This is a genomic window from Paenibacillus sp. CCS19 (genome assembly GCF_033239625.1).
In the GTDB taxonomy this organism is placed as follows: Bacteria; Bacillota; Bacilli; order Paenibacillales; family Paenibacillaceae; genus Paenibacillus_T.
This window is the reverse complement of sequence record NZ_BTCK01000014.1, coordinates 1-115,343: the sequence shown is the minus strand read 5'-3', so window position 1 is coordinate 115,343 and position 115,343 is coordinate 1. Positions and strand designations below refer to the sequence as shown.

Genomic DNA, 115,343 nt, shown 5'->3' with positions numbered 1-115,343 from the left:
GGATTAAGACGGTTAAGTTCCATGTTACGAATATTTTCTCCAAATTGAATGTAGACGATCGTACGCAGGCTGCTATCTATGCGCATAAGCATGGTTTAGCGGAATAAGCGGTAACGGTCCGTTCTAGTTGTACGCGAAGCGGCGCCGGCAGACGAATATCGTCTTGCCGGCTTTTTTCAATCTCTGATACAATAGTAATAAATGGATATTTAATCGAGTGAAGCAGCGAGTGCTGCTAGCCTTGCCGGTGAATGAGCAGACTGAGTGAGTGAATCATCGTACTGTATGAACGAAGCCGAGTATGCGGGGAATAGCTGTAACCGATGCTGCCCAGCATTCGCGACAGCAGCTGTGGCTCGATAAGCATGCTCGCCGTAGTGCGTTCTATCTGCTTAATGACCTTCTGAACAGCGGCCGCTGGACCATGGATATCGAATAAGTTGGACGAGGCACTCTCGAACGAGCTGGTCAAGACCTGTTTCCAGGATTGACGCAGGCTGGGATATTCGTCGAACAAGCGAAGCGTGGCATCGAATTCGCGATGGAAGGCAGCGGTAAGAGAAGCTTCGACTTGAGGGTTGTGTTTACGCCTGTGCTGCAGCGGGGCGAGTCCCTGTGCGATCGTTCCGTTCAATTCGGACAGCTGACTAATAAGCGCAGTGATCGCTTGAGCAGCTTCTGAAGCAGCTCTGCGTTCGTCCTGCTTGTCCGCTCCCGCATGCAGCAAGGCGTCGTGTTCTTCTTGAAGCTTATAGTCCACGTACGGTCTGCTGCGCGTAACGCGGGCAACAGCGGTTGGAATCGGTTTACGTTGAAGTGGGTCCATTCTCATCTGCATCACCTCCTAATGCTTACGATAACGGATTCACCGTGCGGAAGTTGGCGATTGGTGTCGGCGGGCGCGGAGCGTTAGCTGCGCGCGCCGCTCGTGCAGAATGGAGAGACCGTGACCTGACATCATCCATGCAGGCTGCTGTATTAAAGTGCGTGTTCAAAAGTACGAAAGGGGACTTTTTGAACTTCCTCTTAAAGTAGCAGGAATAGAAAGGCGATCGTTGCCAGATCAATTGCGAATGCCGTACCCCATGGATTGTAATAGCCGTAATCATTGCCATAGCCATACGCTTGGGTCTGAACCTTCGGCTGTTCCTCTTGCGTTTGAGCCGTCTGCTTCTTATTCTTCTTGTTCTGCTTCTTCGGCTGTTCCGCGTTGTCTGGCGTGGAAGTGTAATGATTCAGAACGGCATGCTGACCTGCATTCGGCGAACCCATTGGGCCATTCAATGTCACGCGGCCGCTGCGGCAGTGAGACAGCACGCCAACATGCCGTCTGCCGTCGTGCGTCACGATACATACCGGCAGTCCGCAGAAGCGGGATATATGATCCTCATGTAATGGGAAAATCGGTTCCATACTCGTTATGCACCTCCTAGTTCTACGCCCATCTTATGCAGGTAAGGGCATATATGCATGGTCAATTACCCAGATTGACTAAGCTCTGGCCCGCCCAATTCCTTAAGGGGTTGATCCATTGATGAGCAAGCAGGCAGCTGTGCGGCGAACACGAAAAGGGCTAATGCCCGTTATTATTGCTGCAGCCGTATTAATTGGCGGAGCTGCTGTTGCAACGCAGCAGCAGGGGAAGGGAACGGCTCGAGGTTCCGCTGCACCAGATCTCCAGTATGTATGGTCACTTGCGGATACGATCCCCACAGCGGATTCAGCGGGAGAGGATCGGCATTGGCTGCTTCGATACGACGTGAGTGGAATGCGGAGCGGACAAGCACTTCGAGCTGCGGGCATTCTTGGCCTGCATAAATCGGAAGCCGAAGCCGCGGCCAGCGGAGAAGCCGGGGGAGACATCTATGCAGGAACCATCGATACGTCCGAAGCAGGCTCTGCTGCGATGGAAGCAACGGATGCACACGATGGTATAGCTGTTGAGGTGTCGATGCTGATCCATACCGATGACAGCAGCACCGATTCGGTCATTATCGTTAAGCCGACTACAACCGTAGAAGCGGACAGTCTAGTGTATGCGGCCGATAAGATCGAGCAGGCTGTGCATGAGGCAGGCGGGAAGTATGCGTACAGCTTCCGCGTTAGCGGAACGGCAGCACCGGGCGTTACTGTAGAAGAGGTGAAGTCGCTCAAACAGCTGTTTACCGACGTGATTGCGAAATCAGACGCCGAATTGGTCGAGAACTATGAGGATGCCGAAGGCTTGACGATCAGCGAGTCGAGGTATTCGCCGCATATCGAGCGGTTTATGAAGACAAGCGGCAAGAAGTCCAACCTGCAGTTAACCGCGCATCAAGACAGCGAATCGACAGCAATAGACTGGGTCATTGGAGTACCTGTAATAACCGGCGATTATGCAGAGGCCGACTAATTCAGACAGGTTTACTTTCCGACTTTAATTAGATTGATTACCTTTACTTAGGTGGACAATCAGTTTTTTTTATGGGTTGTTGAATGGCGCAATAAGGATGAATATGCTACACTACAATACATGATAGACGTATAGAATAGAGAAAATTGCTAAGGGAAGAATGAGGAACATGACGACTACTGTAAAATTGGAGCAACAAGCCGCCGAAGGTGCGGTCTTCTATCTGTTCGGCGCAACAGGCGACCTTGCAAAGCGCAAGCTGTTCCCTGCGCTGTTCAGCTTATATAAAGAAGGCAAGCTTGCAGAGAACTTTGCTGTTGTCGGTCTTGCCCGTCGTCCTCGTACGGACGATCAATTCCGCTCGGATGTTTATGAGTCCATCGTTGAGTTCTGCCGCTATAAAGCGGACGATGCAGCGCTCTGGAATCAATTCGCTGAGCACTTCACCTACATGTCACTCGATATTAACAATGTGGACGGATTCCGCGAGCTGAACAAGCGTTCGCTTGAGCTGGACCAGAAATTCAATATTCCAGGCAACCGCCTGTTCTACCTGGCGCTTGCACCAGAACTGTTCGGACCTGTATCTTTCAATCTGCGCGATGGCGGATTGCTGGAGTCGGACGGTTGGAAGCGTCTCGTCATCGAGAAGCCATTCGGTTACGATCTTGAAACGGCTCGCAAGCTGAACGGACAACTGAGCCAAGTGTTCAAGGAAGAAGAAATTTACCGCATCGACCACTACCTCGGCAAAGAGATGGTTCAGAACATCGAAGCGATTCGCTTCGCGAACGCGTTCTTCGAGCCGCTCTGGAACAACAAGCATATTGCGAACATCCAGATCTCGCTTGCTGAGACGGTTGGCGTAGAAGACCGCGGCGGTTACTATGACAAGTCCGGCGCACTTCGCGACATGATGCAGAACCATATGCTCCAGATGCTGACGATTATCGCAATGGAGCCGCCAAGTCGTCTGCAGCCTGAAGATATTCGGGATGAGAAGGTTAAAGTGCTTCGTTCCCTTCGTACTTTCAAGAACGGCGAAGAGGTTCGTGCGAACGTCATTCGCGGTCAATACTCCGAAGGTTCGCTCGGCTCGAAAGCGTTGACGGGCTACCGTCAAGAGGACTCCGTTAATCCGGAATCGGTAACGGAAACGTATTTCGGCGCACGCGTTCACGTGGATAACTTCCGCTGGGCAGGCGTACCGTTCTATATCCGTACAGGCAAGCGCCTGCCGGTGAAGACGACGGAAGTCGTCATCGAATTCAAGAACGTGCCGGAGAACGTCCTGTTCCGTGCGGGCGAACAAGTGAATCCGAACCTGCTCGTTATTCGCGTTAACCCGATGGAAGGCATCTACATTAAATTCAATGCGAAGCGTCCAGGCAATGACAATAACCTTCAGCCGGTTGCGATGGAATTCTGCCAATCGTGCCAGATCGGCATCAATACGCCAGAAGCTTATGAACGCCTCATCTTCGATGCGGCTCGCGGCGAATCGACGCGCTTCACGCGTTGGGACGAAGTATCGCAAGCATGGGCGTTCGTTGATGATATCGCGAAGGCTTGGAAAGAGACGGATTCGGATCTTGCCTTCTATCCAGCAGGCTCTTGGGGACCAGAAGCAATGGATCAAATTCTTGCGCAAGACGGCTTCCACTGGTGGCCGGTGAATGGTCAAGATGAGGATAACGTCATCTGGATCTCGGGCAGCCGTAAGTAAGTTATTATCATCCAATTAGAGTGGTCGTAATACGGCCGGTCGACGAAGCAAGTTTATCGTCGGCCGGCCTTCGGACTGTTTCAGAACAACATCATGTGCTGTCTGCATAAGCGGCTGGCGGCTGAGAGGGCGACGAGACTTGTTCAAAATTTATGATATATCGATGACCGTTCATGAAGGCATGCAGGTGTGGAATAATGAGGGCAGCAAGCAGCCGATTATGACGAATGTGTCCAACTTCGATGATGGCGAAGCATATGAGTCTCAGCTTACGATGAACCTTCATACAGGGACGCATGTCGATGCGCCGCTGCATATGTTGAAGGACGGCGCGACGATCGAATCGATCGGACTGGAAGAACTCGTCGGCCAGGCGCGCGTGTTGGATTTGACGCATGTGACGGACTCCGTCTCGAGAGCGGATCTGGAGCGCTTCGCCATCCAGAAGGGCGAATGGATTCTGCTCAAGACGCGCAACTCCATGAATGAGAGCATGACATTCGATAGTCAGTTCGTTTATGTGAATGAAGATGCAGCACGATATTTGATCGAATGCGGCATTCGCGGCATCGGTGTCGATGGGCTAGGCATTGAGCGCTCTCAGCAGGAATACCCGACGCATCGGCAAATATTCCGCAGCAACATCGTAATCGTAGAAGGTCTGCGATTGAAGCATGTTCATCCCGGCAATTATTTTCTCGTGGTCGCTCCGCTGAAGTTGACGGGCGTAGAAGCGGCACCGGCAAGGGCTATTCTGATCGGCGGGATATAGATAGAAGGCTGGCATCTTGTATCATGGTCTCAATCGTCTCTTGATGCACCGCCTCGTGCATAGCCTATAGAAGAATCGAAAGGAAGTCATTATGAGCGTATCGTTAAAGGATGAAATCAAGCAAGAAGTCGAGAAGCGGCGCACATTCGCCATTATTGCGCACCCGGACGCCGGTAAAACGACGTTGACCGAAAAGCTGCTCCTGTTCGGTGGAGCTATTCGTGAAGCGGGTTCGGTAAAAGCGCGCAAAGCAAGCCGCCATGCGACATCGGACTGGATGGAGATCGAGAAGCAGCGCGGTATCTCCGTTACGTCCTCGGTTATGCAATTTGATTACAACGGGCATCGGGTTAATATATTGGACACGCCTGGTCACCAAGACTTCAGTGAAGACACGTATCGGACATTGACCGCTGCGGACTGCGCCGTGATGCTTATCGACGTTGCGAAGGGCGTCGAGCCGCAGACGATCAAGCTGTTCCAAGTGTGCAGCCAGCGCGGCATTCCGATCTTCACGTTCATCAACAAGCTGGACCGCGAAGGCAAAAACCCATTCGATCTGATGGAAGAGCTGGAGCGCGTGCTTGGCATTCGTTCGGTTCCGATGAACTGGCCGATCGGCATGGGGCGTGACCTATGCGGCGTTTATGATCGGATGAAGAACCAAGTCGAGCTGTTTAACGGCAAAGATCATTCGACGATCGAGGTCCGTAAGGTTGATGATTACAACGATTCCATCATCCGTGAGATGGCTGGCGATTTCTTAACCGATCAATTGATCTCCGATCTTGAACTGCTCGATGTTGCAGGCGATCAGTTTGATCTTGAGAAAGTTAGCCGCGGCGAACTGACGCCTGTCTTCTTCGGCAGCGCGGTCAACAACTTCGGCGTTCAGACATTCTTGGAGAATTTCTTGCAGCTTGCACCGAAGCCAACGCCGCGTAAGAGCGAAGATGGGATCATCGAGCCAACGAGCGAGAAGTTCACGGGTTATGTGTTCAAAATTCAAGCGAACATGAATCCTGCTCACCGCGACCGGATCGCATTCCTGCGTATCTGCTCCGGCCGTTTCGACCGCGGGATGTCCGTTAAGCATGTTCGTGCAGGCAAGGACATTAAGCTGTCCCAGCCGCAGCAATTCCTTGCGCAGGACCGCGACATTGTCGAGTCGGCGTATCCGGGCGATATTATCGGTCTGTTTGACCCAGGTATCTTCCGCATCGGCGATTCGTTGTCGCAAGGCGGCAACGTGGTATTCAATGAGCTTCCAACGTTCTCGCCGGAGATCTTTGCTAAGGTAACGATTAAGAACGCACTGAAGCAAAAGCAATACCAGAAGGGCATCGATCAGCTGACGGAGGAAGGTACGATCCAAGTATTCCGCACGACAAGCTTCGACGATACGATTCTCGGCGTTGTCGGTCAGCTGCAGTTCGAAGTGTTCGAATATCGGATGCGTGCCGAATATGGCGTTGAAGTTCAGCTTCAGCGGATGACGTATCAATTCGCACGCTGGATTATCGATGACAACATCGACCCTTCGAAATTCCGCATCAACTCGGCGCTTGTGAAAGACAAGAAGGACAATTATGTCGTTCTGTTCGAGAATGAGTATGCGATGCGTACGGCAATGGAGAAGAACCCGACGGCGAAGTTCTTGGAGATGGCTCCTTAAGCGAACTGGGCCAATTGTATGCACTTATAAAGTCTGTCATCCAAATGGGATGACAGACTTTTTTTGTTGAAAGTATGCTATAGCAGGTTGACATGAAGACGTTCTCATGACAAAATGTACGCGTGTACATTTTCTGTACGAAGGAGTTCACAAAGTAAATATGTAAAGGGAGATTCGTTGTGAGACAACAAGTGGCGAAGCTGGCCGGTGTGTCGGAGGCGACGGTGTCCCGTGTTCTTAACGGCGTAGGACCGGTCAAGGAAGCGACGAAGCAGCGTGTGCTCGCGGCTGCGGCAGAGCTCGGGTATGTACCGAATGCGCTTGCGCAGCAGTTCGCGCGGAAGAAGAGCGGCAACCTCGGCGTCGTGCTGCCTCATATGGCGAAGGTATCGTTGTTCTCGACTTATTATTTCTCGGAGATGCTCAGCGGGATCGGCTCGGAGGTACAAGCTGCCGGCAATGATCTGCTGCTGCTGTTCCGGGAAGCGGATCAGCCGCGCAATTATGCGGCGCTGTTCCAGTCGCAGAAGATTGATGCGCTTATCGTCTTGGGGGCGACAGATATGCCGCAGGATCGCAGTGCATTAGAGGAATTGGCGAAGGACGGTTATCCTTTCTGCGTATTGAATCAACGGTATAGCCAACGTGGCGGGGATTCGTCCTTCTTAACCGTTGATGCGGACCATTGGTCTGGAAGTCAGGATGCAGTCCGGCATCTGATCGACATCGGCTGCAGCCGAATTGCTTTCATTAACGGTCCCGAGCAATACTCGAACAGCATTGACCGCCGTGAAGGCTATCTGAGCGTGCTGGCGGCGTCTGGTCTTCCGATTGAGCAGCAGCTGATGCTCACAGGCAACTACAGCCGCAAGAGCGGCTATGAGCTGGCGGACCAGCTCGCAGAGCTGATCGCATCGGGGCGGGCGGATTCGATATTCGCAGCGAATGACCGGATGGCGATCGGAGCGATGCAGGGGCTGCGCGAGCATGGGCTGGAAGCTGGCCGGGACTACGCTTTATGCGGCTACGACGACGCGGATGCGGCTCGGATGGCGAGTCCGCAGCTGACGAGCGTGGCGGTTCCTTTTCAAGAGATGGGAAGGAAGGCTGCTTCTCTATTGTTGGGTAGTGGTATCGAAGGTGCAGATGCATCGCGTTCCGCCGTGCTGCCTGTTGAGCTCATCATAAGGGAGTCCACAGGCGTGCAGCAGCATAGGAGCAAACAACGGTGATAGAAGTGAAGCGCTCAACTAGGATGTGAACAGCGTATTGGGCTGCGGCCACAATTATTCGAATAGGGGCGATAGCAATGGCATTGGATCAAGTGCGGGTAGGTATGGTTGGCTATAAATTTATGGGTAAAGCACACAGTAATGCTTATCGAGCGGCGCCGATGTTCTTCCCTAACATTACGAAACCGGTTATGAAGGCCATCTGCGGACGTGATCCGCAAGGCGTCGAGCAGGCAAGAAGCCAATTCGGCTGGGAGTCGGTTGAGACGGATTGGCGCGAGCTCGTGAAGCGTGACGATATCGATATCGTGGACATTAACGCACCTAGCGATGCACATAAAGAAATCGCGCTTGCAGCAGCCGCAGCAGGGAAGCATCTCTTCTGCGAGAAGCCGCTTGCGCTGACGCTGGCAGATTCGCGCGAGATGCTGGAAGCAGCGGAGAAGGCGGGCGTGAAGCATATGGTCGGCTTCAACTACCGTTTCGCGCCGGCTGTTCAGCTCGCGAAGAAGCTTATCGAAGAAGGCCGTCTGGGCCAGATCTATCACTTCCGCGCATGGTTCTTGCAGGATTGGATCATTGATCCGTCATTCCCGCTCGTATGGCGCTTGCAGAAGGAGATTGCAGGCTCCGGCTCGCATGGCGACCTTGGCGCTCACTTGATTGACATGGCGCGCTTCTTGGTGGGCGAGTTCAGCGAAGTGATCGGCATGAGCGAGACGTTCGTCAAGCAGCGTCCGATGCCGTCCGCGATGACGGGACTTAGCGCGAAGGGCGATGCGGATGCTCCGCTCGGCGACGTTACGGTCGACGATGCGACGCTGTTCATGACGCGCTTCGAGAACGGTGCGCTGGGCAGCTTCGAGGCGACGCGCTTCGCAGCGGGTCATCGCTGCACGAACTCGTTCGAGATCAACGGCAGCAAGGGCAGCGTGAAGTTCGACTTCGAGCGTCTGAACGAGCTGCAGGTTTATTTTACAGACGATGCGCCTGATGTACAGGGCTTCCGTCGCGTGCTTGCAACGGATGCAGCGCACGCTTATATGGACGCTTGGTGGCCGGCAGGACATACGATCGGCTATGAGCATACGTTCACGCATGAGGTTGTGGAGCTGATGCAGGCACTGTCGGAAGACCGTCAGCCGGTGCCGAACTTCGTAGACGGCGTCAAATGCCAAGAGGTGCTGGAAGCGGTCGAGCGTTCGATCGAGCAGCGCCGTTGGGTATCAATCGAAGAGATGTAAAGCAGAGTGACTTTGAACTCCGTTCAAAGATCCTGATGTGAGGAGATAGACAACCAATGAGAAAAGCACTGATCGTATGGGGCGGCTGGGATGGACATCAGCCGAAGGAAGTTGGAGAGATTTTCGCTGATATTCTGCGCAAGGAATCGTTCGAGGTTATCGTCTCGGATACGCTGGACAGCTACGCAGACGAGGAGCTTATGAAATCGCTCGACCTGATCGTTCCGGTATGGACGATGGGCAAGATTGAACAAAACCAACTGAAGCCGCTGCTTGAAGCGGTTGAGAATGGCTGCGGCATTGCCGGCTGCCATGGCGGCATGGGCGACTCGTTCCGCAACGAGGTGGAGTATCAATACATGGTCGGCGGTCAATGGGTGGCGCATCCCGGCAACGACGGCGTGAACTATACGGTGGAGATGTCGATTCCAGGCGATCCGCTGACGGAAGGCATCGGCGACTTCGACGTATGCTCCGAGAAGTACTATATGCATGTAGACCCAGCGGTCAAAGTACACGCAACGACGAGCTTCGGCGAAGTGAAGATGCCGGTCGTGTGGACGAAGAAGTGGGGACAAGGCAACGTGTATTACAACTCGCTTGGTCACCAAGCGAACATCGTAGAGATGCCGCAGACGATGGAACTGATGCGCCGCGGCTTCCTGTGGGCAGCACGTCCAGAACAAGGCTAAAGCCAGGGATCGTACGAGGTGTACGAGGAGAGAGGAGAGCTTTCGAATGACACGAGCACGGATAGGCATTATCGGTTGCGGCAATATTAGCGATATCTATCTTAAAAATTTAACGGCTTCCGACAAGGTTGAGGTCATCGCCGTTGCGGATGCAGACTTGTCCCGCGCTCGAATGCGGGCGGAACAATACAGCCTGCCGCATGCATACTCCGTCGAGGAGCTGCTGGCCGATCCGAACGTCGATATCGTCGTCAACCTGACGATTCCGAAGGCGCATGCGGAGATTAGTCTTCGCGCACTGGAAGCGGGCAAGCATGTATACGGCGAGAAGCCGCTTGCCGTAACGCTTGAAGAAGGCGCTCGCGTGCTCGAGGTTGCGAAGGCCAAAGGACTGCGGGTCGCATGCGCGCCAGAGACGTTCCTGGGCGGCGGCATTCAGTCCTGTCGCAAGCTGATCGATGATGGTGCAATTGGCACACCAGTCGCAGCTACGGGATTCATGATGGGCGGCGGACATGAGAGCTGGCATCCGGATCCGGGCTTCTATTATGAGGTAGGCGGCGGTCCGATGTACGATATGGGACCTTACTACCTGACCGCATTCGTCACCCTTCTGGGGCCAATCCGCCGTGTTACGGGCTCCGCTGTCATCACGCATGAAGAACGCACGATCAAGAGCGAGCCGAAGCGAGGACAGAAGATTCGCGTAGAGACGCCAACGCATATTGCCGGTGTTATCGACTTCGCTTCCGGCGCAGTGGGCACACTGATCACGAGCTTCGATATTCCAGCTGGAGCAGGCCTGCCGCCGATCGAAATCTATGGTACGGCAGGAACGCTGCGCGTACCGGATCCGAACAACTTCGGCGGAGAGATACAGCTGCGCAGAGCAGGCTCAAGAGAGTGGGAGACGATGCCGCTGACGCATGAACTGACGAATAACAATCGTGGTATTGGCGTCATTGACATGGCTGAGGCGATTGCAGAAGGTCGGCCGCACCGCGCAAACGGTGAAATGGCTTACCATGTGCTTGAAGCGATGCACGGCTTCCATATCGCTTCGCAGCAGGATCGTCATTACCAAATGGCAAGCTCTTGCGAACAGCCGGCCGCTATGAAGGAACAGGCATAGTTCGCTTCGCTGCTGAGTTGATAGCTTAGCGTCTGCTGCTCGATCTTGGTCTGTTTGTTTTGCGTATCTCGAAATCTTGCGTTTTATCTTCGGTGGTATCGGGCTGTGATGCTTTTTCTTTACGTGCTTTGAGCAGTGCGTATAAGGCAAGTGCATCCGCAGCGATAACAAGAACAGCAGCCCAGATTGCGATGTCTTCTGAGGACGGCTCAGTATCAACAACGTTAGTGTCTTCTACAAGTGCCATTGGAATTACCCCTTCTCGTTGCTCAAATACCGGATGATAGTAGCCTATGCGCGGAGATCCCGTTTCGCATGGGCGGTTGATGACTTTGCGTCATTACCGCATCCGGATGAGCTCGTTGAAGGGGTAATTGTTCGTTCTAATCCTTGTTAGGAATGTCCGAGGCCGGAATCAGTTGAATCGCTTGCATGCAGGTGGCGGTGCAGATTGTCGACCATGCTGGATTGCTCGGTTGCCGAGCTGTCCTGCCAGATCATTTCAAACAAAACCCCTAGTCCAGGCAGCGCCCGCTCATCCGAACCTATAGAATCTTGAATAATGTCGCTAAGTTCCTCGTTCGATTTATCCTTCACTCGCATAACGATCGCCTGTCGCAAATCGATTGTATTCAAGCCGCATACCTCCCATTGACGTTAGACGCGTATTCATTATGTCCGATGCACACACAATACACACGAGGGGACATGTGGCAGTTGCGGGATGTGCGGGTTCATATTGGTTGATCACTTTGTACTCAATGCTCCTGCGGTCCTTGAGGAAAGCCGCACTTGTATATGTTATAATTGCTCTGGAACAAGACTGGGGGAATGGTTATGGCGAAGAAGCAATATGCCGTCATCGGAATGGGACGTTTCGGCTCGAGTGTAGCGGCTACATTATCGAACCTCGGCTTTGACGTGCTCGCAATCGATTCCAGTGAACAACGTATACAGGAAGCATCGCATTTTGTCACACATGCTGTCTCCGCAGATAGTACCGATGAAGAAGCGCTTCGAGCGCTTGGCATTCGGAACTTCGATGTCGTTGTCGTCGCGATCGGACAAGACATCCAAGCCAGCATCCTGACCACGCTTATTCTTAAAGATCTTGGCGTGCCAAGACTTATTGTTAAGGCTCAGACCGAGCTGCACGGCAAAGTGTTGAGCAAAATCGGTGCAGACAAGGTTGTCTACCCTGAGCGGGATATGGGTATGCGTGTTGCGCATCACCTCATCTCGCCGAACATTGTGGATTTCATCGAGCTGTCGGAGGACTACAGCATTCTTGAACTGCATGCGCCATCACAGATGGTGGGCAGAAACTTGAAGCAGCTGGATATTCGGCCCAAGTTCCGTTGCAATGTAATGGCGATCAAGAGCAATGGGCAGATGAACATTTCGCCGCTTGCAGAGGACGTCATTCATTCGGAGGATGTGCTTGTTATTGTAGGCAAGAACGACGATCTTGCGAGTCTGGAACGAGCGTATTTCGATGGGCGATAGGATGGGAATCACGTCGCAGTGGTTGATCGTTCATGCAATCATTTATGTCAAATAGAGTAAGTTACTATTGGGTTCGTTTTGAAAAGAGGGTTTCGAGTTGTTTGATGTGATGTCAGTGCAGAACGCCCGAGCGAAGAGCTGGGCAGCCCTATTGGACAAGAAGCACCGTGACCGCTCAGGCCGGTTCATTGTCGAGGGCATTCATCTCGTGCAAGAAGCGCTTCGCTGCGGAGCTGAGATAGAGGCCGTCGTCTACGACGGCGAACGAGGATTGCCCGCGGAGTTGGATCGCGAGCCGGCGCTTGCCGATCAGCACGAGCTGCTCGTAAGCGCATCGCAGGCTGTCATGGCGAAGTGCACGGGGACGGATTCGCCTCCGCCCGTATTCGCAATCGTGATCAAGCCTGTCGTGAACGAAGAGGCGCTATTCCGCGACCGATCGCTCGTCGTCGTCTTGGACGGCGTGCGCGATCCAGGCAATGCGGGAACGATCATCCGCAGCGCGGATGCCGTTGGTGCGGACGCGGTCGTGCTGGGACGCGGTTGCGTGGATCTATACAATCCGAAGACGGTACGTTCGACGATGGGATCGTTGTTCCATCTGCCGGTGGTCGAGGCAGATCTGGCTAAGCTGCTGCCGCAGGCGAAGGAGCGGGGAATCCGCATAGCGGCGACGAGTTTGCAGTCGGCCGTCAGCTGCTTCGACTGCGACTGGACAGACTCGACGTGGCTGGTGCTCGGCAGCGAGTCGGACGGCGTCTCGGCAGACGCGTTGGCGCTGGCTGACCAGTCGGTTATTATTCCGATCCGCGGTCAGGCGGAGTCGCTGAACGTGGCGATGGCGGGCACGGTTATTTTGTATGAGGCGCTGAGGCAGCGGGAGCGGGCTGGGAAATAAGGGGTAGTAGGCAGCTTTCCTAACATAGCGTAGCGAGACCTTATAAAACAATAAGCCGGACATCCAACAAGGATGTCCGGCTTTGTTTGTTCTGAGCGATACAAGTGATCAGAAGTAACGTCGGAAGAGTTGAATTGCCTCTCTAGCGTCACAGGACGATACCGGATAATAAATGCATAAAATTGCCATTATTTAGCCATCATTATGCATGATAGGATACTACACATGACCTGTCGATTGGCGATAAACAGGTATTGTCTTGACATGCGTTACCTGTGGCGGCCGATCGGGATTTTCCATTCTCGATAGAAGCATCTCTGCTGCCAAGTAGCCCATTTCGGATCGGTGGATATGGACAGTCGTTAAGTGGGGCTCCACGATCTGCGACTCTGTGGCATTATCGAATCCGCAAACCATAACCTCTTCAGGTACTCGTACATTTAAATCCTTCAAGATACGAATCACGTGAATAGCAATAAAATCATTGGCGCATATGAATGCGGACGGCAGTTCCTTCATACCGGAGAGGCGCTGTTTGAGCCACTGATAGTCCGCAACATAGCGGTCCTCTTCGAGGATGCAAAACGATTCATCGAGATCGATCCGTGAGGTAGACAGTGCTTTGTTGAAACCATCCCAACGTTCGTTAAAGCTCATGCAATGGTTGAAATCGCCGATAAACCCGAACGTCGTAATTCCCTCGTCAATCAACCTTCTCGTCATACTGAAGATGCTGTGTGCATTCTCCATGAGAAGGATATCAGATTTCATCTCAGTGAATGTTAGCGCTGCCGAAGCGTCAATAAACAAAGTCGGGATCTCAAGCGATGAAATAAACTCGGAATAGTTCTTATTAAACAATTCGATACAGACGATGCCATCCACTTTGCTTTTGTCGAAATTGACAGGTAGAGCTAACGAATTAATTTCATTTTCACGAACCATGTGAATGGACAAATTAAAGCCCTCGGAACTGATTTTTTGTTCGAGACCGCTTAGCAATGATGTACCAAAATGCGAATTGTTCGGCATATTTGCTGTAAGCAGAGCAATATTGCCTGATTTCTTGGCAGCAGTAACCTCTTGTTCGAAAAAGGCGAACTGCTTGTAATTCATCTCGATCGCTTTCTGAATCACTTTATTACGTGTTTCATCCGGGATGGAATAATGGTTATTCAGCGCCTTGGATATGGTGTTTCTTGAGAGCCCTAAAGAATCGGCTATATCTTGAATGGTCACTTTTGTTTTGCTCAACGATATTGACTCCTTTGGCGAAGATATTGCAGCTCGACTATGTTCATCGTAGTATAACTCAACAAAATAATCAACATGGATGTTACAAATGAACATTTGTGTAAACCTGTTGAATCTGAAATGAATGACAAATATCTCCTTGTAAAAAGTAAACAAATGAACAAATCCGGGTGTGTTCCATACAATTAGTTAGTAAGGGTATATGCTTGAAAATTAGCATTTTCCCATGTGAAATGGTCGATTTCATTTGAAATTCATTAAGTAACTAAACTTTTGACTACATTTTGTGTATTTAAGTGTGCATTTGTTTACTAAATTAGGTGTTCAAAAGCATTGACGATGTGGTTATCCTGTTGTAAATTGTATTTGCGAGGTTGTTGAATGATGAGTTTTGGAAGTGCTTTCTTCCACATTGGAGGTCTCCAAAATCACATTTGAGTTGTGCTAATGAAAGTTAAGGGGGAGGAGACTTTGCAGCAGGTTGCAGAAATCACAGAGGGCGTAAAACCGAAAGCAGAGGGAAAGAAACACGGATTGAAGGAGAAGTTTAGGTACATCAAGTCAAACTATTGGCTTTACTTGCTTGTCCTGCCGTCAGTTGTATTAACCGTTATCTTTAAGTATTTCCCGATGTATGGCGTACTGATCGCTTTCAAGGATTATAACTACCGCAAAGGCATTTTGGGCAGCGATTGGGTTGGGTTTCATCATTTTGAACGATTCTTAAACGCACCGAATTTCGAGCAGTTGTTTTTTAATACATTGAAGTTGAATTTTTACGGTCTTTTGTTAGGGTTCCCGGTTCCGATTATATTGGCGATCATGCTGAATCAGGTACGCAAAGCGGTAATGAAAAAGAACATTCAACTGTTCCTGTATGCGCCGAATTTCATTTCGGTTGTGGTGGTAGTGGGCATGCTCTTTGTTTTATTGTCTCCGACAGGTCCAATCAACAAGATTGTCACGTTGTTTGGAGGAGCCCCTATTTCTTTTACATCCGATCCGGACTATTTCCGTCCGCTGTATATCCTCTCTGGAATCTGGCAAGGGGCAGGATGGGCGTCGATCATCTATGTGGCTGCGTTAGCGAACGTTGATCCAGAGCTTCACAATGCGGCGACGCTAGACGGCGCGAGTCTGCTTCAGCGCATAAGGCATATCGATATCCCGACGATTAAGCCGGTTATAGCCATCATGATCATTCTTGCCGCGGGCGGTATTATGGGCGGCGGCGGCGACAAAGCGATTCTAATGTGGAACGAGCTGAATATGGAAGCGTCAGATATTATTAGCACCTATGTTTATCGAGTCGGCTTCCAACAGGCGAACTATTCATTTTCCGCAGCTGTCGAGTTGTTCAACACGGTCATCAACCTCATTATGCTGATCACGGTGAATTGGATCGTCAAACGCGTGAACGAAGGCAATGGCATTGTTTAGGGAAGGAGAATCATCGTGGATTATATTATACCGACGAAGACGGATCGGATCGTGCTTGGCATCGCCTACACCTTGCTTTTCCTTTTTGTAATAGCGATTATCGGTCCGTTAATTTATATGGTCGCAGCTTCGTTCATGGATCCGACGGCCTTGCTGAATAAGGGGATTTCATTCGATTCGGCAGACTATAACCTTGAGGGGTACCGAATGATCCTATCCGATGACAATATCATCGGCGGATTTCTTAACGCCATTCTGTATTCATCTGTCTTCACAGTAATAACCGTTTCGGTCTGCGTGTTTGCGGGATATCCTCTGTCCCTTAATAACTTTGTCGGACGGAAAATCATCATGACGCTTTTTATTATCACCATGTTTTTTGGCGGCGGGCTGATCCCGACCTATCTTGTCGTTAAGAGTTTAGGAATGCTGGATACGATCTGGGCGCTGGTTATCCCTGGTGCGGTCAGCGTGTGGAACATCATTCTGGCTAGGACATTCTTCCGTGGCTTGCCAATTGAACTGAATGAAGCTGCTAAGATCGATGGCGCCTCGGATGTCATGATTTTCTTTAAGATTATCATTCCTCTTTCTAAACCGATCGTTTTCGTCCTTGCGTTATACGCCTTTGTCGGTCATTGGAACGATTTCTTCCAATCTCTCATTTATTTGGAGAGTCAAGATAAATATCCGCTGCAGCTTGTGCTCCGGCGCATTCTGATTCTGAACAAGGTGGATCCGAATATCGTCTCCTCCATTAAGGAACAGGCCGATCTGGCACGATTATCCGAAATGATGAAATACGCAGCTATCGTCGTTTCGAGCATACCGCTTCTAGCGATGTACCCTTTCTTCCAGAAGTACTTTGAAAAAGGTGTCATGGTCGGTTCCCTCAAGTAGGGACAGGCTGACATATACAAAGCTATTTTCATAAAAATAAGGGAGGTTTTAAGATTGAAACATTTAAAGAAAACAGTTTCTATTATTTCCTTGTCCTCCGTTCTTGCGCTCGCAGGATGCGGCGGCAGCAGCGGTAACGGCAACGATAAAGAGAATACCGATTCTAATGTTGATTCGAACAACAAGACGCTCACCTTCATGACGTCGAATTCGGCTCTTGCTCCCCAAGACCCGAACGACAAGCTAATCTTCAAACGTTTGGAAGAGAAGACCGGCATTCATATCGATTGGATCTCTTATACGGACGATGTTTTCGTAGAGAAGAGAAACCTCGCCCTAGCAACGGGCGAGCTGCCGGATGCCATATTTAACGCTGGCCTAAGCGATTATGAAATCCTTAACTTATCGAATCAAGGAACCATTATTCCAGTTGATGAATACATCACGCCTGAGAAAATGCCGAATCTCAGCAAGGTTCTGGCGGAAGCTCCCCAATACAAAGGGATGATAACCGCACCCGACGGACACATCTACTCCTTCCCTTGGATTGAAGAGCTCGGCAGCGGCAAAGAGAGCATTCACTCCGTCAACAATATGCCATGGATTAACACCAAATGGCTGGACAAGCTCGGTCTGAAAATGCCGACGACGACTGAAGAATTAAAGCAAGTGCTGATTGCATTCAAAACGCAAGATCCAAACGGCAACGGCAAAGCGGACGAGATTCCGATTTCCTTCATTAATGATGACGGCGGCAACGAGGATTTGAGCTTCTTGCTTGGTTCCTTCGGTACAGGCTTTAACTGGGATGAAACGTTCATCGACGATAAAGGCAAAGTGAACAATGCTGTTCTGGAACCAGGGTACAAAGAAGGCATGAAGTATCTGCAGGAGCTGTACAAAGCGGGAGTCGTTGATCCGGAGTTCATCACGCAAGACTGGAACAAGTATATCGCGAAAGCAAAGGATGACCGGTTCGGTCTCTACTTCACTTGGGATAAAGCGAATGTGAGCGGTGCGGACAGTCCGTTCGAACCGATGCCGGCACTAGCAGGTCCTAATGGTTGGAAGAATGTAGCTCGTACGAACGGTATGGGATTCGACCGTGCCAGAATGGTCATCACTTCCGAGGATAAGGATGTTGAATCAACGATTAAATGGATTGACGCGCTTTATGATCCGATTCAGTCCGTACAAGACAATTGGGGAACTTACGGCGACGAGACGCAGCAAAACATATTTGAATACGATGCAGCCGCGAATATGCTGAAGCACTTGCCGCTGAACGGAACGTCGCCGAACGAGCTGCGCATTAAGACAAGCGTCGGCGGACCGCTCGCGATTCTGGATTCCTATTATGGTACAGTTTCGACGAAGCCGGACGATGCGGCATATCGTCTCGATATTATTAAGAATATCTATGTGCCGGACATGAAGTCCGACATCATTTATCCGAGAGTATTCTTCTCCAAAGAAGAGTCGGAGCGTCTGACAGAAATTGAAGCCAACATGATGCCATACATTCTGAAGAAACGTACGGAGTGGATGCAGGGCGCAGACGTGGACAAAGAGTGGGACGGATTCATCAAAGAGGTTAATCGTCTCGGTATGCAAGACTGGGTGAAAATCAAACAGACAGGTTATGACAGAACGAAACAACAATAAATCAATTACACCAATGCATGCAGTCGGAGCATTGTCACCTATCGAGGGGCGGTGCCCCGACTGCATACGAATATGGGAGTGGGAGAAATTGGAATATATAGAGAAATTCCGTCCGCAATATCACTATTCGCCTGCGAGAAATTGGATGAACGATCCGAATGGACTTGTTTATTACGAGGGGGAGTACCATTTATTTTACCAATACAGCCCGTTCGATAACCTGCCTCATTTCGATAAAATGCATTGGGGACACGCAGTGAGCACGGATCTCGTTCATTGGGAGGAGCTTCCGCCAGCGATATTCCCGGGTGAGGATGGCGCCATCTTCTCCGGCAGCGCGGTAGTGGACCATCGTAATACGAGCGGTTTCTTCGACGAGAACGGTTCGGGGCTGGTTGCGATCTATACGAATAATGGAAATACAACGCTTCCCAATAAGCCGCAAGTTCAAAGCATCGCCTACAGCCGTGATAAAGGCAGAACCTGGACAAAGTACGAGGGAAATCCTGTTTTGTTCCCGGACGCGACACTGGATTTCCGTGACCCGAAAGTATTCTGGCATGAGGAGACATCCATGTGGATCATGTCGCTGGCTGTTCAAGACCGTGTTGAATTCTATCAATCTCCTAATTTGAAGGCGTGGACGTTTGCCAGCGCATTCGGAGCCGACGCGATCGGTACGCATCGCGGCATTTACGAATGTCCGGATCTGTTCCCCATTCATGTTGACGGGGATGTAAACAATAGAAAATGGGTGCTGATACTAAGCGTCGGGGATTGCAATGGCGTTAATCCTTACGATCCTGAAACGCCGGCAGGCGGTTCGGGCATGATGTACTTTATTGGGAATTTCGATGGTAAGGTGTTTACGCCTGATGACCCTATTCATTCGATGGATGACTTGAAATGGATCGATTATGGCTCGGATTTCTATGCAGCCGTGACTTGGAATAATACGCCCGGAGAAGACGGAAGAAAACGATGGATCGGTTGGATGAACAACTGGCGTTATGCCGGTGCGCTTCCGACAGACAATTGGCGGGGCAACAATTCGGTTCCAAGAGAGCTGAAACTGAAGCAATTTGCAGAAGGTCTTCGTCTCGTGCAACAACCGATAGAAGAGCTGGGTATCATTCGAACGCCCCTTAAGACGCTAGAAGATGTAATGCTTGCGACTGATGTCAATTCGCTTGTCGACATCGGTGCGAATAGTGCGGAGATCATCGCAGAATTCGAGATCGGAACAGCAACAGAGTTTGGATTTAAGGTCAGAAAGTCTGCCAATGAGGAGACCGTTGTCGGATACGATAACGTTAGGAAGAAGCTCTTCGTCGATCGAACGAATTCGGGCAAAGTCGATTTCCATCCGGACTTTGCGGCTAAGCATGAAGCGCCGCTTGCGCCGACTAATAAGCGGGTACGCATGTTGATTCTAATCGATTCGTGTACGATAGAAGTTTTCGGCGGTGCCGGAACAGCGGTTATTTCAGACACGATTTTCCCCGATCCAGAAAGTAAGGGGCTCGAGCTGTATGCGATTGGCGGCAGCGTAACGCTGGTGTCGCTCCAAATGAACGAAATGGGAAGTATATGGCATGATCGATGAAGGCAGGAGGGCTTAATTTACATGCGCATAGGGGCAATTGAGGCAGGGGGAACCAAGTTCGTGTGCGGTATCGGGAACGAGAAGGGGGAGATTGAAGAACGGATTCACTTCCCGACGCTTGGGCCTGTCGAGACCATGGACAACGTCATCGCCTTTTTCCGAGATAAGAGAGTCGATAGTATCGGGATCGGTTCGTTCGGTCCAATTGATCTCGATAACGCAAGTCCAACGTACGGTTATGTAACAACGACGCCGAAGCCCGGTTGGACTGGATATAATTTTGTGGGGACGCTGCAATCGGTCTTCGATGTTCCGATCGGTTGGGATACAGATGTCAATGCTGCAGCTCTGGGCGAAGCAACATGGGGTGCGGCGCATGGACTGGATAGCTGCGTCTACTATACGATCGGCACAGGTGTTGGCGTCGGTGTTTATATAGAAGGCAATCTTGTGCATGGGCTTGTACATCCCGAAGGTGGACATATCCTCACGAGGCGGCATCCGAACGATGATTTCATAGGGATTTGTCCATATCACGGAGATTGTTTGGAAGGGATGGCATCCGGTCCGGCGTTGGAAGCTAGATGGAAGGCAAAGGGTCATACGCTTCCGAATGACCACCAGGCATGGAAGATGGAGGCGTATTACATCGCGCAGGCCATCTCCGGCGTCATTCTGACGCTATCCCCTAAGAAAGTCATTCTTGGCGGGGGAGTAATGAAACAAGCGCAGCTATTCCCGATGATTCGAGAGGCAGTACGTACAAATTTGAATGGATACGTAAGCGCTGCATCCATTACATCGGATATCGAACATTATATTGTTCCGCCTGGACTAGGCGACAATGCCGGTTTATGCGGGGCTTTGGCGCTGGGAGTTAGAGCGCTCGGTTCATAGACTTATCTGATTAACTACAAGCAAAGAGACGTCCCTTATACCAAGGGACGTCTCTTTCCCTTTCACCTCGTCTTCCGATACGCCTTCGGCGACATGCCCAGCGCCTTCGTGAACTGGCGGGTGAAGTAGTTGCTGTCGTTGAATCCGCTTTCATAAGAGATCTCAGAAATCGGAAGCTGCGTTTTCTTGAGGAGTCTGCAGGCGTGATCGAGGCGCAGCTGCTGGAGATAAGCGGAAGGCGTTGTCTGGTAATACGATTGGAAGATTCGGTTCAAGTGCCGGACGGAAATATTGGATTTGGCCGCAATAGCTTCTCGTGACAGTGGCTCGAGATAGTTGTCCTCCATGAAGGAAATCGCATTAGCCAGATGCAGCAGGTTGCTCTGAACCCCCTGCCGGTCCTCGTTCTCATACTGCCTCGATAGATAGACGACCAGCTCCAAGAAACGCGACAGCAGAATCGTCTGATACCCCTGCAGCTTATCCGTAATTTCCTTGATCATGAAATCCACATAGGAAGAGATGTAGTCCAGCATCGAGATCGGAAGGCTCATTTTACTATCAAAATGATTGATATTCCGGTAGAACGGCTCCAGGACGAACAGCGCCTGATAACCATTCGACTTCCGCAATTCAGTCCCTGCCGAATTTAACATATCGGGTGTATACATAATGTTGCAAATTCGAAAATCATGCGGGTCTTTGTAGGCATGCCTGGTTGCCCCATTAATGACGAATACGTCGCCTTTCTTAATAAAAGATTCCTCTTCATTCACGATGTGGGTCGCGTTGCCATGCAAGACGATAACGAGCTCCGAGAAGCCGATATGATCGTGCAAGTACATGTCCTCATCATGCCCGCCGTACTGAATATGGAACTTGAATTGCTCGTCCGTGGTGAACCAATCCAGATAAACGCTTTCCAATTCGATACCTCCCCCAACCTCACTCTTGTCCCAATCATGCTATTTTACGACCTATAAATCAAGGCTTTCGGCCAAGGTTTACTCTAAAATGTGATCTGGAAGTGAAATTGCGAGTAGGAGTGGTGCACCTTTGTCTGTCAAACTGGAACAAGTTGGGGCTGGACCTTATCAAGTGAAGAGAAGTCTATGGAGCCGGATGGTCAGCAATAAATACCTTTATTTCATGGCCATTCCGTTCGTCATTTGGGTGTTTGTATTCAGCTATTTGCCGCTGTGGGGCTGGACGATGGCCTTCCAGAAGTTTCGGGTAGGTCAATCGTTCTTCGATCAAAAATGGGTCGGATTCGATAATTTCCGGATGCTGTTTCAGGACGATCAGTTCCTGAACGCGCTTCGCAATACGCTAGCGATGAGCTTCATGGGGCTGATTGCGGGCTTCACGGTACCGATTATATTCGCGCTGCTGCTGCATGAAGTGCGGCTTGCCTTCCTGAAGCGATTCGTGCAGACCGTGTCTTACCTGCCGCACTTTGTCTCGTGGGTCGTTGTCGCAGGGATCGTGACGAAGATGCTCGCGACAGACAACGGGGCGATCAATCAGCTGCTGATGAGCCTAAATATTATACACGAACCTGTCCCGTTCATGGCGAAGGAGAATCTGTTCTGGTACGTCGTTACCAGCGCGGATGTGTGGAAGGAAACGGGCTGGAACGCGATCATTTATTTGGCAGCGATTTCAGGGATCGGACCTGAGCTGTATGAAGCTGCGCGTGTCGACGGCGCAAGCCGGTTGCGGCAGATGTGGCATATTACGATGCCGGGGATTCGTCCGACGATCATCATTCTGCTCATCATGTCGATCGGTCACTTGATCAGCATCGGCTTCGAGAAGCAGTTCCTCTTGGGCAACAATCTGGTCAAAGAGAAGTCCGAGGTACTTGATCTGTACGCCTTAACCTATGGACTAGGCATGGGTCGTTATTCGTTCGGTACGGCTATTAACATCTTCAATTCCGTGGTCAGCTTGATTTTGCTCTTTACGGCGAATGGCATTTTCAAGAAGGTTACCAAAGAGAGCATTATGTAAGGGGGTAAATCCGGTTGACATCAATATCTCGTAAGCTCGCAAGCACATCATTATCCGATCGAGTCTTCGATCTGGTCGTCTATCTGTTCATTACGCTCATCGCGGTATGCACGTTATATCCTTTCCTGAATGTACTCGCGATCTCGCTCAACGACTCTACCGACTCGGTACGGGGCGGCATTACGATCTTCCCTCGGCATTTCACCTGGGACAATTATTCGCTTATTTTCTCATTCGACGGACTGCTGACCGGTTTCAAAATATCGATATTGCGCACCGTGATCGGCACCATACTCGGACTGATCAGCGGTTCTATGCTCGCATTCGTATTGAGCCGTTCGGATTGGGAAGCGCGGAAGCTGTTATCCACTTACCTCGCGCTCACGATGTACGTGTCGGGCGGTCTCATTCCGTTCTACATTCTGATGCGGGATATGCACATGATCGGCACCTTCGCAGTCTATGTCCTGCCGGGAGTCGTAAGCGCATTCAATGTATTCATCATTCGTTCGTTCATCGACAGTCTTCCGTATGCGCTGCAGGAATCAGCCAAGATTGACGGAGCCAACGATTTCACGATCTATATCCGTGTCATTCTTCCGCTGACGCTGCCTGCGCTAGCGACAATCGCACTATTCCTCGCGGTTGGCCAATGGAATTCTTGGTTCGATACGTACTTATATAACGGCTCGAAGGAGCATCTGACGACGCTGCAGTTCGAGCTGATGAAGGTGCTCCAGAGCACGCAGAACACCAGTCACAGCAACGGCATGAACGGACAGAACATGACGCAGGTAATGAACAGCATTTCGCCCGAGTCGGTCAAAATGGCGATTACGATCATCGTTACCGTTCCGATTCTGCTCGTCTACCCGTTCATGCAGCGGTACTTCATCAGCGGAATGACGCTGGGCGCCGTCAAGAGCTAGCGGCAACCGATTACCGGTATTAACAGGGGAGCCTGTTTCTACATATCAAACTTTCATTGGAGGAATAAAGATGGTCAGCCTCAAACGTATGACAGGGGTGTGTACGTCGCTGACGCTTGCGATCGGCCTGCTGGCAGGCTGCGGAAGCGGAGACAGCGATAATACGACGAACAAGAAGGAAGATAACGCGACGAACCAAACAGATAACGTCGCAAGCGCGGATGGAACTCAGACGGCTAACGATACGTCGCCGATCACTTTCTCGTTCTTCGGGGAGGATCCGAATCCGAACTGGCAGGACATGAAGGATGCGGTCGGGCAAGAGATTACGAAGCAGACCGGCGTTACGCTGGATGCTGAATTCGCAGTCGGCGATCCGGCAGCGAAGGTCGCGCTCATTGCAACGAGCGGCGATTATCCGGATCTGATCAGCGCGAAGGGCGATCTGAACAAGCTGGTTGACGCGGGCGCAATGATTGATCTGACGGATCTGATCGAGCAATATGCACCAAACATTAAGAAGCTGTTCGGCGATCAAATCAAACGTCTGCGCTACAGCAATGATGACCAATCGATCTATGTCATTCCAACTTATGCAGGCATGGATAACCAATCGTTCGTCGCAGGCGGCGGGTTCGAGCTTCAGCACCGCGCGGTGAAGGAAGCGGGTTACCCTTCGATCAAGACGCTGCAGGATTATGAGAAAGTGATTCAATCCTACATCGATAAGCATCCGACGGATGAGGACGGGAACAAGAACATCGGTCTGACGCTTAACGCGGACGATTGGAAAATGTATATTACCGTTACGAACCCGGCAGCCGAAACGACTGGCAAATCCGGCGATGGCGAATACGCGATCAATGCGGATACGCATGAAGCGACGTATCACTTCCGTACGGAAGGCGAGAAAGAGTACTTCCAATGGCTGAATCATATGTACAACATCGGACTGCTCGATAAAGATACGTTCACGCAGAAGAATGACCAATATCTTGCGAAGATTGCATCGGGACGGGTTATCGGCCTGATCGACGTCGACTGGGACTATGGAGACGGCGAGAAAGCATTGAAAGCAGCGGGTAAATTCGATCAGACGTACGGGCATTATTCCGTTATGGTATCCGATCAATACAAGGACAATCGCCACCAATCGCCGGGCTTTGATGCCGGCTGGGGCGTAGGCATTACGAAGGATTGCAAGGATCCGGTTCGCGCCATTCAATTCCTCGATTTCTTGGCATCCGAGCAAGCGCAAATTCTGAACAACTGGGGTATTGAAGGCCAGCATTACAACATGCAAGATGGCAAACGCGTCGTTCCAGAGGACGTTCAGAATCGTATCGTGAATGACAATACGGCGTTCAGCCAAGAGTCCGGCATCGGCTTCTATGGCAATCTCGGCGCGCATTATGGCGACGGCGTGAAGGATTCGACGGGCAACTACTACACGAAGAACTTCCCGGAACAAATCGTCAATGCGTACACGGATGCGGACAAAGAAACGCTGAAGGCTTACGGCGCTACGACGTGGATGGACCTGTTCCCGAAACAGGATGAGTTCCCAGTGAAACCGTGGGGCGCTTCCTGGAGCCTGCCGCTGCCAAGCGATGATGAAGTCAACATTCTCGCGAACAAAATGAAGGACATTACGTGGAAGCGAATTCCGCAAACGATCATGGCGAAGCCGGAAGAGTTCGAGAAACTATGGAACGATTACCAGGAAGAGCTGATCGACGCAGGCGTTGAGAAGATGGAGACAGGATTCACCAAATACATTCAAGCCCGCATCAAGCTGTGGAACGAGTAATAACGAGTAACGCTATGAAGATGAACGGCCAGTAAGGAACAGAGCCTGTTTGGTGGTAGAAAGATAGTGCCGCTAGGCGGACGACAGCTAGAATAAAGTTGTGGCGATGCCGCTCTTGGCAGCATCGCCGCGACTTTTTCATTTTGAATACGATCAGAATTCGTAATAGAGGAGAACTTGTCATGAATTATAGCAATCCCGTCATCAGCGGATTTCATCCCGACCCTAGCATCTGTCGAGTCGAACAAGACTACTATCTCGTAACCAGTTCATTCGAGTATTATCCAGGCGTCCCGTTATTTCATAGTACCGATCTGGTAAACTGGCAGCAAATCGGCCATGTCTTGACGCGGGCGGAGCAGCTCGATCTGAGCACAGCGGGCCGATCAGGCGGTATCTATGCGCCGACGATCCGTTATCATGACGGGGTGTTCTATATGACCACTACCAATGTTTCGGGGCGCGGCAACTTCTATGTGTACACGGAAGACCCTCGCGGGGCATGGTCCGATCCGATTTATGTGGATCAGCCAGGCATCGACCCCGATCTCTTCTTTGACGAGGATGGAACGGTTTATTATACAACCTCTCACGACCGATTCGGACAAGGAGCTTACCAGAGCCGAATCGATGCGCGAACGGGAGAACGTCTGTCGGACGTCAAGCTGATATGGAAGGGAACCGGCGGTCAATATCCGGAAGCGCCGCATCTGTATCGCGCCGGCGACTGGTATTACCTCATGTTGTCCGAGGGCGGAACGGAATATGGCCACATGGTTACGATAGCTAGAAGCAGCAGTCCGGAAGGTCCGTTCGAGAGCTGTCCCTACAATCCGATTCTGTCGCATCGAAGCTTGCAGCATGATGTACAAGCGACGGGGCACGCAGACTTGGTTCAATCGCCGGATGGCAGCTGGTGGGCCGTGTTCCTGGGCATTCGTCCAATCGGTTATCCGCGGCATCATCATCTGGGCAGAGAGACCTTCCTTGCACCGGTTACATGGACGGAGGATGGATGGCCGATTATCGGCGATAACGGGAAGTTAAGCGGTGATCTGCCAGTACGCAATCTGCCGATGCCGAATAAGTCTGAAGCGGCGGTTAAAGATGATTTCAACGAGGCAGCGCTTGCGCCGCATTGGACATTCCTTCGTTCTCCGAATCCGAGTCATTGGTCGCTCGCGGAGAAGAGCGGCAGCTTGACGTTACGCGGCACTGAATTATCGCTGAATGATGCAGGCTCCCTTGCGTTCATCGGCAGAAGACAACAGCATTTTGCATGTCATATTGCGGCTCACTTAACGTTCGCGCCTCAGCAGGACGGTGAAGAAGCGGGACTTACCGTGTTTATGAATGAGAATTTTCATTATGAAATCGCAGTGACACGAATCGCTGGCGAGCGCAAGCTTGTCTTCCGCAGAAGGCTGGGCACACTGTGGAAGGTTGAGAATGAAATGCCATGGAATGCTGAGACCGTTGTTCTACATATGCAAGCGAGCCATACTCACTATGTGTTCGGATTCTCTGAACCGGGTATAGAACCGTATACGTTCGGGAAGGGCGAATGCGGGCTTCTATCGACAGAGGTCGCAGGAGGATTTACAGGTGTATTCATTGCGATGTATGCGACTGGCAATGGCAGACCGTCAACTTCTCCAGCGCATTTTGATTGGTTCCAATATGCTGTGAAGGAGTAATTGGCCTAATGTATTCCAGCAATGTTCTAATTATTATAGGAAAACGGCTCCCATACTGATGGTGGTATTGATGTTTAAATTTTATGTATACTACGAACAAGAGTTTCAGTATTCTTAATCTGACAGTGCGAGTTCAAAAAGTCGGGTTGTCAGCACCGAGAAGATTGCGAGAACCTGAATAGCTAATGCTTACGAAGCGGTTATTTGCTCGCAGGTAGTAACACTTGAAGTATCGCAAATAACTTCAGGAGGAACGGAGTGTAGGCAAAACCTACATGTACAAGGTTTCCAGCGGAAACCTACATCGGAAGCATAACCTCCGGACTCCGAAGGTGAACGCAAGCTTCGACGTCGAATACACTTCCTGACTCACTTCGTGATCACAAGCGGACTTTTTGAACAACCTCTATAGCACCAAGATAGACTTGCTGCAATTGTTTGTGTGCATTGCAGCAAGTCTAGCCGACTCGTAATTACATTATTCATTGGAGTGATACAATGGCAACGGAAACGAAGAACCACCCGTACCTGAACCCGGATCTGCCGCTTGAAGATCGCGTCAACGATCTGATCAGCCGCTTCACGCTGGAAGAGAAAATCGGCCTGATGCCGCAGTACATGATCGCGATTGAACGGCTGAATGTACAAGCGTACAAGCATGGCACGGAAGCAGCTCACGGCATGGCATGGCTGGGAGAAGCGACGACCTACCCGCAGCCAATTGGTCTGGCCTGCACGTGGGACAAGGATTTGATGAAGCGGATCGGCAGCGCGATCGGCGACGAGGCGAGAGGATTTTATAAGAAAAATCCGACGCACAACGGCTTGACCTTGTGGGCGCCGACGGTCGACATGGAGCGTGACCCGCGTTGGGGCCGCACCGAAGAGGCGTATGGCGAGGATCCTGTACTTGCAGGCAAGCTGACGGCTGCATTGTCGCAAGGCATTCAAGGCGACCATCCTTTCTACTTGAAAGCAGTCGCGACGCTGAAGCATTTTATCGGGAACAACAATGAAGTGGGGCGGGGCGATGCCTCCGTCAGCCTCGATCCGCGCAATATGCGCGAGTACTATCTGAAGGCGTTCGAAATTCCGTTCAAAGAAGGCGGCGCCCAATCGATGATGACCGCGTACAATGCGATCAACGGCGTACCGGCGAACCTTAGTCGTGAAGTTATCGATATCGTTAAGCAAGAATGGGGCATGAACGGCTTCGTCGTCAGTGACGCGTTCGACGTAACGGGCACGGTTCGGGATCATCATTATCTTGACTCGCTCCCGGAATCGGTGGCACGTTCGATCCGCGAGGGCGGCATCGACAGCATTACGGATGAAGCTAAAGTCGTAATCGAAGCGATTCGTTCGGCGATCGAGGAAGGGCTTTTGACCGAGAACGATCTCGATATCGCGCTGCGGAACACGTTCCGCGTTCGCTTCCGTCTCGGCGAGTTTGACCCAGCTGATCGTAATCCGTATGCTTCGCTTGATGAGTCGGAGATTCTGAAGCCGGAGCATGCGAAGCTGGCGCTGGAAGCAACGCAGAAGGCGATGGTGCTGCTCAAGAACGACGGGCTGCTGCCGCTGCAAGCAGACAAGCTGAGTAAGGTTGCGGTAATCGGACCACTGGCTGATATCGTCTATAGCGACTGGTACAGCGGTACGCTGCCATACGCTGTGAATCCGCTTGATGGCATCCGTAAGAAGCTTGAAGCGGCCGGCAAAGGAGCAGAGACGGCATTCACTCGCGGTACGGATCGCATTCGTCTGAAATCGGTGCGCAGCGGACAATATGTTCGCCTTGGGGAAGACGAGAAGGCGACGCTTGCGGCTAACGCTCAATCGGCAGAAGAAGCTGACGTATTCGAAGCGACGGATTGGGGTTGGAGCAATCATACGCTGATCGCGGAACGCAATGGCCGTTATCTGACGACTGACGACAAATCGGTGCATGCATCGGCGAATCGCATCTGGGAATGGTTCACGAAGGAAGTATTCCAAGTAAATGAAGATTCATCAGATCCTTCTTCGGTAACGTTTTCGACGTGGAATGGCATGCCGGTAACGGTTGATCGTAAGACGGGCGAATTGCTCGTCGGCGACGGCAGCGCAGCCGAAAGCGCCAATGAAATTAACGTTGGCGGCGCGTCGGAGATCGACCTTGGCGCTGTTGCAACGCCTGCTGAATCGTTCGCGTTCGAATATGCGACGCGCGGCGTAGAAGCTGCGGTGGAAGCAGCACGCGGTGCCGATACGGCTATCGTATTCGTCGGCAATCACCCGCTGATCAACGGCAAAGAAACGGTTGACCGCCCTGACATCACGCTGGCGGCTTCGCAAGAGAAGCTCGTGCTGGAAGTGCTGGAAGCGAATCCGAATACGATCGTGGTCGTTGTCGGCAGCTATCCGTTCGCACTGAACTCGCTGCAGGACAAAGTGCCGGCCATTGTGTACACGTCGCATGCGGGACAAGAGCTTGGTCAAGCGGTTGCGGATGTGCTGTTCGGCGACGTCAATCCGGCGGGCCGCGTCAACATGACGTGGTACAAGTCGGTTGACCAGCTGCCTCCATTCATGGACTACGACATTATTAAAGGCGGCCGTACGTACCAATACTTCGAGGGCGAAGCGCTGTATCCATTCGGACACGGGTTGTCCTACAGCAGCTTCCGTTATGAAGGGCTTCAGCTGGCAGCGGATCGTGTAGCGCTCGGCGTCGACGAACATGTGGAAGTATCCTTCCGCGTAACGAACACGAGTGAGCTTGCGGGCGAAGAAGTCGTACAGCTGTACCTGCGTGCAGGCGAGTCCCGCGTCAAACGTGCGCTTGCGCAGCTTGAGGACTTCAAGCGTATTGCGCTGGCACCGGGCGAGACAACGGAAGTGAAGTTCCATGTGCCGCTTCAATCGCTCGCGTTCTGGGACGTTACGCGCGACCGTTTCTGCGTGGAAAGCGGAGAGTACGCGCTGCTGATCGGCTCGTCCTCCCAAGATATCCGTCTGGAAGGCCGCGTTGCCGTTGCTGGTGAAGTGATTCCGCCGCGCGATCTGAGACAGGTAACGCGAGCAACGAATTACGATACGTATGAAGGCGTCATTCTCGACGAATGCCGCGAAGGCGGCAGCGCCGTTATCGTGAGCGAAGCTGCAGGCTGGATCGCTTTCCAAGATGTTGAGCTCGGCAATGGCGTTACATCTATCGAGCTGCGAGCATCCAGCACGGCGGATGCCGTGATCGAAGTGCGTCTCGATGGACCGGACGGACCGATTGCTGGCAAAGTCGCAATCTCGGCAGCAGGCCGCCACGAATGGCGGAGCTTCTCGTTCGGCTTGAAGGAAGCAGCCGGACGCCGCAATGTATACTTGACGCTGCAAGGACCGGTTGCCGTTAGCTGGTTCCGAGTGATAGTTTAATTACGAGTAGTATGATCTAACACGAACGAAGAAGGGCTGTTCCGCAAGTTATCGTCGGATGACTTAGTGGGACAGCCCTTTATATTTTGCAAATTGTTATAAAAATTACCTTCTATCAAATACCCGTGTTAGCTTCAAGTCATGGTATAATAAAGGAATTGTCCGATCGATTATGAATAAGAAAGGATACCAATTATGGTCGTATTCGAAGACTGGAACCAGAAGTTGAAACGAGATTTTAACGCAACGAGCAACGTGGCTGTATTCACCGTCGCGGAGGCAGGCAAGCTGCTTGGTCTCTCCAAGGACCAGATGAAAGCATACGTGGACAAAAACAACTTAACGAAAGTCCCGATCATGAGAAATGTTCATCGATATCTGCTGCTGAAAAGCGAGATCGACCAAATTGTAGCGAATAGGGTCGGTTAGAATAGATACGCCAACGTTAAAACCCCGACCGCAAGAGGTCGGGGTTTTACTCATTTACTTAATGATAGCTGACGGATGGGTTTCGCCTTAATGAGTATCTTGTAGGCCAAAAAACCAACCGCCCCGCCAATCGCATTGGCGATAAGATCGTTGATATCGGTGCTTCTGCCGCTGCCCAGCGCAATCCGAATGATCATCTGCAAAGCTTCGAGCGAAAGACTTATGCAAAGGGTAAGCCATGCGACAGATGCGGCGCTGTTGAATTTGGACTTCAATAGCGGCAGGTATATGCCCAGCGGGATCAACATCACGATGTTGAGGACGAAAGTCTTGATGTCGATCGTCAAGATCGGGATGAAGTTGATGGTCTTATACCATGGCGTCTGATTGGCGTATTGCCCGATATTCACGTCGATCGGGAAGAATACGAGATGAATGACCGCAAGGCTGTACACGATAAACGAGAGTATCAATACAAACTGCGGCACGGCGTATATTCGTCTAGCGAAAGTCTTGATTCCATAATACGTGAATAGGACAAGGAACGGCGGAATCAACACGTACCAAGAAGGAATCGTAAATTGAATATTCACAACGAAACCTCTCTTTTCTTATTAGTTGGCAGCAGGAAGCTCGATTCGCGTTTCCAGACCCTGTAGGAATTGGTCCTCTTGGACGTCCTCATTGAAGCTGTCTCGGATAACAAAAGGTTTCACAGTGATATACTTGCTCGTTCCTGGCTGCGAAGCAAAGCGGCGATCGAATAGAAGGCGGTTGCCTTCAATAATGCCTTCTCCATTCAGAGCGGGCAGACGGCGGCCTTGATCGTCAAACGCAGCTACCCCAATTCCGATGAGACGGCGCTCTTGTTTATACGTTAATGTGACCGCATCCGTGAGGGCGATGGAAGTCGTCAGGCGTGTCGTAATCGGCGTTACGGATACCTTGGAGACAGAGAAGCTAAGGTCTTTGCTAGCAGTAAGGGTATTGGGACTGAGCTGGATTGTCTTATCTGTTGTTTTCTTGAATGGGATATCGACCGTAAATTCATGGTCAATGCCGTCAAGCGTGATCGCAGCTGACGCGTTGAAGGAATCAGGTGCAGTTGTCGGATCGGCGATTAATTCAAAGACGAGCGTATTCGGGTAGTCTTCACCGACACTTCCGTAGTAGATATTGCCGTTCTGCTTCTTGCCGTCGATCGTTACGAAGATATTGTCAATCGCCTGATCCAGTCGCATCTTCTTGTTCCCGTTGTTGTACGTTCCGCTATCCAGGTTCGGCGCCGTTACGTTCAGTACAAAAGCGGCCCTAGTGCCGTCATATATCGTTTCCGTTACTTGAAGACTCACGTCCTCGTAAGAAACGGTACGGTTTACGGTTGAAGTAAGACCAAGCTCGCCGGCTATGCGAAGTCCGATGTCGCCATGAATCTTGCTGAAAATGCTGCCGATAACGGGAATATTCTTAAGCGAACTCGCCATCGCTGGAGAAACAGCGGCAGTGGCGAACAAGCCTGCTGCGAGTATGCCCGCCGCTGCCGTTGTGAGTGCAAGGCGGCGAAGCTTCGAAGGCTTCCTTCTGTTGATGCGCGGTGTCTGTTGCGCCTGCTGAGACAGGAGTGCATAGGTTTCGTCGAGACGGGACCGGACGAGGGGAGACATCACCATATTGCTCGTATCAAGTTTGTCGAATTCTTTCTCCAGTTCAAATGCTGCCATAGTTCATCTTCCTTTCCTGTCTGCTGGTCAATGCTTGGTACAGCGTATCGCGTGCTCGAGAGAGACGCATCTTGACGGCACTTTCCGAAATATCAAGCACTTTAGCTACCTGGCGTAGCGGCAGATCTTCAAGGTAATGCAGAATAACGACGATGCGCTGCGGTTCATCCAATCGGTCCACAGCCTCTCTCAGATCCACCTTCTCATAGTCATCGGAGCTTGACGGAATCGGAGGTACCTCCGCATAGGCAACGGAATTCGAGCGTTTGGCAATTAGGTTATGACATTCGTTGATCAGAATGCGGAATATCCAGGTTTTAAAATACTTAGGCTCCCGCAAAGAGGGGATAGCCTTAAAAGCCTTGAGAATGGTTTCCTGCAGCGCATCTGCGACATCCTCGTCTTTGGACAAGATGGACTTAGCCATGAAATGCAGCGAGCTCTCTAGTTGCCGAATCAGCTCGATAAAAGCTTCAGCGTCACCAACTGCGGCTTTTTCTATTAGTTTAGTCATTTCCACTTCGCGTTCTCCTTCCTGCGTTATTTGTCTGTATAGTAGTTAGACCGCGTAGGCTAACGAATGGTCACATTTTTTTTGTTGATTTAATTTTAATCTCTTTTGCTTAGTATTCATACAACTTCCAAGACGGGTTGAAAGAAGCGGTAGAGAGCGGATTTCTATAGTGTAGGCATGACAAAAAGGCTGAGCAGAGGGGATACTCTGCTCAACCTGCGTAACTTCTAACTACTGTGCTCAGCATGCACGATCACATCGACGCTGACTTCTTGATCGCGTGGCCAGAATTTGAACGAGAACAAGGTATCATCGTCCAGTTTGTTAAGAATATCTTTGGTCAGGTAAATATTATTGCTGTCCGATTTGAAGTCATCATTGAAGTTGATCCCGCCGCGAAGACCGCCTGTCGGCGTATTCGGCATCCAGTTCGTCGTTGAACGTAGTCGGAATGCCAAGTCTTCGTTAACGGCGCCTTTGTGAATCGTGTATTCGACTGTCGCGATGACCGGCTTCTTATAGTTGATCAGGTCGAGCGTTTGATCGGCGCCATGGTTGAATCTAAACCGAAGGTGCGCCCCTACGCCAAGATCTTGCGTGAGAGAGGAAAGGTATCCCTTCGTAATCGTCAGATTCGAACCGCTTACGGTGTAATCCTTGCCTTGTTTCAGCTTCTTCGTGCCGTCATAGATGCTGATCAGCTTATTGCCGTTCAGCTCCAAGCTGACTGTTTGATCGTTGAGTTCCTTGCCGTCCTCCAAGTAGAGGGAGTCTTGGCTAACGAAGGAATCGGCGATGTCTTTGCTTGCGTTAATGAGAATATCGGTATTGATGGGATCGAGTAATACATCATTTGTTCGATCGAGTTGGTCGAAGCCAATATCCCACACCATCGTCGCAATGTCGTACTTGTGCGCTGCGCGGACGAAGCTGTCGGTATAAATCCACTTCGCGTGCTTCTCGACGGTACCTATTGCCAATGTGCCGTATTCGCCGATAACGACGGGCATCCCGATCTGCTTGGAGAACGCATCAAGCTGTCCGAACAGCTTGTCGAAAATAGCCGCGGTCATTCCAATCTGTCGTTCCCCAGTAGCGAGATACGAAGTTCCACGGATCGTAGTTGTGAACCGTCAAGATCAGATTGGAATCCTGCGGATTCGGATTGACGAACCAATTAATTGTTCTCTCGATGTTGGTGTTAAGGCGATAAAACCTTCTTCGGCCTTGATTGACTCATATAACATAAGACCTCCTCTGATTGGTTGTGAATCCGCTTTCATATTTGTTTGTAACGGGAGGGTTGACGCGAAACCTTAAGGATTACGTCATAAACTAGCATTATAGGGGCAGGATATCAGTGACTGGTGGAGGAGCTTCGCATAGGTGATGAGAAGAAACGCATTTGGATGAATTTGTGGAAGCTGTCACAGGAATTGTGGACACAAGGGCAGAAGTAACGAGAGTAAAGATAACGAGAGTAAAGATAACGAGAGTAAAGATAACAAGAGAGGGTTTCAATGAAGGCGATCCGCGACATGAGAGCATTGAAGCTCGTGGTGAGGTTGTTCGATCGAATAATGGTCATAGACGGTAACGGAGTGCACGGTACATGATTGATCCGTATGTAGGATAAAAAAAAGGGAACCTTGTAAGCTGTGGAAGCAGTAAGGGGTTCCCCTATTGTTATTCATTGACTACAGCTTCCTCGCCTTAATCACAAAAGTCACAGGAAGCATCCTGGCTTTGTTGGCAAATTCGTTGTCAGCGTTCCAAGACTGTATGATGTCATCATCCGACTCCTCGATCATCTGCTCAATGACGAATCCTGCCTTGGAGAGTGCATTCACATAGGTGGATAGTTTGCGGTCCGATAAGGATAACGTGCTATCGCCAAGCGATACCGAATACCAAGATTCATCGAAGTAATTCTTCTTGAACACAAGCTTATCATTCTCAGCAACAACGCATTTGTGTATCGGGTGAGACCAGCTGAATATAAATGATCCATCTTTCTTGAGGTAAGAAGCAATCCGGCGGAAAGTTCCCTCAAGGTCGGTCGTCCAGCCGATGGCATAGACGGAATAAACAAAGTCAAAATAAAATTCGGGTATGCCGCATTGCTCTTCCATAGGAGCACAGACCAAATTCGCCGAAAGACCATGCGCCGCCAAAAGCTGCTTGGTTTTCTCGATTTGGTTTGGCGATAGATCCATCCCCCACAGTTCGCCTGCGTTGCGCTCCCCCTGATATCGCAAAGACTCGCCGCTGCCGCAGCCGATCTCCAGCAGCTTTTTTCCTGTAACGTCGCCAAATAGCTGGCACTTTTCTTCGGAGACGAATGCCCCGTACAAAGGAAGAGCGGTTGCTCCTAGAACTTCATTTCCCTTGGTGTCCCAGAATAAACTGTTTGTTTGATGGATATCATTCTTATCCATGTCAACCGTGACGGCAACGCCAACCTCGCGACCGCCTACAATGTTTGTCCGATAAACCGAATTGTTAGCCATACAGACACCTCTCCGAATAGGAATAATATGGGTCCAAACAATTAACTCTCAAATAATATAACGGTTAACGATGTACAAATCTACTAGAATCATGCATCCTGTGAAGATAGCGTAAGTATCCTAGATCGGAGCGTGTTAACATGGACAAATACCCGGAAAATTATTTCGAGCATTTTATTTTCAGCCTGAGTACAACGAATCAAGAACTGAATGAGGCCGGGTTTACGGCATTGTCGAATTTATATATCGAAATCGAAGGAAGAGAAGCGTTCTCGAAGCTGATTCAAGAGATCGAATTCATTGAAGAGAACAAGGATTGGGACGAATTCGTGCAGGTAGCCGAAGAATTCGGCATGGAGAACATGGAGCTGGAGGACATTAAGAAACTGGCTGCATGTGCACGCGAAGTCCATCGAAATTGGAGAGAAATTAATGGCTAAGAGCATCATTCATCCCATACTTCGTCAAAGACTAGGTCTTCCAGATAATGAGACCATTGCGTTTGAGCATTTAGAAGATGTCTTAATCCAGATGGCTAAAGAGATTCCTTTTGAAAATCTGAGCATTATGGAGAATCGCAATGCTGCGATCACCATGGACAATCTATTTGACAAAATGATTCTTCGTAAAGAGGGAGGCTTGTGTTATGAATTGAATACGGTCCTTTATTATTTTCTATGCGAGAGTGGATTTCATACAACGATGGTTCGAGGCATTACCTATGACCATAATGAGAGTCAATGGAGCGCTGGCGGAAGAACGCATATCATCAATCTAATTGAACACAATGGGCAACCGTATCTAGTTGACTCTGGATTTGGAGGCAACCTCCCTTTAAAACCGGTTCCTTTGAACGGGGAAGTCGTTGTATCAGACAATGGCGAATTCCGAGTAGAAAGAGTAAACGGCGAGCACGGCGATTGCCTGTTGTATATGAAATTGAAGCATAAGCATGATGATTGGAAGATAGGCTATGCGTTCGATTCAACCAGGGGGATAAAGGACTTGTCGGAATTAGATGACGTACAGAATATAATCGTTCACCACCCGCAGTCCCGGTTTAACAAGAAGCCTTTACTGACTAAACGTACAGATCAAGGCAACATCACTTTAACGAATTCTTCCTTTACGCAGTGGATAGATGGCATCGAACACAAGCAAGAAATTAATGATGAGGCGATGTTTAAAGAGTTACTGAGGACGCATTTTGACTGGAAAGGTTAATGACAGGGTGCATCGCAGCGCGATATGAGGATAAGCACAAGGCGTCCTCTCATTGGAGAGGACGTCTCTTTGCTTATAACATGAAGGGTTTGATACGAAGAGTCGAACAACATGCGTACATCTCAGCATTCCATGTTGATATGCCCTTTTCTTTATACTTGTATATATCAGGTAATAAATGTTATTTTTGTTATTCGTATAATGTTTTTATTTCCTAAACTGTTATTCCGTTAGCCTTGCGACATGTGGTATTCTTAGCATAGCAGTAAAACGTTTTCATGGAATGTTCGGTCAAGTGCGGTAAGGATTTATTAGCAGAATCGGGAAAGCTTAACATATCGGCGCGTTATCGCTCGTGATGCTGAAGGAGGCGGGTTATGCGAAAGACAATTGGGCTTATGTTAGTCGCAGCGCTCGCTGCATCTTGGACATTGGCGGGCTGTTCGGGCAAGCAAGCAGAGGATGAGAACTCGGCGGGTAAGGGCAACACGCAAGCGGCAACAAGCAGCACACTTACCGTGCTGACGAATCGGGTGGATCTGATCGAGAATGGGAGAATGCTCAAGTATGCAGAACCATTCGAGCAGAAGCATCCGGGGCTTAAGGTGGAGTTCCAAGGCTTCAGCAATTATACGGCGGATATTATGGTGCATCTGTCCACACAGAATATGGGGGATGTGCTGCTGCTGCCGGCTAATATGCTGGCACAGGATTTCCCGCGGTACTTCGAACCGATGCCGAACGAGATGTTCGATTCCATTCGATTCGCGGATTATAAGGCATACGATGGCGTGCGTTATGGCATAGCGTCAGGCGCTTCAACGGTAGGCGTCGTATACAATAAGAAAGCTTTCGCGAAAGCGGGCATCGAAACACCGCCAGTTACGCTGGCGGAGTTCTATGAGGCGTGCAAGAAGCTGAAGCAGACGGGCATTACCCCGGTATATCTCAATTATGGTGCCCAATGGCCGCTCAAAATATGGGGAGAAGAGTTCGTCAGCTACATGACGGGCGATCCCGAGTACTTGAACAAGATGGCGAATTCGGACAAGCCTTGGGACCTGAGCAACCCGTGGGGGCAGTCGATGCAGATCGTGAAGACGCTTATAGACGGCGGCTATACAGAGCAAGGGTTGTTCAACAACCAGTGGGAGCTGTCGAAGAAGAAGCTTGCCGATGGCGAAGCGGCCATGTCGATTAACGGAAACTGGGTCATCAAACAGGTGATCGAAGCTGGCGCTAGCTCGGACGATATCGGTTACTTCCCTTTCCCGTATGACGATGGGGAGAAACGATTTGCTCCGCTCGTGCCTGACTGGTTCGTCGGTGTCAGCAAGTTCAGCACGCACAAAGAGCTGGCGAAGGAATGGGTCGATTACTTCGTGAAGCAGTCCGGATACGTGGAGGACGAAGGATTCTTGTCCGTCCGAATCAATGAGCAGTTGTCCGTATCGCCGCAGCAGGAGCAGTTCCTCTCCTACAAGCCGATCTTCGTGGAGAATGTACCGCCAAGCGATCAGATACTCCAAATCGCCGAGAAAGCGAAGGTGACGCTCTGGTCGGGGGAATACATTCAGGAATGGATCGCGTCCGAGAACCTGCAGCAGACCTTCGAGCAGTATAATGCGAGATGGCAGGAAGCTCGGAAGCAGATCATCAAATGATGGCCTGAGCTGCCTAAATATACGCATGAAAGAACCTCAAGCTCCGCTCTGAAGTGGAATTTGAGGTTCTTTTTGTTAGAAGGACGGTTCCAGACGAGCATCTGCAGGAGTGCGTGCAAATCTACATCTTTATTCAGCTAAAATGAATCTGTAGTGCTCAAAACCTGCGAATGTGCAGGTGTTGGTGCATGATAGGCGGTTATCGAATAGCTGTTGTTGAAATGCCTGCACTTTAGCAGGCTTGGCCGAACAAGTAAGGAAGTGTTTTGAATTTCCTGTATTTTTGCAGGTTTGCAGTAGGAGTACGGTTCTTATGCCGCACATACGTGCGTTTTAGAGATAGTGCTTATTCATTTCTAGAGGCCGCCTAATCGCATCTATCCAGATGAATGATCGTGCTTGTGTATCGTTGATCATAGCAGTAACGACTTCGTGCACCGCGTGCGTTGACAACGCGGTATGCGGCGTCAACACGGGATGCGGTGCTCGGTCACGCGTCGGCGGTCAAACCTTGCCGAGCTTATTGGTTTACTTGGATGCCAACTGCAGATTACGCTCCACCAAACTGATCCGCTGCTGTACGCATGCGTGCGAACGAAGCGGGTCTTCCGGCGTGTTCATGGCATAATCCAACAGTTGATCGACCGTCGTCGTAGCGACATGGCAGCGCGTATCGGAGGAAGCGTAGTAGATGTAGACGTCGCCATTGTCCTGCGCGATGACGCCGTTGCAGAATACAACGTTCGAGACGTCGCCGACGCGTTCGATGCCTTCAGGGGCAATGAAGTGACCGCCAGGCCGATGCGTTACCACATTCGGACGATCCAGCTCAGACAGGAAGACGTAGAGCACATAACGAAGTCCGGCAGCCGTGTTGCGAACGCCATGTGCGATATGCAGCCAGCCTTTGTCCGTCTTGATTGGAGCGGGACCTTGGCCGTTCTTTACTTCCTTGATCGTGTGATAGTGGCGGTGATCGATAATCGATTCGCTCTCAATTACGGCGTTCTCGATTGAGCGGGACAGTCCCCAGCCAATGCCGCCGCCTGATCCGGTATCGATGAAGCCGTCCTGCGGACGCGTGTAGAAAGCGTATTGGCCGTCTACAAACTCCGGATGCAGCACGACGTTGCGCTGTTGATTGGAGCTCGTCTTCAGGTCAGCGAGACGCTCCCATTCCGCGAGGTCCTTCGTACGGACGATGCCGCATTGCGCGACTGCGCTGGACAAGTCGCCTGGCGCTGCCTGCGGGTCCTTGCGCTCCGTGCAGAACAAGCCGTAAATCCAGCCGTCCTCGTGCTGAACGAGGCGCATGTCATATACGTTAATGTCTGGGTCATCCGTCTCCGGCAGCACGACAGGGCGGTCCCAGAAGCGGAAGCCGTCAATGCCGTTGTCGCTCTCCGCAACAGCGAAGAATGATTTGCGGTCATGGCCTTCGACGCGGGCAACGAGATAGAACTTGCCGTTCAGCGCGATGGCGCCAGGGTTGAAGACGCAGTTAATGCCAAGGCGTTCCATGAAGTAGGGATTCGTCTCCGGGTTGAAGTCGTATCGCCAGACAAGCGGCGCGTGATCGGCTGTTAGTACAGGATTCTCATAGCGGTCGAAAATGCCGTTGCCGAGCGGTGCTTTCATGTTCGGACGGGCAATAAGCTGTTCATAGTGTTCCGTTAGCTGTTGTTTGCGGGTGCGGAATGTATCGTTCATGGTAGTTCCTCCGATTTCTTCTTCAATTTGCTTACGTATTATTTCGTGTTAATGCTCAAGACGTTCCAGCATCTCCAGGCATGCACGGCCGTTATGATAAGGGCATTTCCATGCGCCGACCTTCGGGTGACCTACAGTTGGCTGACCTTCTCTTGTTACACTCCAATACCATTCGCCGTTCGTTCGGTCGATGAGGTAGGTCTGGATGAAATGCCAAGAGTGAGAAGCGGCTGCCGCATAACGCGAGTCGCCGGACAACTGATACGCATTGTAGAAGCCGACAACGGCTTCGGCTTGCGGCCACCAATCTTTATTCGTATCGATAAATCCGTGTTGATTCGCCTCGTTCGGAATGCCGCCATCGGGGTCAATGCCTTCCATTAGCGTTGCTTCGGCCATCTTGAGCGCAACCTGCTTCACTTCCGCGAGCAGCTCCTGATCGCCTAGCGCCTCAGCCGCCTCATGCAGCAGCCAGCTGCCCTCAATATCATGTCCGTATGAGATGTGATCGGACTTATTCGTCCACTGCTCATCGAAGAACAGCTTGAAGTGTCCCGACTCCTGATCCACGATATGCTTCACTGTAATCTCGATCAACTCCCGCAGGGCGAACTTCAACTCGTCGGAAGGCCATACGCGATATAGATTCGTATACCCTTCCAGCACGTGAAGATGGGTGTTCATCGATTTCTTCTCATTGAGATCTTTATTGCTGAGGCTAAGCTCATCCGTTGCCGTCCAATCTGCCGCAAGTGCTTCGATGTAACCAAGATGAATCGGATCGCGGCCATGCCGTTCGATCAACCGGAACAGCTCGATGGCTTCATCGAGCGCTTGTTGCTTGCCTGTTGCCCGGTAATATTCAGACAAAGCATAGATGCCGAAAGCTTGCCCGTAAACCTGCTTTTTGTCCGAGGAAGGTTTGCCCGCCGCGTCCAGCATCCAATACAATCCGCCATTGCGCGCATCAACGAAGTGTTCGCTGATATACGAATAAGCACGTTCAGCCATCTCCAAGTAGCTGCTGTTCTTGAACTGGCGATAAGCAGCGGAGAACGTCCATAGAATACGTGTGTTTAGAACGAGGCTTTTCTCCGCATCATATACACGTGTCATGTCTTGACTAATTTCACCAATAAAGCCGCCGTTAACGGGGTCCAAGGAATGCTGCTGCCAGAAGCCCAGAATGTTATCGCTAAGTTCCCGTCGAATCTCATCCGCCCATTGCATCTTCGATATTGTCGTCATCATCATCGGATGGACGTCTCCCATTCCTTCACCTTCTGTGCGTAATAATTGGCTACGGCCGACTCGCCAGCCTTCGCATACATGCAGTAATCGTCATTAGCTGACGCTTCGTTCTCCGCATAAAGAATAGCAGGCCAGTCCCACAGCATGAAGCCGCCCACCCATTCGCGGTTGTCGCAGCGTTCGAACATCGTCTCCAGATAGCGCTTCTGAACCGATTCGTCCGGCGCTCCGGCGAGGTTCCAGTCATTCGGCAGATGCTCGGAGCCTTGGCGGCTCGGGCAGCCGGCCTCCATGAAGAAGAACGGTTTATCATATTTCTTCACGACAGTCTCGATGCGGTCAAGCTGACGATCCCAATCGCCGATCGGATAATAACCGCTTGCCGAGATGACGTCTACGGCATCCCACCAGGAGACGCGGTCTTCCTGATATTTGTCGCAGTTGTACGTAATCGTTCCGGAATAAACCGTTCTTACCTTATCGATCAGCGTTCTCCATTCCGCTTCGCGGCGGTCGGTCTGAACCATCTCGCAGCCGATGCAGAGCATCTCGCATCCCGTTTCCTCCGCAATAGCAGCGTAGTGGAGGATGAAGGCGGTATAGGAAGCGAACCACTCGGACCACTTCGGTTCGCAAGGCACATCATGATCGAAGAAGTTGATATGGGCACGCCAAGTGCCATCCGCACAGTTGACGACCGGCTTCAGACAGACGTTAAGACCAAGCTGCTTCGCTTTGCAGATCGCATTGCGAACTTCTTCGTCCGTTACAGTAGGTTCATCTTGATAAGTGATCGTTGTCGCTTGCGGATGAGCTTGGTAAGCGGCGAATGTGATCGCTGTCCAGTTGACCTGCAAACGTTCGGCCATAAGCTCCATCGACTTCATCGCTTCTTGCTTCGCCCAAGTGCCTCTAACGCCGGTCCATCCCCAGGTCATTCCACCAATAAAATCATTTGGTTTAATCATGTTCAGCTCTCCAATCAATATTGTTAGCATAACAAATTTAATGTTTGTTATCATAGGGTAATCGAAGGCCCAGGCTTTTGGCAATAGCTCGAAATGAAAAAGTTAATGGAAACGCTTCATCTCTTATTAATAGAGTATAACGACTAGAAAAACTACCCTGTAACACATCTTTACAGTTGACGGATAAGATTGCGGCTTTGTCGGATAAAGAAGTAATTTGAAGACTAGAAAAGATATTTCAGACCATTTTATTGCGAAATGGGAGGGGTTATACTCAATTTGCAAGCGGTACCAAACATTAATCGAGGGGGATTTAGACGTGAAAAAATCTTTATCGTTATTGTTAGTTAGTGCAATGGCGCTAACAATGTTAGCGGGCTGCGGAAACGACGACAAGAAAGAAGAGACGAAGCCGGCGGACACGGGCAAGGAGTCGACTGAAGCAGCGACAGGAACGGATGCAGAAGCGGGAAGCACGGATGGAGCAGGCGACATCAGCGGCAAAGTCGTGTTCCTGACGAACCGGACGGACATGGTCGGCAAGCAGTATGACGATTACAAGAAACGGTTCGAAGAGAAATATCCGAACGTGAAGATCGAATTCGAAGCGGTATTGGACTATGAGAAAACAGAGAAGATCCGTATCGCGACGGGCGACTATCCTGACGTTGTCCTGATCGGACCGGGCATTCCGAACTCGGACTTCCCGAAATATTTTGCGCCGCTCGACGATATTCAGTTCTCTGGCGACATCAGCTTCAAGGATCTGAAAGCATACGAGGGCAAGATGTATGGCGTATCCTCCGGCGGCAGCACGGTTGGCGTTGTCTACAATAAGAAAGCATTCGAGAAAGCGGGCATCACGGAAGTGCCGAAGACGCTCGACGAGTTCTACGCGGATGCACAGAAGCTGAAGGATGCCGGCATTACGCCGCTTGCTTCGAACTTCCGGGACAAATGGCCGCTCGACGCATGGATCTATGATGTGCCGACGATGATCGGCGGGGTATCGGATCACCAGAACAAACGCGCGGACACTGACACGCCGTACACGATGGATGGCGTATATGGCCAATCGTGGTCGATCCTTCGCACGTTGAATGAGAAAGGCTTCCTCGAGAAGGACATCAACTCGACGAACTGGGAGAATTCCAAGAAGGACGTCGCGCAAGGCAAATTCGGTATGTACCTGCTCGGCAACTGGGTCATTAACCAAGTGATCGAGAACGGCGCAGCTTCGGAAGACATCGGCTTCTTCCCGTTCCCTACGGATAACTCCGGCACGCTGAAAGCTCCGCTGAACCCGGACTGGTTCTATGGCGTGAACAAGGACGGCAACGTTGCAGCTGCTAAGGCGTTCGTGAAATGGATGATCGAAGAATCCGGCTTCGACGATTTCGCTGGCCTCATCCCAACGCTGAAGGACAAGCAATCGAGCCTGGCGCAATTGGCCGAGTTCAACGGCTACAACCCGCAATACATCGAGGCAGGTCCTCCGAACGACGTCGCAACGTCGATCCAGAACGCTGCGCAGATCGATCAAGGCAAAGTCGTTCAAGAGTTCGTCCTTGCGCCGGATCCGCAATCGATCCTGGACAAATACAACAAGCTGTGGGAAAAAGCAAAAAAATCGGTCGTGAAATAAGTTAATGTTGCGTAGGGAACGGGTGTCGTTCATGACATCCGTTCCTGTGACGCGCTTGATCGGCAACGCTGATAGGCTATCGGCAATACAAGCTATGGGAGAGGAATGGGTGCCATGCTCAGCAGGCTTCCTTTTGGAACACAAAAGAAAATCATTATTATATCGTTCGTCGCGCTGCCTCTACTGCTCCTATTAACCTTTTCCTATTACCCTGCACTAGAGTTGATTCGGCTCAGCTTTACGAACTGGGACGGCATGAGCCAGGACAAGGATTGGATTGGTTTACAGAACTACCGTGAAGTGTTCAGCAACTCGGAAATCTTCGGTGTCTTCAAGCATAACATCGCTTATTTTGTAGTTGGTATTGTGCAAAATATTGCCGCCATCTACTTCGCAGTTATATTGAACGGCAAGCTCAAAGGGAAGTATTTCTTCCGGCTGCTGTTGTTCCTGCCGTACATTCTGAATGGCGTCGCGGTCGCTTACGCATTCGGATATGTGTTTGATACAACGAACGGATCGCTTAATTTCCTACTTGGCAGTGTAGGACTTGGCTCGGAGACGAGCTGGCTTGGAACAGAGAAGTTCGTTAACTATACGCTGGCGTCCATCGGCTTCTGGCGTTTCATGGGCTTTAACATGGTCATCTATCTAGCGGCGCTTCAATCGATCCCTGGCGATCTATATGAAGCTGCATCCATCGACGGGGCAAGCAAATGGCAGCAATTCCGTTTCATTACGGTGCCTAATATCTACAAAATCATCGAGCTGAACCTATTCCTGACCGTAACGGGCGCGCTGGAAGTATTCGACCTTCCATTCGTACTGACGCTGGGCGGACCGGCGGGTTCGAGCGAAACCTTCGTGATGAAAATTCTCGAGACTGCATTCCAGTTTAACAACTATGGGCTTGCATCTGCGATGAGCGTAGTCTTGTTGATATTTGTCGTTATCGTATTGTCGATTCAACGATTCTTCTTAAGCAGGAAGGGGGACTGACGGTGACTAGAGAGAATCCGGTCTGGACCTTCATCAAATATTTATCGCTCGCAATAGCGGCGTTCGGCATTCTGTTTCCACCTTATGTGATCGTTGCCAACGCCTTCAAGACGCCGGAAGAATTCACGGACAAGTCGACGATGTCGCTGCCGGACAGCTTCCTGAACTTCAGCAATTTCGGCGATGCCTTCGTGCAAGCGGATATGGGGCGCGCTTTCGGCAACACGCTCATCATTCTCGGCATAACGCTTGTACTAAATGTGCTGCTGGGCTCCGCCTTCTGTTATGCAGTGTCGCGGTTCAAGTTCAAGCTGCAAGGGCCGCTGGTAGGGCTGTTCCTATTCGCAACGATCATCCCGCAGATTACGACGCAGGTCGTGAACTACAAGACGATTCAAGGCCTTGGGCTGACGAACCATCTGATGGGACCAACGCTGTTGTATGTGGGCGCTGATATTTTGCAAATTTATATTTATCTGCAGTTCATTCGCAATATCCCGTATGACCTGGACGAGGCAGCGATGATGGAAGGCGCGTCTTTGTTCAAAATCTTCTATTCCATCATTCTGCCGCTTCTCGGACCCGCGACGGCGACGGTGGTCATCCTGAAGACGATCTCGATCTACAACGATATGTATACGCCGTATCTGTACTTGTCCAAGCCGGACAAGGTCGTTGTGTCGACCGCGCTCATGCGATTCTTCGGCGTGAACAGCGGCGACTGGCAGATGATCTCGTCAGCGATTCTGATCATTATGATTCCGACGGCTGTGATGTATCTGTTCTTGCAAAAGTATATTTTCGCAGGAGTCACGAGCGGTGCAGTCAAGTAGCTTTCATGTGTGCAGGAGGGGACTGGTTAGGTTCCCTCCTATTTACGGACGTTTATTGTAAGCGCTTTATATGGTGGCGGCTGTAAGTAATAAGGAGGTGAACACGGCAGGCGGCTTTGGTTGGAGCGAGGGGTACATAGGTTTTTGATCACAATAGGATGGAGCGTGAATGGGTTGAACAAAGGAAAGAGTGGATCAAGCGCGATATTGGCTGCAATGCTGACGGCATCGCTGCTTGTGACAGGGACGGCGCAGGCTGCGGGCTCGGGCTTGTCGGAAGCGAATGCGGCTAAGGTGGAAAAGCAGCTAGTTGAGGGCGGAAATGCTAAAGTGGCGGTGAATTGGGCCGATGCCGTTATGACGAAGTGGGCAGGCAACGGCATTATTAAGGGCACCGTGGATGGTTCTCTGAACCCGAATGGCAAGGTGACGCGGGCACAGCTTGTTACGATTATGAATCGACTGTTCGGGTACTATGTGAAATCGGACAAAATGTTTGCGGATGTACCTAGCGGTGCTTGGTATGAGAATGAGCTGAGCATTGCACGCGAGGCAGGGTACTATCAGGGTTATGAGAACAATAAGGCCGAGGCTGCGGCGAACGTAACGAGGCAGGATGCGGTGACGTTAATGGCTCGCGTGTTCCAGCTTGCGAATGCAAGCGAGGGTCAGAGCCTGAACTTTAAGGATTCAACGGCTATTCGTTCCTACGCGCGTGAAGCGATTGCGGCTATGAGCGGCGTTATTCAGGGCTACGCAGATGGTACGTTCCGTCCGAATGGGGAAATTACACGTGCCGAACTGATGACGATCATCGACCGTCTTGTCGCGGGCTTCTATTATAAGGCGGGTACATTCGTCGGTGGAGAGATCAAGGGTAATGCACTCATTAATCATACCGGTGTAACGCTGACGGATGCGTCGATTTCAGGCAATCTGTATCTCGCTCCAGGTATTGCGGATGGCGAAGTGACGATCGACAAGGTATCGGTGACAGGCAAGACAATCGCTGCCGGGGGCGGCGATCATTCGATTCATGTGAACGATAGCAAGCTTGCTCAGCTGATTATCGATCGTGCGGAAGGCAGTGTTCGTATCGTCGTGGCTGATGGTTCTTCGGTGGGGGCGGTTATGTTTAACTCCGCTGGACAGCTCGTGATCGAGGATGGCTCCTCTGTTGGTTCGATCACGGTAAGCGCTGATGCCGCTGGTTCTTCATTCGATTTCCAAGGACTTAATGGCGAGGTGTCGATCACGCTTCAAGGCGGCAGCATCATCATTAATGGGGAGACGATCGCGAAGAGCGGAACGTATACGTGGAAGGATGGTAAGCTTCAGGTTGGCGGTACGGGCAATGAAACGGGCACGGCTGGAACGGGCGGTTCAGGCGGCAGTGGCAGCGGTTCGACGGGATCGACCGTCAATCTTGTCGACAATCAGGCGTCGGCAGAGACGAAGTCGCTGTTCGCTTATTTGCAGCAGACGCGCGGGCAGGAATTGCTGTTCGGCCATCAGCATGATACGGATGTGTCGTTCGCAGGCAAGGATGACGACGGCAATGTGATCTCGGATGTGAAGAACGGCGTTGGCGATTATCCGGCTGTGTTCGGCTGGGATACGTTAAGTCTGGACGGACGAGAGAATCCGCCGGGCGTCTCTGGCGATTATGAAGCAAGCCGGCTTGGCCTTACGGCAGCGATGAAGCATGCGCATGAGCTGGGCGGCATCGTGACGCTTAGCACGCACCCTTACAACTTCGTGACGGGCGGCAGTTTCAATGATACGAGCAATACGGCAGGCGCGACGAAGTCGGTCGTCACGCGGGTTTTGCCAGGCGGCGATAACAACGATGCATTCAATGCTTATCTGGATCGCATTGCGGATTTCGCCAATGGGCTGAAGGATGATAACGGCAAGTTGATTCCAATGTTGTTCCGTCCATTCCATGAGCAGAACGGCAGCTGGTTCTGGTGGGGAGCGGCGACAACAACGAAGGCGGAATATGTGGAGCTGTATCGCTATACGGTTGAGTATTTGCGCGATGTGAAGCATGTACGCAACTTCTTGTACGTGTATTCGCCGAACGGCTCGTTCAACGGCAGCGAGAACGAATATTTGACGACGTATCCGGGCGACGATTATGTCGATATTCTCGGGATGGACCAATACGACAGCCGCGACAGTGCGGGCAGCGACTCGTTCCTGAACGGATTGGTGAAGGATCTGAAGATGATTAGCCAGGTCGCTGACCGTAAGGGTAAGATTGCGACGCTGTCGGAATACGGCTACAGCGCGCAAGGGATGAAGGTATCGGGCAACAACGAGAAGCAATGGTTCACGAAGGTGATGAATGCGATCAAGAATGATTCGGATGCGAAGCGTATCGCTTATATGCTTACGTGGGCGAACTTCGATGACGAACGCAATCTGTTCGTTCCTTATAAGAATGTCGCGGGCAAAGGCGATCATGAGCTGCTCGAAGATTTTGTCCATTACTATGAGGATCCATATACCGCATTCGCAGGTGAGATTCGCGGCGATAACGTATACGGCCAGTCGCCGAATGCGGCAGCTGAGCAGCCGTTCCTTCATATCGTATCGCCGACGAATGTAGGTACGGCAAGCGAAGCGACGACGGTGATTCGTGCGAAAGTGAATGACGCTTCTCCGACGAAGGTGACGTACAGCATTGGCGCTGGCGGCGAAGAAACAGAGATGACGCTGGATAGCAAGGGCTACTACGCTGGCGATTGGAAACCGAGTGCGGAGCTCAATGGCAAGTCCGCATCGATTACAGTACGTGCGTATTTGCCGAATGGAACGACGCTGGAGCAGCAAATCTCGGTGTTCGTGAAGGTGCCGGAGCTGGCGCTTCGTACGTTTACATTCGATACGGCGGAGGATGCGCAGGCGACGGTTAGCGATTTTGGCCATTGGCCGGACAGTATGGCAATGAGCTTGGGTCATGCGGCGGTCGGCAATGACGGCAAGCTGGCGATTAACGTGGCTAGCGGTCTGTCTGCTGCTGACACGTGGCAGGAGATGAAGCTGAAGCTGACGGATACGGCATTGGATGGCGTGACTTTGTCGCGGGTGCAGCGCTTGAAACTGTCGGCACTTATTCCGGTATCTGCGGGCGGGGCTGGCGCTTCGATCCAGGCGATTGCGATGTATCAGGATGCTTGGGATGTAAAGTATGGCGAGAATGCTACGAAGATGACGCTGGCGGATTTGCCGAAGGTTACGGTAGACGGCGTTGATTATTACCAATACAATGCTGCGATTGAACTGAATAATGGTGGGGCGGCTGCACTGGCGGAGGGATTGATCGTCTCTCTCGTAGGCAGCGGACTGTCTTCGTCGGCTCCGATCTCGATTCTGGTCGATGATCTTGGACTTTATAACGCATATACGGCGCCAGTGCTGGACACGAGCCTTGTTGACGATTTCGAAGGCTATAGCGGTTCGACGGATGCGCTTGCCGCTAAGTATTCCAAGGTTGTCTCAGGCGGTACGTTCAGCATTGCGCTGGATAGCGATATCAAATCGGGCGGCGAATATGGCATGAAGCTCCAGTATACGTTTGACCCGAATGCGCAGGGTTATGTCGGTGTGAATCGAAGCTTGGGCACCGTTGACTGGTCGGGCAATAATGCGCTGAAGCTGTGGCTGAAGACTGGCGAGTCAGGGGAGTTCGCAGAGACAGGCAAGCCGCTTAAGCTTGTCGTGCAGGTTGTCATGAACGGTACGTATTACGAAGCTTATCCAATGCTTGCGACGTCGAGCGAATACCCGCTTGTCATTCCGCTGCGCGATTTCAAGGTTGCGCCTTGGAGTTCAGGCGGTCCTGTTACGAAAGAAGCACTGAAGTCGGTAACGAACTTCAATCTATACGTGAATGCAATGGACAATGACAGCCACAGCGGAGAGCTGTATGTCGATGAGATCCGCGCGGTTCATCAGGACGGGCTCCCAGAGCCTGGCGATCATAATGAGCAGCCGGGAACGCCGGCAGGCGTGCTGTACGATTTCCAATCGGCAGATGATCTGACAGGCTGGAAGCTGGAGAACAACAATGCGAGTGCTTCTACTATTGGATACGATGCAGGGGAAGGCGCATTGTCGGTTGATTTCCCTCTGGGCAATGGCGGTACGCCTTCTTCCGCTCAAGCGTTCGAGCTTGTTACTTATCCAACTGGGCTTGATCTGTCCAAGCTGGATACGATGACGGCTAATGTGAAGCTGAGCCAAGGAACGGCCAAGGCTCGTCTATTCCTGAAGAGCGGCAGCGGCTGGACTTGGGTGGACAGCGGTACGTCGGTTGCGATCGATTCGAATGGTTATACGGCGCTGACGATCGCATTGAAGGACGCAGCTGCTATCGCGGGTGTGAAGCTGAGCGATATTAAGCTGATCGGCATTAAGCTCGAAGAGGTTGGCGATGGCACGGGAACGGCGAAGCTGCTGCTCAAGGATATTGCATTGGCGGAGGCGCTGCCAGAGATATCGTTCGGGTTCGACTCGGATACGCAGGGCTGGACGGGTAACTCCGCTGGTAATCTGACGGTTACACATGATGTGTATATGAACAGCGGGCAAGATTATGGTGTGCTGAAGACAGCAGTGACGTGGCCGACCGGCAGTCCTTACCTGGCGGTCAGCAAGGCGGGCAGCCTAGATCTGAGCAGCTTCAAAGGGTTGACCGCTAAAGTGAAGATCGATTCAGCGGTTGCAGGCGTTCAAGCGAAGCTGTTCATTCAGCTGCGCAACTGGGTCGTGTGGATCGATTCCGGCGCGCTGTCGGCAGACGGCAATGGCTTCGTCACGTTCGCGATCGATTTCTCGAATATGAGTCCATATGTGCCTACTGGCGCTGTGTCTTTCACGGCTGACGACTTGAAGTCGGTCAATGCGATCGGCATCCAGATCGTGACGCCAAGCGGCGAATCGGGCACGGCGAATGTGTACGTCGATGAAGTGAAGGCGTATCGTTAGGATGAGTTGAAGTGAAGGCGCATCGTTAAGTGAATAGGACCTCGGCTTCCACGTTAGGTGGGGGCGAGGTCCTTTTTGCAATGGCGTCGTGTTGGCATTTGGGTGCTCAAGGTGTTGGTATAACGTATTCGTCGTGCTAACGGACTGCAAGGACCTTAATGGGTCAAATTGAAGAAATAGATGGGTTACGGACTACACAGACCCTATTCACCTCAAAATGATGCAGAATCGGTTTAAACAAAATAAATAGAGTCCACATAGTCCGTAAGCGAGCAAAAGTGGTGAAATATCGCAAAGTAGAGTCACTATTGTCCGTTAGTGGGCAATTGTTACGTAACTAATGATATTCGTATACATTACCGCAAGATATGCAAGGTTTCGGACAATAATCGGGAAGTTTATGCATTTATTTAATGTTACATTAAGATCAAACAGGCTATATAGAATGTGCTGCAAGCATGGCGGAATCCATATAGCCCATAATCATTAGGAGGAGCTTTTATATGGTTAAAAGATTGGGAGCACAGCTGTATACCGTTCGGGATTACTGCAAAACGCCTGAAGAGTTCGATGTTACGCTCCGAAAGATCAAGGATATGGGCTATACCACCGTTCAGGCTTCTGCGCTATGGCATTTGCCGGTAGATGAAGTAGCTTCAATTGCACGTTCGCACGATCTAAGCATTGTGCTTACCCATATGGGATACGATCGGTTTACGAACGATCTGGACGCTTTGATCAAGGACCACCATACGCTGGGGTGCAAGCTGGCTGGCCTAGGCGGATTGCCGCAAGAATTCAGGAACGAAGAAGGTTATAAAGCTTTCGCGAAACAATTCCGTGCTATTGCGGATGAGCTTGGCCGGAACGGGCTCAAGTTTAGTTACCATAACCATCAGTTTGAGTTCGAGCGGTTTCAAGGGAAGACAGGCTTGGAGCTCCTCATGGAGAATACGAACCCGGAGACCTTCCTGTTCACGTTAGATACGTATTGGGTTCAGGCTGGCGGCGGCAATCCGGCAGCATGGATTCGCAAATTGAACCAACGGATTGAAGCGATCCATTTGAAAGATATGTCGATCATGGACTCCCAGCCAATAATGGCTGAGGTGATGGAAGGAAATCTGGATTGGACGGATATTCTTCCTGCCTGCGAGGAAGCGGGAGTGGAGTGGTATCTGATCGAGCGGGATGCAGGGCCGGTCGAAGCTTTCGAGAGCCTTCAGATCAGCTATAATAATCTGAGCAAAGTCGGATTTGCTTGATGGATCGTAATAAAAATGTTTGCAAGCTGGCTCTGGTACTGTACCGGGGTCAGCTTGGTTTTTGCTTGGCCCCCTGTATTTAGTTGCTTGAACAAACAGCCACTCTGGCATCCCGCGTCTAACGGTTGCCGGAGTGGCTATTATGGTGAAATGACGGTAATTGACGCGCTAGCGGTTGGGAGAGAGGTTATTGGTGCGATTTGATAGGCCAGTTGGTAAGAAACCGAGTACATAAGCATCGCAGCAACCGTTAACGCTCAGAAACAAGCCGATTGAGCGGAATAAGCATTGTGACAACCGTTAAGGAGCCGAGGCTAGAGCAAACATCAACAAGGCTGTCTCTAGCGCAACCAACCCTCCCGGCACACTCCCCGTTCAAACGCTACTCGTTCGAAACGATCAGCCGCAGCTTGCCTTCCAGCTCGTACGAGCCGAAGCCGACAGGGAGGATGAAATGTGCGCCCTTCGGCAGCTCATAGCTCTGGCCGTCCGCGCGAAGCACGCCGCTGCCTTCGATGACACTGAGAATCTTATACTTCTGCTCGCCGCCAGGCGGCTTTGCCTTGCCGTCTACAACCCATTTCTCAACGGTAAAGAAGTCGTTGGACACAAAGCTGGTAATTACGATACCATCAGCCTCGCGCGTGTCGTAGCTTCCCGCAACATAGGATTGCGGAATCGTCGTTACGTCGATCGCTTTCTCCAGATGAAGCTCGCGCAGATTGCCGTCCTTGTCTCGACGATCATAGTCGTATACACGGTATGTCGTATCCGAGCTCTGCTGCGTTTCCAGTACGACGACGCCGCGGCCAAGCGCGTGGATCGTGCCGCTAGGCACGTAGAAGAAGTCGCCGGCTTTGACTGGAATCGACGTGAGCAGGTCATTCCACTTGCCCTCCTGGATCAACTGTACCAATTGCTCCTTGGTTTGAGCTTCGTGCCCATAGATAATCGATGCGCCCGGCTCGGCGTCAACGATGTACCAGCATTCGGTTTTGCCCAGCTCGCCGTTCTCGTGAACGCCTGCGTATGCATCGTCTGGATGCACCTGAACGGACAGATCGTCGGAAGCGTCAAGTATCTTCGTCAGAAGCGGGAATACAGCGGACTTGGAACCGAACAGCTCAGGGTGAGCGGTCCAGAGCTGGCCAAGCTTCAGTCCATCATACGGTCCGCCGCTAACGACGCTCTGACCATTCGGATGTGCGGATACGGCCCAGCATTCGCCGGTTGCGCTGCTTGGAATATCGTATTGGAACAGCTCGTTTAGCTTCGTGCCGCCCCAAATGCGTTCTTGAAAGACGGGCTGAAGAAAGATTGGTTGACTCATTATGCATCAAGCTCCTTATTGGTGCGTTCGCATCGTCCAGCTGTAAACCGAACTTTTTGAACACGAACTATTTGTAATCGATATGAATGAGAGCCGCGGCGCCAATTAGGCCGGCTTCTTGCGACAGCGCAGCGGGAACAACGCGTGTACGGCGGCCGGACGGGTTAAGCGCGTGCTTCTGAATATAGCTTGTAACGGCATCGAACAGCGGAGCGCCAACCTGCGATACGCCGCCGCCGATAATGATAAGCTCAGGGTCAAGCGTATTGATCATCGTTACGCAGCCGACGCCGATATAACCGAATACGCGGTCCACAAGCTCTTTCACAGCGGCATTCTCGCCGCTGAACGCAAGCTCGAATGCTTCCTTCGAGCTCACTTCACGGCCAATAAGCTCACCAGCCATCCGTGCAATAGCCGTACCGGAAGCAATATATTCGAGACAGCCTTTCTGCCCGCATGGGCAAGTGCCAACGGATGGATCAATAACGATATGACCGATATCCCCCGCGTTGCCCGTTGCGCCTGTAATAAGCTTGCCGTGGCTGAAGATGCCTGCTCCGATCCCTGTGCTCACCGTTATGAACACGAAATGGTCGGATTCCTTCCCCGCGCCGATCCAGCGCTCAGCCAGTGCGGCAGCTGTCGCATCGTTCTCGAACGTGATCGGCAGGCTGAAGTGTCGTTTCATCGAATCGACGATCGGGAATCCCCACCAATCCCGCAGGTTCGGCGGCTCGGCGATAATGCCCTTCTTCGTATCGAGCGGGCCTGGGGCGCCTATACCGATACCTTTCAGTGACGAAGCGGACACACCCGCATTGTCGATCAGTTTATTTACTGCTGCAGCAATTTCGTCCACCATGAGCGATGGGTCAGAGCCGGTTGGTAATGCCGTCTTCATCAGTAACTGCCCATTCGAATCAACAAGCCCGATAGCGGTTTTCGTTCCGCCAATATCAATGCCAACTGCATATTGCAAAGGTTGCAGCCTCCTTGGTTGTCTACTTGACAAACTTGACAAATTACTTTTTGTAAAGTAAAGTTGAGCCTAGTCTATCACGTACGGGAAGGAATGAAAAGAGATGGCTAGGAAAAAGAAAGTATCGATGCAAGACATCGCAGATCATCTCGGCATTTCGAAAAATGCGGTGTCGCTCGCATTGCTGAACAAGCAAGGCGTAAGCGCCGACATGCGAAACAAAATCATTGAGGCGGCCAAGCAATTAGGCTATGGCCCTTATGGCGATCAGCCCGTGGCGAGCGGCACCGTCTTAGTGCTCGTGCCGGAACGAATCATGAGTTATGAGGACAATGAGCACTTCAAATTTTTCCACGATATGATCTGGGGTTTGGAGAAGAGCATTCGTGCCCGGGGATTGAATGCTGTCATTGCACCGATTGATGCGGAGATGGAAGCAAACCTTATCCTTCCGCGGCATTGTACAGAGCTAAACTACAAAGGAATCATTCTGTTCGGCATCGTTGATCGCGCATACGCGGAGGTCGTATGGGAGTTGGATGTGCCGCTGGTCATGCTCGACTCCTATCATTCGGGGCTGCCTTGTCCAGTTGTAGCATCGGATAATGTGGAGGGCGCCTACGAAGGGGTATCGGTATTGATTCAAGCGGGTCACCGCGATATCGGATTCATCGGGCCAACGAACTTGACGTCCAGCCATCAGGAGCGGTGGTTCGGTTATTGGAGGGCCATGACGGAGAATGGACTGCCGATTGATCCCGCGAAGGTGATGGCTTCTTCGGTTGGTTTTCAAGATACGAAGGCGGAGCTGGGCACGTATCTCGACGGGCTGAAGCAACTGCCGACGGCTTTCTTCTGCGGCAACGACCGCATCGCCTATCTACTTGCAAGCCAGCTTCGCGTTAGAGGTATTCGTGTGCCGGAGGACGTCTCGATCGTAGGTTTTGATGATCTGAAATACGAGGAATCGGAAGGACTCCGGCTAACGACGATGCGAGTGGAGAAGGCGCGTCTATGCAGCGCTGCGATCGACATGCTGCTGAAGACGGAAGGCAAATTCAGGGAGACGTTTCGTCACTATATCCGACCTGCCCTAGTTACGCGCGAATCGGTTCGCAAATGTTAGTCCCGTTCCATAGCTAACGATGCTAACATGAAATAACAAACAAGTGCGGCAGCTAACATTTTGTCGTATAATGAGGGCAACATTCGACTTTGGTGCGTGGTCACAAGTCCGGTCGTGTGGACTTTGTGAACAGCCTTTGTTAGGGCGGAAGGACTAGGATGATTAACGTGAGACGTTGGGTCGGATCGGCATGGTCCAAGCTGATGGACATGCCTATGGAGCGTAAGCTGCTATTCGTTTTTCTCGTTATTATTGTGCTGCCGCTCACGTTCATCGGGTACGTCTCGTATTCGAATTATACGAACTCGATCGAGAAGACGACCGTATCGTATTCGGCGAACTTGATGACTGCGATGATGGAACGAACGGATGATTACATCGACGATATGATGCGCATCTCGTCCATCCCGGCCTACCAGGCGGAGATTAAGCAAAATCTCATTCGATCCAATGCATATTACGCGTCGCGGCAGCCTGCTAGTGGAGGCGATCAAGCGCCCGAAGATTTGAATCAAGTGCTGTTGATTCAACGCGGGATTCAATCTTCCGTGAAGTTCATCAACAATATGAAGCGCGGAGCCAACGTTGTTTATATTTTCGACGAATATGGCAATGGGTATTACTCAACGGAGTCCGGCGCTGTCCGCATGGACTTGGAGCAGAGCTACAACCAATGGAAGGAGCTGTCTGCGAATTCCGGAGGGAAGGCGATATTGCTGGGCACCGAGGCCTATACAAGCATACTGAACAGCAACAAATATGCGTTCACCGTCGTTCGCAAAATATTGGACGACGCCACGCTGCAGCCGATCGGCTTGATCGCCGTCGATACCGATATCGGAGTAATCGAGGATCAAATGGTGGAGATGGACAAGTTGACGCAGGGCATCTCCTTCATCGTCGACGAGAATGGCGGGATTATCTATGACAGCGACAAGGAGCATCATGCCAAGTCGATCATCCAATCGCCCGAGCTGCTGCATGTGAGCGAAGGCAGCGGAAGCTTCTACGCGACCGTCGACGGTGTGGACCAGCTGGTCATGTACACAACTTCACCGAACACGCATTGGAAGCTGTACGTGCTTATCCCCGAACGGGAGCTCAAGAGCGATTCGATTCGCATTCGGAACGTGACGTGGGCGGCAACTTTCGTCTCGCTTGCGCTTGCGCTGCTCATATCGACGCTGCTTTCTTATGCACTAACCAAGCCTTTGCGTAAAATGATGCGCCTCATGCGCACCGTTCAAGAGGGCGATTTCTCCGTTCAGTTTCCGGTTAAGCGGCGGGACGAGACGGGTCAGCTCGGTCATCAATTCAATCGGATGATCGTCCGGATCGACCAGCTCATCAAGGAAATCTATGAGATGGAAACGAAGAAGAACGAGGCGGAGATGTTTGCGCTGCAGACGCAGATCAATCCGCATTTTATGTATAACACGCTGGAGACGATCCGGATGGTTGCCGAGCTGAACGATGATGAAGCGGCGTCGGACATGCTGTTTGTATTCGGGAAGCTGCTCCGTTACAGCATCGGCGAGGTTCGAGAGAGGACGGTCATCGGGGCGGAGCTGGAGCATGTTCGCAATTATGTCGAGATGCTCAACTATCGCTATCCGAACCGATTCGATCTGCGCATTGACGCGGATGCCTCCTATGAACAAATCCCAACGCTTAAGCTGCTGCTGCAGCCGATCGTCGAGAATGCCATCTATCATGGCCTGGACGATCGGAAAGCGGTTATGCGAATCGATATTCGAGTGGATCAATCGGACCAATTCCTGCTCGTGCATGTGATCGATGACGGCATCGGGATGACGCCGGAAACGCGGGAGCGGCTCAATTTATCTTTTGCAGGCGTAGATGTCAGCAAGCCGAGCCGGGGAGGAATCGGATTGCGGAACGTATGCGAGCGCATTAAGCTGCATTATGGACATCGTTATGGCATGCAGGTACTCGAAGGACCGGAAGGCGGTACGGAAGTTGTGTTGAGACTGCCGCTGCCACAGCCTGATACGATAAGCGATTAAAAGTTCGTGTTCACGTGCATTTAAAGGAGATAGGGGATAGTAGCGTGACGAAAAAAGTGACGATGCAGCAAATCGCAGACCATCTGGGCGTGTCCAAATATGTGGTCTCCAAAGCGCTCTCCGGCAAGAAAGGCGTAAGCGAGGCGACCAAGGAACGCGTCATCCAGGTCGCGTCGCAGTTGGGATACTTCGCCCAGAACAGCGGTTATATGAAACCGATCAAGCTGGGACGGGAAGAGGAAGAGAAGCCGAATTCGGACATTCGGCAGTCGGTGCTCGTCTTGATGCCGAACATCCGCTTCCAGACGCGGGACTCGCTGTATTGGGGACGCATTCTGGATGGGATCTCAAAACGTCTGGAAGACAAGGGCATCGGCATGGTTATCGTAATGGAGCAAAATGCGGAAACGTTCATGCATTTGCTCAATCCTGAGGGCATTCTCGGCATGATTGGCGTCGGCGAGATCGCTTCTTCGATGCTGCTGGAGATTCATCGGCTGGGCGTGACGACAGTGCTCGTTGACCACGAGGATCCGCTCATTCCGTCGGATACGCTGTTCGCCAACAACTATGACTGCATGTACCGCCTAACGAAGCATCTGATCGGCATCGGGCACCGGAGCATTGGATTTATTGGCAACGTGCGCTATTCCCGCAGCTTCTTCGATCGTTGGAACGGATTCCGCGGTGCATTGGAGGAGTACGAGCTGTGGAACGGGCAGGAGCATCTGACGCAGCTGGACATCATGGAACATTACGATGAGCCGATCAAGCAGTGGCTGCTTCGCCGCAAGAAGCTGCGCGCGCTTCCAACGGCGCTCGTATGCGCGAACGACTCGCTTGCGCTTGATGCTTGTAAAGCGATTCAAGAGCTGGGACTAGCGGTTCCTGAAGATATATCCATATCGGGGTTCGATAATATCGACGATACGGTTCGTCATTCCCCGGCTATCACAACGGTTAACGTACCCAAAGAGATGCTGGGCGCGAGAGCGGTTGATAGGCTGCTCGAGCGATTGGATCGTCCCAAAGAGCCGCTCGAGAAAATTCTTATCGCCGGCGAAGTGATTTATCGGGAATCGATAGCGGGCAACAAATAATAAAAGGCGTTTGCTTGCGGTGACAGCCGAACCGCATTCGCGCCATTTTACGCCGAAGAAGGTGATCTTCACTGCTGAAAGTTATGATTGTCGACGACGAGGAAGTCATCTGCCAAGGCTTGATCAAAATCCTTACGAAGCTCATTCCGAATCTGGAAGTGCTCGGGGCGTATCATAACGGCGCGGTCGCTTGGGACCATTTTGCACAATTAAGCCAGCGGGGGCTGGATGTCGTCATTACCGATATTAAGATGCCGTTCATGGACGGCATTGAGCTGATCCGAAAGATTCGCGAGGTCGATTCGAAGGTAGACATTATTGTGCTAAGCGGATTCGATGAGTTCGAGTATGCAAGAGAGGCGCTGCGCAACGGGGTCAAAGACTACTTGCTCAAGCCTATCGATAAGGCTCAGCTGCAGAAGGCACTGCAGCAGATTGAAACTTCGCGCCGCGAAGCCGATCTGTTGAAGCAGGATCTGGAGCAGCCGCTGCAGGATCGGGAGCATCATGCGGTCGAGATGGTGAAGGAAGTGCTGAAGAAAACGTATGATCAGCCTTTCGAGCTGGAGAAGCTGGCGCAGTCAACGGGCATGCAGAGCAACTATCTGAGCCGATTGTTCAAGAGTCAGACGAACATGACGATCACCGATTATTTGATACAGCTGCGGATCGAGAAGGCGAAGGAGCTGCTGGTCGGCAATCCTTCGTTGCGCAACTACGAGATTGCCCAGCAGGTCGGCTACCATGACCCTGTATATTTCAACAAGCTGTTCAAGAAGATCGTCGGCATCACCCCGAAGGATTATAAGAGCAAAAGATGGCCTGGAGCGGAATAAGCGCTTCGGGCTTTTTTGTTGTTCGGAGACGGATGGTTTGGTGAATAGGGAGGACTAAATTTGCGAATTCAGGGATTCTTGTTAGCGTTCTTAACGATAACAAAACAAATCATTTTAGGCTTCTGGTAATGGGCGTGAGGAAGGTGATTAGGGCTGGCAAACGGTGAACCAAAGCGTGTTGTAGTCCGTACGAACGCTTCGATTAGGTCTTAATAACTTCAGTTGGAGTTTGATCAATCTTGTTAGTATTGTTAGTTTTGTTATTTATATATTGACATATATTGATAACAAATATTATATTTTATCTCGTGATGAACGTCGATTGAACTCGGCGCTCAGCTCAACAACATGGTATCCTCTCCACGATAGCTCCTCAACGCTGCGTCTATCAGCACGTCAGTCCTATCCGGCTTCCACCATTTAAAAGCGCTTTCATTCAGTTGTTCGATAAGCGAAGGGAGGGGTGTCTTTCTTGTCTCTTTAAGCTCACGTTTGGATACACAACCAGCCTAAAGTAAGCTGCAAGGAATGTTGGTTCAACCATTTCAGGAGGGTGATTATGAGAAAGCTGTTAGCGTATGCGATGATGATTAGTTTGTTGTTTAGCGGATTGTTGATTCCCGCGAAGGCGAGTGCTGCAACCAATATCGCGCTGAACCGGCCGGCTGCTTCAAGCTCGAACGAGGATAGCGGCAAGACGGCTGTGTTAGCATTCGATGGTAATGGCTCTACGCGTTGGTCCTCTGTTTATTCGGATCCGCAATGGATTAGCGTTGATCTTGGTTCAGCGAAAGCGATTAATGGCGTCATGTTGAATTGGGAGGCTGCTTACGGCAAGGCGTATCAAATTCAGACGTCGCCGGATAACAGTACATGGACGACAGTTTATACGACAACAACGGGCGATGGCGGCATCGATAACATTTCTTTCTCGTCGCAGAATGCACGCTATGTCCGCATGTACGGTACGCAGCGAGGAACAGGTTACGGCTACTCGCTGTGGGACTTCGAAGTGTACGCGACGGGCGATACAACAACCAATCCGGTTGACTCGGGGCCAGTATCCGGTAAAGTGTATACGCTTACCGCAGCTCACAGCGGCAAAAATCTCGAAGTGGACGGCGGATCGACATCAGACGGAGCGAACGTGCAGCAGTGGTCGGACAACGGGAAAGCGCAGCAGCGCTGGAAAGTTGTTGATGCCGGCGGCGGTTACTATAAGCTGCTTGCCCAATCGTCTGGCAAAGCGCTTGAGGTTGCAGGCGGTGCAACGTACGATGGCGCGAACGTCCAGCAGTGGACGGATAACGGCCAGACGAATCAGCAGTGGCAGATCATCAGCCTCGGCAGCGGTTATTACAAGCTGATCTCGCGTGCAAGCGGCAAAGCGCTCGACGTCGTCGGCGGCTACACGAACGACGGCGCGAATGTGCAGCAGTGGACGGATAACGGGAATTCGCAGCAGAAGTGGAAGTTCACGGAGGTAACGGCTTCGACGACCGATACGACGGCACCCACTGTACCCGCCAGCCTTGCAAGCAATGGGAAGACGGACACGACCGTCAGCCTGACCTGGGCGGCGTCGACGGACAATGTGGGGGTAACGGGCTACGATATTTACAACGGCTCGACCAAGGTTGGTACGAGCGCAACGACAAGTTACACCGTGAATGGCTTGACCGCCAATACGACGTACAGCTTCACGGTGAAAGCTTATGATGCGGCGGGCAACGTATCGGCGGCGAGCAGCGCGCTAAGTGTGACGACGAATGCGCCAGCGGCGACGAGCGCCGGATTTTATATCAAAGGAACGACGCTGTATGATGCGAACGGCAAACCGTTCGTCATGCGGGGCATCAACCATGCGTACACCTGGTACAAGGGACAGGAGTCGGTGGCCATTCCGGCAATCGCGAAGACCGGCGCCAATACGGTACGTCTGGTGTTGTCGGATGGACAGCAGTGGACGAAGGACAGCCTCTCGACGATCCAGAGCCTCATTTCGTTGTGCGAACAGAACAAATTGGTCGTCATCTTGGAAGTGCATGACGGTACAGGTTCTGACAGTACGACCGTGCTGGACAATATTGCGAATTATTGGATTGAGATGAAAAGCGTCTTGATCGGCAAAGAGAAAACGGTCATCTTGAACATCGCCAATGAATGGTACGGCACATGGAACGGAGCGGGATGGGCAGCCGGGTACAAGTCGGCGATTCCGAAGCTGCGCAATGCCGGCATCAAGAATACGATCATGGTGGACGGCGCAGGCTGGGGGCAGTATCCGCAATCGATCGCAGACTACGGAACAGAGGTATTCAATGCTGATCCTCAGAAAAATACGATGTTCTCCATCCACATGTACGAGTACGCTGGCGCGAACGCCTCGACGGTCAAATCCAATATCGACAGCGTCCTGAACAAGGGTCTTGCAGTCGTCATCGGCGAATTCGGCATTAAGCATACGAATGGCGATGTCGATGAAGCGACGATTATGAGCTACAGCCAAGAGAAGGGCGTAGGCTACCTCGGTTGGTCTTGGAAGGGTAATGGTTCCGGTCTTGAATACCTGGACATGTCGAATGACTGGGCGGGCACGAGCTACACGGAGCAGGGCAATGCCATTATTAACGGTACTTATGGGATCAAAGCGACGTCCAAGCTAGCGTCTGTATTCTAACAGCAGCGGCCTTAATCGTGGCAAAATGAGAAAGAGGGAACGGGATGCAGCAAGCTGCAGCCCCGTTCCCTCTTTCTTCAATATATAAGAATCTTCGTCTAGCGTTTATCCCCGTTTCGTCTGCAGACGAATCACGTTCCAAGACGCACGGCCGAGCACGGCGCTCACTTTGCCTTGGTCAACCGTCGTCTGTCCGCCGGTTCGCGGCAGAACGCGGTTAGGATCTGCCTTCGTGTTGGCAGCTTTCAGGTCGTCGCTCTCCATGACGATATGTTCGACCAGGCGAAGCTCACTGCCGAAGCTGCGGACGTCAACGTTCAGCTCCATCGACTCTGTGAGATGGCGGTTGACGGCGAAGATCGTCAGCTGGCCGGATTCCTCATCGAATACGCTGACCGATTCGAGATAAGGAACGTCCGTGAAGTCCTTCGAATCATATTTGTCCGATTGCACATTCGACAGCAGCACCGTGCCGCGTCCGAAGTTCGAAGCATGCAGGAACGGGTAATACGTCGTCTGCAGCCAGAGATCGCCGCCCGTATCGGTCATGATCGGTGCGATCGTATTGATGAGCTGCGCGAGGCAGGCCATCTTCACGCGGTCGGCGTTCTTGAGGATCGTAATGATGTAGCAGCCTACTGCCAGCGCGTCCTCATGCGTATATACATCCTCGAATTCAGGCGGCGCAATCTGCCAGCGCTCGTCTGCACGGCTCGAACCGATCGAGTTCCATACATTCCATTCGTCGAGCGACAGCATGAGCTTCTTCTTGGAGCGCTTCTTCGCTTGGATGTAGTCGGCGATCGAAGCGACGCTGCTGATGAAGGCATCCAGATCAAGCGAGCTCGCCAGGAAGTTCGCCGTATTGTTGTTGTTATTATTGTAATAAGCATGCAGCGACAGGAAATCAACTTGATCGTAGCACAGGTCCAGTACGGTCGCTTCCCATTCTGCGAAGGTGGACATGCCTCTCGACGAGCTGCCGCATGCGACAAGCTCAATCGATGGATCGACCCAGCGCATCACTTTGGCTGTCTCGTTCGCGAGACGGCCGTATTCATATGCCGTCTTCGCACCAATCTGCCAAGGACCGTCCATTTCGTTGCCGAGGCACCAGGTTTTGAAATTATGAGGATCGCGGTAGCCATGCGAGATACGCAGGTCGCTCCAATAGGAGCCGGATGGATGGTTGCAATATTCCACGAGATTGCGCGCTGCGTCGATGCCGCGCGTACCGAGGTTAACCGCCATCATGACTTCCGTGCCTGCAAGCTTCGCCCAATCGGCGAATTCGTTCGTACCTACTTCATTCGTCTCCGTCGTCCACCAAGCGAGCTCGAGCAGACGTTTACGCTCCGACTTCGGTCCAACGCCGTCTTCCCAGTTGTAGCCGGACACGAAGTTGCCGCCTGGATAGCGAATGATTGGCACATTGAGTGCGCGAATAGCTTCGAGGGCATCCTGACGGAAGCCGTTGGCGTCAGCCGTTGGATGGCCTGGATCGTAGATGCCGCCATATACAGCGCGTCCTAAGTGTTCGATGAACGAACCGTATACGCGTGGGTCGACAGCTGCGACCGTGAAATTCTTATCAATAAGCATAGTGGATCGAATCGCCATTGATGAAACCCCCTAATGTAGAATTAAGTAATTATCAAATCCAGTAAACGTTGTCATTCTACTATATTCGTATCATAATAGGGATATCGAATACAATCTTAATGTTTAGGATTCACATAATACGAAATTCTACACAGGTGGTGAGCAGATGCAGCTGACAACGAGTTCGGATTCACTGCGCGTCTATGAAGCGTTAGCGAGCGAAGTCCGATTGCTAATCATTGATAAATTGTTTGAACGGGAACGGCATGTGAAGGAGCTGGCTGCCGAGCTTTACTTGAGCAGCGCCGTCGTCAGCGGTCATATTCGCAAGCTGGAGGAAGCCGGCATCGTCGGGAGCAAAATGAAACGGATTGAGGGGGGAACGTACAAGTACTGCTACGTGAAGGCGGAGTTTATGCAGATCAAGCTGTCGCCGGATGCGCCAGCATCGTTAAGCGTTCGAGAGCTGTCGATTCCGATCGGTCATTACACCGATTATGAAGCTATACCGACATGCGGAATCGCGACGGCGAACGCGATGATCGGCGAATATGATCAGCCGGTCTGCTTCATGGATCCGGAGCGGGTGAACGCGGGCATTCTATGGATGGCGAAGGGCTGGGTCGAGTACAAAATCCCGAATTACTTGTATAAGGACCAGCGTCTGCATGAGATCGAAATCTCGCTTGAGATCGGATCGGAAGCGCCGCGCGTCAATGAGCATTGGCCATCCGACATCCGATTTTACTTCAATGGCAAGCCGCTCGGCGTATGGACGAGCCCGGGCGATTTCGGGAAGACGAGAGGCCGGTTAACCCCGGAATGGTGGCAGTCGGATGTAAATCAATATGGACTGCTGAAGGTGCTTCGCATTAAAGAGTCAGGCACGTATGTGGACGGACTGAAGGTGTCCGATGTGGGATTGTCCGACATTGAGACGAGCGCAATGAACTGGACGTTCCGAATCGCTGCGGAAGACACCGGCCGAGGACGAGGCGGACTTACATTGTATGGCCGAAGCTTCGGCAACTACAATCAAGATATGATCGTTCGCAGCTACTATACGTAAGTGTCATGTAGAGATAAATAATAGCTTGCATCCTAATGAATAATCGGACTACAATAAAGTAAATAAATGGGATGTGCGACTGGCGTAAACGTGGAAAACCACGAGGGAGCACATCGTTAGCAAGCCGTACGCCTGGGCAAAGTACTTGGACAATATGTCGGAGTGCTTTTTTTATTTGCTGAAAGGAGTATATAACAATGGAGCTTGATCTTCGATATGGAATGAACCCCCATCAAAAGAAGGCAAAGTTATACGCGAACCCAGGCAAATTGCCGATTAAGGTGTTGAATGGTGAAGCGAGTTATATTAACTTACTAGATGCATTAAACGCATTCCAACTTGTTTGCGAGCTTAGAAGAAGTATAGGCAAGCCCGCGGCAGCCTCGTTTAAACATGTCAGTCCGGCAGGCGCAGCGGTATATTCCCCGTTATGCGAATCGCTGGTCCAATCTTATTTTGTGGAAGGGCTGGAATTGTCTCCTCTAGCTGTTGCTTATGCAAGAGCCAGAGGCGCGGACCGTATGTCGTCTTTTGGAGATTGTGCGGCTTTCAGCGACCCGGTTGATGTGACGGTAGCGGAATTACTTAAGAAAGAGGTTTCGGATCTTATCGTTGCACCGGGTTATGACAAGGATGCGCTTGCGCTGCTGCGAAAGAAAAAGAATGGGAATTACCTTATCATTGAGATAGATCCAGACTATAGGCCAGAGCGGATTGAAAGAAGATCTGTGTTCGGGATAACGCTTGAACAAGAACGAAATGATGTAGCGATTTCGGATCAACACCTTAAGAACATTGTAACAACGGAACAATGGATTCCTGACCATGCTAAGAGAGATTTGCTTGTCGCACTAATAACGCTCAAATATTCACAGTCCAACTCCGTTTGTTTGGCGAAAGACGGCCAAACCATTGGAATTGGTACGGGACAGCAATCAAGAATCCATTGTACGAGACTCGCAGCTGAGAAAGCGGATAATTGGTGGCTAAGACAACATCCGATTATACATGAGATGAGATTTCGTGCAGGAATATCGCGTGCTGAAATCAATAATGCGATTGATGGTTGGACGAATGAACATGGTTCAAATGCAGAAGAGATACGATGGAGACAATATTACCAGACAGTGCCAGAACGATTGAGCCAATCTGCCAAGCAGCAATGGCTTGCAGGTCTTAAGGAGGTTTCGTACGCTTCCGATGCCTTGCTGCCCTTCCGAGATAATGTTGACCGCGCTGCCCGGAGCGGAGTCAGATACCTGGTGCAGACCGGTAGTTCAACAAGAGATGAACAAGTGGTTGAAGCGGCCAATGAATATGGAATGGTGATGGCTTATTCAGGTGTTCGGTTGTTCCATCACTAGAATGATTAGCGGAAGCTGAGGGCCTGCATTTTCGGTCCGAAGCTGCCGCTTGTTTCTTTTACAGCCGCTAATGAACCATTTTCAACCGATCAACCAGATTCCGATTTTGCCTCCAATCAGCGAGTTTCTGCCCCGCAGCAACTGCCCTCGCCGTGTATCGTAACCCCTCGTTCATGCTTGTCCCCGGTCATTACCCTCCCAGCCTCTCGATAGCTCAATCCCAGTCGTACCAAGGGTTTCGGAATTCGGATAGCGCCTCAGAAAAGAGTCTATTGTGCCGCCTGCCCCCCTCTGTCGTATAGTGTGGTTATTCGATCCGAGAACGCCACAGAGAGAAGGGATGCGCATGGAACAAAGCACTACGGCAACGAGTTCCAAGACAACCAGCACGAATACGCCTCAAGTCGTTAAACGCCGGCCGGCAACGGGAATATGGAAAGATCATCAATTATACTTTCTGCTCCTCCTGCCGATTGCCTACTTTATTTTATTCAAATATGTGCCGATGTACGGCGCAGCGATCGCCTTTCAGGATTACAGCATTTTCAAAGGCGTATCGGGCAGCGAGTGGATCGGGTTCGAGAACTTCCGCGAGTTGTTCGCGATGAGTCAGTTCTATGAGGTGGTGCGAAACACGCTGCTGCTGAACCTGCTTGATCTCGTCTTCTCCTTCCCGGCTCCGATTATACTCGCGCTGCTGCTGAATGAACTGCGAGTGATGTGGTTTAAGAAAACAGCGCAGACGCTGCTGTATTTGCCGCATTTTATATCGTGGATCATTATCGGCGGTCTCGTGTATCAGATGTTCTCGAACAGCGGCGGCCTGGTGAACAACATGATCACCTCGCTGGGCTTCGATTCCGTTCCGTTCTTAACCGAGAAGAACCACTGGCTGCTCGTCTACTTAGGGACAGGCATCTGGCAGAGCGCCGGCTGGGGAACGATCATCTATCTGGCTGCGCTGACGGGCATCAACAAAGAGTTGTACGAGGCGTCGGAGGTGGACGGCGCAGGCCGATTGAAGAAAATGTGGCATATTACGCTGCCGGGCATTCGCTCCACGATCGTCGTCATGCTCATCATGCAGCTGGGCCATATTATGACGATCGGATTTGAACGTCCGTTCGTCATGGGCAACGATCTCGTCAAAGATTATTCCGAGGTTATCAGTACGTTCGTCTACAAAGCAGGTCTGCAATCCGCGCAATTCTCGCTCGCAACAGCGATGGGCTTATTCCAGGCGCTAGTTGGCTTAGTGTTCGTCGTCGCGTCCAATGCGATTGCGAAGAAGTTCGGGGAACAAGGCATATGGTAGGGGGCAAGGGGATGACCAACAATAAGGCGCTAACAAGAGTTCGGATGTCCGACATCGTTATTATGCTGATCGTAGGCGTGACGATGATCATCTGCCTCGTGCCGTTCCTTCACATTATTGCCGTATCGCTCAGCTCGAAGCAGGAGATTATGTCCGATCGGGTTACGATTTTCCCAAGGGATATCGATTGGCACGCCTATGAGATTGTGTTCCAGGATTCGAGAATGCTCTGGTCGATGGGTCTTACCATTGTGCTCACGGTCGCGTTCACCGCAATCAGTATGCTGATGAGCATCTTCGCGGCTTATCCGCTTACGAAGGAACATCTCAAAGGCCGCTCCTTCTTCATGATGCTGATCGTGTTCACGATGTTTTTCAGCGGCGGACTTATCCCGGAATATTTGCTGGTCAAGCAGCTCGGATTGTTAGATAATTTACTCTCGCTCATTCTGCCGGGCATGATCAGCGCGTTCAACCTTATCATTCTGCGTACGTTCTTCTCGACGATCCCTGCAAGCCTAGAGGAATCAGCCTATCTGGATGGCAGTTCGCACATTGGCACGCTCATTCGAATCGTACTGCCGCTGTCGCTGCCCGTGCTGGCAACGCTCAGCTTGTTCTATGCGGTAACGAGATGGAACGGATTTATGGATGCGCTCTTCTACATTACAAATTCGGAGCTGTATCCGATCCAGCTGAAACTGTATCAAGTCGTCATGAACAGCATGGTGACCGACTTAACGGCACAGGAAGGCGCAGCGCAGATGGATGTGGTGCCGGAGGGGATCAAGGCAGCGAGCATTATGTTCGCCACAGCACCGATTCTGATCGTCTATCCTTGGCTGCAGCGTTATTTTGTATCCGGTATCATGGTCGGCGCCGTTAAGGGCTGATGAAGCGGATGCGCACATCCTAAGCGAGATCCTGCGTTTGGTTGATCTCCCTGTCTGCAGCAGGGGTGCAACATATAGAAAAGTTCTGAAGCTTCGTGATCAATAATGTACAATTTTAACGAAAAGGGGATCTGTGCATGCAAACAAAGAAATGGATCGCAGCTTCGGCTGCAGCCGTACTGCTCGCTGGTGTCGTATCAGCCTGCGGAAGCTCGAATGATGACTCGAACAGCTCGTCGACTTCTTCCTCCGAAGGTACAACAAGCCAACCAAGCGGCAAGCAAGTCACCCTGAAAGTTGAAGTGTTCGATCGCGGCAATGCGCCGGCAGGAGCGGGCCCGGTAACCGACAACTATTGGACGCAGTGGATTCAGAAGGAATTCGGCGATCCGAACAATATTAAGCTCGAGTTCGTTCCTGTACCGCGTAACCAAGAGGTTGACAAGCTGAACGTGCTCATGGCAACCGGCGATGCGCCTGATATCGTATTTACTTACGACATGAACACGATCTACAATTACATCAAGGATGACGGCTTGGCAGACCTGACGCAGCTGATCGGGAATGCGCCGAATCTGAAGAAATATCTAGGCGACGAAGTGCTGTCCTACGGCGTATTCAGCGGCAAGCAGTACACGATCCCGGCGAAGCGGACGCTGCAATTCACGCAGTCCTCGTATATCCGCAAGGATTGGCTCGATAGGCTGGGCCTGCCTGTGCCGACAACGACACAACAGTTCTACGATACGATGAAAGCGTTTAAAGAGAAGGACCCGGGACAAGTGGGCAGCAAGCTGATTCCTTACGACTTCAGCGCGATCAACGGCTCGAACATTACTAGTCCATTCGTGCTGGTGAACTCCTTCGTTCAGAAGATGTCGGAAGAAGACTTCTACACGTTTGCGTCGACGAATAACACGATTCCAGAGCTGCTGAAGCCAGGCTACAAGGATGGGTTGCAGTTCCTCAATAAAATGTATCAGGAAGGTTTGATCAATCCGGACTTTGCGCTCGATAAGGATGGCAAACAATTCGAGAGCGATGTGGCCAATGGTTATGTAGGCGCTTTCACATCGTTGGCTGCTCACGCGAATCTGATGGCGCCGGGCAAAGTATTCGACACGCTGAAGCAGAACGTCGCGGGCGCAGAGTTTGTCGCAATGGATCCGTTCACGGATGCAGAAGGCAAGTCGCCGAAGGCGATCTATGATCCGATCGGCGCTCACATCATGATTCCGAAGAGCAGCAAGCATGCGGCGGAAGCGATCAAGTATCTCGATTGGATGGCGCAGTCCGACATTCTGTTCACGCTTCAGAACGGGATCGAAGGCCAGCACTATACGATGGAGAACGGCTTCCCGAAAGCGATCACGACGGACGAAGCGAAGAAGACGTTCTACAACAACAGCGACATCGCCATTATTTCGAATGGCAAGGAGTTCGGCTCGACGGACAAGAACATCGAGGCGACCGGCTATCAGTTCCCGGGCTATGAGGAGCTCGCGAAGCAGACGATTCGCAACGCGCTGAAGGACGGCTATACGATGCCGCGCTTCGATCATCCGATTGACTCCGAGATCAAATACGGCACGACGCTGAAGGATAAAGCGATCGAAACGATCGTGAAGAGCATCATCGCGAAGCCGGATCAATTCAGCGCAATATTCGACGCAGGCATTCAAGAGTATTTGAAAATCGGCGGTCAAGCCGTTCAAGACGAACGCCGCGCTGCTTACGAAGCAATGAAGAAGTAATCTGCATAGGACAGAACGGACAAACCCCATCCATCTATGGGGTTTGTCCATATTTCATAGACAGGAAGGATTGGGTAGATGAAGGTCAATAACAACTACATTATGCGGATGCTTCTATCGTATCTTCCCATTCTTTTCATAACCATCAGCATTCTGATCTTCATCTCGTTCTCGATTATGAACCAGCTCAACGTTCGCAATGCGATCCAAGCGAACAACCTAACGGCTAAGTATGTGACCAATATGGTAGACAGCTCGCTGAAGAACATCTCGATCGATGCGCAGAAGCTGGTCGAAACCGGCGGGACGCTGCAGAAGTTTCTGGACGCGCCTTCGGATAAAGGGCTGGAATTTGATATTTCCAATTTGTTGAACAGCCTGGTCATTCGCTATGGACTGATCGATTCGGTGTATCTATACCGTGCCAAGGATGGCAAAGTGCTTGATCAGAGCACGATTCGTCCACTGAGCCAATTTCCGGATGAGAGCTACGTTCGAAGCACGCTGGATCAGCCTTATACGGGTGTCTGGTCGTCGCCGCGCGAGCGCATAAGCGGCGGTCTCAGCGGGTCTACGATCGTTCGTGTATCCTCGCTAGGGCTGAAGATCCCGCGTGATTCCGGCAGTCTCGGTTATTTGATTGTTAATGTGAAAAATGACGCCCTTAAGTCCTACATCGACCAGATGATCGACCATACGATTACGACTGCGGAGCTATACGATTCGCAAGGTGTATCGTTCTTTAACGCAGATCAACCGGTCTCGTCTTCGAATCGGCTGAGCGCCGATGTCGTCTCGAACTATACGGGCTGGACATACAGAATAAGCATTAAAGGCGGGCAGCTGCTCGACTTCTTGTTCCACGGCAGCACGCTGTGGATTCTGTTAGGATTAAGCGCCATCGTTGTAGCGATCGGCTCGACCTTCTATGTGACGCGAAGAAACTACAAGCCTATCGAATCGATCTTGCATCGAATTGAACGTTTCTCTTCCATCGTGAAGACGGGAGATTCGAAGGTGAAGGCGAACGAGTTTGCTTTTATCGATCAGGCGATTGAACGTTTGATTACGAACAATATGTCATTCCAAGAGCAGCAGCAGGAGCATCTCGTCATTCGGCGCCAACAGTTTCTGCAGATGCTGCTGAAGGGCGAATTCAGCGAGGAGCGCGGAGCATGGGAGCAGGAGTGGCAGCATCTGGGCCTGTCGGCCGGCCACTTCATCGTCGGGGTACTGGAGCTGGACAGTTATGTGCAGTTCGGCCTGAAATACAACCCGAATGATCAATCGCTGTTCAAATTCATTATTAGCAGCGTGGCGGTGGAGACGGCGGAGCAGAATGGTCTGCGCATCGTCGCGGAGTGGATCGCGAAGAACCAGCTCGTCGTGCTGCTCATCTCCACCGACTCCAGCATGCTAGAGCATCAGATGCTGCAGCTGGCCGAGCAGATCCGTTCTTGGGTCGAGGGGCATCTCGATTTCACCGTCACGATCGGGATCGGAGCGCCAGTTGATGAAGATGCGGCTATTGCCCGTTCCTTCGAGGAAGCAGAAGCGGCTGTCAGCCGGAAAGTATCGCTTGGCTCGAATCAGATCATTGATGCGGTTGAAGTGCGCGGAAGGCAGGATGGCGAATGGTTCGATTATCTTGAGATGATTCGAACGATCGTACGCCAGCTTCGCATGTCGGAGCTGGATTGGCAGAGCGAGCTGAAGCAGCTGTTCAGCGAGATGGCCGTTCAACGTCTGCGCAAAGGGGATGTTGACCGTCTGCTGCATTATTTTATTTTCCACCTGGAGTATGAGTTGGATGGTTCGCTTCCTGAAGCGGTAAAGCCTTGGCAGGATGAGGTTAAACCTGCGCTGGCAGCAGCTGTGGAGCGGTCCGACACGCTGCAGCAGCTGGAGCTGGACTTCCAGACTGCACTTACGCAATTGTCGGGGCAGATTGGGGAGCTGTCGCAGAGCCGACGCCACAATACGCTTATGCGTGAGATTCGCGACTTTGTTGCTGAGCACTATTTGGATCCGAATCTGTCGCTTACCTTCCTAAGCGACCGGTTCCAGATCAGCTCCAAATATTTGAGCCAGCTGTTCAAGGAAAGCATCGGCGAGAACTTCAGCGATTTCTTGATCGGGCTGCGTATTGATCATGCGAAGCGGCTGCTGCGGGAGACGGATGCTGCTGTGCAGGATATTTCGGATCAGATGGGGTACAGCAACCCGACCTCGTTCATCCGTGTGTTCAAGAAGATCGTCGGACTGTCGCCTGGGCAGTACAGGGAGTCGCTGACGAAGAGTGCGGCTCGCGGCGGCGGTCAGCATGAGCAAGATGCGTTTGAGAAGTCAGAGGAGCACGAAGATAACAGTTCAGCAGGATAGCTATGAGAGAGGAATGAACCAGTGATGTTTGATCAGAACCAACCGCTTCAACTGAAAGGTGAAGTACAGATCTATGCTGCCGAGCTTCCTACCTCGGTACAATATGCGCTTCGCATGCTGGTAAGAGATTTCGAGACGGTGCTCGGCAGTAAGCCGGAGCTCGTATCGAATGTGGAGACGGCAGCGCTCTGCATCCGCTTCGCTGAGGAGAGGGATCAATGCCCGCAGCGTGCGGAGGCTTTCGGTTTCCGGTTCTACTTGGAGGATGGCCGTGCGTCTTGCTTGCACATTGTCGGGAATGATGCGCTAGGACTCATCTATGGCATGCTGGAGTTTAGCCGCATCTACCTTGGGATTCAGCCTTTCTGGTTCTGGACAGATCAGACGATTGCTGAGCGCAGTGAGATCAGAGTCCCTTGCCAGAGCTATGACTCTCTTGAAGCGAAGGTTCGTTATCGGGGCTGGTTCGTGAACGATGAGGTGTGCCTGATCGGATGGAAGAAGCCGTATCCGCCTTCGCCAGAAGTATGGGAGCCGGTATTCGAAGCGCTGCTGCGATGCGGCGGCAACATGGTCATTCCGGGCACGGACCTGCCTCGCGACGGTATTCATTATAAGCTGGCGTCCGAGATGGGGTTGTGGGTGACGCATCACCATGCCGAGCCGCTTGGCGCCGAGATGTTCCTGCGCGCTTATCCGGGACGTACCGCGAGCTATCATCAAGCGCCGGAGCTGTTCGAGCATCTATGGGCGGAAGCAATAGAAGAGCAGAAGGATATGAACGTACTCTGGGTGCTCTCGTTCCGTGGACAGGGAGACAAGCCGTTCTGGATCGACGATCCGGCCTTCGATACGTCCGAGAAGCGCGGCGCGATGATCAGCAAGGTTATCCGCAAGCAGCATGACATGATTAGCGGCGCCGTCGACAATCCCGTATGCTGCGTTGCGCTCTATGGCGAGATATCGGAATTGTACAAAGGCGGCTATATCGATCTACCGGACGGTGTCATCAAAATATGGGCCGATAACGGCTACGGTCGAATGGTTTCCCGTCGTCATGGCAACCTCAATCTGCGAGTTCCGTCGCTTCCTGCGGCAGGTGATGAGGGCGAGCATGGCTTGTACTATCACACGACGTTCCACGATCTTCAGGCATCAAACCATCTCACGTTGTTCCCAGGGTCGGCATCGTTCTTGAAGCAGGAGATTGAAGCGGCATTCGCGGCAGGCGCCGATGAATATTTGCTGCTCAACTGCGGCAACATCCGGCCGCACGTGTATTCGCTTGATATCATTCGGCAGTTATGGACGACTGGCGAGATTGACGTCGATCAGCATTTGCAGCAATTCGTCAGCAGTTATTATTCGGATGAGGCTCATCATGCCGGGCTCGCAGAGCTGTATCGCGCTTACTCGGAAGCGGCGCTTCCTTACGGCCCGAATGCGGACGACTTGGCCGGAGACGAGTATTATCATCACCCGGCCAGACAGATTATCGGCCACTGGCTGCAAGGCAAGTCGGAGCAGCCGGATCCGCGGCTGTTCTGGGCTGCAGGGGATGTTCCATTCGATGAGCAGGTGAAGGGATTCGAGACGCGGCTTGAATCTGGCATTCAGCAGTGGCGAGCGTGGCTCGATCGCTGCGACCAAGCGTTGGCCAAGCTCGGAGAGGACGATCAGCGCAGAGCGATCGACCAGCTTCGTTTTCACGGGGCGCTCCATTTGTCCGGTTGTGAAGGCTTCTACTGGCTCTGCCGGGCGTATGAGCAATTCAGCCAGCAGCGTTATCCGCAGGCGTTCGTCTTTGCCTCGAAGTCGATGTGGAGCTATCAGGAAGGGCTTCACGTTCTGCGTCAGTCGGAGCATGGCAAGTGGGAGCGCTTCTACGAGGCAGACTGGCTCACGAATATTGAGAGCACGGTCCACAATGTCGATACGCTTAGACGTTTCATCCGCATGCATGGCGACAGCCCGGACTTCTTCCTCTGGTACAAGGAATACTTGATGCCGGTGACCGAGAAATACATTTATCTCGAGAATACGCACCGCAACCCGCTGTCGGACGACGAACTGGCGAAGCGGCTGGACGCGTTTTTCAATCAATAAAAGTTAGCGCGGAGAGCCGTTCTGAAGCATCTGAGGATGTTTCCGGACGGCTCTTCTTGCATGAAATAACGATCTAGCGGAATAGAAGCTGCATTTCATGCAGGTTGACGATAATCTACACTTTGACCCAAGACCGGATAGACCGCAGCTCGTCGGATATAAAACGCAGTGGTTCGCTATGAAATCGACGGACACGGACAGCGTCGTACAAATACTTGGTCTAACAGACTTGCTATCGCAGCAGCGTGGACAATAGATCCTTTGCTCGAACACAAGGAGTTGGGCACAGATTACGTTGGGCGTTTTGTCGTGAAGTGGAAATAGTTCTCAATTTCTAATTCATACCGTATAGATTGGATTTCGATGGAGAACAATGAGGACTGAGCTAAAATTCGAAAGGAGTGAGAAGAAATGGATACGACATTGGGAGCAGATGAGGTTCTGCAGCTCATTAGAAAACTCCAATCAAGTGGCGGCTCAGTCAATAAAAAGCAAGTGAAGCAGAACAATCCGGAGCTGATGCGCAATGCATTATTTTATTTCCCAAGCTGGGAGCATGCGCTGAAGAACGCAGAAATCTAATAAACGTACCCTACACTATACGTACTATTGAACGTACTTTAAACAAAGCCACAAGGCTAAGGCTGCCGAGAAATTCTCGGCAGCCTTTATTGTTCCATAGAGGGGAGCTAGACTATAAATCGAAGCACCATGATAGATATAATACCGACTACAACGGTGCCTAATAAGCTGCGCGTTAAGATTGCCATTAAGAACGTGGGCAGCGATGCAAGCAGCTCTGCATTATTGGCGATAGGGGCGAGCTCGCCGTTGTCCATGAACAGTTCTTGTCCGACCAGGGCCGCCATGACGGTTATCGGAACATAATTCAACCAGCGCAATGCCCAGTCGGGCAATTGTAAGCGGCTAAGAACCATAAGCGGCAGCACTCTTGGAATCAAGGTAACGAGACTACAGCCAATAATGATGAGAAGGATGGACCATCTTATTTCCATCGTTCCACCGCCATTCCGATCGCAGCCGCCGCCATCGTTGCAACAATGACACCTACGCTTGCAGAGGACATCATCGTCACCAAGATAACGATAATTACAGCGCTAATCGCAACGATAATATCGACACGGATCTTCGAGCGGCTCATCATGAGAAGGACGAGAAGCCCGATAAACATGGCTGGCAGCGCATAATCCAGACCGAATTTCTCAGGATTCGTAATCCACTGCCCCATGAAAGCACCTGCTATATTCGCAGCGATCCAATTGAGATACGCGGCCACATTAAGGCCGTTCATCCATCTCGCGCTGATCGATTTCTTGTTCGTTGTTTGATTAATCGCCACGCCGAACGTTTCATCTGTGAGCAATGAACCGACTAGTGCATTCTTCAGAGGCGTAAGGTGGCGAAAATAAGGCGATAATGCCGCGCTCAGCAGCAGGTGGCGAAGGTTTACAAAGAAAATGGTGAAAACGATAGCGGCTGCCGAGCCATTCGCTGCGATCATGCCGGCAAAGATAAACTGGGCCGATCCCGCATAGATAAGCACGCTCATCAGTGTGATCTCCGCTATGCTGAGTCCAGCGGTTTTGCTGACAACGCCAGCGGCAAAGCCGATACTCAAGTAACCCAATAAGGTAGGAATGCAGTCTTTGACGCCTTGAAGGAAACTTTCCTCGCCTGCAGTCTTGTGTCTGTCTAGTTGTGTATGGTCCTGCATGCTATTCTCTCCGTCCTGCTAATCTGGATAATGATGGTTTTAAAGTAGGTAACCGTCGTTGCGCCAGAACTCCGATAGTTATGAGGCTTGTCTGCTTTAAAATGAATAATATATCACGTACAGTGCTAGATGAATACGTCGGCCGGGCGATATGTCATAGGAAAAAGGCTGGATCCAAAGTCACAATCGACCTTTAGACCCAGCCTTTGTATTTGTTCAACCACAGCGGCATATCAGGCTATAGCCGACTACAAATGCGCTTGAATCGCCTCGCGTATTCGCGCTAATGTGGGCAGCAATTCAAGGTTCTCGATGACATGCTCGCACTGTTTGCGGTAGATGACCTCATCGGTATAGGTGTTCAAATATTGATCGGCGACCTCGAAAGAAAGTCCCTTCGCTTCCAATCTTGCTCGCACCGTTGCTTTGTCTGTATACAGGAATAGGCGAATGACGGCCGATCCGTAACGCTTCTTGAGCGCATCCGCCCCTTCGGGATTTACAATAACGTATGCATTGCGCTTCGCATGGAACAGCGCGTTCTCCACATCTGCGCGCCGAACGCCGTATCGCTGTCGGTTGATCGTGACCGTCTCCGCGAACGCTCCGTTTCGCTCCAGTTCCTCGAATGCTTCTCGTGTGACGAAATGATAATCTCGATCCGGCTTCCCAGCAGCATCGCTTGCGCGTGGCGGCCTAGTCGTATAGGAAGGAATGGGATACATGCCAAGCTCCTCGCCGATCCGATTGCCGATTGTTTTGCGGCCTGAGCCTCCTGTACCTGTGAATATGAATAGAAACGGTCCCGCCATAGCGCCCTCTCTCCCTTCATCCTTCGTTACACGTATAATTGTCACAATATTCAGATGTGTGTTGCTATATACGTTTTCGACATTGCTTGCCATTTTCCTTTAGGAAACCTTCTTCTGATCTGGATGTTTCCGGCATAAGCTGGTACTAAAGCGTGGGGACAACATCTGCAGCAGGAAGGAGGCGGTCATCGGTGGCACGATGGGGAAGGCGCTGGATGTGGAGCGGCCGCATTCGAACCGTCCGATTTCAGTCTGGCAGCAGGATGAAGCCTGCGAAGCAAGTACGTCCATTCCGCGGCGGCAAACCCGCCTTATTCAGCAGCTTGAGCAGGCCGAGCACACGGCCGAAGCGATGGCACAGCAGCAGCGGCAAGCCTGTGCGTACTTCCGTGTTAAGCGGCGGTGGCGGCCGCCGTGCCCAGTCAGGCGGCGGCTTCCGTCTGCGCAAGCGGACGATCATTCTGCTGCTGCTTGGTTTAGTTATTGCCTCAGGCTCCCTTACGGCAGCCTATATTGATCGTCATCTGGGACCGCCTCTTATGACGGTTGCGGAGCTGCGCGTTAAGCAAATCGCGACACAGGCTATCAATAAAGCGATATCGGAGCAAGTGGCAGGCAAGTCCGACTTCGAGCAGCTGGTGGATTGGAAGACGAATAACAGCGGTAAAGTGTCCGGCTTCATGCTGAACTATGCGGAGCACATGCGGATTACGAGCCAGACGATCAGCACCGTGCAGCAAACGCTCGACGAAGTGGGCAGCATTCCGGAGCATATTCCGATCGGGCAAGCATTCGGCAGTACATTCATCTCGTCTTATGGACCGCGAGTCCCGGTTCATTTTGAGCCGATCGGATCGGTGAAGGTGGATCTGAATACGAGGCAGCAGGATGCGGGCATCAACATGATTCTCGTCGAGGTGTATATTCGAATCGAAGCGGAAGTTTCCATCATTATTCCGTTCGATACGAAGCCGGAGAAGGTAACGACGGAAATTCCGATCTCGTATTTGCTTGTCGTAGGCGATGTTCCGATGTATTACTACGACAACAAAGGCCAGCCGGTCGGTCAGTCCGCCGCACAGGCGCCAAACATTGCCCTTCCAGGCGTCGGAGCAGGGGCTGCAGGAAGCAGCGCGGATAACAATTCCGAAGCGGCATCTGGCGACGGTGATGCATCCGGCGGTGAAGACGAGTCGGTCGGAGCGAGCGGATCGATCGACCCCTCGAATTCGGATGAAGCTGCTGATGAATCGTCGTAAAACGAACAAAGCCGCACAGGGATATCTTAAAGATCGTCCCTGTGCGGCTTATGTTCATTTTTTGCGGGAAGAACGCATTCGATTGCGCTCATCGATTTCCCATTTGCGGAGCAGCGGATATGGGTCGAACGCCCACTCAATCAGTCCGCGGTCACGATAGACACCATAATGGAGATGCGGCGGAAACTTGCCTGATGTGCCTGGTTTGCCGTAGCCCGAGCTGCCGACCCAGCCGATCACTTGACCAGGCGTTACGATGTCGCCTTGATTCAAGTCCTTCGAATAACCGGACAGATGCGCATAATAATGGTAGAAATTGTTCAAGTCTCGAATGCCGAGCCGCCAGCCGCCGTAAGGGTTCCAACCCTTTACCTCGACTATGCCATAGGAGGTTGCTCGCGCCGGCACCCCGTGGCCTGCGAAAATATCGGTTCCCTCATGGACGCGTCTGCCGCCCCAGCTTCTTCCCGTTCCCCATGTGCTCCTGTAAGAGTAATTGCTTCCGATCGGGATAGGGAAGGAATGTTGGAACAGATCGAGCGTGCCGAATTTCTCATAAATGGAAGCGAATTGCACGATGCGCTGGACGGCGCGCGAGCTGTGGTAATAATCCCACAACGCAATGGCAAAGTCGTCCCCTGCATCGCCGTACTTCATCAGATGGGAGGCGCTTGTATACAGCAGATCCACGTCACTCGTACGGTCCGCTGTCCCATCGCCATCTCCATCTTTTCCTTTGCCGCCGAACCAGCGGATCGAAGCGGGGATGACATCCTGCTGATTCGGGTTCAATGCCCCGGACCAATCCTCTTCGGATATATAGATGCCGGTTAGGACACCTAGCTGAGATCGCGTCTTGGGACGGGCTTTCGTGATCGTTCGTTCATACTGGTCAATTGCGGCAAGCCGATACCACGGTACGTTCGTCCCGAGGCTGATTCGGTCATACAATTCTTTACGCGCTTTGTAAATGTCTGCATCAGACATCTTCTGTTCGTTGCTGCTCGCACTGGTACTTTGTGCTAATTCCGACGGCTTGTCTGCCTTCACACCAGGAACAGGAGCAGCAGCCGCCAAGACGCAAGGAGCGGCAGCAGCGACGGCCGCGGTCATTACGACCAGCCGGAACGCGCTTCGAATGACATGTCGCATAGGGTAGGCGGCCACCTCCAACGATATTAACAGTGAAATGCGGGTGCCGGAGAAGGCCCGGCGTTCTTGCCGTTATCGTTTGCAAATCATTGGATTTTATTCGAAACGTGCTATAATGTAACGGAGAAGACCGAAGAAAGCAGGTAATCTGCATGAGTACGAAACGTAAATCCCCCGAGAAGAAGCCGGAATGGCTCAAGATTAAATTAGCGACCGACGGCAACTATGCCGAGATTAAAGATATGATGCGTTCCAAGACGCTTCACTCCGTATGCGAGGAAGCGCGTTGTCCGAACATCTACGAATGCTGGGCGAATCGCACAGCGACTTTCATGATATTAGGCGATATTTGCACTCGCGCATGTCGGTTCTGTGCGGTGAAGACCGGCCTGCCGACGGAGCTTGATCTGGCTGAGCCAGAACGGGTGGCAGAGGCAGCGGAACAAATGGGACTGCGCCACTGCGTCGTTACATCGGTAGCGCGCGATGATCTGGCAGACGGCGGAGCGATGATCTTCGCAGAGACGATCAAGGCGATTCGCCGGCGCTTGCCATTGTGCAGCGTTGAAGTTCTTATTCCAGACTTCCTCGGCAACGAGGAATCTCTTCGCATCGTAATGGATGCGAAGCCCGATATTCTTAATCATAATATTGAGACAGTCGAACGGCTGTCCAATCGCGTTCGCGCACGCGCGAAGTACGCGCGATCGATCGAGCTGCTCCGCAGAGCGAAGGAAATGCAGCCATCGATTCCGACCAAGTCGAGCATCATGCTTGGCGTGGGAGAGCAATTCGATGAGGTTCTGAAGGCAATGGACGATCTGCGGGCTGTCGATTGCAACATTTTGACATTGGGACAATATTTGCAGCCATCGCCAGGCCATCTACAGATCGACCGGTATGTGCATCCCGATGAATTCAAGCAGCTTAAAGACGAAGGGATGAAGCGCGGCTTCAGCCACGTCGAGTCAGGTCCACTCGTTCGCAGCTCCTATCATGCGCATGAGCAGGTGAAGTCAGCCGAACAAGCGACGGCTGCAACCTAGGGACCCGAAGTCAACCTTCATGAAGGAGTGGGGACCATTCTTATCGGCGGCAAACGTTACGAACTAATCGTAGACCATAAGAACGGCTGGAATCCGTCCGCATTTCGTGATCGCTACAGCGATGTGCTCGAGCGTTACGATTATATTATCGGAGATTGGGGCTATAATCAGCTTCGGCTGAAGGGATTTTTCCGAGATCAGCATCCGAAGGGGAATAAAGATAGCTTTATATCTGGACTAGTCGATTATATTAATGAGTACTGCAATTTCGGGTGCGCTTACTTCGTCATTCAGCGCCATGAGACGAGCGAGCAAGAGCTGGCCGATATGAATGAGCCGGATCTGCTGCTGACGCCGCCATCCTCTTCCGAAGCCGGAGGCGAGGATGCGGTCGTGGCGCTTGATGAGAACGGTGACCCGATCGTGCTTCGCGAGCATATTCGCAAGCCGCATCCGGTACGCAAAGAAGCGCCTGTTCGGACAGAACGCGCAAGCCAGGAGACAGGCGGCCGTCCAAGCAAGAACGGTGCGCCTTCCCAGCGCAAGGATGCGCGCATCAGCAGCGACCGCAAGGACGCGGAAGATTTCGGCTTTGACAGCGGCGGCGACCGTCGAGGCGGCGGGCAGCAGCGCGGCGAACGCAGAGGACAAGATCAGCGTCCGCACAACGGCCAATCACGCGGCAGCGATCGCAGCGGCGGCGAACAGCCTCGCGGCGGCAAGCAGCAGCGAGGAGGCAATGAGCGCAGCGGCGGCGAATTCCGCGGCAAAGAGCAGCAATCCCGCGCTCAAGAGCAGCGCGGCGGCGGGCCGCGCAGCGGCGGACAGCAGCCTCGCGGCGGAGGCAACGGTGGACCGCGCGGTGAGCAGCAGCAGCGCAGTGGTCATCCGCGTGGCGGTCAAGAGCAACGCGGCGGCGGGCAGCAACGGTTCGACAGCGAGCTGCCGGGCCCAGACGGTTTGCCGGCGGAAGGGCGCCAGCGCTTCAAGCACCGCAAGGGTCAGAAACGTCTGCCGATCCCACCGCGTGAGCAGACGGTTGCCGCAACCAGCGAAGCGGCACTGACGCAGCGTCCGAAGCCAACAGGCGGAGACAACGGACAAAACTCCTAGTATAGATAGAACAGAAGAAGCTGTACGGAACGTCGGCATTGCGTCGACCACCGTACAGCTTCTTTTTGTAAGGGCTTTATTCAGTAGAATGTTGAATCTACAACACTCATCCAACAACCGATATTTCACCCAAACGAAAATAAGCGCTGCTCAGCCATGCTCAGCAACGCTTTTCCCGAAAACACACTTTTCACGCACCAACCAAAAGCTGTGCCCGACGGGGCACGCGACTCCGAGCAGGCAGTAACTAATCTGCACTATAGCCGATCCCACGCCACATCCGGGGTCCAGGGGTCGGAGACCCATGGGGCCCTCCCTTGCAGGGAGGGTTTGGGTGGGTAGAAAAAAATCGCATTTAAGCGGGGTACAAGGGGCGGGGCCCCTTATTACTGTACCTCGTACCCAATAAACGCTTCACGTACACGATTCCAGAACGTAAAGGGACGGTAACGCGCGAAGGACACTTTGCGGTTGGCAACCGCGCAACGAATGGAACGAATATCATCGCGCAGTATTGTAATATGATCGATCGCCAGCATTATGCGCTGTTTCTTCGTCGATAGAATATCGCAGTGATGATGCTTCGGCAGCAGCACCGATGAACCAAGCGTACGGTAGACGCGGTTGTTGATCGATGCGATCTCGGCAATTTGCAGCGATTCGATGGACGGATGTACGATAGCGCCGCCCAAGCTTTTATTGTATGCGGTACTGCCGGAAGGGGTGGAGACGACAATCCCATCGCCGCGGAACATTTCGAATGTCTCATCATTGATGCTGATCTGTGCGACAAGCGTGCCGTCTACGCCTTTAAGCGTGAATTCGTTCAAGGCGATGTAAGAGGACGTGCCTTCGGACGTCTCCACTTCGATCTGCGCCAGCGGGTAGCTGACGATTCGCGGCTCCTTCGCGGACATCACTTCCACCAGCTCTTCAAGCTCGTCGGCCTTCCAGTCGGCGTAGAAGCCAAGATGCCCGGTATGAACACCAACGAACGATACGAGATCGGCACGATGGGAGTAGGTGTGGAAGGCTTGCAGCAGCGTACCATCACCGCCGATCGATATAATGACGCTAGGCGAAGCATCGTTGCGTACCATTCCTCGTGCTGCAGCCAACTCGTGAAATTTGGCTGCGAGCGAGCGCGACAGCTCGTCCCCGCGATCTAATATAGTGTAGTTTAAAATGGTAAAGCAGCTCCTTCCGCACTCTTCAACTTAACTGTTTAGATCATAGCGGAAAATAGCGTCCTTGACAACGTCAAGGGGCTTTAGTTCGGACCAAGCATTCCCCACATCGCGTATACAAGCAGAGCGGCAAGAATGCTGTGAATGAACCTGGCGACGACGAATGGGCGATACCGAAGCCCCGTACTGCTTAGTATGCTCGCAACCTGCGCATGAACGGATAAACCAGCCCAAGATAATACCCATGCTGCTATCGCTGCTTGATGCATGAGCACGCCGCCAGCAGCGCCTGCCGAACGGGAGCCGAGCGTTACCTCGAATAACCCGAATACGACAGCGTCTGTGAGCGGCTTCGGCAGACCGATGTAGCCGAACAGCATTTGAAGCAGATTGGTCAGCGCATCGATGGCGCCGGATTGTCGGAGCATCTCCATCATCGTAGAGAAGAAGACGACGAGACCGCCGACGACGATCATAAGACGAAGCGCGGATTGCACGGAATCTTGAAGGAGACGACCGAACGGTCGGCCATCTTGAAGCCGTGCTTTATGCATCGCTTGCAGTGCTTGAACCAGCCGGTTGCCGCGCTGCTCGGCTTTAACAGGGGGCTCGCTCATCGGCTCTTTCCTGCCGTGGTAACGCATGAGAAACCCGATGAGCAGTCCGCTGCCGTAGTGGGCGGCTGCAAGAATCGGCGCAAGGTCGACGCGATGGAAGAATCCGATCGACACTGCGCCAATGAGGAAGATCGGATCGGACGTTGTCGTGAAAGCGACCAACCGCTCGCCTTCGGTTCTTGTAATAAGCTCTTGTTCGCGCAGTTTAGCGGTAAGTCGCGCACCGACGGGATAGCCGGACACGTAGCCCATGGCAACAACGAAACCGCCGGAGCCAGGGATGCGGAACAGCGGCCGCATGAATGGATCGAGCAACGTCCCGAGGAAGTGGACGATGCCGAACCCAAGCAGTATCTCCGAGAGCACGAAGAACGGAAACAGCGCGGGAAACAGCACCTCCCACCAAACGGCAAGTCCGCGGACGGAAGAGTGGAGTGCTTCTGTGGGGAAGGCAATGAGCAGCAGACATAATCCGATCGTTGCCCACGCAATTGCAGCATCAGGCCGAAGCCAAGCTCGCAGCATAAGGGGGATGTCCTCCTTCCGGATGCATGAGGGTCGTCATTTCAGCCCGTCCAAACTCCTTCCTGAGCTATATGCCGGAAGGCTTAAAAAGATGACTTTTAAATTGACAGATAATTATAAAAATTTATTTCGAAAACGCTTGCAAAGTGGGATGCTATTGGCTGGAGGATGTGCTACAATGAAGTTAATTCCGGATAGCTTGGAGGGGATGCTCAATGGTGAGTGTAATTGCTGGTATCCTTGTATGCGCTTTCGTTTATGTCATTCGTGAGTCGTTGTTAGCTCCGGGGGAAGAAGATTACGAAAGCTGACCTGACACCTAAACTTCATATTCGACCGATGCCCGCGCTTGCGGGCATTTTTTTATATATGCGATAATGGACTTATCGAGTGTATGTCAGCGGCGAAGGCGACGATGGATAATTGGGACTTTAGACATGAAATGACATTCATGGAACGCAGGTTGAAACTTTTGTTTATAGTCTTTAAGAAATGATACTAAAGAACTAAACTTTTGGACGGAGGATGACGATGAAGTCTTATATAAGTATTTATGAAGCGATTGGAGAAGCAGCCGGAGTGCGGCGAGTCGTCGAAGCTTTCTATCCGAAGGTGCAGCAAGACCCGTTACTTAGTCCTTTATTCCCTGAAGATATACGCCCCGTGATGGAGAAGCAGGTGTTGTTCCTAACGCAATTCTTCGGGGGACCACAGCTGTATTCCGATGAATACGGGCATCCGATGATGCGTGCACGGCATATGCCGTTTCCGATTACGGTGGCTCATGCGGGAGCATGGCTCGGCTGTATGCGCGAAGCGCTGGAGGAGATCGGAATGCAGGAAGAACTAAGAGACGTCGTACTGGAGAGGCTAAGCGGACCCGCGCATCATTTTGTTAATACAACAGAACAATGATGGTAAGGAGACGTGGGACATATGGAGCCGTTATATTTAGCAAAGGTGAGCTGTTCTTGCTGTGATACCAGCTTTACGACATCACGCGTAAGACCTAGCTTCAAACGACAATACAAGACGGACTCCGATTTTTGCGGTTATTACAAAGAAGGAATTAACCCGGAATATTATGTCGTGCGTGTATGCCCTGAATGCGGATTTGCTTCTACAGTGAATAGTACAAGCCAATTGTCGGAGAAGCAGCGTTTCAATTATTGGGAACGAATCGGGAAGCATTGGCGGAACCGTGACTATAGCGGCGAGAGGACCTGCCAGCAAGCGCTTGAGACATACAAACTGGCGCTGCTGTGCGCGCAGGTTATCGATGAATCGGCGCGTGTGACCGCATCGGTGCTGCATCATATCGCATGGTTGTATCGCGAGTTAAACAATAGGGAGCAGGAGGTTCGTTTTCTTCGATTTGCACTTGATGCCTATGTTCAAGTGTATGAGAAGGAGGGCTCCTCGCTCAATGACGCTAAGTTGATGTATTTGATCGGCGAGCTGAATCGAAGAACAGGCAATGTGAACGATGCGGTTCGCTGGTTTTCTCGGATCGTGAACGATAAACGGATCGTCGATTCCGCGATGATCAAGGCCAGCCGCGATCAATGGCAGCTTATTCGTTCCGAACATGGCACGGTGGCGGACGAGACGGCTTAATATTGTCATGCCGTGCCAAACGAAAGGACCTCAGATTCCACGACGAAGTGGGACCTGAGGTCCTTTTGATTTTGAATGAGCTAATAACGGTTGTTTTACAATGCCAATTCTGCGAAAGATGCAGCTGCTGTGAACGTAGGTTTGATGTGCTAACGCAGCTTCTTGTCCGTCAGCAGGTAGTCACCGTCGACATTGAGAACGGTCACTCTGCCATGGCAGCAAGGAAAGACGAGCAGCTTCTTCTTGCCGTCCCGGATATCCGGCATCTCGGACGGCTTTAACGGCACTAACACATTGCTCGCATCGCAGAACGGGCAGTCCGATACATAAACATCGCCGCGAACGATATCATACGGCCATGTGTGATCGAACGGAATCATTCGGACTTGGGCTCCTCAGTGGATTGGCCGGATGGTGAAGGTGACTCCGATGCTTGAGCTTGAGCAGGCGCACTTGCCAGCTCGGCCATCTTCTGCAGCAGAATATGACGCGGCATATGCATCAGGTGCTCGATGGGCACCTTGAGTTGTTCAGCAAGCTTCACAGCGGTATCCGCTGAAATCTGTAAAGGTCGAGACATAGTCGATTCCTCCTGAAAGTAATTTGCTTTCTTCTTAGTACTGCTGCCTGCAAGCAAATTGCTTGATAAGAGCGAATGTGCAGAGCGCACGGCACATCGGATATAATAAAGTTATACACTGCATGCTCCAATTGCGCAAACTAGAATCCGATGGCGAGAGGTGGAATTGACAATGAGTCATACATATCCAATAACATGGGAGCTTGAATCGATCTATCCAGGAGGCTCCGGTTCGGCAGCTTTCAAGGAAGAATTGGCGGGCATGGAGCGTGACATCGAAGCGCTGACGAAGTCGTTGGATGACGCAGAGACTGCAGGCGAGCAGGACAAGTTTAAGATTCAGGCGCTGCTGACGGCATGGACGGAAGCGATTCAATCGATTACGCTGCGCTTAAGAGAGTCGGACTCGTTCGTCGCCTGCCTCATGGCACAGAACATGAAGGATGGAGCAGCGAACGGTTTGAACGATCGGGTCAAAACGATCGGCGCCCGCATGCTCGGCGCACTCACGAAGTTCGATGCGCGAATCGCTGCGGTAGCGGATGACGTGTGGAATGCGTGGTTGGCGGAAGGGCCGGCGGGAGCTGCTGCTTTCGCGCTTGCCGAGCGCCGCGAAGCAACGAAGGAGAAGATGGCTCCGGAGCTGGAAGAGCTGGCGGGCGATCTGGCTGTCGATGGCTATCACGGCTGGGGCGAGCTGTACAATACGATCGTCTCGCGGGCGAAGTTTGTCGTGAAGGAGCAGGACGGTACAGAGCGCATCTTGTCTGCCGGACAGATGCATAACCGTCTCTCCGACGGCGACCGCGCCGTTCGAGAGACGGCGATGGCGGAATGGGAGCGCGAGTGGAGCGATCTTGGCGAGCTTACGGCAGATTCTCTCAATCGTCTTTCCGGGTTCCGCTTGAAGCTGTATGAACGCCGCGGTTGGGATAATGTGCTGAAGGAGCCGCTCGCGATTAACCGGATGACGGAAGCAACGCTGAACGCGATGTGGGCTGCCGTTGAAGAAGGCAAGCCGCAGCTCGTTCGTTACTTGAATCGTAAGGCGGAGCTGTTCGGCATCGAGAAGCTGGATTGGCACGATGTTGAAGCGCCGATCGGCAGTGCAGCGAAGACGGTTCCTTATGATGAAGCGGCCGATTTCATCGTCGAGCGGTTCCGCCAATTCAGTCCAGAGATGGCGGACTTCGCATTGATGGCGTTCCGCGATGGCTGGATTGAAGCGGAGGATCGTGCGGGCAAGCGGCCAGGCGGCTTCTGTACGTCGCTGCCGAAGTCGGAGCAGACGCGCATCTTCATGACGTACTCAGGCACGGCATCGAACATCTCGACGCTTGCACACGAGCTGGGTCATGCTTATCACCAGCATGTGATGAACGACCTTCCGCCGCTTGCTCAGGATTATGCGATGAATGTGGCGGAGACGGCATCGACGTTCGCGGAGATGATCGTGTCCGATGCTGCCGTGAAGGTAACGGAGGATGCAGAGGAGAAGTTAGCGCTGCTGGAGGACAAAATACAGCGTGCAGTCGCCTTCTTCATGAACATCCACGCACGCTTCTTGTTCGAGACACGCTTCTATGCGAAGCGTCGTGAAGGGCTTGTCACAGCGGAGGAGCTGTCCGAGCTGATGGAAGCGGCGCAGCGCGAAGCGTTCTCGGATCAGCTCGGCGCTGTTCATCCGAGCTTCTGGGCATCGAAGCTGCATTTTTACTTAACGGATGTGCCGTTCTACAATTTCCCGTACACGTTCGGCTTCCTATTCAGCAGCGGCATCTATGCGCGCGCAGTGAAGGAAGGCCCAGCCTTCGCCGACAAGTATGTAGCGCTGCTGCGTGATACGGGACGTATGACCGTTGAGGAGCTTGCGCGTAAACATTTGGGAGTGGATCTGGAGAAGCCGGACTTCTGGCGTGAAGCGGTAGCGCTGACGACGGAGGATGTGGAGCAATTTTTGTCCATGACGGCTTCAAGATAGGGACATACCGGTCTTCTGCTGCATATGTTGTATCATGACTGACGAAGAGCAAGGGCCGCTTTCGTATCGACGAGAGCGGCCCTTGCTTTGTTGTGCTTTATTTTGGAAAGGTGCGGATCGTCTAGTTGATGAATGTATTGCGCACCCGCTTGGAACGGATGAAGTAACCGATCCACAGACTCGATATAATCGCGCTGATCACAAGGCCGGTTACGAGGCTTGTTTGTGTGATTGGCACGTCGGTTGCTGTCTCAAGATTGTCGATCTGCATAACGAGAATGAAGTTGAGAACAGAGAAGAGGAACGAGACGGCATAGTAGGTGATCATGAGCTTCGGCAGAAACTTCTTCTTCCGATAGAACGAGATAAGCGTGAACAGGACGAATAAGGTGAACACGGAATAGAAGGCGAGCTGCGTAATTAGAATCGGCTTCCAGAGCGAATCATAGGAGGCCGAAGCAGGATCGGTGAGCTTGTCCCATGCCGTTGTGTTGAAAATACCGTTGCCTATGACTTGAATAATGTCACTCAGCAGGGAGTAGATGAGGCCGATTTGGATGAGAATTAGCCATCCGCCAAGACCTGAGATCTGACGCGTTACTGCAGACTCATTGGCATTCACCTCGGAGAAACCGCCGAAACTAGGTTGTTTGTCCGTGTTATTGGTTGGATTAGACATTGCCGACACATCCTTCGTTAAGATAGAATTATATGGATATTATCGCTAGGCGCTGATTAATATTCGACTAATTATAAGAAATTCCTTCCAAATATTATTTAAAGATTTGTCTAAAACATCTAGCTCGAAGGAGAACACTTCATGGTGACGGAGAATCCTCTCGATTATGAACGGTTGAAGCAGAAGGCTTATCGGTATTGTCTGAACATAACGGCCAATCGTTGGGAGGCGGAGGATCTTACGCAGGAGGTGCTGCTGCGTATTGTTCGTGCACGGGAGAGTGACGCATCGCGTCTAATCTCGAATGCTTATATTTATAGAATCGCGAGCAATGCCTGGAGGGACAAGCTGAAGTCGGATAAACGCCATCTCCAAGTTTCGGACGAGGCGCTGGCGTCGCATGCTGCCGAAGATGACAGTCTAGCAGCGAGAGAGTTGCTGGAGATGCTGGCGCACCGACTGTCGCCGCGGGCGATGGTTATCGTGCTCCTGATGGATGTATTCGCCTTCACTGCTAGGGAGACGGCCGAATTTCTTCACGCAGCCGAGGGTACCATTCAAGTGACGCTTGGACGTGCACGTACTAGATTAAAGAAGCTGGCGAAGCTAGCCGCAGCCGGGCAAGAACCCGTGACAAAGCCGGAGGAGCTGTATGGACCGGATCATCATGGACATTTTGACCTCGACCAGCTTGTCCGTGCTTTCAAACGTCGGGATGCCCGCTCAATCTGCAGCGCGTACCTCGCTCTCGTTAAGCAGCGGATTGTCATCAGCAGGTTGATGATGGTGAACGGCAGACTCGCTTTCTATATGGAGGACCCCGACGGCAATCGGTTTATGATCACAGAATAATAGTAATAAGTAACTATCAATACCGGTGGGCAAGTTCATTCAAGCACACCGAGAATAAGATATATAAACTAGAACAGCAGAGGGAGTTCAAAACCCTCTGCTGTTTCAATTTTATATATCATTTGCTTTTGTTCGGCGATCCCTTAGCGATCAACGAAGTGAATGAATGTTTCTGTAGAAGCGTTAGCGTTCGCCTTTGTCAACCGGATTGTTACCTATTACGAATTCATATAATTCAAACAATCTGGGGACAACAGCGATCGTAAGAAATATTCATTTACGGAGTGTCCTCCGATAAGGTCAACGTCCGTCACAGCGGCAAATCCCGCCGACTGAAGGCAATAACTCCTGCAATGAAACATGCCGCCCCGATTAACATCAGAACAATCGAAGCCGCCGCCGGACTACCTCCGCCAGCCGCAATCTCACCCGGCCTGTACAGCGAGAAGATCGAAACAAACTTCAGCCACTGGACGCTGTCGCTCACCTTAGCAACCATATCCAGCCCGAACATGCCGAACACAATCGTACCCGATGTGCCCAGCGCCTTCTTCTCGTCGTTCATTACTGCGGAGACGAGGAACGAAATGCCGCCGACCGCCGTGAACAGCATCCATGCCACGAGGTTCAACCTTATGAAGCGGGTGCCGTCGAACTCGAACTTGTCGCCGATGAACCATGCGTTGCCGAGGAAGCCCGAAGCCGTCGTCACCAACATAATCAGCAGCAGACCAACCGCCAGCACAGCAGCCTGCGTCGTCGCCACATGCCGCCGAGTCGTCGGCGTCGATAATAGATATGCCATCGAGCCCTGATCAACCAGCCGCGCCAGCAGCGCAGTCGATACCATAAGCGAGAAGATCGAGAGAAGAATCGGAAGAATAAGTCCATAATATTCACCGGAGATGAAAGCTTCCATGCTGCCGAAGCCGCCTTGGATGTTGAACGCATTGACGACGCCCTCGGGCATCGATTTCAACAGATCATTGAGTGCGTCTGTATTTGCCGCCATGCCGGGGTAGAGCCAGAACATCAATAGAATATAGAAAGCCGAGCCGAAGGCATAGTTGCTGATGCCTTTCATATTGGTCTTGAGCATTTGCTTGAACAGCGGCGCATTCATCAGGCGTTCTCCCTCCGATCATAGTAATGCATGAACACCTGCTCGAGATTTTGGGCCGTAATGTCGAGGGATCGAATCGGATACTTCGCTGTTTCCTGAACGAGCTCATTATAATTGCCCTGCACCGCAACGGTCACCGAGCGATCATCGCGAGACTCTACAGGAACACGACCCGATCCGGCAAAATGCTCCGCATCCTCCGCGCGCTCGAACACGATGACGACGAGCTTGCGCTGCAGCGATTGGAGTTCGTGAATGTCGTTGACAGCGACGATCAAACCGTCTTTAATAATCGCGGCGCGGTCGCAGGTCCGCTCGATTTCGGGGAAGCTGTGGGAGGACATAAGGAACGTTGTCCCCTTCGCTTTCTCCTCGAGCACGAGCTCGATGAACGTCTGCTGCATTAACGGGTCAAGGCCGGACGTAGGCTCGTCCAGAATAATAAGGGCGGGGTCGTGCATGAACGCTGCGACGATGCCGACCTTCTGCTTCATGCCCTTGGACATTTTGCGAATCGGCGTATTGTCGTCGAACTGCAGTCTCTCGATCAATCGCGCTCGTTTGGCGGACGAATCGACGCGCTGCATGGAAGCTAGAAACGCGAGGAAGCTTCTGCCTGTCATTCCTTCAATGAATGCGATCTCGCCGGGCAGATAGCCAACGAGCTGCTGCACCTTGCCTTGTTCCTTCCAGCAATCGAGGCCATTGATCGTTGCACGGCCCTGATCGGGTTTCATGAAGCCCATAATGTGCCGGATCGTCGTTGATTTGCCAGCCCCGTTCGGTCCTAGGAAGCCGAATACTTCCCCTTGCTTCACCGTGAACGAAACGTCCTTAATGCCTCGGCCGCTTGCGAACTGCTTCGTCAGCCCATCAACGATTAGCATACTTCCTGCCTCCCGCGTCCTAGATAAAGTAGTTCAAAAAGTCCGCTTGATCCAACCTTCTCGGTTCTGAAAGCCGAACTTTTTGAACCTCTACTAGATATGAAATATTTTATTGTACAATTTCAAAACATATGATAATTTTAGCAAACGAAGAAGTCAATGGATTTGTGAAATTATAGGGTATATAAATTTCATAAATACCGCAGGCAGGAGGGCGTAATGAACGGATTCGAGAGGCGAAAGTCCGCGATCAAAGAGAAGATCATGAATACGGTGTTGGAGATTCTGCGAACATGCGAGCCGAAGAATATACGTATCGCAGATATTGCGGCGGCGGCGAACGTTTCTCAGGTTACGATCTATAACTATTTTGGCAGCAAGGAAGCGCTTGTCCGCGAATCGTTCAGACGGTACTTGGACAGCAACTATGCCCGTTTCGAACTGTTCATGGATGGCAATCCGACGTTAAAGGAAATCGTTCAATATACGATTCAGTTGGATAAGGAGACGTTCGAGACGTATTCACCGGCGTTGTTCCAGCAGATGTTGACTTCCGATCCAGAGCTTGCCAGTTACATAGAGGTGTTGTACCGGGAACAAGCAGCGCCAATGCTCGTTCGAATTATTGAAGAGGGCAAGAAGAAAGGCGAAATATCGACGTCGATGCCGACCGCAACGATTATGGCCTACATTGGCATGCTTAAGCTGCAATCTCAGACCTTGCTGGAATTAGCGCATCAGAGCGGCAGGAGCGGCGAGTTCATGGAGGAGATTATTAATCTATTCTTCTATGGCATTCGAGGCGTTGAGCAAGGACAATCCTAAGCTGCAAATACGAGACAACTTATTAGAGAAGCAGGAGGATGGTTGTGAACACGCAAACAATCAACACGAGGCTGGTACTGCTTGGCCTTATTCTTGGTATGTTCTTCAGTGCGCTGGAACAGACCATTGTCGGTACGGCGATGCCGACGATCATTGCGGATTTGCAAGGTTTTGAGATTTTCGCATGGGTAACGACGGCCTATCTCATTACGTCTACGGTCGTTGTGCCGATCGTCGGCAAAATGTCCGATATGTATGGAAGAAGGCTGCTTTATCTTATTGGTGCAATTATATTCGCTGGCGGTTCCGCCTTGTGCGCGACCGCTAATTCGATGGAAATGCTCGTCATCTTCCGTGCTGTCCAAGGGATTGGCGGGGGCATGCTGATGCCGCTGTCGCAGACGATTGTCGGTGATATCTTCACAGCTGAGCAGCGTGCGAAGTGGCAGGGCGTGTTCGGCGCGATTTTTGCATTGAGCTCGGTTATCGGTCCGTTCATCGGCGGTGTCATCGTTGACCATATTAGCTGGCACTGGATTTTCCTAATGAACCTTCCGTTCGGTATCTTGTGCGCTGTACTTATCTTTATCGGTTTGAAAAATGAGACAGTCAATCATCAGGGAAAAGCGAATATCGATTACTTCGGCATATTAACGCTAGTTCCAGGACTTGTGCTGCTTCTGCTCGGACTTACGTTCGCAGGCGATAAATTCGAATGGGCGTCCGCAACAAGCTACTGGGTATTCGGCGGCGCCATCGTGTTCATTCTGCTGTTCCTCTACGCAGAGAGCAAAGCGAAGGATCCGGTGCTTGATCTGTCGCTGTTCCGCAATCGCGTATTCGCTGTAACGAACGGTCTCGGGTTCCTGCTTGGACTTGGCATGTTCGGCGCGATCATGTTCGTACCGCTCTATATGCAGGGCATTCTCGGGGTTAGTCCGACGAAAGCCGGATCCACGATGACGCCGATGATGATTGCGCTTATCGTCTCCAGCGTCGTTGGCGGCCAGCTGCTTCTTCGGATGCCTTACCGAACGGTACTTGCTGTAGGCATGATCATCTCGACTGGCGGCTTCTACATGATCAGTACGCTGGGTCTTGAATCTTCGGAATGGACCGCTTATATCTACATGGTCATTCTCGGCCTGGGTATGGGTCTCGTCATGCCGACGCTTATGATTGCGGTTCAGAATGAATATGACAAAGAGAAGCTCGGCACAGTTACGTCGGCGGCAACGTTCTTCCGCTCGATCGGCGGTACGATCGGCATGACCATTCTGAGCGTTGTGATGAACCATTCGCTTAAGTCCAATGTGGAATCGATTGCGGCTGAAGAGCAGGCTAAAGGCAATGGTGCTGTTGTCGATTACGTGCAGAGTATCCAAGACAGCGGCACGGATCTGTACACCGTTATGGTCTCCCCTGACCAAGCACAGCTCCCGGAGGATATGAAGGCGGACATCATTCATTACATCCAGCTTGCATGGTCCAAAGCATTCTCGACGGTTGGTCTGTCCGGTCTTGCTTTCATCGCGGCAGGCATTCTCGTCGCCCTGCTGGTCGGTAACAAGCGAATCCAGCGCGACAGCGGCGCAGCGGCTCCATCAAAGGAAGTTAACCACGGTTCGTAGATAGGGAATGATACAAGATTAATAGTGTTTCGCGAATTATGACTATTAAATACGGATATATGACGTCATATATATAAGGCCAAAGAACAAACCGTCTCTCCAAGTATGAATATACTAGAGAGACGGTTTTTTGTGTGAGTTCGAAGGTTTGGGGCGGTAGATAAAAGGGTTGCGAGTAATAGGGGGCATCAATGGGCGGAGACTGGTGAATTTCAACGAATACAGTGTGCGGACGATGAAGCTGGATTAGATACAGTTACATGAAGCTTTGCCGCGAATGCGGCAAGTGCGGGGACGTTCCCAAGTGTCAAAGCCGCGTCCTTGTGAGGAGTCCAGAGGTCACAAGACCTTTGGGGCCCTCCCTTGCAGGGAGGGTTTGGGTGGGTAGAAACTCACCTATCAGTTTATTTATGACATCTCATTAATATTATTTATTACACACTATTTAATCAATGTGATATATTAAATGCAACTTAAGAACACAACGAGATACATATTGGCGAGAGGGGGAGAGCTTCATTAATCTCTCAGCAAGACAATTGGAACTGGTGCAGCTCGTGAAACAGCACGCGCCGATTACGGGCGAGCAGCTGGCAGAGATGCTTGGCGTCAGCCGCCCGACACTACGATCGGACCTATCGCTGCTGGTCATGCTAGGCATGCTGGAGGCGAAGCCGAAGGTTGGCTATTCGATCGGCAATGCTTACCGCACGGACAACACATCGCTCAGCCGGTTCCAGCAGTTAACAGTTGGACAAGTGCAGGGCGTACCGGTCAGCGTGCCCGAGACCTATTCGGTGCATGATGCGGTCGTGACACTGTATATGGCGAATGCGGATACGCTGCTCATTGTTAACGCGAAGCAGAAGTTCGTCGGGATCGTAACGCCGAAGGATCTGCTCAAGGTTACACTAGGCAACCCGTCCGCAGGAACGATTCCCGTCAGCATGGTGATGACCCGCTATCCGAACATTGTGACCGCGAGGCCGGAGGACGCCATTGCTGACGCCATCCGCAAGATGATCACCCATCAGATCGATTGTCTCCCCGTCATCGTACCGGATGACAACGGTGAACCGGAGATCGTTGGATGGATTACGAAGTCGAATGTTGTGCACCTCGTCGCAGAGCTGACGGCGGACACCGAATAGGAGGAGCGGCATACGTAATGCGAGATTCAGAGTGGCAGACGCAAGGAATGATTATCGTATGCTCGGATGCCGTTGGCGAAACGGCAGAGGCAGTAGCGAAGGCGACGCTCCGCCAGTTCGCATCCGATGGTGTCCGCATCAAGCGTTACGGGCATCTGCGAACCGAGGATGAGATTGTTTCAATCGTGAAGGAAGCAGTGCAATACGGCGGTTTCATCGCCTACACGCTCGTTCAGCCGGAGCTTCGCGAGATGATGCGCGAGGAGACGGTGAAACGCGGCGTACGCGCAGTCGATGTGATGGGGCCGATGATGCAGGCATATATCGATTCGTTCGGCGCGTTCCCGAAACGGCAGCCAGGGCTGCTGCATTCGATGGACGCGAACTATTTCCGGCGGATGGAGGCCATTGAATTCGCCGTCCGCTATGACGATGGCAAGGATGCGAGAGGGCTGTCGGAGGCGCAGATCGTGCTGGTCGGCGTATCGCGCACTTCGAAGACGCCGCTTAGCATTTTCCTATCGCACAAAGGATACAAGGTGGCTAATTTGCCGCTGCTGCCAGAGGTGAAGCCGCCATTGGAGCTTCGGTCTGAGCCAGGCAAGCTGATTGTCGGTCTGACGATGCAGCCGGAGCGGATGCAGGAGGTTCGCTCTGAGCGCTTGAAGGCACTGGGACTTCCGCCATCGGCTGCTTATGCATCTTACGAGCGAATTCAATCCGAAGTGGATTATGCGCAGGGTTTGATGGAGCAGTTGGGTTGCCCGGTCATCGATGTGACGCACCGCGCCATTGAGGAAACGGCCGGCATTATTATCGGCATGTTGAACGAAATGGAATGAATTAGCACTTGTTTGGAAACTAATAACATTTGCCGGAGGGATTCGAGATGGAGCGTGAGCTTGCGCTTGAATTGGTAAGGGTAACGGAGCTTGCAGCGTTGGCTGCTGCACCTTGGATGGGCCGAGGCGATAAGAATTCGGCAGACGGCGCCGCAACAGAAGCCATGCGTTCGATGTTCGATACCGTATCGATTCGCGGTACGGTCGTCATTGGGGAAGGCGAGATGGATGAAGCGCCGATGCTGTACATTGGTGAACAAGTAGGCAGTATGCAAGGCCATGAAGTTGACGTTGCGGTTGATCCGCTCGAAGGGACAGAGATCGTTGCCAAAGGGCTCAACAATGCAATGTCCGTACTTGCTGTAGCAAACAAAGGTCAGCTGCTGCATGCACCGGATATGTACATGGAGAAGCTGGCGGTAGGTCCTGCGCTTAAGGGCAAGCTGAGCTTGAACGATCCAATTCATACAACGGTGGAGAAGGCGGCGCTTGCGCTTGGCAAACCAATTTCGGATTTGACAGTTGTTATTCTAGACCGTGAACGCCATGCGACGATGATCAAGGATCTTCGCAGCACGGGCGTCCGGATTAAGTTTCTGAGCGACGGCGACGTAGCGGGAGCGATTGCTCCGGCGTTCCCGGAAGCGGGAATCGATCTGTACGTCGGTTCAGGCGGCGCACCGGAAGGCGTGCTCGCCGCAGCAGCGCTGAAGTGCTTGGGCGGCGAGATTCAAGGCCGGCTGATGCCTGAGAATGATGAGCAGTTCGAGCGCTGCATCTCGATGGGATTAAGCGATCCTCGCAAACTGCTGACCGTGGATGATATGGTCGGCACAGAGGATGTCATCTTCGCAGCGACAGGCGTAACGCCAGGGGAGTTTCTAGGTGGCGTGCGGTATACGGAAGGGCAGCGGGCAGAGACGCATTCGATCGTGATGCGCGCGAAGACGCGAACGATTCGTTTTGTCAAATCGCTGCATCACTTGCCGAATAAGCCGCTGCTGCGCTCGATCTAATCGTGTTCGACACCGAATGTTCAAATTCGCGCCGCCAAATATGATGTTCGATACATCCCGTCCCCCTCCGTTTGGAATATAATGGACTTGAACATACTTACACTAACCTCAATTGGAGCTGATGGAGATGAGCCGTACTTTCGTAATGGTCAAACCTGATGGTGTAGCGCGTAATTTGATCGGTGTCATCATGACGCGGTTCGAGCGGAAGGGTCTCAAACTGACGAATGCCAAGATGATGAATGTGGACCGCGAGCTGGCGGAGAAGCATTATGCTGAGCATAAGGGAAAACCGTTCTTCGAAGAATTGATTGATTTTATTATGTCTGGCCCGGTGTTCGCGATGGTATGGGAAGGACAGGACGCTGTTAAGAACGCACGGTCGCTTATTGGGCGCACGAATCCTTCAGAAGCCGCACCAGGTACGATCCGCGCAGACTATGCGTTGGATGTTTCCAGCAACATCGTTCACGGCTCCGATTCGGATGAGAGCGCAGAGCGGGAAATTACGAATTTCTTTGGTCTGTAAACATGGATAGCCATGGAAAGTTTATTCGATGAAGTTCTTTCACGGCCATTCAGGTGACGAACGGCAGTGCTTAGATCGGCGTCTATTCGGTTGCTAATGCAGGTAACTGGGTCCGCATAGACGATGGACTTTTACGAAGATCTAGACTTACTTACTAGATAGGTTCATGACAACAGTCGGGCAGAGCGATTCTGCTCGACTGTTTGCGCGTTTAGGTGTGGCAGAACCCCACCTAAACCTCCCCAATCCCCGTGGACGAACCAATAAGAGTGACATCCCCCACTTAGCACGCCTCCAACACTCAACCGAAAGCCGAATGCTGAGATAAGTGTGTTTGAACCCCATTTAAACCTCATCAATCCCCGTGTGTGAACCAATAAGAGTGGCCTCTCCCCACTTAGCACGCCTCTAACGCTCACCCATTACGCCGAATGTGAGGATAAGTGTGTTTGAACCCCACCTAAACCTCATCAATCCCCGTGCGTGAACCAATAAGAGTGGCATTCCCCCACTTAACACGCCTCCAACGCTTGCCAATACGCCGAATGCGAGGATAAGTGTGTTTGAACCCCACCTAAACCTCCCCAATCCCCGTGGACGAACCAATAGGAGTGGTCTCTCCCCACTTAGCACGCCTCAAACGCTCACCCAATACGCCGAATGCGAGGATAAGTGTGTTTGAACCCCATCTAAACCTTTCCATTCCCCGTGCGTGAACCAATAGGAGTGGTCTCTCCCCACTTAGCACGCCTCCAAGGCTCGCCAATACGCCGAATGCGAGGATAAGTGTGTTTGAACCCCATCTAAACCTCATCAATCCCCGTACGTGAACCAACAAGAGTGGCAACCCCCCACTTAGCACGCCTCTAACGCTCGCCCGATAAGCAATCTGACACTTAGCCTTCGCCAACCTCGACAATTGCAGAAATCTAAGAAATTCATAGGTTTACCCCGTATGCAGCGATAATGGTACGCTCGTTTCCAAAATGAATGCAGCAGGCGTAGACAAAGTGAAGGCAGAGCTGGAAACGCAGGCTGCGGCTTTCCCCGCCGCTAAAGGATAAGAAAACAGATGCATCCTTCACTCCTAGTAATGGAATGAGAAGGCTGCTGCTCTTGCAGCCTTTCTTACTTTTGTGTTATCTCGTCGACGTTATTGTATTGTGCTTTTATACGTGCTGGATTTGTATCCTATTGCAGAAACCTACGGATTACGATCTTTCCAGTTGACGAGCATTTCACAAGTATGATAAGTTAATGGCAAATATTTCATTATGCAACGTGACGGAAGCACCGTCAGATAACGCCTTAGCAGGCGTCGTCTGGCGGTGCTTTTTTGTGCGTTGCGTGAGGAAGGGGCAGTAATGAACGAGCAACCGATTCAACTCGTATTTGCTTCAACGGATGCCCAGTATGTGCACCGTGTCGTGCAGTTCGTAAGAGATTCGCCGCTTGCGGAGAGATGGCAGCTGACTGCGTTCACGAACAGCGCAGCGCTCCGTCATTATTTGCGCAGCGGCTTTCCTGCCGACATGGTTGCGGCGGACGCAGCGATGCGCGCAGAGCTCGCAGCTTCCGGCGAGTGGCCGGCAATCCCCACGGCTGCGCTGTGCGAAGGACCTGGTGAATCCATTGAACCGGAATTGAAGGCCGTGAAGCGGCTGCAGCCGCTTCCGCAGCTGTTTCATGCGCTGTATGCGATCTATGCTGAGCAGTCGATGCCAAGGCGGCTCGTTGAGCCTAGAGACGGAGCTAATGTTACGGTTGTCTGTTCGGCGGCTGGCGGAGCGGGTAAGACGACGCTGGCCATTCATTTGGCGCATCAAGCAGCGTTGACCGGCTGTCGCACCTTTTATTTGAACATGGAGATTTGGAACGGAACCGATCTGTGGCTTGGGGGTCAAGGTGGGCAAGGCGGAGAGGTGGATGGTTTCGCACAGCTCTTATACATGCTGCAGAGTGATCCGTTGCAGGCGGCTTCACGTCTGCCTAGCTTGTGTCTTACCGATGCTGTTCTGCGTTTCGATTACTTCGAGCCATGCCGCAATCCGGAAGATCGGATTGCGCTTAGCGCGGCATTGGCTCAACAGATGATTGATACGATTGCAAGAAGCGGACTTTATGAACTCGTTGTGATCGATCTGGATGGTGTTGCGGGTGACCTTCATATGGCAGTATTCGAACGCTGCAGCCAGCTGATTTATGTAGAGGAGGGTTCGCAGTCTTCGGAACGCAAGAAGGAGCGGTTTCTTGCATACGCGCGCGACAAATGGGGCGAACCGTTCCGGCAGGCTGAGCAGCGAATGCTCACGGTGCGAAGAAGCGAGAGAGTGATTGAAGGGACACAGCAACCTGTTGCTCAAGCGATGCGGGGGCGCGGGGCGCATTCTCATGCTGCTGTCATTGAACTGCCTTTCATCGAGACGTGGCGTAAGCGGGATAACGGTCGACTGCTTCCCTCCTCGCGGCTGCGAGGCGCATCGGAACGAGTGCTCGCAGCAGCTGGCCTTGGCATGAAGGAGCGCGCGCTGTGATGACAGAACAGCTTGTACTCGCCTTGAAGGAGTCTGTAAGACGGAGAATCGATATGAATGGCGCGATCTCTGACGAGTCGCTTCGTCAAGTATCGGAGCAGGCTGTATTCGAGTGGTGTGCGGGCAAGCAGGTGACGGCAGCAGACAAAGCGGCACTAGTCCGACGCGTCTTTCATTCCTTCCGCGGGCTCGACGTGCTGCAACCGCTCGTGGACGACCCGGAAGTGACCGAGATTATGATCAACGGTCACGAGCAAATTTTCGTCGAGCGTAAGGGTCAGCTTACACGCTGGCCGACCTCGTTCGAGAGCGAGGAGCGGCTGCACGATATGATTCAAACGATTGTGGCTGGCGTGAATCGGAACGTCAACGAGTCGAATCCGATTGTAGACGCCCGCTTGAAGGACGGCTCGCGTGTGAATGTCGTATTGCCTCCAGTCGCGCTGTGCGGGCCGTCTCTTACGATTCGGAAATTCCCGGACAAGCCGCTGGACATTGAATCGCTCATTCGATTCGGTGCGCTGCCTGCTGAAGCTGCGGCATTGCTGCAGAAGCTGGTCGCAGCGAAATATAATGTGTTCGTCAGCGGCGGTACCGGCTCCGGCAAGACGACGTTGCTCAATGCCATGTCTCGATTTATCCCCTCGGACGAACGTGTCATTACTATAGAAGATTCGGCCGAGCTGCAGATTCGGACCATTCCGAATCTGGTTCCGCTCGAAACGCGCAACGCAACTACGGAAGGCAAAGGTGAAATTTCGATTCGTGAGCTCATCCGAGCTTCGCTTCGCATGCGGCCCAATCGGATTATTGTCGGCGAGGTAAGGGGCGCTGAAGCGCTCGATATGCTGCAGGCGATGAATACGGGACATGACGGCAGCATGAGTACCGGCCATGCCAACAGCGCCCGCGATATGCTGTCACGGCTGGAGACGATGGCGCTTGGCGCCGCAGCGCTTCCGCTGCCTGTCATCCGTCAGCAGATTGCATCGGGCATCGACATCATTGTGCATCTGGCGCGGCTTCGGGACCGGACACGCAAGATGACGGAAATATGCGAAGTGGTCGGCATGAAGGATGGCGAAGTCGAGCTGTCGCCGCTTTATCAGTTCGTCGAGCGCGGCGAACGAGATGGGATGGTGATCGGAGGATTGGAGCCGACAGGCAGGACGCTGCAGCGCGATCATAAGTGGCGGATGGCAGGCATGGGTCCACTGCCTGGCAGCGCCGCTTCAGGAGGTGCAGAGGCGGCTTATGGCAGCGGTCAACGTTAAGAAACAGTCGAAGACAGAGAGCAATAAAGGGCAGCGGGTTACCTTTCACAGCATAGCGATGTGGCTGGGGTGGCATTGGCAGACGGATCAGGACAAGCAGCGAATGACGGATTATACAGTGTACAGGTTATCGTCCCGACAGTTCTCAGGCTCGATGGTTGTTGGGATCGGTCTGACATTCGTGTTGTTCTATGAGTTCTATCAATCGCTCCTCGCAGCTGTCCTTCTCTCCGCTGCGGGTGTCGTTCTGCCTCGTTATTATCGGGATACGCTGCTTGCCAAGCGACGGGCACGACTGCAAATGCAATTCAAAGAGGCCTTATACAGCGTAACCTCTTCGCTAGCAGCGGGCCGTTCGGTCGAGAATGCATTCGTCGCTGCAGAGGCGGATTTGCAGCTGCTCTATCCTGGCGGCTCCGCGGATATCGTTCGGGAATTCGCCGTTATCCGGTATCGGATGATGAACGGCGATACGCTTGAGAATGGGCTGCGGCAGTTCGCGGAACGTGCGCAGTTGGAGGATTTGACTCAGTTCGTTGATGTTTTCACGACATGCAAGCGGACAGGCGGCGATCTGGTTGAAGTCATGCGGCGAACGGCGCAGGTCATTGGCGAGAAGCTGGACACCCAACAGGAGATTGCCGTCATGATGGCCCAGAAGAAGTTCGAGTCTCGCATCATTATGATCGCGCCATTTGTTTTCGTGGCAGGGCTTAATCTTGCGGCGGCTGATTATATGATGCCGCTCTACAATCGGCCGATGGGTTATTTGCTGCTAACGGGGTTGCTCGGAGGATTCGCAGGCTGCGGCGTTATCATCAATCGAATTATGACGATCCGGATGTAGTCTGTCATTCACAGATTAAGGACGCGGAGAGTGGATCGTAATGCTTAATTGGTCGCTTCTATTGACGATATGCAGCGGGTTGTTATGGAGTATCGCGGCCATGCTGGTTCGGCAGAAGGAGCTTGTACAACGAGGAACAGCTGGCTTCAGCGCGAATGAAGCCGCGGGAGCTGCGTCTGCGTCCAATGCGAAAGGTGCATTAACGCAGCAGGATCGCTGGCTCATCTATGCACCGCTGGAAGCGGCGCGACGAACAGGGCTGCTGGCGCGGCTTCAACTTCCGTTAGCGAATTTGCACGGCAAGCTGGTTGTGCTGCGGGGCAGCGATTGGCAATATGCAGAGACGGAGCGGTATGCGGCCAAGATGATCGGAATGGGATGGGCGTCATGGACGGGGATTGCGCTGCTGGCAGCTATGGCTCAGGAGAATATGATGCTTGGCCTAGGCGCCTTGATTGGGCTCTTGCTGCCTGTATCCAAGCTGCGGGAACCAGCCATACAGCTGGAACGAAGGCGGCAGGACATGATTATGGCGCTCCCTGATATGCTAAGCAAGCTCATGCTTCTCGTCGGTGCCGGAGAGACGGTTCAAAGTGCCATTGCAAGATGCGTAGATGCGCAGTCGCTTGAATTGAAAGCTAGGCTGCTGCAGTCTCAGCGCAGTAAGCGCGAGACGATGAGGCTGGAGATGCCTCTGCAGGAGGAGTGGCTTCGAATGGTGCATGCACTGGAGAATGGCGTTTCGTTCGCAAGCGCGATCGAAGCATTCAGCAAACGATGCGCTGTGCAGGAGGTTTCCATGTTTGCGACCGTTATGCTGCTTCATTATCGGAAGGGAGGTGAGCAATTCTCGCTGTCGCTGCGCGAATTGTCATTCTCGCTATGGGAGAAGCGCAAAGCGACCGCACGCATGCGCGGCGAGGAAGCATCGTCTAAGCTGTTATTTCCGATGGTCGGCATCTTCTTCCTGCTGCTTATTGCGATAGGGGCGCCGGCAGTGCTCGTGATGCAGTTATAGGGGGCTTATATAGTTGTTACGTTCGAGTGGAGAATTACAAATCATGATGAAGAGGGATGGTTGCTAATATGAAAAAGCTAGGTAAATTCGGTATGAGCTTGGGCGCTAGATGGAATGCGCGGGCGGCACGATTGTTGAAGTCGGAGGAAGGATTGGGAACGGTCGAGATCATTCTGATCATCGCTGTTATTGTAACGGTTGTTCTGATCTTCAAGGATAAAATCAGCGAGATGATTGAATCGCTTATGGGCAAAGCGGATACCGAGACGGATAAAGTATTCTCTTAATCCATGCGACCTATGAAGTTACTTCGCAACGAATCCGGCAGCTTCACGCTGGAGGCAACGCTTGTCTTCCCGATTCTGCTTATGATCGTCGTTATCGTTATTTTGTTCGTGTGCTACATCTATGAGAAAGCGGTGCTCTATGGCGCCGCTTCTGTTACATCGGAGCAGACGGCCTTCCTATGGGACAACAGTTATCGCAATATCCGCACGGGGCTTGCGGGAGAAGGAGAGTATGACGGGTTGTACTGGCGGGTGAAGGACGATGAGCTCGTGAAATCGTTGTTCGGCATTGGCGAGGCGGGTGAAGCGGATGCGATGACGCCTATCGGCGGCGATACGTCCTCTAGCGGGAGCGGTTCGGCAGCTAACGGTACCCGTTCTCTAGTCGAAACGAAGCTTAGCAGGACGACACAGCATCTGGAAGGCGTGCTGTTCGGTGAAAATCGGTATACAAGGAAGCTGACGAGCCGCTTCGTCGAGACTGCGCTCCGAACGCCGCTGGATTCGAATGTGCTCCGTCGCTTTGATGAACATTACGAACAGGCTTCCAAGGCATCTTCCATAATCGTCGACCCTGCGGAGTTTATCCGTACAGTAGACCTCGTTCGCTACTATGCGAGCAAACTGGGTTCGAACGGAAACGGCAGTACGAATAAGAAGAAAGAAGCGAGTGCCGTGCTTGCGAGAACGATGGAGAAGTCGCCGCAGCCGAAGCGCTGATCGGTAAGGAGGAGGTTGCGTGGAACTGGTTAAGGCAGACGGACATCGGTCTCATAGACTACATAGGCCGCAACGTAAAATCCGCTTGCTCGGCAGAAACCTGCTTCGGCGCAGCGAAGGAGCGGTAACCGTGTTCTTCATCGTCGTGACGGCGATGATCCTGCTGCTAAGCACGGTGCTCATCGACTATGCGCGAATTGCTTCTTTTCATACTTTGACGGAACACGCGGTTCGCACAGCAACCCGTTCTGTGTTGTCTGCATACGATGCTGCATTGTATGACCGATACGGGTTATTCGGAAGAGGAGGCACGCCTGGCGAAACGATATTTGAGCAGAGCTTGCGCGGGACGCTCGAGTATGATGGCGGTGATCAAGGGTATCGGCCGGTCGTTCCTAGCGTTGATGGCTTTACGGTGGAAACGGCGGCCTATCTGGGCAGATATGATGTGCTCAATCGGCAGATTCTGGAGGAAATGAAAATTAAGGCGCCTGTCGATTTCATGATCGATATTGGCTCTCGGTTTACATCGATGTCGCAGCTGATGAAGGAATCGTCCACGACTTCCGATGCGCTTGCGCAGACAGGCAAGTTATATGACAAGCGTCAGAGTTTGCTGCTGGCAGCATTGGAACGAATGCGACAAATAGCAAAGCTTGCGGATGGCGTATTGACAGGAGATCAGGCGGCTTCGCTTGCTTCGAATTATTCTTCCTATGAGAGCTGGAACCGCTCGTATGATAGTCTGTCGGCGTCCATTGCCAATGCAGAGTATCAATTGGCTATTGCAACGAATCTATCGAAAAAAGAGAAGCAAGCACGAAGGGACGCGATCACTGCGATGGAAGGGCAGCGGCAGTCCATATGGAACCAAATTTATAATTATCTGAACAGTATGAGGACGCTCGCTGACAGCTTGCGTACAAGCATAGCGAATGTACAATCCGAGCTGCCAACTTTGAAGCAATCGGTACTTGCTCAGATCACGCAAGCGGAAGGCTATAATCGGGAAATTCGAACAGCCGTCACGCAAGCGGAGACATCTGCGGCCGCAGGTTATGACCAGGTCTCAAACCAATCAGACACTGGCGATAGTGACCCGTCAGGCAAGAGTGATGCGCTGCGGAAGATTAGACAATCAACGGAGCAGCTTGTATACGAGGATCGATGGTTTACCGTATTTCGCGGTGAGGTTGAACAGCAAGCAGCAGAACTTAATGCTATTCTGGCTGCCGCCAACACGTTCGCAGCGAGTGCCAATCAAGCAGGTACAGGCGGCGGAGGGAATGCAGCGGCCCTATCGGCGGAGGCTGGAAGCATACAGCAGGCGTATCACATATTCGCACAGCATTACGTGTCTCCTGCAACCGTGATTGCACAGAGGGAGCAGTTGATTCGCACAGCGGATGCTGCTGACGCTCAGCGCAAACAAGAAGAAGCCGAGGCGAAACAAATCATGCAGGAGACGAAGAGCATAATGTCTTCTGCCTCGACAGATGGCATGACGAATGACGAGCGTGAACGATACAAACAGGTGGAAGCTCGATACGATGCGAATCGGTTGTTCAATACGGCTGTAGACGAAGCGGCGGAGATAGCGGCGCAGTGGGAGGACGAAGTTGAAGGGCAGCGTGAAAGTTCAGCTTCTATGATGGGTGCACTATTCAATGGAATAGCCGATATGATGACCGGTACACGAGACACGCTCTATACGGGAGAGTATGTCTTTCATCGATTTCAGTCATACGAGTCACAGTTGAAGGCTGCTTCAGCAAGTAATTCGGGTACTAGGGCAATAGAACATGCGAAGGCGTTCAACAATCAAGAAGTGGAATATATCCTTTACGGTTTCGATAAGCCAGGGGCTAACGTAGCTGCGGCAATGGCCGAAATATTCGGCTTGCGGTTCGCCATTCGGCTAGCGGAAGGCTTCATCGAGAGCCGGTCGCTGGGGCATCCGTTGCTCGTGCTGTCGGGAGCTCTGCTGTATGCGGCCCGTAATGCCGCAGCGGATATGAAGGATTTGATGCAGCGCGGCGCGACGAAGCTGTCCAAGTACGCTGATGTGGATATTCGATATACCGATTATTTGCGGCTATTCATGCTGCTGCATGGCGGCGGAGACAAACGACTGTCGCGCATTGCTGCCGTGATTGAGACGAATACAGGTACCGATCTATCACGCACGCCTGCCGCTGTGTCTGCTTCGGCTGACGTCTCGATGAAGCTGCTGTTTCTGCCTGGCGCCATGAAAGTGCTGGGGACGTTCGGTTTGCTGCAAGGAAAGGTGGTCGGCAATCGATATGCAACGACGAAGTTGGTTGGTGCGGCGTATTGAGCATGTGCTGCATCATGTACGAGTACGGCAAGTGCGAGCAGGAGATAGCGATCGACACAGAGTGAACGAGTCTCATCGGGATCGAGAAGCAGGCAGTATTGCGCTCGAGGCATCGATCGTTGTACCGCTGTTTCTTATGTTCGTCATCGCAATCGTGATCCTTATTCGGACAACATCTGTACAGATGGCGCTGCAATCTTCTTCTGTTCAGCTTGCGAAGCAGGTTGCGACGCACTGGAAGCCTATTATATTAGCCAGTGACTCCATAGAACAAGCAGTATCATCGGCATCAACCAGCTCGCCACCTGAACCATCGACCGGACCTGCAGCCGAGAAGCTGTCCAGCTGGAGGGAGATTGCAGCGGATGCTGCGGCCAAGCTGCCGGAGCCAATGGGGAAGCTCTCATCAGCCGCATTGCGAGGCGATTGGGATACGATCGAGGATTATGCGATCTCAACAGCGGGACGTTCTGTATTGCAGCCGGTTCTCCGTGATCTAGCGGACCAAGCCGTGCTGCAGCCTAATAATCTATCGCTTCATAATGCAGTGCTTCCCTCATTGACCGGCGGTAGCAATGCATACGTGGAGATTGAAGCAGAGTATCGGTTTCCTATACGCGTCCCGATTAGCAATCAGTCTTTCGTGCTTCGTGAGAGAGCTGTGGAGCGGGCATGGCAGCCTGATCCGGTACCTGCACATTATGAGGCTAGCGCCGATGGCATTTCCATTCAGATCGTATCCGTTAACCCGGATCCGGTTCATCCCGGGCGCAAAGCGACGGTTATCGTTCGGACGAATCCGAGTACGGAGCTGAAGCTGTCGATTCGATATAAGAGCGGATACAGTCAGGCCAAGAATGTAGGTGCGGCAGTCTCGGATGCGAATGGCTATTTGCAGTGGACGTGGCTTGTGTCCGGCAATACGACGCCCGGCGTGTGGCGGCTGGATGTAACTGCGGCGGACGGTACCTCAGCGGGCAGAACGCTGGCCGTTGAGAAAATAAAGTCTTAGCGGGACACGTTGTAATGAAGGGATAGATGGGGAGTTGGCTTATTGGGGAGCAGCGGTTCTAATCGGATGTGCTTTGCTGACGGACATTCGAAGCATGCGGATACCGAACATGCTTTGTGCGGCGGCATTCGTCATTGCCTTATTGTATGGAGGAATCGCATCTGGCGGCGAAGGATTGTTAGCATCATTGATTGGAGCAGTCGCAGGAATTGCACCGATGCTTGCGATGTATGCGGCAAGGGGAATAGGAGCGGGGGATGTAAAGCTTTTCGGTGCATTAGGAGCTTGGCTTGGGACACAGCAGGTATTGAATGTGATGCTCTACTCCATTCTGTATGCAGGAGCAATCGGGTTGCTGCTTATGGCAGCCTGCCGGATGTGGGGATGGCCGGAGCGGCTGCTGAACCGTGAAGGTTACGCCGATGTTGATCCCGAGCAGCGGCGCAGGCCTGTGCGTTTCCCGTTCATGTTAGCTGTCGCACCCGCTGCTATCACATGCTGGTATATGCTTTGAGATGAGAATGAAATAGATTCAATCATTGTAGGAAAGAGGGGAATGAATGGGGCCGTTCCGTGTGGACTTCGCTATGAATCGAGGACATGAGCTTATTCTCGACCGCGAGCAGCCAATTGCGCGAGAAGAGCTCGATACGATGGAGCTTCAAATGCTGCGCAGCAATCAGGTGCCGTTTCTGCTGCCAGTTGAATGGATAGAGATCGACGGCTGTGTGACGTTCCGATACAGCATCGCGGGCCGAAGAATGTTATCCCACCAGTTGCAGCTGCAAGCGATGACGATGCAGCAATTTTATATGTTCCTGCTCGCCATCACGGAAGCGCTGGACGCTTGCAAATCGTATCTGTTAAGACCGGAATGCTGCATGCTGGATGAAACGTATATTTTCGTAGGGGAGAGATGGGACGATGTGTCGCTCTTGTATGTCCCGTTTCGAAACAAGGAGCAATCAGCCGATGAGTTGACAGCATTCATTCCACTCGTTATGCGTCTAACTGCGCATGTTCAGCAATTGGATGGAGCGGGCCTTCAGTCGATCCTCAAACATGTCAATGACAGCCGCGGCGTAAGGCCTGCACTTATTCGAACGCTGCTTCAGTTGATTGGCGGGGAGAACAACGAACAGCAGCAATCGTCGGTTAATCACTCATTGAGTCAGACGATGGTTGGCAGCGGACGAAGAGAGAAATTAGGAGAACAACTGGCATCGAATGCTGCTGCAATACCTTTGAGCGTATCCAGCTCGGCTATCTTTTCAAACGCAATAGGCCGTACATATGAGCGAGAGCAAGAGCAAGAGGGGACCGCATTCACGCCGCAGATGGCTTCCTATGAGCAAGCGGGTTCCGGTATGCAGACGCCACAATTAAAGCTAAGCACGCTGGAACCAGAAGATGAGCAAACAACTTCATCGGAGCAGCAATCCCGTAACAAATGGTTAATGATCGGCGGAACTGCAATCGGAACCGCGCTCGTGTGGCGGTATACTTATGCGGATCACCCGACATCGGACAGTTTGATGCTTGCATCGGGTGCAACGCTGTGCCTAGTATCCTTGCTGTTTATCCTGCTTCGTCGTCAACGAGCGAATGATATATTAGGCGAGTCGCAGACGCAGCTGCCAGACGCTGCTGGCAATGGCGATTCCAGCGAATCCGGAGAGCTTCAATATTGGCCGGACTCTCAGCTGTTGGAACGAAGATACGCACACAGCGAGCCGAAACGATTGGAGTCTGCTTCGTCAGCAGAGAAGCGGGCATCGGATAAGGAGCTTGTTCCGAAACAAAGTGCAGAAACCAGCATGTTACCCTCTGCCGCTGCGGCAACGGTATGGATGGGCGGCAATGCCGCTGCGCAGCAGTCTGGAGTCTCTGATCGCATGGCTGACAATATGAAAGCACCATATCCGCGATGGGTAGTCGAGCGAGCATGGAAGGGAAAGCAGGAGCAATACATGCTGCCAGGGGAGGATGCAGGGAACGCTGTGTTCGTCATCGGGCGATTCTCGGAGAAGGCAGATATTGCAGACGACCATCCTGGAATCTCTCGTGTCCATGTCGAGTTCGGCCGCTCTGAAGAGGGCTTTACAGCGAAAGATATGGGATCGCGCAACGGCACCGCATTGAACGGAAATCCGATGATCGCGTACAAAAGCTATATGCTGTGCAATGGCGACACGCTGCAGCTTGCCGGGAATGCCGGCCCGGTCTATACGATTCGGCAGGTAGGATGATAGAGGTTGTCGATAGGTAGAAAAAAGCACCGTTGGATGAATAGGCGCTGGTGAGTCTGCCTATCATTCAACGGTGCTCCTGTATCATGCGAAATGACTATTGTCGTGCAATGGCTTGCAGCGCTTCATCTATTGTTGGATATCGATAGGTAAACCCTGCATCCAATGCGCGCTGAGGTACTGCCCGTTGGCCTTTCAACAGCAGGGCCGACATCTCGCCGAAGGCCGTCTTGAATACGAATGCAGGAAGCGGAAACCAATGCGGGCGCCGGAAGGCGCGGCCGATAGCCCTGCCGAATTGATCGTTCGTAACCGCTTCTGGCGCACAAGCATTGACAGCGCCGGAGAACGTTTCGGTGTCGAGGCTGAACAAGATCAGCCTAACCATGTCCTCGAGATGAATCCACGGAAGCCACTGACGTCCGCTGCCAATTCGTCCGCCGACGAACAGCTTGTACGGCAATGCCATAAGCGGGAATGCTCCGCCTTTGCCATCAATGACGACGCCGATCCGAAACTTGACGACACGCTCCGCATCGATCGCTTGGGCCGCTTCTTCCCATTTCAACACCACTTGTGCGAGAAAATCATCTGCGCTTGGCTGCGGATGACTGCTTTCATCGAATACGCCTGTCTCGGAGGAGCCGTACACGGAAATGCCTGACGCTTGTACGACAACGCGGGGCTTCTCATGCTGCGCCGCAATGAGCGCTGCAGTTCCGGCGGCTGCTCGTACACGCGATTCAACGATGCGCGCTTTGCTCGCTGCCGTCCACCGCTGGTTGATGGATTCGCCTGCGAGATTAACGACGGCATCGACGCGTCCGATCTGACCTGGTGAAGCTGCCTCATCCCATGAGGCATATGCGGCATCAGGTCGCTGTTTATCTATCGAAGGCACGCGGCGGGTAATGATGACAACTTCATCGCCCCGATTAACGAGTGCGTCGACGAGTGCATTCCCGATATAGCCGGTCCCGCCTGTAACTGCAATTCGCATGCGCATAACACGCTCCCGACAAGATGGATGATCTTTGCTCTATCGCTTGCTTATAACGATCATTTACTATTGAACGGCTTCAATCTTCGTCAACTGACGAGTGCCGTCGCTCTCGGTAAATTCGATCTTTACCTTTGCGTTGCTCTGAATGGCGGATGCTTGCGCTTCCGACTGTTCCGTCAATTGATAGACGAATACGCCTTCCTCCGTCGTAATCTCTGCGGAGTGGGAGTCTGCTAATCCGTTATAGGTGCCCGTCGCTTGTTTTACTTCATTATTCGAAGCGGAAGCCGCATCATCTACGCTGCCGCCAGTCTGGGTCGATTGATCGCCGGATTCCGAATTGGAATCTTCCTCTGTTGCAGTACCCGTCTCAACGACGCCTGTCGAGTCGCTTCCGTTCGCGGAGCTTTCGATTGTGCTGCCGCTATCGAGCGATTTGGATTTATCGCTGCATGCAGCAGTCGTCATAAGCGCTGCGAGTAGAATGGATGCTGCCACGGTGCGCACGGTACGGCTTTTTCTTTCACGATTCAAAACATTCATCTGACATACCTCCTGGCCGTTCGGTTTCTGTATGTATTACCCTGCTGCGGCCCGGATTAATCGCAAGCCTTACTTGTTCAGCAGATGCGTGAAGGCGGAATAGTCGATTCCTCGTTTATTCAGGAAGCTGACGAGGCTTCGATAATCGCGCTTCGGCGTTGCCCGAATATAGCCCTCAATGCAGTGGTCACGCGATACTTCCGAGTCGCCCTTCTCAATGGCAACCTGCGCGATTCTTGCAGCAATCGAATGACGTGCAATATCGCGGAAAGCACTCGGCACCGGCGACACGAGTTCTTCTAAGAACGATTTGGAATCGTCGCTCCACATGCCTCGGCTGCGGTCGACCCAATAATTTTGCCAATCGAGCTTCGATTTGCCGTCTCGCTTAGGCAGTACTTTAAGAAATTTGCGGAACATCATAAAGCCGCCGATCGACATGAATCCGATCATGACCACGACCCAAAAAATAATGAAATACATGAACCAGCTTTGTCCATTCATGGTTAGCATTCACCTCTTGATGAATTATACCGTATTCCTAGATTTATTTCGATATTGCTTGTACAATAAGGGGTGATTCAAGGTGAAACGGCTGTGCCGTTCTTTATACGGCGCTGTGCGTTTCATTCCGGAGAAATATAAGCTTACGTATTAGGTATGTAACTTATATGTCTTATATTTAAGAAAGGGGCGTACAACCTCAATGTTGAAAATAGGCTCCCACGTTTCGTTTTCTGACAAAGGACTGCTTACGGCAGCTGAAGAAGCGGTATCCTACGGCTCCAGCTCATTCATGATCTACACAGGCGCACCGCAAAACACCCGGCGCAAGCCGATTGACACTTTATATATTGAAGAAGGACGCGAAGCAATGCGCAAGGCGAACATCGACGAGATCGTCGTGCATGCGCCGTACATCGTAAACCTTGGCTCTTACAAGGACGATACGTTCGAACTCGCCGTCAACTTTCTTCAAGAGGAGATCCGCCGTACAGACTACCTCGGCGTAAGCAATATCGTGCTTCATCCTGGCGCTTATACGGACAAGGATGCGGAATACGGCATCAACCGGATTGCTGCCGGTCTCAACCTTGTGCTCGAAGGCACGAAGGAGACGAAGGTCAACATCGCGCTCGAGACGATGGCGGGCAAAGGGACCGAGATTGGCCGCAGCTTCGACGAGATCGCAGCGATCATCGACAAAGTGCGTGACAATGAGCGTCTGACGGTCTGCATGGACACTTGCCACATTCATGATGCTGGCTACGATATCGTTAACGATCTGGACGGCGTGCTCGCCGAGTTCGATCGCATCGTCGGCTTGAATCGCATTGCAGTAGTCCACTTGAACGACAGCAAGAACCCGCGCGGCGCGGGCAAAGACCGCCATGCTCCGGTTGGCGCCGGCTGGATCGGATACGAAGGCATTCGCAATGTGGTGCATCATGAAGCGCTTGCTGGCCGTCCGTTCATTCTGGAGACGCCATGGATCGGCAAAGACGACAAGAAAGAGCGTCCTATGTATGAAGCGGAGATCGCGTTGCTTCGCGGCGATGCGGCTGAACGTTTCGGCGCATCGTACTTCGACGATGTAGAACGTCTGCAGCGTTTCTTCTCCGACATGTCGATCGAAGCTCGTCCTTACGTTTTGAACGTATGGGATGTGCTGAAGAACGACGCTAAGGCGAAGAAAGCTGATCCGCGTGAGCCTATGGATCGTCTGTATGATCTAATTATGGAACACAACGTGTTCCCGGAACTGTCCGAGGAGCATATCAACCACCGTCTGATCGGTTGGTTCGCAGGCAAGGCGGCGCTCGTTAACGCGTAACAGCTTCCCTGCAAGATTGAATTAGTAAGTGTGAGCGAGAGGATGAATGGTTTGCTATGCAACAACCTTATCAACCTCAGCAATCCCAGCAGCGCAGCGACATAAGCAAGCGTGCTCGGATGCTGATTTCTTGCCCGGACCGTCCGGGCATCGTCGCAGCTGTGTCGCATTTCTTGCATGAACACGGCGCGAACATTGTACAATCGGATCAATATACGATGGATCCGGAAGGCGGCATGTTCTTCATCCGCTTTGAATTTGATTTGAACGATATGGAACGCGAGCTTCCGATTCTTCAAGAGGACTTCACACGGGTGGCAGACCGCTTCGAGATGAAATGGCACACGTTCCGTGCAAGCCGCAAGAAGCGGATCGCGATCTTCGTATCGAAGGAAGACCACTGTCTGCTCGAGCTGCTCTGGCAATGGCAGGCAGGCGACTTGGACGCAGAGATTGCGATGGTCGTGAGCAACCACAACGATATGCGAGGCCTGGTCGAAGGGTTCGGCATTCCGTATCACCATATTCCAGTTACGCCAGATACGAAGCCGGAAGCGGAACGCAAACAGATGGAACTTGTCGCGGACAAAATCGATCTCATCGTGCTCGCGCGCTACATGCAGATCATTCCGCAGAAGTTCATCGAGCAATTTCCGAATCGTATCATCAATATCCACCATTCGTTCTTGCCGGCGTTCGTCGGGGGCAAGCCGTACCATCAGGCGTACCAGCGCGGTGTGAAGATCATCGGCGCAACGGCACACTATGTGACGGAGGAGCTCGACGGTGGTCCGATTATCGATCAGGACGTGCAGCGCGTGAGCCATCGCGACAATGTCGATAACCTGAAGCGTATCGGTCGAACGATCGAACGCGTCGTCCTTGCACGCGGTGTGAAGTGGCATATCGAGGACCGGATCCTCGTGCATCAGAACAAGACGGTAGTGTTTAACTAAACAGCAAACTGATGGGAACGAGGGCTATCCTGAACGTCATTATTACAATGACTTCAGGATGGCCCTCTTACGCGTTAAGCTGCATCGCTGCTGAATGATTGACCGGTGGGGGGCATAAGTGCGGGAATACCCCACTTAAAAACCGAAGTGCTAGGATTCCAAAAGTGTAGGAGTGCCTTCACCCCGCTTAAATCAGAAAACGGAGCGGTATTCTTACGTCGAGGAAACCGTAAACGCGGGAAACCCCCACTTAAAAGGCCGAGAGCGAGGATTTTGCACGTGTAAGAGTGGCTTCACCCTGCTTAGATCGGAGAACGGAGATTTCCTCTAACGCTGATAAGGGAATACATGTGGGAAAGCCCCACTTAAAAGGCCGAGAGCGAG

The 115,343-nt window shown here is 52.0% G+C and carries 100 protein-coding genes and 1 riboswitch (1 of these 101 running past the window's edge); of the genes, 69 read left to right on the top strand and 31 right to left on the bottom strand.

Annotation, left to right across the window (positions count from 1 at the left end; translation table 11 throughout):
- Positions 1–107 carry the end of a response regulator transcription factor gene (locus tag SBI19_RS12290; protein ID WP_317968461.1) on the top strand. 574 nt of this gene lie to the left of the window's left edge, so only the last 107 of its 681 coding nucleotides appear in the window; the start codon falls outside the window, past its left edge; its stop codon occupies positions 105–107.
- Positions 108–235: 128 nt separating this feature from the next.
- On the opposite strand, the gene SBI19_RS12285 is transcribed toward SBI19_RS12290, so the two are convergent.
- Entirely contained in the window at positions 236–832 is a 597-nt protein-coding gene (locus SBI19_RS12285; protein WP_317968459.1) for a hypothetical protein, read from the bottom strand.
- A gap of 194 nt (positions 833–1,026) precedes the next feature.
- Positions 1,027–1,413, bottom strand: a complete 387-nt coding sequence (locus SBI19_RS12280) for a hypothetical protein (RefSeq protein WP_317968457.1) — start codon at positions 1,411–1,413, stop codon at positions 1,027–1,029.
- Positions 1,414–1,534: 121 nt separating this feature from the next.
- On the opposite strand from SBI19_RS12280, the gene SBI19_RS12275 reads away from it, so the two are divergent.
- From SBI19_RS12275 to SBI19_RS12240, 8 genes are all read left to right on the top strand, one after another.
- Entirely contained in the window at positions 1,535–2,392 is an 858-nt protein-coding gene (locus tag SBI19_RS12275) for a YwmB family TATA-box binding protein (protein ID WP_317968455.1), read from the top strand.
- 169 nt (positions 2,393–2,561) lie between these two features.
- A complete protein-coding gene (gene zwf, locus SBI19_RS12270) occupies positions 2,562–4,118 on the top strand; it encodes a glucose-6-phosphate dehydrogenase (RefSeq protein WP_317968453.1) in 1,557 nt (518 codons plus the stop codon).
- 139 nt (positions 4,119–4,257) lie between these two features.
- Positions 4,258–4,890 carry a cyclase family protein gene (locus SBI19_RS12265; protein WP_317968451.1) on the top strand — a complete coding sequence of 211 codons (633 nt, stop codon included), beginning with the start codon at positions 4,258–4,260 and terminating at the stop codon, positions 4,888–4,890.
- 91 nt (positions 4,891–4,981) lie between these two features.
- Positions 4,982–6,565, top strand: a complete 1,584-nt coding sequence (locus tag SBI19_RS12260) for a peptide chain release factor 3 (protein ID WP_317968449.1) — start codon at positions 4,982–4,984, stop codon at positions 6,563–6,565.
- A gap of 179 nt (positions 6,566–6,744) precedes the next feature.
- The gene (locus tag SBI19_RS12255) at positions 6,745–7,797 is read left to right on the top strand and encodes a LacI family DNA-binding transcriptional regulator (protein ID WP_317968447.1); all 1,053 of its coding nucleotides are present in this window, start codon (positions 6,745–6,747) and stop codon (positions 7,795–7,797) included.
- An 83-nt stretch (positions 7,798–7,880) separates the two neighbouring features.
- Complete coding sequence (locus tag SBI19_RS12250) at positions 7,881–9,041, top strand: Gfo/Idh/MocA family protein (protein ID WP_317968501.1); 1,161 nt, start codon at positions 7,881–7,883, stop codon at positions 9,039–9,041.
- A gap of 56 nt (positions 9,042–9,097) precedes the next feature.
- Entirely contained in the window at positions 9,098–9,733 is a 636-nt protein-coding gene (locus tag SBI19_RS12245; RefSeq protein WP_317968445.1) for a ThuA domain-containing protein, read from the top strand.
- Positions 9,734–9,779: 46 nt separating this feature from the next.
- On the top strand, positions 9,780–10,865 hold the full coding sequence (locus tag SBI19_RS12240; RefSeq protein WP_317968443.1) for a Gfo/Idh/MocA family protein: 1,086 nt from the start codon (positions 9,780–9,782) through the stop codon (positions 10,863–10,865).
- Between the two features lie 25 nt (positions 10,866–10,890).
- On the opposite strand, the gene SBI19_RS12235 is transcribed toward SBI19_RS12240, so the two are convergent.
- Entirely contained in the window at positions 10,891–11,112 is a 222-nt protein-coding gene (locus tag SBI19_RS12235; protein ID WP_317968441.1) for a hypothetical protein, read from the bottom strand.
- Positions 11,113–11,258: 146 nt separating this feature from the next.
- Positions 11,259–11,501 carry a small acid-soluble spore protein SspI gene (sspI, locus tag SBI19_RS12230; protein ID WP_317968439.1) on the bottom strand — a complete coding sequence of 81 codons (243 nt, stop codon included), beginning with the start codon at positions 11,499–11,501 and terminating at the stop codon, positions 11,259–11,261.
- 195 nt (positions 11,502–11,696) lie between these two features.
- Here sspI and SBI19_RS12225 point away from each other — a divergent pair, with 195 nt between their 5' ends.
- Together SBI19_RS12225 and SBI19_RS12220 are read left to right on the top strand one after the other, a co-directional pair.
- Complete coding sequence (locus SBI19_RS12225; RefSeq protein ID WP_317968437.1) at positions 11,697–12,371, top strand: potassium channel family protein; 675 nt, start codon at positions 11,697–11,699, stop codon at positions 12,369–12,371.
- Between the two features lie 109 nt (positions 12,372–12,480).
- Positions 12,481–13,269: a TrmH family RNA methyltransferase gene (locus tag SBI19_RS12220; RefSeq protein WP_317968499.1), complete on the top strand. Its 789-nt coding sequence runs from the start codon at positions 12,481–12,483 to the stop codon at positions 13,267–13,269.
- A 219-nt stretch (positions 13,270–13,488) separates the two neighbouring features.
- Here the strand turns inward: SBI19_RS12220 and SBI19_RS12215 are convergent, their stop codons facing one another.
- Positions 13,489–14,523 (bottom strand): LacI family DNA-binding transcriptional regulator, encoded by a 1,035-nt coding sequence (locus SBI19_RS12215; RefSeq protein ID WP_317968435.1) that lies wholly within the window; start codon positions 14,521–14,523, stop codon positions 13,489–13,491.
- A 447-nt stretch (positions 14,524–14,970) separates the two neighbouring features.
- On the opposite strand from SBI19_RS12215, the gene SBI19_RS12210 reads away from it, so the two are divergent.
- From SBI19_RS12210 to SBI19_RS12190, 5 genes are all read left to right on the top strand, one after another.
- Positions 14,971–15,963: an ABC transporter permease gene (locus SBI19_RS12210; protein WP_317968433.1), complete on the top strand. Its 993-nt coding sequence runs from the start codon at positions 14,971–14,973 to the stop codon at positions 15,961–15,963.
- A 15-nt stretch (positions 15,964–15,978) separates the two neighbouring features.
- Positions 15,979–16,863: a carbohydrate ABC transporter permease gene (locus tag SBI19_RS12205; RefSeq protein WP_317968431.1), complete on the top strand. Its 885-nt coding sequence runs from the start codon at positions 15,979–15,981 to the stop codon at positions 16,861–16,863.
- A gap of 54 nt (positions 16,864–16,917) precedes the next feature.
- On the top strand, positions 16,918–18,528 hold the full coding sequence (locus tag SBI19_RS12200; protein ID WP_317968429.1) for an ABC transporter substrate-binding protein: 1,611 nt from the start codon (positions 16,918–16,920) through the stop codon (positions 18,526–18,528).
- Positions 18,529–18,616: 88 nt separating this feature from the next.
- The gene (locus SBI19_RS12195) at positions 18,617–20,134 is read left to right on the top strand and encodes a glycoside hydrolase family 32 protein (protein WP_317968427.1); all 1,518 of its coding nucleotides are present in this window, start codon (positions 18,617–18,619) and stop codon (positions 20,132–20,134) included.
- A 21-nt stretch (positions 20,135–20,155) separates the two neighbouring features.
- Positions 20,156–21,031 (top strand): ROK family protein, encoded by an 876-nt coding sequence (locus SBI19_RS12190; protein WP_317968425.1) that lies wholly within the window; start codon positions 20,156–20,158, stop codon positions 21,029–21,031.
- 62 nt (positions 21,032–21,093) lie between these two features.
- On the opposite strand, the gene SBI19_RS12185 is transcribed toward SBI19_RS12190, so the two are convergent.
- Positions 21,094–21,957 carry an AraC family transcriptional regulator gene (locus tag SBI19_RS12185; RefSeq protein WP_317968423.1) on the bottom strand — a complete coding sequence of 288 codons (864 nt, stop codon included), beginning with the start codon at positions 21,955–21,957 and terminating at the stop codon, positions 21,094–21,096.
- A 196-nt stretch (positions 21,958–22,153) separates the two neighbouring features.
- On the opposite strand from SBI19_RS12185, the gene SBI19_RS12180 reads away from it, so the two are divergent.
- The 6 genes from SBI19_RS12180 to SBI19_RS12155 all read left to right on the top strand — a co-directional run bounded on the left by SBI19_RS12180 (position 22,154) and on the right by SBI19_RS12155 (position 31,320).
- Entirely contained in the window at positions 22,154–23,044 is an 891-nt protein-coding gene (locus SBI19_RS12180; RefSeq protein WP_317968497.1) for an ABC transporter permease, read from the top strand.
- Between the two features lie 23 nt (positions 23,045–23,067).
- Entirely contained in the window at positions 23,068–23,973 is a 906-nt protein-coding gene (locus SBI19_RS12175) for a carbohydrate ABC transporter permease (protein WP_317968495.1), read from the top strand.
- A 70-nt stretch (positions 23,974–24,043) separates the two neighbouring features.
- Positions 24,044–25,783: an ABC transporter substrate-binding protein gene (locus SBI19_RS12170; protein ID WP_317968421.1), complete on the top strand. Its 1,740-nt coding sequence runs from the start codon at positions 24,044–24,046 to the stop codon at positions 25,781–25,783.
- Positions 25,784–25,965: 182 nt separating this feature from the next.
- Entirely contained in the window at positions 25,966–27,480 is a 1,515-nt protein-coding gene (locus SBI19_RS12165) for a glycoside hydrolase family 43 protein (protein WP_317968419.1), read from the top strand.
- 498 nt (positions 27,481–27,978) lie between these two features.
- Complete coding sequence (locus SBI19_RS12160; RefSeq protein ID WP_317968417.1) at positions 27,979–30,891, top strand: glycoside hydrolase family 3 protein; 2,913 nt, start codon at positions 27,979–27,981, stop codon at positions 30,889–30,891.
- A gap of 195 nt (positions 30,892–31,086) precedes the next feature.
- Complete coding sequence (locus tag SBI19_RS12155) at positions 31,087–31,320, top strand: MerR family transcriptional regulator (protein ID WP_317968415.1); 234 nt, start codon at positions 31,087–31,089, stop codon at positions 31,318–31,320.
- Between the two features lie 50 nt (positions 31,321–31,370).
- On the opposite strand, the gene SBI19_RS12150 is transcribed toward SBI19_RS12155, so the two are convergent.
- The 5 genes from SBI19_RS12150 to SBI19_RS12130 all read right to left on the bottom strand — a co-directional run bounded on the left by SBI19_RS12150 (position 31,371) and on the right by SBI19_RS12130 (position 36,065).
- Positions 31,371–31,913, bottom strand: coding sequence for a VanZ family protein (locus tag SBI19_RS12150; protein ID WP_317968413.1), 543 nt, complete (start codon positions 31,911–31,913; stop codon positions 31,371–31,373).
- Between the two features lie 21 nt (positions 31,914–31,934).
- On the bottom strand, positions 31,935–33,041 hold the full coding sequence (locus SBI19_RS12145; RefSeq protein ID WP_317968411.1) for a DUF4179 domain-containing protein: 1,107 nt from the start codon (positions 33,039–33,041) through the stop codon (positions 31,935–31,937).
- Positions 33,028–33,555 (bottom strand): RNA polymerase sigma factor, encoded by a 528-nt coding sequence (locus SBI19_RS12140; protein WP_317968493.1) that lies wholly within the window; start codon positions 33,553–33,555, stop codon positions 33,028–33,030. The genes SBI19_RS12145 and SBI19_RS12140 overlap by 14 nt, the downstream gene beginning before the upstream one ends.
- 227 nt (positions 33,556–33,782) lie before the next feature.
- Positions 33,783–34,628, bottom strand: coding sequence for a X2-like carbohydrate binding domain-containing protein (locus tag SBI19_RS12135; RefSeq protein WP_317968409.1), 846 nt, complete (start codon positions 34,626–34,628; stop codon positions 33,783–33,785).
- A gap of 624 nt (positions 34,629–35,252) precedes the next feature.
- A complete protein-coding gene (locus SBI19_RS12130; RefSeq protein WP_317968407.1) occupies positions 35,253–36,065 on the bottom strand; it encodes a class I SAM-dependent methyltransferase in 813 nt (270 codons plus the stop codon).
- Positions 36,066–36,205: 140 nt separating this feature from the next.
- On the opposite strand from SBI19_RS12130, the gene SBI19_RS12125 reads away from it, so the two are divergent.
- The 3 genes from SBI19_RS12125 (at position 36,206) to SBI19_RS12115 (ending at position 38,953) form a co-directional block, all read left to right on the top strand.
- Positions 36,206–36,505 (top strand): hypothetical protein, encoded by a 300-nt coding sequence (locus SBI19_RS12125; RefSeq protein ID WP_317968405.1) that lies wholly within the window; start codon positions 36,206–36,208, stop codon positions 36,503–36,505.
- The gene (locus SBI19_RS12120; RefSeq protein ID WP_317968403.1) at positions 36,498–37,289 is read left to right on the top strand and encodes an arylamine N-acetyltransferase family protein; all 792 of its coding nucleotides are present in this window, start codon (positions 36,498–36,500) and stop codon (positions 37,287–37,289) included. The genes SBI19_RS12125 and SBI19_RS12120 overlap by 8 nt, the downstream gene beginning before the upstream one ends.
- 377 nt (positions 37,290–37,666) lie before the next feature.
- Entirely contained in the window at positions 37,667–38,953 is a 1,287-nt protein-coding gene (locus tag SBI19_RS12115) for an ABC transporter substrate-binding protein (RefSeq protein WP_317968401.1), read from the top strand.
- 528 nt (positions 38,954–39,481) lie between these two features.
- Here the strand turns inward: SBI19_RS12115 and SBI19_RS12110 are convergent.
- From SBI19_RS12110 to SBI19_RS12100, 3 genes are read right to left on the bottom strand one after another with little or no spacing between them, the layout of a single operon-like run.
- Positions 39,482–40,663 (bottom strand): glycoside hydrolase family 130 protein, encoded by a 1,182-nt coding sequence (locus SBI19_RS12110; protein ID WP_317968399.1) that lies wholly within the window; start codon positions 40,661–40,663, stop codon positions 39,482–39,484.
- 48 nt (positions 40,664–40,711) lie between these two features.
- Complete coding sequence (locus SBI19_RS12105) at positions 40,712–41,914, bottom strand: AGE family epimerase/isomerase (RefSeq protein ID WP_483312279.1); 1,203 nt, start codon at positions 41,912–41,914, stop codon at positions 40,712–40,714.
- Positions 41,914–42,882, bottom strand: a complete 969-nt coding sequence (locus SBI19_RS12100; protein WP_317968397.1) for a glycoside hydrolase family 113 — start codon at positions 42,880–42,882, stop codon at positions 41,914–41,916. The genes SBI19_RS12105 and SBI19_RS12100 overlap by 1 nt, the downstream gene beginning before the upstream one ends.
- A gap of 319 nt (positions 42,883–43,201) precedes the next feature.
- Between SBI19_RS12100 and SBI19_RS12095 the strand changes: the two genes are divergently transcribed.
- From SBI19_RS12095 to SBI19_RS12075, 5 genes are all read left to right on the top strand, one after another.
- Positions 43,202–44,527 carry an ABC transporter substrate-binding protein gene (locus SBI19_RS12095; protein WP_317968395.1) on the top strand — a complete coding sequence of 442 codons (1,326 nt, stop codon included), beginning with the start codon at positions 43,202–43,204 and terminating at the stop codon, positions 44,525–44,527.
- A 114-nt stretch (positions 44,528–44,641) separates the two neighbouring features.
- Positions 44,642–45,526 (top strand): carbohydrate ABC transporter permease, encoded by an 885-nt coding sequence (locus tag SBI19_RS12090; protein ID WP_317968393.1) that lies wholly within the window; start codon positions 44,642–44,644, stop codon positions 45,524–45,526.
- A gap of 2 nt (positions 45,527–45,528) precedes the next feature.
- On the top strand, positions 45,529–46,359 hold the full coding sequence (locus SBI19_RS12085) for a carbohydrate ABC transporter permease (protein ID WP_317968391.1): 831 nt from the start codon (positions 45,529–45,531) through the stop codon (positions 46,357–46,359).
- Positions 46,360–46,533: 174 nt separating this feature from the next.
- Positions 46,534–51,354 (top strand): glycosyl hydrolase, encoded by a 4,821-nt coding sequence (locus SBI19_RS12080; protein ID WP_317968389.1) that lies wholly within the window; start codon positions 46,534–46,536, stop codon positions 51,352–51,354.
- 503 nt (positions 51,355–51,857) lie between these two features.
- Entirely contained in the window at positions 51,858–52,619 is a 762-nt protein-coding gene (locus tag SBI19_RS12075) for a sugar phosphate isomerase/epimerase family protein (protein ID WP_317968387.1), read from the top strand.
- Between the two features lie 382 nt (positions 52,620–53,001).
- Here the strand turns inward: SBI19_RS12075 and manA are convergent, their stop codons facing one another.
- Entirely contained in the window at positions 53,002–53,949 is a 948-nt protein-coding gene (manA, locus tag SBI19_RS12070) for a mannose-6-phosphate isomerase, class I (RefSeq protein WP_317968385.1), read from the bottom strand.
- 67 nt (positions 53,950–54,016) lie between these two features.
- The gene (locus SBI19_RS12065) at positions 54,017–54,931 is read right to left on the bottom strand and encodes an ROK family protein (protein WP_317968383.1); all 915 of its coding nucleotides are present in this window, start codon (positions 54,929–54,931) and stop codon (positions 54,017–54,019) included.
- Between the two features lie 103 nt (positions 54,932–55,034).
- Here SBI19_RS12065 and SBI19_RS12060 point away from each other — a divergent pair, with 103 nt between their 5' ends.
- From SBI19_RS12060 to SBI19_RS12040, 5 genes are all read left to right on the top strand, one after another.
- On the top strand, positions 55,035–56,057 hold the full coding sequence (locus SBI19_RS12060; protein ID WP_317968381.1) for a LacI family DNA-binding transcriptional regulator: 1,023 nt from the start codon (positions 55,035–55,037) through the stop codon (positions 56,055–56,057).
- Between the two features lie 158 nt (positions 56,058–56,215).
- A complete protein-coding gene (locus SBI19_RS12055) occupies positions 56,216–58,084 on the top strand; it encodes a cache domain-containing sensor histidine kinase (protein WP_317968379.1) in 1,869 nt (622 codons plus the stop codon).
- Positions 58,085–58,128: 44 nt separating this feature from the next.
- Complete coding sequence (locus tag SBI19_RS12050) at positions 58,129–59,184, top strand: LacI family DNA-binding transcriptional regulator (protein WP_317968377.1); 1,056 nt, start codon at positions 58,129–58,131, stop codon at positions 59,182–59,184.
- Between the two features lie 83 nt (positions 59,185–59,267).
- Positions 59,268–60,020 (top strand): response regulator transcription factor, encoded by a 753-nt coding sequence (locus SBI19_RS12045; RefSeq protein ID WP_317968375.1) that lies wholly within the window; start codon positions 59,268–59,270, stop codon positions 60,018–60,020.
- Positions 60,021–60,579: 559 nt separating this feature from the next.
- Entirely contained in the window at positions 60,580–62,700 is a 2,121-nt protein-coding gene (locus SBI19_RS12040; protein WP_317968373.1) for a cellulase family glycosylhydrolase, read from the top strand.
- Between the two features lie 105 nt (positions 62,701–62,805).
- Here the strand turns inward: SBI19_RS12040 and arfA are convergent, their stop codons facing one another.
- Complete coding sequence (gene arfA / locus SBI19_RS12035; protein WP_317968371.1) at positions 62,806–64,320, bottom strand: arabinosylfuranosidase ArfA; 1,515 nt, start codon at positions 64,318–64,320, stop codon at positions 62,806–62,808.
- 148 nt (positions 64,321–64,468) lie between these two features.
- Here arfA and SBI19_RS12030 point away from each other — a divergent pair, with 148 nt between their 5' ends.
- The 9 genes from SBI19_RS12030 to SBI19_RS11990 all read left to right on the top strand — a co-directional run bounded on the left by SBI19_RS12030 (position 64,469) and on the right by SBI19_RS11990 (position 75,767).
- The gene (locus tag SBI19_RS12030) at positions 64,469–65,371 is read left to right on the top strand and encodes an ArsR/SmtB family transcription factor (protein ID WP_317968369.1); all 903 of its coding nucleotides are present in this window, start codon (positions 64,469–64,471) and stop codon (positions 65,369–65,371) included.
- 65 nt (positions 65,372–65,436) lie between these two features.
- Positions 65,437–65,516: riboswitch (ZMP/ZTP riboswitch) on the top strand.
- Between the two features lie 52 nt (positions 65,517–65,568).
- Entirely contained in the window at positions 65,569–66,735 is a 1,167-nt protein-coding gene (locus tag SBI19_RS12025) for a phosphoribosylaminoimidazolecarboxamide formyltransferase (RefSeq protein ID WP_317968367.1), read from the top strand.
- A 346-nt stretch (positions 66,736–67,081) separates the two neighbouring features.
- Positions 67,082–68,050, top strand: a complete 969-nt coding sequence (locus SBI19_RS12020; RefSeq protein WP_317968365.1) for an ABC transporter permease — start codon at positions 67,082–67,084, stop codon at positions 68,048–68,050.
- Between the two features lie 11 nt (positions 68,051–68,061).
- On the top strand, positions 68,062–68,943 hold the full coding sequence (locus tag SBI19_RS12015; RefSeq protein ID WP_317968363.1) for a carbohydrate ABC transporter permease: 882 nt from the start codon (positions 68,062–68,064) through the stop codon (positions 68,941–68,943).
- 137 nt (positions 68,944–69,080) lie between these two features.
- Positions 69,081–70,697, top strand: coding sequence for an extracellular solute-binding protein (locus tag SBI19_RS12010; protein ID WP_317968361.1), 1,617 nt, complete (start codon positions 69,081–69,083; stop codon positions 70,695–70,697).
- A 78-nt stretch (positions 70,698–70,775) separates the two neighbouring features.
- The gene (locus tag SBI19_RS12005; RefSeq protein ID WP_317968359.1) at positions 70,776–73,079 is read left to right on the top strand and encodes a helix-turn-helix domain-containing protein; all 2,304 of its coding nucleotides are present in this window, start codon (positions 70,776–70,778) and stop codon (positions 73,077–73,079) included.
- 24 nt (positions 73,080–73,103) lie between these two features.
- Positions 73,104–75,185 carry a glycosyl hydrolase 115 family protein gene (locus tag SBI19_RS12000; RefSeq protein WP_317968489.1) on the top strand — a complete coding sequence of 694 codons (2,082 nt, stop codon included), beginning with the start codon at positions 73,104–73,106 and terminating at the stop codon, positions 75,183–75,185.
- Between the two features lie 97 nt (positions 75,186–75,282).
- Positions 75,283–75,441 carry a hypothetical protein gene (locus SBI19_RS11995; protein ID WP_317968357.1) on the top strand — a complete coding sequence of 53 codons (159 nt, stop codon included), beginning with the start codon at positions 75,283–75,285 and terminating at the stop codon, positions 75,439–75,441.
- Positions 75,442–75,596: 155 nt separating this feature from the next.
- Entirely contained in the window at positions 75,597–75,767 is a 171-nt protein-coding gene (locus SBI19_RS11990) for a hypothetical protein (RefSeq protein WP_191201541.1), read from the top strand.
- Between the two features lie 107 nt (positions 75,768–75,874).
- Here the strand turns inward: SBI19_RS11990 and SBI19_RS11985 are convergent, their stop codons facing one another.
- From SBI19_RS11985 to SBI19_RS11975, 3 genes are all read right to left on the bottom strand, one after another.
- A complete protein-coding gene (locus tag SBI19_RS11985; RefSeq protein WP_317968352.1) occupies positions 75,875–76,201 on the bottom strand; it encodes an AzlD domain-containing protein in 327 nt (108 codons plus the stop codon).
- The gene (locus tag SBI19_RS11980) at positions 76,192–76,920 is read right to left on the bottom strand and encodes an AzlC family ABC transporter permease (protein WP_317968350.1); all 729 of its coding nucleotides are present in this window, start codon (positions 76,918–76,920) and stop codon (positions 76,192–76,194) included. Before SBI19_RS11980 ends, SBI19_RS11985 begins: the two co-directional genes overlap by 10 nt.
- Before the next feature lie 248 nt (positions 76,921–77,168).
- The gene (locus SBI19_RS11975) at positions 77,169–77,732 is read right to left on the bottom strand and encodes a guanylate kinase (RefSeq protein ID WP_317968348.1); all 564 of its coding nucleotides are present in this window, start codon (positions 77,730–77,732) and stop codon (positions 77,169–77,171) included.
- Positions 77,733–77,923: 191 nt separating this feature from the next.
- Between SBI19_RS11975 and yunB the strand changes: the two genes are divergently transcribed.
- Entirely contained in the window at positions 77,924–78,991 is a 1,068-nt protein-coding gene (gene yunB, locus SBI19_RS11970) for a sporulation protein YunB (protein WP_317968346.1), read from the top strand.
- A gap of 54 nt (positions 78,992–79,045) precedes the next feature.
- On the opposite strand, the gene SBI19_RS11965 is transcribed toward yunB, so the two are convergent.
- A complete protein-coding gene (locus tag SBI19_RS11965; protein ID WP_317968344.1) occupies positions 79,046–80,143 on the bottom strand; it encodes a M23 family metallopeptidase in 1,098 nt (365 codons plus the stop codon).
- A gap of 152 nt (positions 80,144–80,295) precedes the next feature.
- On the opposite strand from SBI19_RS11965, the gene lipA reads away from it, so the two are divergent.
- Both lipA and SBI19_RS11955 read left to right on the top strand, forming a co-directional pair.
- Positions 80,296–81,189, top strand: a complete 894-nt coding sequence (gene lipA, locus SBI19_RS11960) for a lipoyl synthase (RefSeq protein WP_317968342.1) — start codon at positions 80,296–80,298, stop codon at positions 81,187–81,189.
- A gap of 27 nt (positions 81,190–81,216) precedes the next feature.
- Positions 81,217–82,302, top strand: coding sequence for a YutD family protein (locus tag SBI19_RS11955; protein WP_317968340.1), 1,086 nt, complete (start codon positions 81,217–81,219; stop codon positions 82,300–82,302).
- 386 nt (positions 82,303–82,688) lie between these two features.
- On the opposite strand, the gene SBI19_RS11950 is transcribed toward SBI19_RS11955, so the two are convergent.
- Together SBI19_RS11950 and ylbJ are read right to left on the bottom strand one after the other, a co-directional pair.
- Positions 82,689–83,489: an NAD kinase gene (locus SBI19_RS11950; RefSeq protein WP_317968487.1), complete on the bottom strand. Its 801-nt coding sequence runs from the start codon at positions 83,487–83,489 to the stop codon at positions 82,689–82,691.
- A gap of 83 nt (positions 83,490–83,572) precedes the next feature.
- Entirely contained in the window at positions 83,573–84,631 is a 1,059-nt protein-coding gene (gene ylbJ / locus SBI19_RS11945; RefSeq protein WP_317968338.1) for a sporulation integral membrane protein YlbJ, read from the bottom strand.
- Between the two features lie 531 nt (positions 84,632–85,162).
- Between ylbJ and SBI19_RS11940 the strand changes: the two genes are divergently transcribed.
- Both SBI19_RS11940 and SBI19_RS11935 read left to right on the top strand, forming a co-directional pair.
- Positions 85,163–85,546 (top strand): globin domain-containing protein, encoded by a 384-nt coding sequence (locus tag SBI19_RS11940; RefSeq protein WP_317968336.1) that lies wholly within the window; start codon positions 85,163–85,165, stop codon positions 85,544–85,546.
- Positions 85,547–85,567: 21 nt separating this feature from the next.
- Positions 85,568–86,248, top strand: a complete 681-nt coding sequence (locus SBI19_RS11935; protein ID WP_317968334.1) for a DUF2225 domain-containing protein — start codon at positions 85,568–85,570, stop codon at positions 86,246–86,248.
- Positions 86,249–86,397: 149 nt separating this feature from the next.
- On the opposite strand, the gene SBI19_RS11930 is transcribed toward SBI19_RS11935, so the two are convergent.
- The gene (locus SBI19_RS11930; protein WP_317968332.1) at positions 86,398–86,628 is read right to left on the bottom strand and encodes a hypothetical protein; all 231 of its coding nucleotides are present in this window, start codon (positions 86,626–86,628) and stop codon (positions 86,398–86,400) included.
- The gene (locus SBI19_RS11925; RefSeq protein ID WP_317968330.1) at positions 86,625–86,828 is read right to left on the bottom strand and encodes a YycC family protein; all 204 of its coding nucleotides are present in this window, start codon (positions 86,826–86,828) and stop codon (positions 86,625–86,627) included. The genes SBI19_RS11930 and SBI19_RS11925 overlap by 4 nt, the downstream gene beginning before the upstream one ends.
- A gap of 172 nt (positions 86,829–87,000) precedes the next feature.
- On the opposite strand from SBI19_RS11925, the gene SBI19_RS11920 reads away from it, so the two are divergent.
- Positions 87,001–88,809 (top strand): M3 family oligoendopeptidase, encoded by a 1,809-nt coding sequence (locus tag SBI19_RS11920; protein ID WP_317968328.1) that lies wholly within the window; start codon positions 87,001–87,003, stop codon positions 88,807–88,809.
- Positions 88,810–88,930: 121 nt separating this feature from the next.
- On the opposite strand, the gene SBI19_RS11915 is transcribed toward SBI19_RS11920, so the two are convergent.
- The gene (locus tag SBI19_RS11915) at positions 88,931–89,488 is read right to left on the bottom strand and encodes a DUF2569 domain-containing protein (RefSeq protein ID WP_317968326.1); all 558 of its coding nucleotides are present in this window, start codon (positions 89,486–89,488) and stop codon (positions 88,931–88,933) included.
- 141 nt (positions 89,489–89,629) lie between these two features.
- Between SBI19_RS11915 and SBI19_RS11910 the strand changes: the two genes are divergently transcribed.
- Positions 89,630–90,340: an RNA polymerase sigma factor gene (locus SBI19_RS11910; protein ID WP_317968324.1), complete on the top strand. Its 711-nt coding sequence runs from the start codon at positions 89,630–89,632 to the stop codon at positions 90,338–90,340.
- Between the two features lie 310 nt (positions 90,341–90,650).
- Here the strand turns inward: SBI19_RS11910 and SBI19_RS11905 are convergent, their stop codons facing one another.
- Positions 90,651–91,463, bottom strand: a complete 813-nt coding sequence (locus tag SBI19_RS11905) for an ABC transporter permease subunit (protein ID WP_317968322.1) — start codon at positions 91,461–91,463, stop codon at positions 90,651–90,653.
- Entirely contained in the window at positions 91,463–92,350 is an 888-nt protein-coding gene (locus SBI19_RS11900) for an ABC transporter ATP-binding protein (protein ID WP_317968320.1), read from the bottom strand. Before SBI19_RS11900 ends, SBI19_RS11905 begins: the two co-directional genes overlap by 1 nt.
- Before the next feature lie 219 nt (positions 92,351–92,569).
- On the opposite strand from SBI19_RS11900, the gene SBI19_RS11895 reads away from it, so the two are divergent.
- The 16 genes from SBI19_RS11895 to SBI19_RS11820 all read left to right on the top strand — a co-directional run bounded on the left by SBI19_RS11895 (position 92,570) and on the right by SBI19_RS11820 (position 110,623).
- Positions 92,570–93,175: a TetR/AcrR family transcriptional regulator gene (locus SBI19_RS11895; protein ID WP_317968318.1), complete on the top strand. Its 606-nt coding sequence runs from the start codon at positions 92,570–92,572 to the stop codon at positions 93,173–93,175.
- A 44-nt stretch (positions 93,176–93,219) separates the two neighbouring features.
- On the top strand, positions 93,220–94,806 hold the full coding sequence (locus SBI19_RS11890; RefSeq protein ID WP_483312278.1) for an MDR family MFS transporter: 1,587 nt from the start codon (positions 93,220–93,222) through the stop codon (positions 94,804–94,806).
- 539 nt (positions 94,807–95,345) lie between these two features.
- On the top strand, positions 95,346–95,957 hold the full coding sequence (locus SBI19_RS11885) for a helix-turn-helix transcriptional regulator (RefSeq protein WP_317968314.1): 612 nt from the start codon (positions 95,346–95,348) through the stop codon (positions 95,955–95,957).
- Positions 95,958–95,974: 17 nt separating this feature from the next.
- Positions 95,975–96,799, top strand: coding sequence for a pyruvate, water dikinase regulatory protein (locus SBI19_RS11880; RefSeq protein ID WP_317968312.1), 825 nt, complete (start codon positions 95,975–95,977; stop codon positions 96,797–96,799).
- A gap of 47 nt (positions 96,800–96,846) precedes the next feature.
- Positions 96,847–97,815, top strand: a complete 969-nt coding sequence (gene glpX, locus SBI19_RS11875; protein ID WP_317968310.1) for a class II fructose-bisphosphatase — start codon at positions 96,847–96,849, stop codon at positions 97,813–97,815.
- A 127-nt stretch (positions 97,816–97,942) separates the two neighbouring features.
- On the top strand, positions 97,943–98,344 hold the full coding sequence (gene ndk / locus SBI19_RS11870; protein WP_317968308.1) for a nucleoside-diphosphate kinase: 402 nt from the start codon (positions 97,943–97,945) through the stop codon (positions 98,342–98,344).
- 1,364 nt (positions 98,345–99,708) lie between these two features.
- On the top strand, positions 99,709–100,878 hold the full coding sequence (locus tag SBI19_RS11865; RefSeq protein ID WP_317968306.1) for a P-loop NTPase family protein: 1,170 nt from the start codon (positions 99,709–99,711) through the stop codon (positions 100,876–100,878).
- On the top strand, positions 100,878–102,152 hold the full coding sequence (locus tag SBI19_RS11860; RefSeq protein WP_317968304.1) for a TadA family conjugal transfer-associated ATPase: 1,275 nt from the start codon (positions 100,878–100,880) through the stop codon (positions 102,150–102,152). Before SBI19_RS11865 ends, SBI19_RS11860 begins: the two co-directional genes overlap by 1 nt.
- Complete coding sequence (locus SBI19_RS11855) at positions 102,133–102,999, top strand: type II secretion system F family protein (protein ID WP_317968302.1); 867 nt, start codon at positions 102,133–102,135, stop codon at positions 102,997–102,999. Before SBI19_RS11860 ends, SBI19_RS11855 begins: the two co-directional genes overlap by 20 nt.
- 40 nt (positions 103,000–103,039) lie before the next feature.
- Positions 103,040–104,017: a type II secretion system F family protein gene (locus tag SBI19_RS11850; protein ID WP_317968299.1), complete on the top strand. Its 978-nt coding sequence runs from the start codon at positions 103,040–103,042 to the stop codon at positions 104,015–104,017.
- 68 nt (positions 104,018–104,085) lie between these two features.
- Positions 104,086–104,304 (top strand): Flp1 family type IVb pilin, encoded by a 219-nt coding sequence (locus SBI19_RS11845; protein WP_483312277.1) that lies wholly within the window; start codon positions 104,086–104,088, stop codon positions 104,302–104,304.
- 12 nt (positions 104,305–104,316) lie between these two features.
- Complete coding sequence (locus tag SBI19_RS11840) at positions 104,317–105,024, top strand: TadE/TadG family type IV pilus assembly protein (RefSeq protein WP_317968297.1); 708 nt, start codon at positions 104,317–104,319, stop codon at positions 105,022–105,024.
- Positions 105,025–105,043: 19 nt separating this feature from the next.
- On the top strand, positions 105,044–107,362 hold the full coding sequence (locus SBI19_RS11835; protein WP_317968295.1) for a hypothetical protein: 2,319 nt from the start codon (positions 105,044–105,046) through the stop codon (positions 107,360–107,362).
- Entirely contained in the window at positions 107,328–108,374 is a 1,047-nt protein-coding gene (locus tag SBI19_RS11830; protein ID WP_317968293.1) for a TadE family protein, read from the top strand. The genes SBI19_RS11835 and SBI19_RS11830 overlap by 35 nt, the downstream gene beginning before the upstream one ends.
- Positions 108,375–108,408: 34 nt before the next feature.
- On the top strand, positions 108,409–108,888 hold the full coding sequence (locus SBI19_RS11825) for an A24 family peptidase (RefSeq protein WP_317968291.1): 480 nt from the start codon (positions 108,409–108,411) through the stop codon (positions 108,886–108,888).
- Between the two features lie 46 nt (positions 108,889–108,934).
- Entirely contained in the window at positions 108,935–110,623 is a 1,689-nt protein-coding gene (locus tag SBI19_RS11820; protein ID WP_317968289.1) for a DUF6382 and FHA domain-containing protein, read from the top strand.
- Between the two features lie 97 nt (positions 110,624–110,720).
- Here SBI19_RS11820 and SBI19_RS11815 read toward each other — a convergent pair whose 3' ends face one another.
- The 3 genes from SBI19_RS11815 to SBI19_RS11805 form a co-directional block, all read right to left on the bottom strand.
- Complete coding sequence (locus SBI19_RS11815; protein ID WP_317968287.1) at positions 110,721–111,623, bottom strand: TIGR01777 family oxidoreductase; 903 nt, start codon at positions 111,621–111,623, stop codon at positions 110,721–110,723.
- Positions 111,624–111,689: 66 nt separating this feature from the next.
- Complete coding sequence (locus SBI19_RS11810; RefSeq protein WP_317968285.1) at positions 111,690–112,169, bottom strand: hypothetical protein; 480 nt, start codon at positions 112,167–112,169, stop codon at positions 111,690–111,692.
- A 69-nt stretch (positions 112,170–112,238) separates the two neighbouring features.
- Positions 112,239–112,673, bottom strand: a complete 435-nt coding sequence (locus tag SBI19_RS11805; protein WP_317968283.1) for a DUF2621 family protein — start codon at positions 112,671–112,673, stop codon at positions 112,239–112,241.
- Positions 112,674–112,875: 202 nt separating this feature from the next.
- Between SBI19_RS11805 and SBI19_RS11800 the strand changes: the two genes are divergently transcribed.
- Positions 112,876–114,003 carry a deoxyribonuclease IV gene (locus SBI19_RS11800; protein ID WP_317968281.1) on the top strand — a complete coding sequence of 376 codons (1,128 nt, stop codon included), beginning with the start codon at positions 112,876–112,878 and terminating at the stop codon, positions 114,001–114,003.
- 56 nt (positions 114,004–114,059) lie between these two features.
- Positions 114,060–114,959, top strand: a complete 900-nt coding sequence (gene purU / locus SBI19_RS11795) for a formyltetrahydrofolate deformylase (RefSeq protein WP_317968279.1) — start codon at positions 114,060–114,062, stop codon at positions 114,957–114,959.
- Positions 114,960–115,343 lie beyond the last annotated feature (384 nt).

What these genes read in the sequence shown, in the direction of transcription:
- SBI19_RS12285 (WP_317968459.1), bottom strand. Translation starts at nt 832, where the DNA reads ATGAGAATGGACCCACTTCAACGTAAACCGATTCCAACCGCTGTTGCC.
- SBI19_RS12280 (WP_317968457.1), bottom strand. Translation starts at nt 1,413, where the DNA reads ATGGAACCGATTTTCCCATTACATGAGGATCATATATCCCGCTTCTGC.
- SBI19_RS12275 (WP_317968455.1), top strand. Translation starts at nt 1,535, where the DNA reads ATGAGCAAGCAGGCAGCTGTGCGGCGAACACGAAAAGGGCTAATGCCC.
- zwf (WP_317968453.1), top strand. Translation starts at nt 2,562, where the DNA reads ATGACGACTACTGTAAAATTGGAGCAACAAGCCGCCGAAGGTGCGGTC.
- SBI19_RS12260 (WP_317968449.1), top strand. Translation starts at nt 4,982, where the DNA reads ATGAGCGTATCGTTAAAGGATGAAATCAAGCAAGAAGTCGAGAAGCGG.
- SBI19_RS12245 (WP_317968445.1), top strand. Translation starts at nt 9,098, where the DNA reads ATGAGAAAAGCACTGATCGTATGGGGCGGCTGGGATGGACATCAGCCG.
- SBI19_RS12240 (WP_317968443.1), top strand. Translation starts at nt 9,780, where the DNA reads ATGACACGAGCACGGATAGGCATTATCGGTTGCGGCAATATTAGCGAT.
- SBI19_RS12235 (WP_317968441.1), bottom strand. Translation starts at nt 11,112, where the DNA reads ATGGCACTTGTAGAAGACACTAACGTTGTTGATACTGAGCCGTCCTCA.
- SBI19_RS12225 (WP_317968437.1), top strand. Translation starts at nt 11,697, where the DNA reads ATGGTTATGGCGAAGAAGCAATATGCCGTCATCGGAATGGGACGTTTC.
- SBI19_RS12220 (WP_317968499.1), top strand. Translation starts at nt 12,481, where the DNA reads ATGTCAGTGCAGAACGCCCGAGCGAAGAGCTGGGCAGCCCTATTGGAC.
- SBI19_RS12210 (WP_317968433.1), top strand. Translation starts at nt 14,971, where the DNA reads ATGAAAGTTAAGGGGGAGGAGACTTTGCAGCAGGTTGCAGAAATCACA.
- SBI19_RS12190 (WP_317968425.1), top strand. Translation starts at nt 20,156, where the DNA reads ATGCGCATAGGGGCAATTGAGGCAGGGGGAACCAAGTTCGTGTGCGGT.
- SBI19_RS12180 (WP_317968497.1), top strand. Translation starts at nt 22,154, where the DNA reads ATGGTCAGCAATAAATACCTTTATTTCATGGCCATTCCGTTCGTCATT.
- SBI19_RS12170 (WP_317968421.1), top strand. Translation starts at nt 24,044, where the DNA reads ATGGTCAGCCTCAAACGTATGACAGGGGTGTGTACGTCGCTGACGCTT.
- SBI19_RS12165 (WP_317968419.1), top strand. Translation starts at nt 25,966, where the DNA reads ATGAATTATAGCAATCCCGTCATCAGCGGATTTCATCCCGACCCTAGC.
- SBI19_RS12160 (WP_317968417.1), top strand. Translation starts at nt 27,979, where the DNA reads ATGGCAACGGAAACGAAGAACCACCCGTACCTGAACCCGGATCTGCCG.
- SBI19_RS12155 (WP_317968415.1), top strand. Translation starts at nt 31,087, where the DNA reads ATGGTCGTATTCGAAGACTGGAACCAGAAGTTGAAACGAGATTTTAAC.
- SBI19_RS12145 (WP_317968411.1), bottom strand. Translation starts at nt 33,041, where the DNA reads ATGGCAGCATTTGAACTGGAGAAAGAATTCGACAAACTTGATACGAGC.
- SBI19_RS12140 (WP_317968493.1), bottom strand. Translation starts at nt 33,555, where the DNA reads ATGACTAAACTAATAGAAAAAGCCGCAGTTGGTGACGCTGAAGCTTTT.
- SBI19_RS12135 (WP_317968409.1), bottom strand. Translation starts at nt 34,628, where the DNA reads ATGACCGCGGCTATTTTCGACAAGCTGTTCGGACAGCTTGATGCGTTC.
- SBI19_RS12130 (WP_317968407.1), bottom strand. Translation starts at nt 36,065, where the DNA reads ATGGCTAACAATTCGGTTTATCGGACAAACATTGTAGGCGGTCGCGAG.
- SBI19_RS12125 (WP_317968405.1), top strand. Translation starts at nt 36,206, where the DNA reads ATGGACAAATACCCGGAAAATTATTTCGAGCATTTTATTTTCAGCCTG.
- SBI19_RS12120 (WP_317968403.1), top strand. Translation starts at nt 36,498, where the DNA reads ATGGCTAAGAGCATCATTCATCCCATACTTCGTCAAAGACTAGGTCTT.
- SBI19_RS12115 (WP_317968401.1), top strand. Translation starts at nt 37,667, where the DNA reads ATGCGAAAGACAATTGGGCTTATGTTAGTCGCAGCGCTCGCTGCATCT.
- SBI19_RS12110 (WP_317968399.1), bottom strand. Translation starts at nt 40,663, where the DNA reads ATGAACGATACATTCCGCACCCGCAAACAACAGCTAACGGAACACTAT.
- SBI19_RS12105 (WP_483312279.1), bottom strand. Translation starts at nt 41,914, where the DNA reads ATGATGACGACAATATCGAAGATGCAATGGGCGGATGAGATTCGACGG.
- SBI19_RS12100 (WP_317968397.1), bottom strand. Translation starts at nt 42,882, where the DNA reads ATGATTAAACCAAATGATTTTATTGGTGGAATGACCTGGGGATGGACC.
- SBI19_RS12090 (WP_317968393.1), top strand. Translation starts at nt 44,642, where the DNA reads ATGCTCAGCAGGCTTCCTTTTGGAACACAAAAGAAAATCATTATTATA.
- SBI19_RS12075 (WP_317968387.1), top strand. Translation starts at nt 51,858, where the DNA reads ATGGTTAAAAGATTGGGAGCACAGCTGTATACCGTTCGGGATTACTGC.
- manA (WP_317968385.1), bottom strand. Translation starts at nt 53,949, where the DNA reads ATGAGTCAACCAATCTTTCTTCAGCCCGTCTTTCAAGAACGCATTTGG.
- SBI19_RS12060 (WP_317968381.1), top strand. Translation starts at nt 55,035, where the DNA reads ATGGCTAGGAAAAAGAAAGTATCGATGCAAGACATCGCAGATCATCTC.
- SBI19_RS12055 (WP_317968379.1), top strand. Translation starts at nt 56,216, where the DNA reads ATGATTAACGTGAGACGTTGGGTCGGATCGGCATGGTCCAAGCTGATG.
- SBI19_RS12045 (WP_317968375.1), top strand. Translation starts at nt 59,268, where the DNA reads ATGATTGTCGACGACGAGGAAGTCATCTGCCAAGGCTTGATCAAAATC.
- SBI19_RS12040 (WP_317968373.1), top strand. Translation starts at nt 60,580, where the DNA reads ATGAGAAAGCTGTTAGCGTATGCGATGATGATTAGTTTGTTGTTTAGC.
- arfA (WP_317968371.1), bottom strand. Translation starts at nt 64,320, where the DNA reads ATGGCGATTCGATCCACTATGCTTATTGATAAGAATTTCACGGTCGCA.
- SBI19_RS12030 (WP_317968369.1), top strand. Translation starts at nt 64,469, where the DNA reads ATGCAGCTGACAACGAGTTCGGATTCACTGCGCGTCTATGAAGCGTTA.
- SBI19_RS12025 (WP_317968367.1), top strand. Translation starts at nt 65,569, where the DNA reads ATGGAGCTTGATCTTCGATATGGAATGAACCCCCATCAAAAGAAGGCA.
- SBI19_RS12020 (WP_317968365.1), top strand. Translation starts at nt 67,082, where the DNA reads ATGGAACAAAGCACTACGGCAACGAGTTCCAAGACAACCAGCACGAAT.
- SBI19_RS12015 (WP_317968363.1), top strand. Translation starts at nt 68,062, where the DNA reads ATGACCAACAATAAGGCGCTAACAAGAGTTCGGATGTCCGACATCGTT.
- SBI19_RS12010 (WP_317968361.1), top strand. Translation starts at nt 69,081, where the DNA reads ATGCAAACAAAGAAATGGATCGCAGCTTCGGCTGCAGCCGTACTGCTC.
- SBI19_RS12005 (WP_317968359.1), top strand. Translation starts at nt 70,776, where the DNA reads ATGAAGGTCAATAACAACTACATTATGCGGATGCTTCTATCGTATCTT.
- SBI19_RS12000 (WP_317968489.1), top strand. Translation starts at nt 73,104, where the DNA reads ATGTTTGATCAGAACCAACCGCTTCAACTGAAAGGTGAAGTACAGATC.
- SBI19_RS11995 (WP_317968357.1), top strand. Translation starts at nt 75,283, where the DNA reads ATGCAGGTTGACGATAATCTACACTTTGACCCAAGACCGGATAGACCG.
- SBI19_RS11990 (WP_191201541.1), top strand. Translation starts at nt 75,597, where the DNA reads ATGGATACGACATTGGGAGCAGATGAGGTTCTGCAGCTCATTAGAAAA.
- SBI19_RS11985 (WP_317968352.1), bottom strand. Translation starts at nt 76,201, where the DNA reads ATGGAAATAAGATGGTCCATCCTTCTCATCATTATTGGCTGTAGTCTC.
- SBI19_RS11980 (WP_317968350.1), bottom strand. Translation starts at nt 76,920, where the DNA reads ATGCAGGACCATACACAACTAGACAGACACAAGACTGCAGGCGAGGAA.
- SBI19_RS11975 (WP_317968348.1), bottom strand. Translation starts at nt 77,732, where the DNA reads ATGGCGGGACCGTTTCTATTCATATTCACAGGTACAGGAGGCTCAGGC.
- SBI19_RS11965 (WP_317968344.1), bottom strand. Translation starts at nt 80,143, where the DNA reads ATGCGACATGTCATTCGAAGCGCGTTCCGGCTGGTCGTAATGACCGCG.
- lipA (WP_317968342.1), top strand. Translation starts at nt 80,296, where the DNA reads ATGAGTACGAAACGTAAATCCCCCGAGAAGAAGCCGGAATGGCTCAAG.
- ylbJ (WP_317968338.1), bottom strand. Translation starts at nt 84,631, where the DNA reads ATGCTGCGAGCTTGGCTTCGGCCTGATGCTGCAATTGCGTGGGCAACG.
- SBI19_RS11940 (WP_317968336.1), top strand. Translation starts at nt 85,163, where the DNA reads ATGAAGTCTTATATAAGTATTTATGAAGCGATTGGAGAAGCAGCCGGA.
- SBI19_RS11935 (WP_317968334.1), top strand. Translation starts at nt 85,568, where the DNA reads ATGGAGCCGTTATATTTAGCAAAGGTGAGCTGTTCTTGCTGTGATACC.
- SBI19_RS11930 (WP_317968332.1), bottom strand. Translation starts at nt 86,628, where the DNA reads ATGATTCCGTTCGATCACACATGGCCGTATGATATCGTTCGCGGCGAT.
- SBI19_RS11925 (WP_317968330.1), bottom strand. Translation starts at nt 86,828, where the DNA reads ATGTCTCGACCTTTACAGATTTCAGCGGATACCGCTGTGAAGCTTGCT.
- SBI19_RS11920 (WP_317968328.1), top strand. Translation starts at nt 87,001, where the DNA reads ATGAGTCATACATATCCAATAACATGGGAGCTTGAATCGATCTATCCA.
- SBI19_RS11915 (WP_317968326.1), bottom strand. Translation starts at nt 89,488, where the DNA reads ATGTCTAATCCAACCAATAACACGGACAAACAACCTAGTTTCGGCGGT.
- SBI19_RS11910 (WP_317968324.1), top strand. Translation starts at nt 89,630, where the DNA reads ATGGTGACGGAGAATCCTCTCGATTATGAACGGTTGAAGCAGAAGGCT.
- SBI19_RS11905 (WP_317968322.1), bottom strand. Translation starts at nt 91,463, where the DNA reads ATGAATGCGCCGCTGTTCAAGCAAATGCTCAAGACCAATATGAAAGGC.
- SBI19_RS11900 (WP_317968320.1), bottom strand. Translation starts at nt 92,350, where the DNA reads ATGCTAATCGTTGATGGGCTGACGAAGCAGTTCGCAAGCGGCCGAGGC.
- SBI19_RS11895 (WP_317968318.1), top strand. Translation starts at nt 92,570, where the DNA reads ATGAACGGATTCGAGAGGCGAAAGTCCGCGATCAAAGAGAAGATCATG.
- SBI19_RS11880 (WP_317968312.1), top strand. Translation starts at nt 95,975, where the DNA reads ATGCGAGATTCAGAGTGGCAGACGCAAGGAATGATTATCGTATGCTCG.
- glpX (WP_317968310.1), top strand. Translation starts at nt 96,847, where the DNA reads ATGGAGCGTGAGCTTGCGCTTGAATTGGTAAGGGTAACGGAGCTTGCA.
- ndk (WP_317968308.1), top strand. Translation starts at nt 97,943, where the DNA reads ATGAGCCGTACTTTCGTAATGGTCAAACCTGATGGTGTAGCGCGTAAT.
- SBI19_RS11865 (WP_317968306.1), top strand. Translation starts at nt 99,709, where the DNA reads ATGAACGAGCAACCGATTCAACTCGTATTTGCTTCAACGGATGCCCAG.
- SBI19_RS11860 (WP_317968304.1), top strand. Translation starts at nt 100,878, where the DNA reads ATGACAGAACAGCTTGTACTCGCCTTGAAGGAGTCTGTAAGACGGAGA.
- SBI19_RS11855 (WP_317968302.1), top strand. Translation starts at nt 102,133, where the DNA reads ATGGCAGCGGTCAACGTTAAGAAACAGTCGAAGACAGAGAGCAATAAA.
- SBI19_RS11850 (WP_317968299.1), top strand. Translation starts at nt 103,040, where the DNA reads ATGCTTAATTGGTCGCTTCTATTGACGATATGCAGCGGGTTGTTATGG.
- SBI19_RS11845 (WP_483312277.1), top strand. Translation starts at nt 104,086, where the DNA reads ATGAAAAAGCTAGGTAAATTCGGTATGAGCTTGGGCGCTAGATGGAAT.
- SBI19_RS11840 (WP_317968297.1), top strand. Translation starts at nt 104,317, where the DNA reads ATGAAGTTACTTCGCAACGAATCCGGCAGCTTCACGCTGGAGGCAACG.
- SBI19_RS11830 (WP_317968293.1), top strand. Translation starts at nt 107,328, where the DNA reads ATGCAACGACGAAGTTGGTTGGTGCGGCGTATTGAGCATGTGCTGCAT.
- SBI19_RS11820 (WP_317968289.1), top strand. Translation starts at nt 108,935, where the DNA reads ATGGGGCCGTTCCGTGTGGACTTCGCTATGAATCGAGGACATGAGCTT.
- SBI19_RS11815 (WP_317968287.1), bottom strand. Translation starts at nt 111,623, where the DNA reads ATGCGAATTGCAGTTACAGGCGGGACCGGCTATATCGGGAATGCACTC.
- SBI19_RS11810 (WP_317968285.1), bottom strand. Translation starts at nt 112,169, where the DNA reads ATGAATGTTTTGAATCGTGAAAGAAAAAGCCGTACCGTGCGCACCGTG.
- SBI19_RS11805 (WP_317968283.1), bottom strand. Translation starts at nt 112,673, where the DNA reads ATGAATGGACAAAGCTGGTTCATGTATTTCATTATTTTTTGGGTCGTG.
- SBI19_RS11800 (WP_317968281.1), top strand. Translation starts at nt 112,876, where the DNA reads ATGTTGAAAATAGGCTCCCACGTTTCGTTTTCTGACAAAGGACTGCTT.
- purU (WP_317968279.1), top strand. Translation starts at nt 114,060, where the DNA reads ATGCAACAACCTTATCAACCTCAGCAATCCCAGCAGCGCAGCGACATA.